The sequence below is a fragment of the Mesorhizobium sp. M0909 genome (genome assembly GCF_040319515.1).
Classification (GTDB): Bacteria; Pseudomonadota; Alphaproteobacteria; order Rhizobiales; family Rhizobiaceae; genus Mesorhizobium.
Genome location: NZ_JAMYOA010000006.1, coordinates 113,622 through 226,411, shown reverse-complemented (window position 1 = coordinate 226,411; position 112,790 = coordinate 113,622). Strand labels below are relative to the sequence as shown.

General features: G+C 61.6%; 114 protein-coding genes and 1 pseudogene (2 of these 115 cut by a window edge). 69 read left to right on the top strand and 46 right to left on the bottom strand.

Annotation, left to right across the window (positions count from 1 at the left end; translation table 11 throughout):
• The 6 genes in view from NKH83_RS11865 to NKH83_RS11840 are tightly spaced (at most 22 nt apart) and all read left to right on the top strand, a layout consistent with a single transcriptional unit that may run on beyond the window.
• Positions 1-702: the 3' portion of a TIGR04295 family B12-binding domain-containing radical SAM protein gene (locus tag NKH83_RS11865; protein ID WP_352804431.1), read on the top strand. The gene continues 591 nt to the left of window position 1, outside the view; only the last 702 of its 1,293 coding nucleotides appear in the window; the start codon falls outside the window, past its left edge; it ends in the stop codon at positions 700-702.
• On the top strand, positions 687-1,787 hold the full coding sequence (locus NKH83_RS11860) for a glycosyltransferase family 4 protein (RefSeq protein ID WP_352804428.1): 1,101 nt from the start codon (positions 687-689) through the stop codon (positions 1,785-1,787). Before NKH83_RS11865 ends, NKH83_RS11860 begins: the two co-directional genes overlap by 16 nt.
• A 2-nt stretch (positions 1,788-1,789) precedes the next feature.
• Entirely contained in the window at positions 1,790-2,920 is a 1,131-nt protein-coding gene (locus NKH83_RS11855; RefSeq protein ID WP_352804425.1) for a CgeB family protein, read from the top strand.
• Positions 2,917-4,011 carry a CgeB family protein gene (locus tag NKH83_RS11850; RefSeq protein ID WP_352804422.1) on the top strand — a complete coding sequence of 365 codons (1,095 nt, stop codon included), beginning with the start codon at positions 2,917-2,919 and terminating at the stop codon, positions 4,009-4,011. Before NKH83_RS11855 ends, NKH83_RS11850 begins: the two co-directional genes overlap by 4 nt.
• Entirely contained in the window at positions 4,008-5,117 is a 1,110-nt protein-coding gene (locus NKH83_RS11845; RefSeq protein ID WP_352804419.1) for a CgeB family protein, read from the top strand. Before NKH83_RS11850 ends, NKH83_RS11845 begins: the two co-directional genes overlap by 4 nt.
• A 22-nt stretch (positions 5,118-5,139) precedes the next feature.
• Positions 5,140-6,186, top strand: coding sequence for a UDP-glucuronic acid decarboxylase family protein (locus tag NKH83_RS11840; RefSeq protein ID WP_352804416.1), 1,047 nt, complete (start codon positions 5,140-5,142; stop codon positions 6,184-6,186).
• 243 nt (positions 6,187-6,429) lie between these two features.
• Here the strand turns inward: NKH83_RS11840 and NKH83_RS11835 are convergent, their stop codons facing one another.
• Positions 6,430-8,262, bottom strand: a complete 1,833-nt coding sequence (locus NKH83_RS11835; protein WP_352804413.1) for a hypothetical protein — start codon at positions 8,260-8,262, stop codon at positions 6,430-6,432.
• 159 nt (positions 8,263-8,421) lie between these two features.
• On the opposite strand from NKH83_RS11835, the gene NKH83_RS11830 reads away from it, so the two are divergent.
• The 11 genes and pseudogenes from NKH83_RS11830 to NKH83_RS11780 all read left to right on the top strand — a co-directional run bounded on the left by NKH83_RS11830 (position 8,422) and on the right by NKH83_RS11780 (position 17,369).
• The gene (locus tag NKH83_RS11830; protein ID WP_352804409.1) at positions 8,422-9,525 is read left to right on the top strand and encodes an inositol-3-phosphate synthase; all 1,104 of its coding nucleotides are present in this window, start codon (positions 8,422-8,424) and stop codon (positions 9,523-9,525) included.
• The gene (locus NKH83_RS11825) at positions 9,522-10,118 is read left to right on the top strand and encodes a histidine phosphatase family protein (RefSeq protein WP_352737246.1); all 597 of its coding nucleotides are present in this window, start codon (positions 9,522-9,524) and stop codon (positions 10,116-10,118) included. The genes NKH83_RS11830 and NKH83_RS11825 overlap by 4 nt, the downstream gene beginning before the upstream one ends.
• Positions 10,119-10,133: 15 nt before the next feature.
• Positions 10,134-11,237 (top strand): CgeB family protein, encoded by a 1,104-nt coding sequence (locus tag NKH83_RS11820; protein ID WP_352804406.1) that lies wholly within the window; start codon positions 10,134-10,136, stop codon positions 11,235-11,237.
• Positions 11,237-12,037 carry a nucleotidyltransferase family protein gene (locus NKH83_RS11815; protein ID WP_352804403.1) on the top strand — a complete coding sequence of 267 codons (801 nt, stop codon included), beginning with the start codon at positions 11,237-11,239 and terminating at the stop codon, positions 12,035-12,037. Before NKH83_RS11820 ends, NKH83_RS11815 begins: the two co-directional genes overlap by 1 nt.
• A 2-nt stretch (positions 12,038-12,039) precedes the next feature.
• Positions 12,040-12,801 (top strand): TIGR04290 family methyltransferase, encoded by a 762-nt coding sequence (locus NKH83_RS11810; RefSeq protein WP_352804400.1) that lies wholly within the window; start codon positions 12,040-12,042, stop codon positions 12,799-12,801.
• Positions 12,794-13,726 (top strand): glycoside hydrolase 5 family protein, encoded by a 933-nt coding sequence (locus NKH83_RS11805; protein WP_352804397.1) that lies wholly within the window; start codon positions 12,794-12,796, stop codon positions 13,724-13,726. Before NKH83_RS11810 ends, NKH83_RS11805 begins: the two co-directional genes overlap by 8 nt.
• Before the next feature lie 20 nt (positions 13,727-13,746).
• Complete coding sequence (locus NKH83_RS11800) at positions 13,747-14,811, top strand: glycosyltransferase family 4 protein (RefSeq protein ID WP_352804394.1); 1,065 nt, start codon at positions 13,747-13,749, stop codon at positions 14,809-14,811.
• A 7-nt stretch (positions 14,812-14,818) separates the two neighbouring features.
• A complete protein-coding gene (locus NKH83_RS11795) occupies positions 14,819-15,808 on the top strand; it encodes a GNAT family N-acetyltransferase (protein ID WP_352804391.1) in 990 nt (329 codons plus the stop codon).
• Positions 15,805-16,602 (top strand): annotated as a pseudogene (locus NKH83_RS11790) (class I SAM-dependent methyltransferase); the annotation flags it as partial. The gene NKH83_RS11795 and the pseudogene NKH83_RS11790, both read left to right, overlap by 4 nt.
• A 192-nt stretch (positions 16,603-16,794) precedes the next feature.
• Positions 16,795-17,013 carry a hypothetical protein gene (locus NKH83_RS11785; protein WP_023676213.1) on the top strand — a complete coding sequence of 73 codons (219 nt, stop codon included), beginning with the start codon at positions 16,795-16,797 and terminating at the stop codon, positions 17,011-17,013.
• Positions 17,014-17,192: 179 nt separating this feature from the next.
• Positions 17,193-17,369: a hypothetical protein gene (locus NKH83_RS11780; RefSeq protein ID WP_254818813.1), complete on the top strand. Its 177-nt coding sequence runs from the start codon at positions 17,193-17,195 to the stop codon at positions 17,367-17,369.
• Between the two features lie 11 nt (positions 17,370-17,380).
• Here the strand turns inward: NKH83_RS11780 and NKH83_RS11775 are convergent, their stop codons facing one another.
• Positions 17,381-17,965 (bottom strand): sigma-70 family RNA polymerase sigma factor, encoded by a 585-nt coding sequence (locus tag NKH83_RS11775; RefSeq protein WP_254818908.1) that lies wholly within the window; start codon positions 17,963-17,965, stop codon positions 17,381-17,383.
• 296 nt (positions 17,966-18,261) lie between these two features.
• On the opposite strand from NKH83_RS11775, the gene NKH83_RS11770 reads away from it, so the two are divergent.
• The 3 genes from NKH83_RS11770 to NKH83_RS11760 all read left to right on the top strand — a co-directional run bounded on the left by NKH83_RS11770 (position 18,262) and on the right by NKH83_RS11760 (position 19,263).
• Entirely contained in the window at positions 18,262-18,465 is a 204-nt protein-coding gene (locus tag NKH83_RS11770) for a hypothetical protein (RefSeq protein ID WP_352804388.1), read from the top strand.
• Positions 18,466-18,583: 118 nt separating this feature from the next.
• Positions 18,584-18,931, top strand: coding sequence for a DUF982 domain-containing protein (locus NKH83_RS11765; RefSeq protein WP_254818815.1), 348 nt, complete (start codon positions 18,584-18,586; stop codon positions 18,929-18,931).
• Positions 18,932-18,963: 32 nt separating this feature from the next.
• Positions 18,964-19,263 (top strand): DUF982 domain-containing protein, encoded by a 300-nt coding sequence (locus NKH83_RS11760; protein WP_352476454.1) that lies wholly within the window; start codon positions 18,964-18,966, stop codon positions 19,261-19,263.
• A gap of 41 nt (positions 19,264-19,304) precedes the next feature.
• Here NKH83_RS11760 and NKH83_RS11755 read toward each other — a convergent pair whose 3' ends face one another.
• The 4 genes from NKH83_RS11755 to NKH83_RS11740 form a co-directional block, all read right to left on the bottom strand.
• Positions 19,305-19,802 carry a hypothetical protein gene (locus tag NKH83_RS11755; protein ID WP_352804385.1) on the bottom strand — a complete coding sequence of 166 codons (498 nt, stop codon included), beginning with the start codon at positions 19,800-19,802 and terminating at the stop codon, positions 19,305-19,307.
• Positions 19,803-19,884: 82 nt separating this feature from the next.
• Positions 19,885-20,475, bottom strand: a complete 591-nt coding sequence (locus NKH83_RS11750) for a LysE family translocator (protein ID WP_352804382.1) — start codon at positions 20,473-20,475, stop codon at positions 19,885-19,887.
• Between the two features lie 49 nt (positions 20,476-20,524).
• Positions 20,525-20,683, bottom strand: a complete 159-nt coding sequence (locus tag NKH83_RS11745; RefSeq protein WP_352645213.1) for a hypothetical protein — start codon at positions 20,681-20,683, stop codon at positions 20,525-20,527.
• A 118-nt stretch (positions 20,684-20,801) separates the two neighbouring features.
• Positions 20,802-21,632 (bottom strand): SIR2 family NAD-dependent protein deacylase, encoded by an 831-nt coding sequence (locus NKH83_RS11740; RefSeq protein WP_502895564.1) that lies wholly within the window; start codon positions 21,630-21,632, stop codon positions 20,802-20,804.
• A gap of 214 nt (positions 21,633-21,846) precedes the next feature.
• On the opposite strand from NKH83_RS11740, the gene NKH83_RS11735 reads away from it, so the two are divergent.
• The 10 genes from NKH83_RS11735 to NKH83_RS11690 all read left to right on the top strand — a co-directional run bounded on the left by NKH83_RS11735 (position 21,847) and on the right by NKH83_RS11690 (position 31,230).
• Positions 21,847-22,626 (top strand): heme-binding protein, encoded by a 780-nt coding sequence (locus tag NKH83_RS11735; RefSeq protein WP_352804376.1) that lies wholly within the window; start codon positions 21,847-21,849, stop codon positions 22,624-22,626.
• A gap of 104 nt (positions 22,627-22,730) precedes the next feature.
• Positions 22,731-24,488: a methanol/ethanol family PQQ-dependent dehydrogenase gene (locus NKH83_RS11730; RefSeq protein WP_352804744.1), complete on the top strand. Its 1,758-nt coding sequence runs from the start codon at positions 22,731-22,733 to the stop codon at positions 24,486-24,488.
• Between the two features lie 16 nt (positions 24,489-24,504).
• Positions 24,505-25,338 (top strand): substrate-binding domain-containing protein, encoded by an 834-nt coding sequence (locus NKH83_RS11725; RefSeq protein WP_352804373.1) that lies wholly within the window; start codon positions 24,505-24,507, stop codon positions 25,336-25,338.
• Positions 25,335-25,868 (top strand): c-type cytochrome, encoded by a 534-nt coding sequence (locus NKH83_RS11720; RefSeq protein ID WP_254818823.1) that lies wholly within the window; start codon positions 25,335-25,337, stop codon positions 25,866-25,868. Before NKH83_RS11725 ends, NKH83_RS11720 begins: the two co-directional genes overlap by 4 nt.
• Positions 25,869-25,906: 38 nt before the next feature.
• Positions 25,907-26,881, top strand: coding sequence for a cytochrome c oxidase subunit II (gene coxB / locus NKH83_RS11715; protein ID WP_352801244.1), 975 nt, complete (start codon positions 25,907-25,909; stop codon positions 26,879-26,881).
• Positions 26,878-28,854: a cytochrome c oxidase subunit I gene (gene ctaD, locus NKH83_RS11710; RefSeq protein WP_352804369.1), complete on the top strand. Its 1,977-nt coding sequence runs from the start codon at positions 26,878-26,880 to the stop codon at positions 28,852-28,854. Before coxB ends, ctaD begins: the two co-directional genes overlap by 4 nt.
• A complete protein-coding gene (locus tag NKH83_RS11705) occupies positions 28,851-29,456 on the top strand; it encodes a cytochrome c oxidase subunit 3 (RefSeq protein ID WP_254818826.1) in 606 nt (201 codons plus the stop codon). The genes ctaD and NKH83_RS11705 overlap by 4 nt, the downstream gene beginning before the upstream one ends.
• A gap of 1 nt (position 29,457) precedes the next feature.
• A complete protein-coding gene (locus NKH83_RS11700) occupies positions 29,458-29,799 on the top strand; it encodes a hypothetical protein (protein WP_352612694.1) in 342 nt (113 codons plus the stop codon).
• On the top strand, positions 29,796-30,680 hold the full coding sequence (locus NKH83_RS11695; protein WP_352804366.1) for a cytochrome c oxidase assembly protein: 885 nt from the start codon (positions 29,796-29,798) through the stop codon (positions 30,678-30,680). The genes NKH83_RS11700 and NKH83_RS11695 overlap by 4 nt, the downstream gene beginning before the upstream one ends.
• A complete protein-coding gene (locus tag NKH83_RS11690) occupies positions 30,661-31,230 on the top strand; it encodes a c-type cytochrome (RefSeq protein ID WP_352804364.1) in 570 nt (189 codons plus the stop codon). Before NKH83_RS11695 ends, NKH83_RS11690 begins: the two co-directional genes overlap by 20 nt.
• Before the next feature lie 538 nt (positions 31,231-31,768).
• Here NKH83_RS11690 and NKH83_RS11685 read toward each other — a convergent pair.
• The 9 genes from NKH83_RS11685 to NKH83_RS11645 all read right to left on the bottom strand — a co-directional run bounded on the left by NKH83_RS11685 (position 31,769) and on the right by NKH83_RS11645 (position 38,192).
• Complete coding sequence (locus NKH83_RS11685) at positions 31,769-32,698, bottom strand: hypothetical protein (RefSeq protein ID WP_352804361.1); 930 nt, start codon at positions 32,696-32,698, stop codon at positions 31,769-31,771.
• Positions 32,695-33,090, bottom strand: a complete 396-nt coding sequence (locus NKH83_RS11680) for a phage holin family protein (protein ID WP_254818831.1) — start codon at positions 33,088-33,090, stop codon at positions 32,695-32,697. The genes NKH83_RS11685 and NKH83_RS11680 overlap by 4 nt, the downstream gene beginning before the upstream one ends.
• On the bottom strand, positions 33,087-33,815 hold the full coding sequence (locus tag NKH83_RS11675) for a WXG100 family type VII secretion target (protein ID WP_352804357.1): 729 nt from the start codon (positions 33,813-33,815) through the stop codon (positions 33,087-33,089). Before NKH83_RS11675 ends, NKH83_RS11680 begins: the two co-directional genes overlap by 4 nt.
• A 270-nt stretch (positions 33,816-34,085) precedes the next feature.
• Positions 34,086-34,559: a DUF2269 family protein gene (locus NKH83_RS11670; protein WP_352612080.1), complete on the bottom strand. Its 474-nt coding sequence runs from the start codon at positions 34,557-34,559 to the stop codon at positions 34,086-34,088.
• Positions 34,559-35,845 carry an SDR family oxidoreductase gene (locus NKH83_RS11665; protein ID WP_352804353.1) on the bottom strand — a complete coding sequence of 429 codons (1,287 nt, stop codon included), beginning with the start codon at positions 35,843-35,845 and terminating at the stop codon, positions 34,559-34,561. The genes NKH83_RS11670 and NKH83_RS11665 overlap by 1 nt, the downstream gene beginning before the upstream one ends.
• Before the next feature lie 34 nt (positions 35,846-35,879).
• Positions 35,880-36,218 carry a hypothetical protein gene (locus NKH83_RS11660; RefSeq protein ID WP_352804351.1) on the bottom strand — a complete coding sequence of 113 codons (339 nt, stop codon included), beginning with the start codon at positions 36,216-36,218 and terminating at the stop codon, positions 35,880-35,882.
• Entirely contained in the window at positions 36,218-36,580 is a 363-nt protein-coding gene (locus tag NKH83_RS11655; protein WP_352475750.1) for a hypothetical protein, read from the bottom strand. The genes NKH83_RS11660 and NKH83_RS11655 overlap by 1 nt, the downstream gene beginning before the upstream one ends.
• Entirely contained in the window at positions 36,580-37,800 is a 1,221-nt protein-coding gene (locus NKH83_RS11650; RefSeq protein ID WP_352804347.1) for an NRAMP family divalent metal transporter, read from the bottom strand. The genes NKH83_RS11655 and NKH83_RS11650 overlap by 1 nt, the downstream gene beginning before the upstream one ends.
• The gene (locus NKH83_RS11645) at positions 37,797-38,192 is read right to left on the bottom strand and encodes a hypothetical protein (protein WP_352804344.1); all 396 of its coding nucleotides are present in this window, start codon (positions 38,190-38,192) and stop codon (positions 37,797-37,799) included. The genes NKH83_RS11650 and NKH83_RS11645 overlap by 4 nt, the downstream gene beginning before the upstream one ends.
• A gap of 223 nt (positions 38,193-38,415) precedes the next feature.
• Here NKH83_RS11645 and NKH83_RS11640 point away from each other — a divergent pair, with 223 nt between their 5' ends.
• Both NKH83_RS11640 and NKH83_RS11635 read left to right on the top strand, forming a co-directional pair.
• Positions 38,416-38,628: a DUF2934 domain-containing protein gene (locus NKH83_RS11640; RefSeq protein ID WP_254818839.1), complete on the top strand. Its 213-nt coding sequence runs from the start codon at positions 38,416-38,418 to the stop codon at positions 38,626-38,628.
• A gap of 149 nt (positions 38,629-38,777) precedes the next feature.
• The gene (locus NKH83_RS11635) at positions 38,778-38,966 is read left to right on the top strand and encodes a hypothetical protein (RefSeq protein WP_352645186.1); all 189 of its coding nucleotides are present in this window, start codon (positions 38,778-38,780) and stop codon (positions 38,964-38,966) included.
• Positions 38,967-39,025: 59 nt separating this feature from the next.
• Here NKH83_RS11635 and NKH83_RS11630 read toward each other — a convergent pair whose 3' ends face one another.
• From NKH83_RS11630 to NKH83_RS11605, 6 genes are all read right to left on the bottom strand, one after another.
• Positions 39,026-39,796, bottom strand: coding sequence for a GntR family transcriptional regulator (locus NKH83_RS11630; protein ID WP_352804340.1), 771 nt, complete (start codon positions 39,794-39,796; stop codon positions 39,026-39,028).
• A 71-nt stretch (positions 39,797-39,867) separates the two neighbouring features.
• Complete coding sequence (locus NKH83_RS11625) at positions 39,868-40,650, bottom strand: SDR family NAD(P)-dependent oxidoreductase (protein ID WP_352804337.1); 783 nt, start codon at positions 40,648-40,650, stop codon at positions 39,868-39,870.
• 96 nt (positions 40,651-40,746) lie between these two features.
• The gene (locus NKH83_RS11620; protein WP_352804334.1) at positions 40,747-41,661 is read right to left on the bottom strand and encodes a PfkB family carbohydrate kinase; all 915 of its coding nucleotides are present in this window, start codon (positions 41,659-41,661) and stop codon (positions 40,747-40,749) included.
• On the bottom strand, positions 41,658-42,854 hold the full coding sequence (uxuA, locus tag NKH83_RS11615) for a mannonate dehydratase (protein WP_352804331.1): 1,197 nt from the start codon (positions 42,852-42,854) through the stop codon (positions 41,658-41,660). Before uxuA ends, NKH83_RS11620 begins: the two co-directional genes overlap by 4 nt.
• A gap of 150 nt (positions 42,855-43,004) precedes the next feature.
• Positions 43,005-43,664 (bottom strand): ThuA domain-containing protein, encoded by a 660-nt coding sequence (locus NKH83_RS11610; RefSeq protein WP_352475758.1) that lies wholly within the window; start codon positions 43,662-43,664, stop codon positions 43,005-43,007.
• An 11-nt stretch (positions 43,665-43,675) separates the two neighbouring features.
• Positions 43,676-44,773, bottom strand: a complete 1,098-nt coding sequence (locus NKH83_RS11605; RefSeq protein WP_352804328.1) for a Gfo/Idh/MocA family protein — start codon at positions 44,771-44,773, stop codon at positions 43,676-43,678.
• A 264-nt stretch (positions 44,774-45,037) separates the two neighbouring features.
• On the opposite strand from NKH83_RS11605, the gene NKH83_RS11600 reads away from it, so the two are divergent.
• Positions 45,038-45,946, top strand: a complete 909-nt coding sequence (locus tag NKH83_RS11600) for a dihydrodipicolinate synthase family protein (protein ID WP_352804325.1) — start codon at positions 45,038-45,040, stop codon at positions 45,944-45,946.
• Here NKH83_RS11600 and NKH83_RS11595 read toward each other — a convergent pair whose 3' ends face one another.
• The 6 genes from NKH83_RS11595 to NKH83_RS11570 all read right to left on the bottom strand — a co-directional run bounded on the left by NKH83_RS11595 (position 45,947) and on the right by NKH83_RS11570 (position 48,425).
• Positions 45,947-46,345, bottom strand: a complete 399-nt coding sequence (locus NKH83_RS11595) for a DUF1801 domain-containing protein (RefSeq protein WP_352804740.1) — start codon at positions 46,343-46,345, stop codon at positions 45,947-45,949.
• 90 nt (positions 46,346-46,435) lie between these two features.
• Entirely contained in the window at positions 46,436-46,906 is a 471-nt protein-coding gene (locus NKH83_RS11590; protein ID WP_352804322.1) for a DUF1801 domain-containing protein, read from the bottom strand.
• Between the two features lie 4 nt (positions 46,907-46,910).
• Positions 46,911-47,141 (bottom strand): hypothetical protein, encoded by a 231-nt coding sequence (locus NKH83_RS11585; protein WP_352804319.1) that lies wholly within the window; start codon positions 47,139-47,141, stop codon positions 46,911-46,913.
• Between the two features lie 86 nt (positions 47,142-47,227).
• Entirely contained in the window at positions 47,228-47,620 is a 393-nt protein-coding gene (locus tag NKH83_RS11580; RefSeq protein ID WP_352804317.1) for a VOC family protein, read from the bottom strand.
• A gap of 74 nt (positions 47,621-47,694) precedes the next feature.
• Positions 47,695-48,105, bottom strand: coding sequence for an SRPBCC family protein (locus tag NKH83_RS11575; protein ID WP_352506828.1), 411 nt, complete (start codon positions 48,103-48,105; stop codon positions 47,695-47,697).
• Entirely contained in the window at positions 48,102-48,425 is a 324-nt protein-coding gene (locus tag NKH83_RS11570) for an ArsR/SmtB family transcription factor (protein WP_352804315.1), read from the bottom strand. The genes NKH83_RS11575 and NKH83_RS11570 overlap by 4 nt, the downstream gene beginning before the upstream one ends.
• A 193-nt stretch (positions 48,426-48,618) precedes the next feature.
• Between NKH83_RS11570 and NKH83_RS11565 the strand changes: the two genes are divergently transcribed.
• Together NKH83_RS11565 and NKH83_RS11560 are read left to right on the top strand one after the other, a co-directional pair.
• Positions 48,619-48,861, top strand: coding sequence for a type II toxin-antitoxin system Phd/YefM family antitoxin (locus tag NKH83_RS11565; RefSeq protein WP_352645164.1), 243 nt, complete (start codon positions 48,619-48,621; stop codon positions 48,859-48,861).
• Positions 48,861-49,286, top strand: coding sequence for a type II toxin-antitoxin system VapC family toxin (locus NKH83_RS11560; RefSeq protein ID WP_352804311.1), 426 nt, complete (start codon positions 48,861-48,863; stop codon positions 49,284-49,286). The genes NKH83_RS11565 and NKH83_RS11560 overlap by 1 nt, the downstream gene beginning before the upstream one ends.
• Before the next feature lie 138 nt (positions 49,287-49,424).
• On the opposite strand, the gene NKH83_RS11555 is transcribed toward NKH83_RS11560, so the two are convergent.
• The 9 genes from NKH83_RS11555 to NKH83_RS11515 form a co-directional block, all read right to left on the bottom strand.
• Positions 49,425-50,681, bottom strand: a complete 1,257-nt coding sequence (locus tag NKH83_RS11555; protein ID WP_352804308.1) for an RNA polymerase sigma factor — start codon at positions 50,679-50,681, stop codon at positions 49,425-49,427.
• An 85-nt stretch (positions 50,682-50,766) separates the two neighbouring features.
• A complete protein-coding gene (locus NKH83_RS11550; protein ID WP_352475767.1) occupies positions 50,767-51,168 on the bottom strand; it encodes a YciI family protein in 402 nt (133 codons plus the stop codon).
• Positions 51,169-51,433: 265 nt separating this feature from the next.
• Positions 51,434-52,216, bottom strand: coding sequence for an ABC transporter ATP-binding protein (locus tag NKH83_RS11545; RefSeq protein WP_352804303.1), 783 nt, complete (start codon positions 52,214-52,216; stop codon positions 51,434-51,436).
• A gap of 10 nt (positions 52,217-52,226) precedes the next feature.
• Complete coding sequence (locus NKH83_RS11540) at positions 52,227-53,024, bottom strand: ABC transporter permease (protein WP_352804737.1); 798 nt, start codon at positions 53,022-53,024, stop codon at positions 52,227-52,229.
• A 97-nt stretch (positions 53,025-53,121) separates the two neighbouring features.
• Positions 53,122-54,123, bottom strand: coding sequence for an ABC transporter substrate-binding protein (locus tag NKH83_RS11535; RefSeq protein WP_502895563.1), 1,002 nt, complete (start codon positions 54,121-54,123; stop codon positions 53,122-53,124).
• A gap of 224 nt (positions 54,124-54,347) precedes the next feature.
• A complete protein-coding gene (gene hutC, locus NKH83_RS11530; RefSeq protein WP_352804299.1) occupies positions 54,348-55,079 on the bottom strand; it encodes a histidine utilization transcriptional repressor HutC in 732 nt (243 codons plus the stop codon).
• Positions 55,080-55,109: 30 nt separating this feature from the next.
• Positions 55,110-56,132, bottom strand: a complete 1,023-nt coding sequence (locus tag NKH83_RS11525) for a zinc-dependent alcohol dehydrogenase (protein WP_352804298.1) — start codon at positions 56,130-56,132, stop codon at positions 55,110-55,112.
• A 15-nt stretch (positions 56,133-56,147) separates the two neighbouring features.
• Complete coding sequence (gene hisD, locus NKH83_RS11520) at positions 56,148-57,470, bottom strand: histidinol dehydrogenase (protein ID WP_352804296.1); 1,323 nt, start codon at positions 57,468-57,470, stop codon at positions 56,148-56,150.
• Positions 57,471-57,550: 80 nt separating this feature from the next.
• Entirely contained in the window at positions 57,551-58,324 is a 774-nt protein-coding gene (locus tag NKH83_RS11515) for an SDR family NAD(P)-dependent oxidoreductase (RefSeq protein ID WP_352804293.1), read from the bottom strand.
• A gap of 197 nt (positions 58,325-58,521) precedes the next feature.
• Between NKH83_RS11515 and NKH83_RS11510 the strand changes: the two genes are divergently transcribed.
• From NKH83_RS11510 to NKH83_RS11485, 6 genes are all read left to right on the top strand, one after another.
• On the top strand, positions 58,522-60,105 hold the full coding sequence (locus NKH83_RS11510; RefSeq protein ID WP_352804290.1) for a N,N-dimethylformamidase beta subunit family domain-containing protein: 1,584 nt from the start codon (positions 58,522-58,524) through the stop codon (positions 60,103-60,105).
• Positions 60,106-60,125: 20 nt separating this feature from the next.
• Complete coding sequence (locus NKH83_RS11505) at positions 60,126-60,581, top strand: N,N-dimethylformamidase beta subunit family domain-containing protein (RefSeq protein ID WP_352804288.1); 456 nt, start codon at positions 60,126-60,128, stop codon at positions 60,579-60,581.
• 128 nt (positions 60,582-60,709) lie between these two features.
• Complete coding sequence (locus NKH83_RS11500) at positions 60,710-60,943, top strand: hypothetical protein (RefSeq protein ID WP_352801468.1); 234 nt, start codon at positions 60,710-60,712, stop codon at positions 60,941-60,943.
• A 776-nt stretch (positions 60,944-61,719) separates the two neighbouring features.
• Positions 61,720-62,934, top strand: coding sequence for a glycosyltransferase family protein (locus NKH83_RS11495; protein ID WP_352475773.1), 1,215 nt, complete (start codon positions 61,720-61,722; stop codon positions 62,932-62,934).
• Position 62,935: 1 nt separating this feature from the next.
• Positions 62,936-64,180 (top strand): glycosyltransferase, encoded by a 1,245-nt coding sequence (locus NKH83_RS11490; RefSeq protein WP_352801179.1) that lies wholly within the window; start codon positions 62,936-62,938, stop codon positions 64,178-64,180.
• Positions 64,177-65,343: a glycosyltransferase family protein gene (locus NKH83_RS11485; protein WP_352801177.1), complete on the top strand. Its 1,167-nt coding sequence runs from the start codon at positions 64,177-64,179 to the stop codon at positions 65,341-65,343. Before NKH83_RS11490 ends, NKH83_RS11485 begins: the two co-directional genes overlap by 4 nt.
• A gap of 120 nt (positions 65,344-65,463) precedes the next feature.
• Here the strand turns inward: NKH83_RS11485 and NKH83_RS11480 are convergent, their stop codons facing one another.
• Positions 65,464-66,132, bottom strand: a complete 669-nt coding sequence (locus NKH83_RS11480; RefSeq protein ID WP_352476068.1) for a class I SAM-dependent methyltransferase — start codon at positions 66,130-66,132, stop codon at positions 65,464-65,466.
• Between the two features lie 336 nt (positions 66,133-66,468).
• Between NKH83_RS11480 and NKH83_RS11475 the strand changes: the two genes are divergently transcribed.
• From NKH83_RS11475 to NKH83_RS11465, 3 genes are all read left to right on the top strand, one after another.
• Positions 66,469-69,183 carry an ABC transporter transmembrane domain-containing protein gene (locus NKH83_RS11475; RefSeq protein WP_352475776.1) on the top strand — a complete coding sequence of 905 codons (2,715 nt, stop codon included), beginning with the start codon at positions 66,469-66,471 and terminating at the stop codon, positions 69,181-69,183.
• A gap of 157 nt (positions 69,184-69,340) precedes the next feature.
• On the top strand, positions 69,341-69,790 hold the full coding sequence (locus tag NKH83_RS11470) for a cyclic nucleotide-binding domain-containing protein (RefSeq protein ID WP_023675957.1): 450 nt from the start codon (positions 69,341-69,343) through the stop codon (positions 69,788-69,790).
• 122 nt (positions 69,791-69,912) lie between these two features.
• Positions 69,913-70,767, top strand: a complete 855-nt coding sequence (locus NKH83_RS11465) for an MBL fold metallo-hydrolase (protein WP_352804284.1) — start codon at positions 69,913-69,915, stop codon at positions 70,765-70,767.
• A 52-nt stretch (positions 70,768-70,819) separates the two neighbouring features.
• Here NKH83_RS11465 and NKH83_RS11460 read toward each other — a convergent pair whose 3' ends face one another.
• Positions 70,820-71,596 (bottom strand): polysaccharide deacetylase family protein, encoded by a 777-nt coding sequence (locus NKH83_RS11460; protein ID WP_352804281.1) that lies wholly within the window; start codon positions 71,594-71,596, stop codon positions 70,820-70,822.
• On the bottom strand, positions 71,593-72,681 hold the full coding sequence (locus NKH83_RS11455; protein WP_352804278.1) for a glycosyltransferase family 4 protein: 1,089 nt from the start codon (positions 72,679-72,681) through the stop codon (positions 71,593-71,595). Before NKH83_RS11455 ends, NKH83_RS11460 begins: the two co-directional genes overlap by 4 nt.
• Positions 72,682-72,755: 74 nt before the next feature.
• Between NKH83_RS11455 and NKH83_RS11450 the strand changes: the two genes are divergently transcribed.
• The 8 genes from NKH83_RS11450 (at position 72,756) to NKH83_RS11415 (ending at position 83,582) form a co-directional block, all read left to right on the top strand.
• On the top strand, positions 72,756-73,934 hold the full coding sequence (locus tag NKH83_RS11450) for a DUF3095 domain-containing protein (protein ID WP_352804276.1): 1,179 nt from the start codon (positions 72,756-72,758) through the stop codon (positions 73,932-73,934).
• 105 nt (positions 73,935-74,039) lie between these two features.
• The gene (locus NKH83_RS11445; RefSeq protein WP_352804274.1) at positions 74,040-75,383 is read left to right on the top strand and encodes a nucleotide sugar dehydrogenase; all 1,344 of its coding nucleotides are present in this window, start codon (positions 74,040-74,042) and stop codon (positions 75,381-75,383) included.
• Positions 75,384-75,434: 51 nt separating this feature from the next.
• Complete coding sequence (locus NKH83_RS11440) at positions 75,435-76,775, top strand: adenylate/guanylate cyclase domain-containing protein (RefSeq protein ID WP_352804271.1); 1,341 nt, start codon at positions 75,435-75,437, stop codon at positions 76,773-76,775.
• A 149-nt stretch (positions 76,776-76,924) separates the two neighbouring features.
• Positions 76,925-78,820, top strand: coding sequence for an ABC transporter ATP-binding protein (locus NKH83_RS11435; RefSeq protein ID WP_352804268.1), 1,896 nt, complete (start codon positions 76,925-76,927; stop codon positions 78,818-78,820).
• The gene (locus NKH83_RS11430) at positions 78,817-80,715 is read left to right on the top strand and encodes an ABC transporter substrate-binding protein (protein ID WP_352804265.1); all 1,899 of its coding nucleotides are present in this window, start codon (positions 78,817-78,819) and stop codon (positions 80,713-80,715) included. The genes NKH83_RS11435 and NKH83_RS11430 overlap by 4 nt, the downstream gene beginning before the upstream one ends.
• A gap of 2 nt (positions 80,716-80,717) precedes the next feature.
• Entirely contained in the window at positions 80,718-81,716 is a 999-nt protein-coding gene (locus NKH83_RS11425; protein WP_254818875.1) for an ABC transporter permease, read from the top strand.
• Complete coding sequence (locus tag NKH83_RS11420; protein WP_254818876.1) at positions 81,713-82,894, top strand: ABC transporter permease; 1,182 nt, start codon at positions 81,713-81,715, stop codon at positions 82,892-82,894. Before NKH83_RS11425 ends, NKH83_RS11420 begins: the two co-directional genes overlap by 4 nt.
• 208 nt (positions 82,895-83,102) lie before the next feature.
• Positions 83,103-83,582, top strand: coding sequence for a class I SAM-dependent methyltransferase (locus NKH83_RS11415; RefSeq protein WP_352801162.1), 480 nt, complete (start codon positions 83,103-83,105; stop codon positions 83,580-83,582).
• 51 nt (positions 83,583-83,633) lie between these two features.
• On the opposite strand, the gene NKH83_RS11410 is transcribed toward NKH83_RS11415, so the two are convergent.
• Entirely contained in the window at positions 83,634-85,049 is a 1,416-nt protein-coding gene (locus NKH83_RS11410; RefSeq protein WP_352804261.1) for an adenylate/guanylate cyclase domain-containing protein, read from the bottom strand.
• A 198-nt stretch (positions 85,050-85,247) separates the two neighbouring features.
• Between NKH83_RS11410 and NKH83_RS11405 the strand changes: the two genes are divergently transcribed.
• From NKH83_RS11405 to NKH83_RS11385, 5 genes are all read left to right on the top strand, one after another.
• Positions 85,248-86,072, top strand: a complete 825-nt coding sequence (locus tag NKH83_RS11405) for a hypothetical protein (RefSeq protein WP_352804259.1) — start codon at positions 85,248-85,250, stop codon at positions 86,070-86,072.
• A gap of 73 nt (positions 86,073-86,145) precedes the next feature.
• Positions 86,146-86,670, top strand: coding sequence for a GNAT family N-acetyltransferase (locus NKH83_RS11400; RefSeq protein WP_352804256.1), 525 nt, complete (start codon positions 86,146-86,148; stop codon positions 86,668-86,670).
• Positions 86,671-86,793: 123 nt separating this feature from the next.
• Complete coding sequence (locus NKH83_RS11395; RefSeq protein ID WP_352804253.1) at positions 86,794-88,179, top strand: hypothetical protein; 1,386 nt, start codon at positions 86,794-86,796, stop codon at positions 88,177-88,179.
• A 210-nt stretch (positions 88,180-88,389) separates the two neighbouring features.
• Positions 88,390-91,689: an ATP-binding protein gene (locus NKH83_RS11390; protein ID WP_352804250.1), complete on the top strand. Its 3,300-nt coding sequence runs from the start codon at positions 88,390-88,392 to the stop codon at positions 91,687-91,689.
• 19 nt (positions 91,690-91,708) lie between these two features.
• Positions 91,709-92,389 (top strand): redoxin domain-containing protein, encoded by a 681-nt coding sequence (locus NKH83_RS11385; protein WP_254818884.1) that lies wholly within the window; start codon positions 91,709-91,711, stop codon positions 92,387-92,389.
• A gap of 86 nt (positions 92,390-92,475) precedes the next feature.
• On the opposite strand, the gene NKH83_RS11380 is transcribed toward NKH83_RS11385, so the two are convergent.
• Entirely contained in the window at positions 92,476-95,331 is a 2,856-nt protein-coding gene (locus tag NKH83_RS11380; RefSeq protein ID WP_352804247.1) for a trifunctional glycosyltransferase/class I SAM-dependent methyltransferase/polysaccharide deacetylase, read from the bottom strand.
• 279 nt (positions 95,332-95,610) lie between these two features.
• Here NKH83_RS11380 and NKH83_RS11375 point away from each other — a divergent pair, with 279 nt between their 5' ends.
• The 6 genes from NKH83_RS11375 (at position 95,611) to NKH83_RS11350 (ending at position 103,436) form a co-directional block, all read left to right on the top strand.
• Positions 95,611-95,829: a hypothetical protein gene (locus NKH83_RS11375; RefSeq protein ID WP_352804244.1), complete on the top strand. Its 219-nt coding sequence runs from the start codon at positions 95,611-95,613 to the stop codon at positions 95,827-95,829.
• Positions 95,830-95,866: 37 nt separating this feature from the next.
• Positions 95,867-96,532: a DUF3450 domain-containing protein gene (locus tag NKH83_RS11370; protein ID WP_352506856.1), complete on the top strand. Its 666-nt coding sequence runs from the start codon at positions 95,867-95,869 to the stop codon at positions 96,530-96,532.
• Positions 96,533-96,539: 7 nt separating this feature from the next.
• Positions 96,540-99,197 (top strand): OmpA family protein, encoded by a 2,658-nt coding sequence (locus tag NKH83_RS11365; protein WP_352804241.1) that lies wholly within the window; start codon positions 96,540-96,542, stop codon positions 99,195-99,197.
• A gap of 16 nt (positions 99,198-99,213) precedes the next feature.
• Positions 99,214-99,705 carry a Rab family GTPase gene (locus NKH83_RS11360; protein ID WP_352804238.1) on the top strand — a complete coding sequence of 164 codons (492 nt, stop codon included), beginning with the start codon at positions 99,214-99,216 and terminating at the stop codon, positions 99,703-99,705.
• Positions 99,706-99,708: 3 nt separating this feature from the next.
• A complete protein-coding gene (locus NKH83_RS11355; RefSeq protein ID WP_352804235.1) occupies positions 99,709-100,779 on the top strand; it encodes an adenylate/guanylate cyclase domain-containing protein in 1,071 nt (356 codons plus the stop codon).
• A 362-nt stretch (positions 100,780-101,141) separates the two neighbouring features.
• Positions 101,142-103,436: a mechanosensitive ion channel family protein gene (locus NKH83_RS11350; protein WP_352804232.1), complete on the top strand. Its 2,295-nt coding sequence runs from the start codon at positions 101,142-101,144 to the stop codon at positions 103,434-103,436.
• Positions 103,437-103,701: 265 nt separating this feature from the next.
• Here the strand turns inward: NKH83_RS11350 and NKH83_RS11345 are convergent, their stop codons facing one another.
• Positions 103,702-104,598 (bottom strand): LysR family transcriptional regulator, encoded by an 897-nt coding sequence (locus tag NKH83_RS11345; protein ID WP_352801144.1) that lies wholly within the window; start codon positions 104,596-104,598, stop codon positions 103,702-103,704.
• Positions 104,599-104,868: 270 nt separating this feature from the next.
• Here NKH83_RS11345 and NKH83_RS11340 point away from each other — a divergent pair, with 270 nt between their 5' ends.
• Together NKH83_RS11340 and NKH83_RS11335 are read left to right on the top strand one after the other, a co-directional pair.
• Positions 104,869-105,603 carry an SDR family NAD(P)-dependent oxidoreductase gene (locus NKH83_RS11340; protein WP_352473458.1) on the top strand — a complete coding sequence of 245 codons (735 nt, stop codon included), beginning with the start codon at positions 104,869-104,871 and terminating at the stop codon, positions 105,601-105,603.
• Positions 105,604-105,664: 61 nt separating this feature from the next.
• Positions 105,665-106,261, top strand: a complete 597-nt coding sequence (locus NKH83_RS11335; RefSeq protein ID WP_352804228.1) for an NADPH-dependent F420 reductase — start codon at positions 105,665-105,667, stop codon at positions 106,259-106,261.
• A gap of 196 nt (positions 106,262-106,457) precedes the next feature.
• On the opposite strand, the gene NKH83_RS11330 is transcribed toward NKH83_RS11335, so the two are convergent.
• The gene (locus NKH83_RS11330; protein ID WP_352804225.1) at positions 106,458-107,669 is read right to left on the bottom strand and encodes a carboxymuconolactone decarboxylase family protein; all 1,212 of its coding nucleotides are present in this window, start codon (positions 107,667-107,669) and stop codon (positions 106,458-106,460) included.
• Between the two features lie 532 nt (positions 107,670-108,201).
• Between NKH83_RS11330 and NKH83_RS11325 the strand changes: the two genes are divergently transcribed.
• Entirely contained in the window at positions 108,202-108,561 is a 360-nt protein-coding gene (locus NKH83_RS11325; protein WP_352804222.1) for an ArsR/SmtB family transcription factor, read from the top strand.
• 16 nt (positions 108,562-108,577) lie between these two features.
• Positions 108,578-109,057 carry an SRPBCC domain-containing protein gene (locus NKH83_RS11320; protein ID WP_352804219.1) on the top strand — a complete coding sequence of 160 codons (480 nt, stop codon included), beginning with the start codon at positions 108,578-108,580 and terminating at the stop codon, positions 109,055-109,057.
• 37 nt (positions 109,058-109,094) lie between these two features.
• Here the strand turns inward: NKH83_RS11320 and NKH83_RS11315 are convergent, their stop codons facing one another.
• Both NKH83_RS11315 and NKH83_RS11310 read right to left on the bottom strand, forming a co-directional pair.
• Positions 109,095-109,733, bottom strand: a complete 639-nt coding sequence (locus NKH83_RS11315; RefSeq protein WP_352804216.1) for a DUF8737 domain-containing protein — start codon at positions 109,731-109,733, stop codon at positions 109,095-109,097.
• A gap of 334 nt (positions 109,734-110,067) precedes the next feature.
• A complete protein-coding gene (locus NKH83_RS11310) occupies positions 110,068-110,961 on the bottom strand; it encodes an NAD(P)/FAD-dependent oxidoreductase (protein ID WP_352804212.1) in 894 nt (297 codons plus the stop codon).
• Here NKH83_RS11310 and NKH83_RS11305 point away from each other — a divergent pair.
• On the top strand, positions 110,960-111,148 hold the full coding sequence (locus NKH83_RS11305; RefSeq protein WP_352645079.1) for a hypothetical protein: 189 nt from the start codon (positions 110,960-110,962) through the stop codon (positions 111,146-111,148). The genes NKH83_RS11310 and NKH83_RS11305 overlap by 2 nt on opposite strands.
• A 101-nt stretch (positions 111,149-111,249) precedes the next feature.
• Entirely contained in the window at positions 111,250-111,897 is a 648-nt protein-coding gene (locus tag NKH83_RS11300; RefSeq protein ID WP_352804207.1) for a TetR/AcrR family transcriptional regulator, read from the top strand.
• Positions 111,898-112,155: 258 nt separating this feature from the next.
• Here NKH83_RS11300 and NKH83_RS11295 read toward each other — a convergent pair whose 3' ends face one another.
• Positions 112,156-112,790 carry the 3' portion of an SGNH/GDSL hydrolase family protein gene (locus tag NKH83_RS11295; RefSeq protein WP_352804204.1) on the bottom strand. Its footprint extends 103 nt past the window's final position, so only the last 635 of its 738 coding nucleotides appear in the window; its start codon lies off the right edge, out of view; the stop codon is at positions 112,156-112,158.

Genomic DNA, 112,790 nt, shown 5'->3' with positions numbered 1-112,790 from the left:
CAGGTCGGCTTTGGCGCCGAGGTCGAGGCTTCGCGCGGCTGCCCGTATAATTGCAGCTTCTGCGCCAAGATCGATTTCCGCGACGCCTATCGCCGCCGGAACCACGAAGCGGTGATCGCCGAGATCGACCGGCTGATCGCACAGGGCGTCGGCTACATCTACTTCATCGACGAGATATTCCTGCCGCAAAAGGCATTGCTGGAAGCGCTGGTCGATCGCGATGTGAAGTTCGGCGTGCAGACGCGCATCGACCTCTGGAAACCGGAACTGCTGAAACTGCTCGGCGCAGCCGGCTGCGTCTCGATCGAGGCGGGGCTCGAAAGCCTGACGGTGGAAGGCCGCGCCATGCTGGCAAAACGCTGCCGGCTGGGAACCGAGGAACTGGCTGCGTTGCTGGTCGACGCAAGGCGCCATGTGCCGTTCGTTCAGGCCAATCTCATCGGCGTGGTCGAAGACGATCCCGCGCTGGTCGACTATTGGCGAAAGCACCTGATCGACAACGGCGTTTGGGCCAACGAACCGGTGCCGCTTTATCCCTATCCGAGTTCGCCCAGCTACCGCGAACTTTGGGGCGAGCCGGACGATCTCGCCTGGGAGCGCGCGCATGAACATTACCTCGCATCCTTCCGGACGTTCAGCGACATCCAGGAGAAGCGTCCGCGTCCGCTGGCTGAATTGGAGGCCACATGTTGCGGACACTGAGCCCGCCGCGTCGCATCCTGATGACTGTCGATGCCGTCGGCGGCGTCTGGCGCTATGCGCTCGATCTGGCCAGGCAACTGGTCGCCGGCGGCGACAGCGTCGTGCTTGCCGGGGTTGGTCCGGAACCGTCCAGGCAGCAGGCCGAGGAGGCCCAGTCATTCGCGGCGCTGACCTGGCTCGACACGCCGCCCGACTGGATGACCCGCGACGAGCACGACCTCGACACATTGCAGCAGGAGCTGCTCCCGCTCATCCGTGACTACGCCATCGAAATCGTCCATCTCAACGCGCCGACGCAGGCTGCGGGGCTCGACGTGCCCTGCCCGGTCGTGGCGGTGTCGCATTCCTGCGTGGTGACATGGTTCCACGCCGTCAAAGGACAGGCGGCGGACGGCGATTGGGCCTGGCAGAAGGACCGCAACCGGCGCGGTCTCGACAACGCAGGCATGGTCGTTGCACCCAGCCGCAGCCATGCCGACATGCTGGAAACCTGCTACGGGCCGATCGCCCGCCTGAGCGTCGTCGGCAACGGTGCACGGCCCGGGCCGAAGAGCGAAAGGCGGGAATCGGTCGTTTTCGCCGCTGCGCGCTGGTGGGACGAAGGAAAGAATGCGGCGGTGCTGGACCGGGCCGCCTCCCTGACGCAATGGCCGGTCTTCGTCGCCGGCTCGCTGCAAGGGCCGGACGGCCAGCATGTTGGCTTCAGCCACGCCGTTCCTGTCGGGCCGGTACCGCATGAGGAAGTGCGCCTGCTGATGGCGCGGGCCGGCATTTTTGTATCGCCGTCGCTCTACGAACCGTTCGGTCTGGCCACGCTGGAAGCCGCGATGTCGAAGACGCCTTTGGTGCTCGCCGATATTTCGACCTATCGCGAACTGTGGGACGGCGCGGCCATGTTCTACGACGCGCGCGATCCGGGCGATCTCGCCAGATGCATCAGCAGCCTTTGCAGCGACGCGCAGCGCCGGCGAGAACTCGGTGAGGCGGCGGCCCGCCGAAGCCGCAGATTTTCATTGGCAAGACAGGCGACCGCCATGCGCGGCGTCTACGACAAGGCGGCCCTGGCCACCATGGCGGATAGTTGATTATGCGGTTTTTGTTCTACACCCATTCGATCGTTTCCGACTGGAACCACGGCAACGCACATTTCCTGCGCGGCATCATGCGTGAGCTGGTCGCGCGCGGGCACCAGGCTATCGCGCTGGAGCCTGCCGACGGCTGGAGCCGGTCGAACCTGCTGGCCGAGAAAGGATCCTTCGCGATCGAACGATTCCGGAAGGACTTTCCCGAGTTGATGCCCGTCACCTATGACGCCGCCTTCGACCACGAAGCCTGGATCTCCGATGCCGATGTGGTGATCGTGCATGAGTGGACCGAGCCGGGTCTTGTCGCGCGGCTGGGCAGGGCGAAAGCGAATGGCGGGCGTTTCACGCTGCTGTTCCACGACACGCACCATCGCGCCATATCGGCCACGCAAGCGATCTCCTCCTTGCGGCTTGAACATTATGACGGCGTGCTCGCCTTCGGCGAGGCGCTGCGGGAAAGCTATCTCCGCGCCGGATGGGGCAAGCGGGTCTTCACCTGGCACGAGGCTGCCGATGACCACCTGTTCCAGCCGCATCCTGAAATCGAGCGTAGTTCCGACCTTATCTGGATCGGCAATTGGGGCGACGACGAGCGCAGCGCCGAAATCAGGGAGTTCCTGGTCGGCCCGGTGCGTGAGCTCGGCCTGAGCGGAACCGTCCACGGCGTTCGCTATCCGCGGGAGGCGCTCGCCGACCTTGCGGCCGCCGGCCTGCGCTACGAAGGCTGGATCGCCAATGCCGACGTTCCGAAGGCATTCGCGGCGAACCGCATCACGGTTCACATCCCGCGGCGTCCATACCGCGAAAGCCTGCCCGGCATCCCGACCATCCGCATGTTCGAGGCGCTCGCCTGCGGCATTCCGCTCGTTTCGGCGCCTTGGTCCGATGTCGAACGCTTGTTCAGGCCCGGCACCGATTTCCTGTTTGCAAATGATGGCTTCGAGATGCGGCGTCATCTTCGCGCCGTGCTGCACGATGCGGATCTCGCCGCTTCTCTGGCGACGTCGGGCCTCGAGACCATCCGCCTGCGGCACACATGCCGGCACCGGGCGGATGAATTGTTCGGCGTGCTCGCCGAATGCGGGCACCGCCAAGCCGCCGACACGATCCTTGCAAAGGAGGCCGCCGAATGAAGATCGCATTCTACGGATCGAGCCTGCTGTCGTCCTATTGGAACGGCGCGGCAACCTATTACCGCGGATTGCTCAAGGCCCTGGCAAGGCTCGGCTATGACATCACCTTCTACGAGCCGGACGTCTACGATCGCCAGAAAAACCGCGACATCGAGGCGCCGGACTGGTGTGCCGTGGTCGTCTACGAGGCCACCCCGCATGCCATGATGCAGGTGGCCGCGCGGGCGGCGGAGGCGGACATCGTCGTCAAGGCGAGTGGCGTCGGTTTCGCCGACGACGCGCTGTTGCGGGCGGTGCTCGATCACGCCCGTGCCGATGCGCTGACCGTATTCTGGGATGTCGATGCGCCGGCGACGCTCGGCCAGTTGCGCGATGAACCCGACCATCCGCTGCATCGCGCGCTGCAGGAAATTGACCTCGTGCTGACCTATGGCGGCGGCGACCCGGTGGTCTGGGCCTATCGGGCCATGGGAGCGGCCGAATGCGTGCCGATCTACAATGCGCTCGATCCGGAAACGCATCATCCGGTCGGCAAGGATATGCGTTTTGCCTGCGATCTCGCCTTCCTCGGCAACCGGCTGCCGGACCGCGAGGCGCGCGTCGAGGCCTTCTTCCTCAACCCGGCCGGCCGCTCGGCCGATCAGCGCTTCCTGCTCGGCGGATCTGGGTGGGGCGACAAGCAGATGCCCGCCAATGTCCGATGGCTCGGCCATGTCGGCACGCGTGACCACAATGCACTGAACGTCACGGCCAAGGCGGTGCTCAACATCAGCCGCGACAGCATGGCAGCCAATGGCTTCTCACCGGCGACGCGCGTGTTCGAGGCAGCCGGCGCCGGCGCGTGCCTCATCACCGACGCCTGGCTCGGTGTGGACCTGTTCCTGAAACCCGGCGAGGAAATCCTGGTCGCGCGCGATGGCGAGGATGTCGCCGAGATCATGCAAAGCCTTAGCGCCGAACAGGCGAAGGCGATCGGGGCATCGGCGCTTCGGCGGGTACTTGGCGAACATACCTATACGACACGGGCCGTTTTGGCCGACGCCATTTTCAGGCGCCATTTCGAGCGTCCGACCGTGGAGGCGGCCGAATGACGAAGCCGCTCGACATCGTCTTTCTTGGCCTGTCGCTCTCCTCGTCCTGGGGAAACGGCCACGCCACCACCTTTCGGGGGCTGCTTAAAGGTCTCCACGAACTCGGCCACCGCGTCACCTTTCTCGAACGAGACGTGCCGTGGTACGCAAGTCACCGGGATCTGCGCGATCCCGATTTCTGCGCGTTGCGCTACTATGAAACGACCGATGATCTTCGCCGCAATTTTGCGCGCTGCCTGCGCGATGCCGATATCGTGGTCGTCGGCTCCTTCGTTCCGCAAGGCCCTGAAATCATCGACATCGTGGCATCGCTGTGCACGGGTCAGTTCTGCTTCTATGACATCGACACGCCGGTCACGCTGGCAAGGCTTTCAACCGATGATTGCGAGTATATTGCCAGGCGGCAGGTCCCGTATTTCGATGTCTACTTCTCCTTCACCGGCGGGCCGACGCTTGCCCGTCTGACGGCGGAATTCGGCGCGAGGCGGGCCGAGCCGCTCTACTGCTCCGTCGACCCGGAACGGCATCACGGAACCGGTGACCCAATCCGCTGGGATCTCGGCTATCTCGGCACGTACAGCCCCGACCGCCAGGCGACGCTGGAGGCCCTGCTGTTCGAACCGGCGCGTCGCATGCCGCAGCGTCGCTTCGTCGTTGCCGGCTCGCAATATCCGCGCGAAATCGCCTGGCCGGCCAATGTCGATCGCATCGAACACCTGCCGCCGGCAGACCATGCCGCCTTTTACAGCCGCCAACGCTACACGTTGAACGTCACGCGCAGTTCCATGATCGCGGCCGGATGGTCGCCCAGCGTGCGACTCTTCGAGGCAGCCGCCTGCGGCACGGCGATCATCAGCGATTGCTGGGCCGGACTGGACAGCCTGTTTCCAGGGCGGACGATCCACACGGCGCGCAGGACCGAGGACGTAATCGGTATCCTGTCTGGAGAATCCGACGGCGCCCGGCTTGCCATGGCCACGCAGGCGCGCGTGCTCATCCTGGCAGCTCACACAAGCACCGCAAGAGCCCGCGACTTCGTTGCGCTGCTGGCGCAGGCCAAATCGCCACGTTCTGTTCTCGATCTGAACGTCGAGAGCGCAGCATGACCCGCAGACGGAGAAGATAGAGATGCAGCTATCAAGAAAGGCGCAACGGACCAAGACCGTGCTTGTCGCCGGCGGCGCCGGCTTCCTCGGTTCGCATCTTTGCGAGACAATGCTCCAGGCCGGCTGGCGCGTGATCTGCGTCGACAATTTCCTTACCGGCCGCATGGAGAACATAGCATCGATCGCCGATCGTCCGGATTTTCGGCTGATCAAGCAAGACATTTGCCGGCCGTTGGAGCTTGGCGAACCGGTGGATCGCATCTTCAACATGGCATGCGCAGCCTCGCCGCCGCGTTACCAGGCCGACCCGGTCCACACGACGCGGACTTGTGTCATCGGGACGCTCAATCTGCTGGAGCTTGCCGCCCGTAATGGCGCCCGCTTCCTGCAGGCGTCCACCAGCGAAATTTATGGCGATCCCGAACAGCATCCGCAGAAGGAAGACTATGTCGGCCACGTGAACTGCATCGGCCCCCGCGCCTGCTATGATGAAGGCAAGCGCACCGCCGAAACCTTATGCTTCGATTATTTGAGAATGGGAAAAGCCGATATCCGTGTCGCGCGCATCTTCAACACCTATGGCCCCAGGATGGACCCTGCGGACGGGCGGATCGTTTCCAATCTGATCATGCAGGCACTCGAGAGACGGCCGCTGACGATATTCGGCGACGGGCTGCAGACGAGGTCGTTCTGCTACGTTTCCGATCTGGTCGACGGCTTGATCCGGCTGATGGACGTCGATCCCAATCCACGCCAGCCGGTCAATCTGGGCAATCCGGGGGAGTTCACCATCCTGCAACTGGCGAGCCTTGTGAGAGGCATGACCGCAACCAAATCGGGCCTGAAATTCCTGCCGCTGCCGCAAGACGATCCTCGTCGTCGGCAACCCGACATATCCCGCGCAAAGAAGCTTCTCGGCTGGTCGCCAAAAGTGCCGCTCAGGCAAGGTCTGATGCGCACGATCGGCTATTTTGCTGAGCTTGAGACGGCGCAGATGATCGACAGAAGACGTCAAATTGCCGCCACCGTGCGTTCTGCCTCAGGCCGGCTGCAAAACCTGCCGGCCTGAGGCGGAGAGCGTCTGGCCGCTGCATGATCGCGCGGTCGTTTCGGATTTGGTCACTTTTTCTCGTCGCGGGAACAACCCGTCCAGCTTCTGGTTCTGCCAAGGTACCGGCATGGAGACGACTGTGCATCCGAAGCGATCCGCCAAAGACATCGAGCAAATGGCCGCAAAGGAGACGGCTGCCTTCCTGCGGCGCGCCTCCATCACCTATCTGGAATGCTGCGTGAGCCTGATGATGACGCATCTTCAGCGCGAGGAGGTAGTCGCCATCCTCGAAAAGGAAGCGGATATGCTTCGCCGGCTGGACTGATCCTGGTCGAAGGGCCGCAGTTCCCCTTGGTTCTCCAGGAAACGAAGCAACATCGAGGTATAACGTCTTGCCGCGGCCGCCAGCCGCATCTGTTCCCGATCATCGCCAGATCGTGCAGCCATGCTCCACAAGCCAAGCTGGAACGCAAGATAGCAGGGCTCATAGTAGTGGACCAGATTGGCATCGACGGGACCGGAGGCTCTCGCTTCCACGGCCTTGCAAAGCGCCCCAGTCGCCGAATTGGAGAGGCTGTACTCGACACGGGCGCCGGCAATGTCCCAGGCGATGTCCTGGCAGCCGATCAGATCGTGCGATCGGCAATGATCGAGGGCGTCCGTCTTGACCAGCGTTCCACTGCGCGAAAGGATGAACTCCCACGGATGAAGCCGCCCGTCGATCTCGACCCGCTGCATGGTCTTGGGTGGAGCCTGTTTCGAGAACCAGGTCTGCAGCTCCGCCGCGCGGCGTTCGCCCAGCGCCTCACTTGTATTCCGCACGGCCATGTCGGCAAGCGCCTCCAGCGAGGCACCTGGCTCCGAGGCAGGCAGATTGGCTGCGCGCCAGGCGAAATAGCGCGCCAGGTGAGCGACCAATTTTTCTTTCGAAAGCGTTGCCCGGTCCAGCGTTGTGCCGTCGATCCAGCATTCGACCAGAAAGCCATGGCAAAGCCCGGCGACTTCCGGGCCAAAGCCTGCGTCGTGCAGCCTCCTGGCGGTCTCGGTCTTGTGCATTCCGATTTCACCGAGGCCGACGAATTTGACCGACCATTTTTCCCGGCCCGCGGAAGCGAGGAACTTCCGCCGCTCGAAGCCGCGATGAACGGGCGGCCACTGATCCTGCGAGCCATAATGCAAGCGGCGCCACTCTCCGGCGGATATTTCCATCAGGCTGACCCCTGTGCGGCCGATCATTCTAGCCACCCAATCCCGCAGCGCCGGCAGAGCGGATCCAGCGGGGAAAGTCCGTTCGAAATCCGCGGTGTGTTTTTGGCACACCGTCCATGCCTCACGGATGTCCGCCGATGTCTCGGGGCCCGGGCCACCCAAATGACTTGGGAACAGATGGATGCGCCTGGCATCGATGCCCAGCGCTTGTAGCCATGCGACGACGGCATGGAACGAGCTGCCGGACAGACCCGGGCCCTCATCGACGATGGCAAAGCGGGCCGACGGCTTCGTCATCCAGCCGCCGATCAGCTCCGGATCGGCGGCAAGCCGCCTGCGAAACGGGTGGCCGGTCGGACGGACGCTGACGGGTGCTGGCGCGCCGATGGCTGCAGCCACCATCGCTGCAAGCCCCAGGCCGATGCTGCGGATGCCGATTACGCATGTGTTCGCATCGAGACCCGACTGCTGCGCGGCGACGAAATAGCTCTCCGGATAAAGCCCATAATGAGCGTAGCCCTCAGCCGCGCCGGTCAGAATGTCGCCATCGCATCCGAGTTCGGCCAACATTCGCGGCACTTCGGCATCGACCGGGCCGTCGACGGCGAATCCGGCCCTCCACGATCTGCCCACGTCCCGGGCCAAGCCGACCAGGAGATTTGCGCCCGCGATCCGTTGTGGGGAATTCCTGTCCGTGCCCTTGGCCTCGAATTCCGCGTCGGCAAGGCCCTGGACCAATTCCGAGACCTTGATGAACAGGCCGACCAGGGCTGCGTGCCGTCCGATCCCGCTTGGCATGTCCGCGATGTGCCCGGCCGCGTCGCAAGCCGAGGCGCGAACGTATCGCGCGCTCTCAGTTTGCTTGTGGTCGCCATAGACGATCATTGTCTCGTCCCGGTTGGCCTCACCCCCGGCTGCACAACTCGGCGGGCGCTACTTTGATCCACCGTCGGTTGCACGATTTTTACAGCCGGCAAGGAACAATCCGGGAGGAAGGCGGTTTGGCACGAAGAACTTACCTTCAACAGCATAGGCAGCGGTTTCGTGGGATCGAAGAAAGTTCGGATCGGAATAGTCGGCGTCGGCAACTGCGCCTCCTCCCTTGTTCAGGGCATCACCTATTACCGCGACGCAAGGAGCAATGAGCCCATACCCGGGCTGATGCATGCCGATCTTGGCGGCTACCATGTCAAGGACATCGAGGTGGTCTGCGCTTTCGACGTCGCCAAGGGCAAGGTCGGACGTGATGTGGCAGACGCGATCTACAGCGCGCCCAACAATACTTTCCGCTTTGCCAATGTTGCGCCTACCGGCGTTCGCGTCGAACGCGGACCGACGCTGGACGGCATCGGCAAATATCTGCGCGACGAGATCGAGGAGGCCGACGAGCCGGTCGCCAACGTCGGCAAGATCCTCGCCGAAAGCGGCACCGAGATCCTGGTGTCCTATCTGCCTGTCGGTTCGGAGGAGGCAACACGCTTTTACGCCGAGTGCGCGCTCGAGGCGGGCTGCGCCTTCGTCAACTGCATACCAGTCTTCATCGCCTCGCGGCCGGAGTGGCGCCGGCGCTTCGAGCAGCACGGGCTGCCGCTGATCGGCGACGACATCAAGAGCCAGGTCGGCGCGACGATCGTCCACCGGCTGCTCGCCAACCTGTTCCGTGAGCGCGGCGTGCGCATCGATCGCACCTACCAGCTCAATTTCGGCGGCAACACCGACTTCCTCAACATGCTGGAACGCGAGCGGCTGGAATCAAAGAAGATCTCAAAGACGCAATCCGTCACCAGCCAGATCGACGTTCCCCTGGAGCCCGGCAACATTCACGTCGGGCCGAGCGACCATGTCCCGTGGCTGACCGACCGCAAGTGGGCCTATATCCGGGTCGAAGGTACGACCTTCGGCGGCGTGCCGCTGAATGCCGAGCTCAAGCTGGAAGTGTGGGATTCGCCCAATTCGGCCGGCGTCGTCATCGATGCGGTGCGTTGCGCCAAGCTGGCGCTCGACCGCGGCATCGCGGGCGCTCTGACCGGCCCCTGCAGCTATTTCATGAAATCGCCGCCCGAGCAGTTCACCGACGCGGAAGCCCGCCAGCGCACGCTCTCTTTCATCGCCGGCAAGGACGAGCCGATGCTCGATGCGGCGGAATGACGACGACGTTTTTTCTGGTGCGCCACGCCGCGCATGACAATGTCGGCTGTTATCTTGCCGGGCGGATGGCCGGCGTTTGCCTCGGCGAAGCCGGCAGGGCACAGGCCTCGCATCTGGCTGACCGTATGGCACGCGAGCCGGTAGCGGCAATCTTCTGCAGCCCGCGCGAACGCACGCAGGAGACTGCCAATCCGATGGCGCTTGCCTGCAATGCCGGTGAAATCGTGATCCGCGAGGAACTCGATGAGATCGACTTCGGCACCTGGTCGGGAAAGACCTTCGAGGAGCTGAACAAGGATGCCGACTGGCGAGCGTGGAATGACCAGCGTCAGCAGGCGAGAACGCCGAGCGGCGAGACCATGCTGGACGTGCAGCAACGCGTCGTCTTGCTGATCGAACAGGTCCGCGGCACCTACCAGAACCAGTCCGTTGCACTGGTCAGCCATGCCGACGTCATCAAGGCCGCGGTGTGCAAAGTGCTCGGCCTGTCGCTGGGGAACTGCTTTCGCTTCGATATCGACCCAGCGTCGATCACCACAGTTGTTTGGGGGGACTGGGGGTCGAAGCTGATCAGACTCAACGAAGCTGCCTGACGAGGAATTTGCCGGATGCGCATGGTCATTTTCGGTCTTACCGTGACATCGTCGTGGGGCAACGGCCACGCCACGCTGTGGCGCGGATTGATCCGGGCGATGGCCGGGCTGGGCTGGTCCATCACCTTCTTCGAACGCAACACTCCCTATTATGCCGGTACACGCGATCTCGACCAGTTGGATGGCGGCAACCTTGTCCTTTACCCGGATTGGGAGGACATCCAGCGCGTTGCCGAGCAGGCGATGAAAGAGGCCGATGTCGTCATCGTCACCTCCTATTGCCCCGATGCCGTGAGCGCGTCGCGCCTTGCTCACCAGGCCTGTCGCGGGCTGAAGGTCTTCTACGATCTGGACACGCCGGTGACGCTGGCGCGGATCGAACAAGGCGAGCCTCCGGCCTATTTCGGGCCGGAAGGGCTTCGCGATTTCGATCTCGTGCTGAGCTACACGGGAGGAACCGCGATCGACGCATTGAGGTCGACGCTGGGTGCACGCCGCGTCATGCCGCTCTACGGCCATGTCGATCCAGAGCGACACCGGCCCGCCCCGCCCAGGCCGGAGTTTGCCGGCGACCTGTCCTATCTTGGAACCTATGCGGCAGACCGCCAGGCCGGGGTCGAGAGGTTGCTGGTCAGCCCGGCTGCGCGCCTGCCGGATCGCCGTTTCATTATTGGCGGCGCACAATATCCGCAGGAATTCCCGTGGAGCGACAATATCTTCTTCGTCCGGCATCTGCCGCCGGCCGACCACCCCGCCTTCTTTTCATCATCACGACTGACCCTGAACGTGACCCGCGAGGCGATGGCCGAACGGGGCTGGTGTCCTTCCGGCCGGCTGTTCGAAGCCGCCGCTTGCGGGGCTGCGATGGTGAGCGACACATGGCCCGGACTGGAGGCCTTTTTCCGGCCCGGCGAAGAGATCGTCGTGGCGAACAGCACCGACGACGTGATCGGCGCGCTCGACCTATCCGACGCCGAGCTTGACGCGATCCGGCACCGTGCGCGCGAGCGGGTGCTGGACGAACACACCTCGGCGCGGCGCGCGAAGGAATTCGACCGCATCCTGTCCGATGCACTGCACGGCTCCACGCATGGCGAGCCGTTGAAGGAGGCAGTTTGATGTTGGGCATCGTGCCCGCAGCCGGACGGGGAAGCCGCATCCAGCCGCTCGGCTTTTCGAAGGAGCTTCTGCCGGTCGGCAGCCGCATCGACGGCAACACCGAGCGGCCTTGCGCGGTCAGTGAATACCTGGTGCGTCGCATGGTGCGCGCTGGCGCCGACAAGATCTGCTTCGTCATCGGCTCGGGTAAGTCGGATATCCTGGAATATTATTCTGCCGGCTATGCCGACGCGGCCGCTCTGTTTGTGGTGCAGCCCTCTCCGGTCGGCCTTTGCGACGCCATCTTCCGCGCCGCACCGCTCGTCGCGGCCGACGAGACCGTTCTGGTCGGGTTGCCCGACACGATCTGGTTTCCCGAAGACGGCTTCCAGGCCCTCCCGGACGACGGCCTGTCCTTTCTGCTGTTTCCGGTGGACCAGCCGGAGTTCTTCGATGCCGTCGTTGTCGACCCGGACGGCCGGGTGAGGCAAATCCAGGTCAAGCAACAGAATGCCGCGTCAAACTGGATCTGGGGTGCGTTCAAGATGCCCGGCCGCACCCTTCATCAGCTCGCCGCGCTGTGGCGGAAACGGGACCGGTGCGACGAATATATCGGCACACTGGTCAACGCCTATCTCGCCGCCGGGGGCGAGGCCTATGGCATCAAGGCTGGCATCGCCTATGTCGATGTCGGCACCTTCAACGGCTACCGCACCGCATTGCGGCTGCTTGAAAGCGCCGCCGGTACCAAGGACGACCAAGCCGCCATTACGCTGCCCGGCCACCAGCACGTCCCTATCCTCGCAGGCGAAGGAGGCTAGCCATGCTGCATTCCGATGCCGAGATCCGCCGCCGTATCGATGCGCTCGGCCCATGGTTCCACAATATGGAACTGGCCGGCATCGAAACCGCTCCCGACCATTTCCTTGGCAATTATCCGCTGATCAAATGGCGCAAATTCGCCGACGCGATTCCCGCCGATCTTTCCGGTAAGGCGGTGCTCGACATAGGCTGCAATGCGGGTTTCTACTCCATCGAGATGAAACGTCGCGGCGCCGGCCGCGTGCTAGGCATCGACTTCGATGAAGCTTACCTGGCGCAGGCGCGCTTTGCCGCCGAGGTCGCAGACTGCGACATCGAATTCCGGCAGCTCTCGGTCTACGACGTTGGCGCGCTGCATGAGCGGTTCGACATCGTGCTGTTCATGGGCGTGCTCTACCATTTGCGCCATCCTCTGCTCGCACTCGATCTGATCCGGGAGCACGTCGCCGACGATCTGATGATCTTCCAGTCGATGCAACGCGGCAGCACCAACGTGCTGGCGCTCGAGCAGAACTATCATTTCTGGACCCACGACCTTTTCGACCGGCCGGAATTCCCAAAGCTGCATTTCATCGAGCATCGTTACGCCGACGACCCGACCAACTGGTGGATTCCCAATCGCGCCTGCACCGAAGCCATGCTTCGCAGCGCCGGCTTCAAGATCGTGGTGCAACCGGAACAGGAGGTCTATTTCTGCCGCACCGCCGACGTGCCGGCCGGCGGCGGCGCCGTGTACCCGTCGAAAGGACAGATAAATGATTGAAGCCGCGATGATCTGGAACGAGCCCAACAACAAATCCCACTGGGATCCCAAGCTCGACCCCGACTGGAGCCGCTTCGCCGCTACGGCAATCCTGGCCGCCGACGCAATCGCGGCGGAGAATCCCGCCTTGACCAAGGTGCTGGGCGGCATCTCGCCGATCGATGCCGGCTTCATGACACGGATGAAGGAATTCGGCGTGCTCGATCATGTCGACGCGGTCGCCGTGCACGGCTTTCCGCTCGACTGGAATCTCTGGCAGATCCACGAATGGCCGCAGAAGGTCGGCGAGATCTCGGCTGTCACCAATCTTCCGGTATGGGTCAGCGAGGTCGGCGTGTCGACCTTCGGCGCCGAGGAGGTACAGGTCTGGGGCCTGCGCCGGACCGCGGAATTGCTGATCGGCAACGCACCGCGCATCCAATGGTACAGCCTCTACGACCTGCCGCGCGAGTGGGAAGCGACGACGCGCCATCGCGAGGCGGAAGGCTCGTCTTACTATCGCCATTTCTACATGGGCCTGCTTCGCCAGGACGGCACGCCAAAGCCCGCGCTCGAGGAGTTCCTGCACCACACGCCGGCACTAGGACTGGTGCAGTGGTTCCATTTCGAAGATCACCGGCTTGATGACGCCGTTGCCTGGATGAAACGCCTCGGCGTCACCAATCTGCGTACCGGGCTTTCCTGGGCCGACAGCTTCAGGCCGAACGCGCTTGACTGGTTCGACCGGCAGATGGAGGCATTGGCCGACTTCGACGTGACCGTTACTTTCTGCTTCACGCCGGAGCATCGCGGAATGATGCCGCACCACAGCAGTCCGCCGCTGGTGCCGGAGGAATTCGCCGAGTTCTGCGCGGCAATGACGCGCCGCTATGCCGGCAGCATCGCTGCCCCCTCCGTCGGCGGGCTACGCGCCTCCGCGGCGTGAGGAGCTTCGGCTCTCCCGCCATGACGCTCACCGTCCTCAACGTCGCCTATCCCCTCGCCCCGGTCGGGCCGGATGCGGTCGGTGGTGCCGAGCAGGTGCTGTCGATGCTCGACCAGGCGCTCGTACAGGCCGGACACCGCTCGATCGTGATCGGTTGCCAGGGCTCGAGCGCTGCGGGCACTCTCATCGAGACGCCGGCCGAACCGGGCGTGCTCGATGAAGCGGCGAAGCGCCGGGCGCAGCGTGCTCATCGCGCTGCAATCGCTACCGCACGCGCTCGCTGGCCAATCGACGTGGTTCATTTGCATGGCATCGATTTCGACGCTTATCTGCCGGGCGACGGGCCGACATTGGTGACCCTGCATTTGCCGCTCGACTGGTATCCGGCCGACGCTCTCAATCCGACAAGGGAGGATCTGTGGCTGCATGCGGTATCAGCGGCTCAGCAAAGAACCGCGCCGCCGGGAGCCAGGCTCATCGAACCGATCCCGAACGGAGTGGACATTGACGCGCTCAGCGAGCGGCAGGCCAAGCGCGACTTTGCCCTCGTGCTCAGCCGCGTCTGCCCGGAAAAGGGCATCCATCTGGCGCTGGACGCAGCCAAGAAGGCCGGTGTGCCGTTGGTCATCGGCGGCAAAGTCTACCCTTACGAAACCCACACCGCGTATTTTCGCGACGACGTCGGACCTCGGCTGGACGACCGGCGCCGCTTCCTTGGTCCGGTCGGCTTTGTCGCCAAGCGGCGCCTGCTGAACACAGCCCGCTGCCTGGTCATCCCGAGCCTTGCCGCGGAAACCAGTTCGCTCGTCGCCATGGAGGCGCTCGCCTGCGGCACCCCGGTGGTGGCCTTCCCGAATGGCGCACTGCCGGATGTGGTCGAGCACGGCAAAACCGGGTATCTGGTCGGGGATGTCGACGAGATGGCGCAAGCCATCGTTGCCGCACGCGACTTGGACCCCGAGACCTGCCGAGCCGAGGCGCGGCGGCGCTTTTCACTCGACCGCATGGTTTCCTCCTACATGGACGCCTATCGGGCGCTGGCACGGCTCGGCACAGACAGCGGGCAGCTCGCGACGGCGAAGTGAGCGGGACATGCTCCGCGGTGACATCATCGACGATCCGGCCGGCCTCGAAGCCCTTGAGCCGCACTGGTGGGAACTCTGGTCGCGCAGTCCCTCGGCGACGCCGTTCCAGTCTCCCGCATGGTTGCTGCCATGGTGGCGGACATTCGCTCCCGGCGAGCTAGCGACGGTCGCCGTCTGGAGTGGCGACGATCTGGTCGGCCTGGCGCCACTTTATCTGGAATGCCAGGACGCTGGCGCGCGGCTGCTTCCGCTCGGCATTTCGTTGAGCGACTATCTGGATGTTCTTTGTATTCCCGAAACCGCCGAACCGGTCGCCATCGCCATCGCCGACACGGTTCTTTCCCTCGGCTGGTCACAGTGGATCTTGCAGGACCTGCCTCCCGGCGGCGCCGGCCTTGCCATCAGGCATGCCGCGCTCGAATCGTGCCAAGCCGTCAGTCATGCCGCTTGCCCAGTGCTCGCTCTCGCCGGCGACCAGACGCTTCAAGGCTGTGTTCCGGCGCGGCGGAGGCGCCAATTGCGCCGCGCCCACAGGGCCGCGTCGAGACGCGGCAGGGTCTCCATCGAACCCGCTTTGTCCGATCCGCAGACATTCCTCGATCACCTGATCCGCCTTCACCGCGCACGCTGGGTCGGACACGGCGACGGCGTTCTGTCCGATTCCCGCGTGGAAGCATTCCACCGTCAGGCGCTGCCGCAGCTGGTCGTACAAGTGCTTGCCCGATGCTGGCTCATCACCATCGGTGACGTGATCGTGGGCGCCTATTACGGGTTCCATGATCGGGGCCGCGCTTACGCTTATCTCGGTGGCTTCGATCCGGCCTATGCCGATGAAAGTCCTGGCGCGCTGCTCATCGGCCAGGCGATAAGGCAGGCGATCTGCGAAGGCGCGGAAGAGTTCGATTTTCTGCGCGGACAAGAGGCCTACAAATACAGCTGGGGCGCCGTCGACCGGTGGACGATGCGCAAGATCTGGACGCGGAGCAAAGGTCAATGAGCGCGACCCAGCCAGGACCTCGGCGGTCGACATCAGCAAGGCGGGTGCTGGAGGACTGCATGGCAGACGGTGCCAGCGTCGAAGCCGTCATCGCCAGGCTGGCTCTCCGTTTCGAGACAGGAATCGAAGCCGCAGAACTGGCGAAGATTGCACAAAACACGCATTCGGCCGATCCGCGAAAGACGGCAAAATTACAACGGATCGCGGACCTGCTTCAGCGCAGGCCCGAGATCTTCGCCACGCTGCGCAAAATTGGTGCTGCCGTTCGGCACGAGCGTGGCGGTGGCGAGACCGACGATGCGGTCGTCAAGCGGCTGGCGGCCGGGTTTGACGCAGCGGCGGCGATCTCCCCGGCGGCGAGCGTCCAGCTGTCGTCGCTGGGCAATGAGGGAAAGCTCGCGGCCGCTACGGCTGAGATCGTTACATGGCTGGAGAGGCGAGGCTTTACCGGTACCGACCGTGACATACTGGATATCGGCTGTGGCATCGGTCGGTTCGAACAGGCGCTCTCTGCTCTGTCGCACCGGATCGTCGGCAGCGATATATCCCCGGCGATGATCTCGATCGCCCGCCGGCGATGCGCCGGGCTCGGCAATGTAGAATTCCGCCCTACCCGCGGTTTCGATCTTGCCGATTTTCGCGATGCCAGCTTCGACCGCGTGCTGGCCGTCGACAGCTTTCCCTATCTGGTGCTGGCCGGCCTCGCGGAACGACATTTTGTGGAAATCGCACGCGTGCTGAAGAGACCAGGCATGGCCGTGCTTTTGAACTATTCATATCGCGGATCGCCGGCGCTGGATCGCGCCGATGTCCATAAGTTCGCCAACGCAAATGGCATGCAGGTTGTCGTCGACGGCGAAAAGCCGTTCCGGCACTGGGATGGCGATGCCTTCCTGCTTACGATTTCCGGCGGAACATTGCGGCCCAACGCAGGTTCGGATGCCGAACGGGAAAAGCCGCTATTCGACAGCAGGAAGGAGGACGAGATGGCGTCCGGCAGCAAGAAGCACATCGGTCGCGGCAGTCACGGCAAAGGCGCCGGCGCTGGCGCGATGACCGATCTTCCCAAGGACAAGATCGGAGAGAACGCCGTTCTGTCCAACAGAGACAAGAAGCAGCACACCAAGGAGCGTGGGCTCGACGGCAATCGGGTCAAATCCGAGCAGTACCAGGATCATTCAGCGGATCGGCGGCCTGAAGACTGATCGTTGCGGCAGCATATGGCTTGCAGCCGGTGAGCAATTGAAACGCAGCGAGAGCCCAACCGCTGACGAAGCTGTGCAAGGACCGAAGCCGGTCGCATGGATGGCCTGCAAATTCTTGCAAACTCGCACTGTTGCCACCAGAGTGAGATGAAGGGACCAACATTTGCCAAGAGAACGCGATGTCTCGCGCAAGGGAAGATTCCGTCGGCACGCGCGCCGACCTGACGATAGACCGGGAAATCGCTTCCTTGCTTGCGGCAATCGAGCAGGAAAGGGTTCCTGACCGGCTGACCAAACTTGCGATCGAATTGCAGCATGCGCTTGTCGAAAGACGCTTGCGCGGAACCAGTAACTAACGTGACATATATTAGCGGCGCCTCTCGGCTTCGAAGTCCAGTTGTCCTTCGGACAGATAGCTGCGCCTTTCCATCAGGGTTTGCGAGGAACTTTCGCCTAGGTATTCAAGCACGCCGGCGCGGGCCCTGTTGAGCCGGCTCTTCACGGTTCCCACCGCGCAACCGCATATTTCGGCGGTTTCCTCATAGCTGACGCCCAGCACGCCTATCAGCATCAGAACCTCGCGCTGATGCTCAGGAAGGCTCTGGATGGCCTGGTGGACTTCCTTGCCCTGTACGGACCATTCCTGCGTCGCTTCCGAGATCGGCCGCAGCGAAGCACAGTCGAGCAGGCCAGGCGCTTCCCTCACGGCGGCCCTGACACGCGTGTAGTAGGTGTTGCGCATGATCGTGAAGAGCCATGACTTCATACGCGTTCCAGCTTCGAACTTGTCAATGTTGGCCAGGCCCTTGGTCAGCGTCTCCTGGACCAGGTCGTCGGCATCATCGGGAGTGCGGCAGAAGGTGCGGGCGAAAGCCCTCAAAGCGGGTATGAGGTCGACGATGGAAACGTCTTCGGTTTCGCGGGTCGCTAAGGCGTAGGCTGTGGGTGGCAATGGTCCAGCTCCCGTCCAGAATGAGTTCGCGAGCGCAGACCAGTTAAATGCATTGGGCGAAAGATCGTTCCGGTTGGCGAAAATCACCCGACTCCAGAAAACCGGAGAGGGCTTGGCTGAGCAATCCCGGCCGACGGCGATATTTTTGACGGAACAACCATCGGGATCGCGGAGTTCAAAATCAAGGTCGTCCGACAATTCGGGCGCCGCCATTTGGCGCGTCGAAATGCGATTCGCAGCGAGCCTTGGCCGCGACCTCAAGGGCGGCCTGCCACCTCAAGAAACAGGAGGAGTCCATGACACGAAACAAGCACGCCAAAGGCAAAACGCCGGCCGATAGCGATCTTGCCAACGATCCCGGCATCGGCAGTTCCAGGGGCACGATCAAGGAGGGCGACCGGCTCGATCAGGGCACCAATACGTTCGAAGGCGATGTCGAAAACGACACCACGCCGCAAGGCGGTATCAATCCTCGGCAAAAAATGCGGACCAACAAGTGACCGGCCGCGCACGATCGAACAAACCTGCTGCAACCCGTGCAGCAATCCCGCGTTAAAGAGCATGAGCCTCGGGTCCGCCCCGGGCGTTGATGCGACAGGCTCTTTCGCGGAGACACAGATGACAAAAAAACTGTTTGGCCGCCCCGTTCCAATTCTCGTCGGCCTTGGTTTCCCTCGCTATGTCGAAAATATCTGGCAGGCCTATGACGTCTTAAATGAATGGCCGAGCCGCGGTCCGGCGCACAAGGCGGCGTTCGACGCCTGTCGCGCCGGGCTGGCTGACGAGGTCGACGTCGAGACGGTGCGCGCGGCGTTCGATAAATTCGCCCGCAAGGCGGGCATTCTGGCCTACGATATCGCAGCCGAAACACCAGCACGCGCCAAAACAGCTGCGAAGGCCTACGACGTTTGGCTGAAACGCCCATCGGACAGTCGTGTAGACCCTGAAGACACGCAGCTTGCTTGAAGCGACACCTTGCTTGAACCGGGAGGAATACGGTGCAGAGAATAGAGTTCGATACACCTGTTTGCATCTATTTCGGCAAGCCTGGGCGATCGCGATTGGTCAGTTCCGTTTTCGAAGCAGTGCATTGCCTGAAAAGCGAGAAATGGCCGGCGCGCAATGCCCCACTGGCGCTGGCGGCCGCTGATGTATTGAATCGCGCCCGAACCGGTGAAATTACGGCCGGCAAAGCGCGGCAAGCGTTTGTCGACGCCGCGTGGGAGGCAAACATTCTCGTCGAAGGCGAGCCGCATGACGGGCATGCCACGACAGCCTTCATATCGGACTGCGGGTGAAGCGGCAGGCTGCCTCCCTGCAGTTCCGCCCAAAGCTTGGTTTATCGCGAATGATTGGCGTTCTCGGCCTTTTTCTCGCGCTGCTGCCTGAGGACCTCGTCGGTTCCGACCAGCTTCTTCGATCCGCCGGGAATCGCGGTGGACACAACAGCTGGTGGGTCGCTTGCCGGGAAGGAATCTTCCAGGCCTGCTTGCAACTGGTCTTCCAGCGTTTGCGGCTCTTCAGAGCGGCCGGGGGTCCTTCGGGTATCTACGCTCTCCAGCGGCTGTGTCATGTCCGGTGAAGACCTGACTTCTCGAATCCAGCCATAGAGCTGTTCGATGGCAAATTCCTTCATCGTGTCGAAATCGGCGTTTTCGTCACGCAATGCCTCGATTTGGTCGACCATGGTCTTCTCGAAACGTTCGAGGCTATCGCTTCCGCAAGCCCGGCAGAGACGCACCAGCGCCTGGCGCAGTATGAGTGGCGCAAAGTGCGCCGTTGCCTCAAGCCTGAGCTGCTGCAAACGCTCCGGGGTAGCGGCTTGGAACTTCGACATGCTCGACCTCTTCGCCTTGTGGAGCATGTCAACGAAAATTGTCGGCGGATGTTCCATCGGCGGCCGCTGCATCGCTCGATCCTCAGCGGTGCGCGCCACCACCGACTGCCATGCGGATACCGAGACCGACGACGACGCAGCCTGCCACCCGCTGCTGCCAGAGCCTTACCTTCGGTCGTTTCATAATCCAGGCCCCGAGCGTGCCGGATGCGAGTGCATATGTGCCCAGCACCAGCACACCGGTCATTTTCTGGGTGCCACCGAGCAGCAGCAATTGCAGCGTGACCGATCCGCGAGCAGGATCGACGAACTGCGGAAGGAATGCCACCATAAAGGTTATCGGCCAAGGATTTATCAGATTGGCGATCATTCCTTCGCGTGCGGCCACAAGCGGTCCGACATTGCGCGCCTCCTCGACGGCGACGCTGGCTGACGGTAACAGTACCAGACGCGATCCAAGCCAAACGAGATAAGCTGCACCCGCCCAGCGAAGCATGGCAAAGGCAAGCGGCGATGCCTGGAGCAGCGACGATATGCCGAGGGCAAGGAGCGGCAGCTGGACCATACCGGCGCCGAGGGTCATTCCGAGGACGGTGAACAGGGCAATATCACGGCCCTGCCCGATGCCGCGCGCAATCACCAGCAGACTGTCGGGCCCCGGCGGCATCTGCATTAGGATGACCGTTCCGACAAAAGCCGTCCACGAAGCGGGATCCACGCCGCTACTTCGCCCCGGTTTCGTAAGATGCCTTCGCGCTGTCCTTCAACCGGCCGGCATCTCGCATCGTCTTGAGTGCTTCGTCCCTCGTCAGGCCGCACCTGCGGGCAAAAAAATCGATCTCATAGGCCAACTCGGCCGACAGGTCGTGTTTGGTATGCATTCTTCGCTTGTGTTTGCGTGCGCCCATTCAGGCTCGGTCCCGGATACGTTAGTCCTCCCGAACTCACATCGGATCAGTCGGTTCCACTGCCGGACCAATCCGCTTTCCGCAGGTTTTCTCACGCGCTGTCTGGCCGGCCCACCTTATCCTTGAGTTCGTTCAGGAACGCGAGCAGCGCGTCCTCAGGATCGTCGGCCTCTTCGGTCAGCATATCGATGCCCCAGTGGCCGAGAACAGCCTCCTGGACGATGCTCGGCTGCGACATGAAGATGAAGGATTTCGGGCGGCTCTTCTCGTAGCCAGACCGTCGCCAGGTCTGCCAAAGCCTGTGCAACAGAAGACGGATGTTCATATCAGACATGCTGTAGCCGATGAACAGGATGGTGCGCCCCAGTGCGTCGGCGCGAAACTTCACGTCGAGCGGCGAATCGAACGAAAGCCGGTCGAAATAGTCGGTCTCCGCCAGGACCAGCGATTTGTCGTCGTCGAAATCGCCGTGGAATTTGATGATCTGCGTCACCTCGCCGGTCGTCTTGGGCAAGTCCTTTGCGTTGGCCACCTTCACAAAGGGCCGGCCATGAATCTCGAAGGCAACCTCGAGGTTGCGATCATAATTGGTGGTGTAGATGATCGGAAAATCGAGCGATACGATGAGCTTGTGGATTGCCGACCGCCGTACTTCTTCCCGCGAGACGCTCCATTCACGATCCATCCAACTGCGCAAAGGGCCGAGGCTCCCCTGCTTCAGCCGGTAATATTCGGCAAGCGCCTGATAGCTGGCCTCCGGTGCGCCGATCATGTCCTCGTCAAGGCCGAGCTCGTTTTGCATGTGTTCGATGAGCTTTTGCCAAGACGGCAAGCCGACGCTCATCGACACCCCGGCTCCAACGAACAAAATAGCTCGTCGCTCTTTCACCGATTGAGCCAGTTGCTCGACTGCGGACAGCATTCGACACAACTGCCAGAAGTGCTGCTCTGTTCCGACGGCGCCTGGACCATCGCAAGAATAACTCCGATTTCCGGTTGAGTGCCAACACCCAGATCGGCTGTCCCGAGTTCCGGTCCCCGAGTTTGTCCGACCGAATCCGATATTTATTTCGTTCCCTTTGGCACTTCTGCGCCTCCTACGCGTTGGAGAGTGTTCAACAAAGACGGCGCAGCTAATGGATCGCCATCGGATTGTCTCGGTAGCATTATGTCTGTTCCTGCTTACGATCGGCGCCGTCCAGCAAAAGGCTTGGGCTCAAGCACCTTGCCCGGCCGACCATGACAAGTTGCTGGCCGCCCTCAAGGCCAACGTCAAATCCAGCGGCGGTCCCGGCAATGGCGGCTTCGACACTAATGAATGGGCGGCAGTCGTGGCTCGCGACGGAACTGTCTGCGCCGTCGCCTTCAGTGGGCCTACCGCCGACGCCCAGTGGCCTGGCAGCCGGCTGATCGCCGCCGAAAAAGCCAATACCGCCAACGGGCTCAGCCTCGCCCACATGGCGTTGTCCACCGCGAACCTCTATGCGCCGGCGCAGCCCGGCGGTCCTCTATTCGGCCTGCAGGCCACCAATCCGGTCAATCCAGCGGTGGCCTATGCCGGCGATCCTTCGACGTTTGGAAGCTCCAGCGATCCATTGCTGGGAAAGCCTATCGGCGGTGTCGTCGTGTTTGGCGGCGGCCTGGCTCTCTACGACGGCAAGGGGATCGTCGGGGCCCTGGGGATAAGCGGCGATTCCTCCTGTGCCGACCACAACGTCGCCTGGCGTGTGCGCGCCGCGCTCGGGCTGGACAAGGTATCGGCAGGCGTCAACCCAAACCGCAAGGACGCTATCATTTACGACCTCGATCCCGGCGGCAAGAGCGCCTCCGGCTGGGGCCATCCATTGTGTGCCGGAAGCGAGGCGGACGTGGCGGCGGAGCTTGGCGCCGGGGTCGGCGGCTCGATGCGCAAATGAGGAAAGGGCGACAGGTGGCGGCGAAAACTCGTGTGTCAGCCAGAGGGGGAAACAGGCCAATGGCTGCGAGGTTGGGATGGACGCTGCTGGCGGGGTTTGCACTGATGACGGCGGCGGTCGCTCAGTCTTTATCAGGCCCTGCGATAAATCCGCCGGCCGCAGCTGCTCCGCCCGACGACGGCCAGTGGGCGATGCCGGCAAAGAACTACGCCTCGACCCGCTACAGCGAACTTGCGGAGATCACCGAAGACACCGTCAAAAACCTGCAGGTGGCCTTCACCTTCTCGACCGGCGTCAACAAGGGTCAGGAGGCTGCGCCCCTGGTCGTCGGCAACGCGATGTACATCGTGACGCCGTTTCCCAACATCCTCTATGCGCTTGACCTTACCAAGCCCGGCGCGCCGATGAAGTGGAAATTCGAGCCCAATCCCGAGCCCGCCGCGCAGGGCGTTGCCTGTTGCGACGTGGTCAACCGCGGTGCGGCCTTCTTCGACGGGCGCATCTATTTCAATACGCTCGACGGCCATACCATCGCCGTCGACGCGGCCACCGGCAAACCGGTCTGGAACACCCATATCGGCAACATCAATATCGGCGAGACCATCACCATGGCGCCGCTGGTGGTGAAGGGGAAGGTACTGGTCGGCAATTCCGGCGGCGAAATGGGCGTACGCGGCTGGATCAAGGCGCTCGACGCCGGCGACGGGCACGTCGTCTGGACGGCCTACAATACCGGCCCGGACGCCGAGGTGCTGATCGGCCCCGATTTCAAGCCGCATTACGACATGGACAAGGGCAAGGATCTCGGGGTGACATCGTGGCCGCCCGACGCCTGGAAGATCGGCGGCGGCAATGTGTGGGGCTGGATCTCCTATGACCCGGACCTCAACCTGATCTTCCACGGCACCGGAAATCCCGGTCCGTGGAATCCGGATCTGCGGCCCGGCGACAACAAATGGACCGCCGGCATCTTTGCCCGCGATCCCGACACCGGCGCAGCAAAATGGTTTTATCAATGGACCCCGCACGATTTGCACGACTACGACGGCATCAACGAACAGGTGCTGCTCGACATGACCTGGCAGGGCAAGCCCCGCAAGGTGCTGGTGCGGCCGGAACGCAACGGCTACGTCTATCTGTTGGACCGCACTACGGGCGAAGTACTGTCGGCAGTGCCGTTCGGGCCTGTCAATTCCAGCAAGGGCGTCGACCTGAAGACCGGCCGGCTGATTGTAAATCCGGACAAGAAGACCGGCACCGGCAAGGTCGTCCGCGACATCTGTCCCACCGCATCGGGCCTCAAGGACTGGCAACCTTCGGCGTTCTCGCCCAAGACCGGCCTGCTCTACATCCCGCATAATAACATGTGCATGGACGAAGAAGGCGTCGAGGTGAATTACATCGCCGGCACGCCCTATGTCGGCATGAACGTGCGCATGATTCCCGGGCCGGGCGGCAATCGCGGTGCATTTACTGCCTGGGATGTCGCCGCCGCCAAGCCGGCGTGGAGCCTGAAGGAGAACTTTCCGGTGTGGAGCGGCGCCGTCGCCACCGCCGGCAACGTCGTGTTCTATGGCACGATGGAAGGCTGGTTCAAGGCGGTCAGCGCCAGGACCGGCGAACTGCTTTGGCAGTTCAAGACGTCGTCCGGCATCATCGGCCAGCCTATCACCTATCGCGGCCCGGACGGGCACCAATATGTTGCGGTTCTTTCGGGCGTCGGCGGCTGGGCCGGTGCGATCGTATCCGGCGATCTCGACCCGCGCGACGCCACCGCTGCGCTCGGCTTCGTCAACGTCATGAAGGATCTGAAGGATGTAACCACGCCGGGAGGTACGCTGTATGTGTTCCGGCTGCGTTGAGACGATCGGCCGCGTTATGTGCTCACGGAAAACGCGTTCGCGGCGGCTTGCCGCCGCGGTTGGCGCACTGGCGCTCTCGCTTGTCGCCGCCGTTGCCGATGCGCGCGAGTTGAGGATCTGCGCAGATCCCAACAACATGCCGTTCTCCAATGCCGCCCGGGAAGGCTTTGAAAACAAGATTGCCGAACTCGTCGGCCGGGAGCTGGGTGCGACTGTTTCCTACACGTGGTGGGCACAGCGGCGCGGCTTCGTCCGCAACACGCTGAAAGCCGGCCTGTGCGATCTGGTGCCCGGCACGCCCGCCAATCTCGAGATGCTGCGCACCACGGCGCCCTACTACCGGTCTTCCTACGTCTTCGTGACACGCAGGGATGCGCCGGAAATCGCGTCCTTCAACGATCCTCGCCTGCGCGATCTGCACATCGGCGTCCAGCTGATCGGCGACGACGGCGCCAACTCGCCACCCGTCCAGGCGCTCGGCAGTCGCGGCATCGTCGGTCATCTCGTCGGTTTCCCCGTCTATGGCGACTATTCGGCGCCGAACCCGCCAGCGCGCATCATTGAGGCGGTCGCGAATGGCGACATCGACATGGCCGTCGTCTGGGGACCGTTGGCCGGCTACTTCGGTGCCAGGCAAAAAGTACCGCTGCGGATTACGCCGGTTGCACCGCGCATCGACGGTCCGCTGCTGCCGATGATCTACGACATCTCGATGGGCGTGCGCCACGACGACGATGCGCTGCGCAGCGAGGTAGACGCAGCGCTCGCCAAACACCGCGCCGAGATCGATGCAATCCTGGCGGCATATGACGTGCCTCGCCTCGACGTCGCCGGGGCGGCAGCGCGATGAACCGCGGCCTTCCATGCGTGCTGTCGGCGATGCTCGTTCTTGCCGCTTGCCAGCGTGAGGAACGCGACACGCGTCCACAGTCGGCGCTCGGCTCGGGCGACCAACCGGCAGCCGTCACAGCCCTCGAGCCGGGCGGCCAGCGGCCAGCCTCGTCCAACAACAAGGCCGGAGTGTTCGAGGCCAACGCCTTCCACCTCAGCGAGGGCAAGCGTCTGTTCAACTGGTTCAACTGTTCCGGCTGCCATGCCAATGGCGGTGGCGGCATGGGCCCGGCGCTCATGGACCAGAAGTGGCTCTATGGCAGCTCGATCGAAAGCATCCACGCCACGATCAGGGACGGTCGGCCAAACGGCATGCCGAGCTTCCGTGACAAGATCCCGGACGACCAGATCTGGGAGCTTGCCGCCTTCGTCCGCGCGTTGAGCGGCAACGCGCCAAAATCGGCTGCGCCGAGCCGCGACGACGACATGATGCCCCATCCGTCCGAAAATCGCCTGCCGGATGCCGCGACTCTGGGGAAGTCGCCGTGAACCGCCTTTTTTGCAGCGTGTGCTGCGGCGCAGCCTGCATGCTGCTCCTTGCAGGATGCAGCGGCTGGCAATCCGCGCTTGACCCAAAAGGCCCGGCCGCGGGCGAGCTTGCATGGCTGATCTGGTTCTTCACAGCATTGTGCACGGTGGTCTGGCTTTTGGTGATGGCGGTGCTGATCCTGCCATTGGCCCGACGCCCCGCGCCGGTCGGCGATCCGCTTGTCCTCGACGCTGCCGCCGAGCGCGGCAAGATGCGAATTGTCGTCGCCGCACTCGCCGCTACCGCCCTGATCCTGGTCGGCCTGACGCTGCTGAGCTACTTCGCTAACCGGACGCTTGCCGCCATCGGCTCGGATGCGGCGCTGACGATCCGGGTGACCGGGCATCAATGGTGGTGGGAGGTGCGCTACGAAAACGATCAGCCGAACCGCATCCTGACGACTGCCAATGAAATCCACATCCCGGCGGGCGAGCCGGTGCGGCTTGTAGTAACCTCGACCGACGTCATCCATTCATTCTGGGTGCCGAACCTCTCGGGCAAGCTGGACCTCATTCCAGGCCACGAGAACGTTCTCGATCTGAAGGCTGACAAGCCCGGCGTCTATCGCGGCCAGTGCGCCGAGTTCTGCGGCGCGCAGCATGCCAATATGAGCACCTTCATCATCGCCGAACCTCGGCCCGTCTTCGACGCGTGGCTGAACGATCAGCTGCGGCCGGCAGCTGCTCCCGTGTCGACCGAGGCCAAAACCGGCCACGACCTGTTCCTCAAACGACCATGCGTGATGTGCCACAAGATCGGCGGCACCATCGCCGGCGGTACGGTCGCTCCCGACCTTACACATATCGCAAGCCGGCGGACGCTCGCTGCCGGAACGCTGGCGATGAGCCGCGGCAATCTCGCAGCCTGGATAGCCGATCCGCAAGGGATCAAGCCAGGTGCCCACATGCCCGTGGTGGGACTGAACGGGGACGAGCTGAATGCGATAGTAGCCTATCTCGAGGGCTTGAAATGAGCAGCGCCGACCTAGCCCATGGGCGAGACCTCGCCCAGCAACGCGCCGCAGCACAAAAGGGTGACCTGGCTCCCGAGCGCGACGGCCCTCGCGATACCGGCCTCGACGACGCCAGCCTTGAGCGCTGGCTGGCGCGGACATGGCAGACCGTGCCGGGCATCATCGGTGCGCTCTCGAGCGTCGACCACAAAATTGTCGCGCGGCGGTACCTGATCACCGCTTTTGTCTTCCTGTGCCTCGGTGGCCTCAGCGCCGTTGCCATGCGCATCCAACTGTCGGGGCCGGAGCGCGGGCTGATCGGGCCGGACCGCTACAACCAGCTGTTCACCATGCACGGCGTGACCATGATGTTCCTGTTTGCAGTGCCAATCGTTCAGGCGACCGGCATCTATCTCGTGCCGCTGATGGTCGGCACCCGCAACATCGCCTTTCCGCGCCTCAATGCATTCAGCTTCTGGATTTATCTCTCCGGTGGCCTCTTCGCCTGGGTGTCGTTTGCACTCGACATGGCGCCCGACGTCGGCTGGTTTTCCTACGTGCCGCTATCCGGTCCTGAATTCGGGCCAGGCAAACGTTCCGACGTGTGGGCGCAGATGATCACCTATACCGAAGTGTCGTCGTTGGCGGTTGCGGTTGCCACCATCGTCACCGTGCTGAAGCAACGCGCGCCGGGCATGTCGCTGGACAAGATTCCGCTCTATGTCTGGGCGATGCTGGTCACCTCTTTCGTCATCGTGTTCGCCATGCCGGCGGTCATGATCACGTCGACCTTCCTGATCCTCGACCGTCTGGTCGGCACCCATATCTTCAATCCCGCCGAGGGTGGCGACGTACTGCTGTTCCAGCACCTGTTCTGGTTCTTCGGCCACCCCGAAGTCTACATCATTTTCCTGCCGGCCACCGGCATGGTGTCCTCGATCATCGCCGCTTTCGCCCGGCGTCCGGTATTCGGCTATCTGGGCATGGTTCTGTCGCTGATTTCGGTCGGCTTCCTGTCGTTCGGCCTGTGGGTTCACCACATGTTCGCAACCGGCCTGCCCAAGCTCGGCGCGAGCTTCTTCACCGCCTCGAGCATGCTGATCGCCATCCCGAACGGGCTGCAGATCTTCTGCTGGCTGGCGACATTGTGGGACGGACGCCCGATAATCAGGACGCCGCTGCTGTTCGTGTTCGGCTTTTTCTTCACGTTTGTCGCGGGCGGCCTGACCGGCGTGATGCTGGCGTCGGTGCCATTGGACCTGCAAGTACACGACACCTATTTCGTTACCGCGCATTTCCACTACGTGCTGATCGGCGGGTCGGTGTTCCCGCTGCTCGGCGCGACCTATTTCTGGTTCCCCAAGATCACCGGCCGGATGATGAGCGAGCGTCTTGGACGCTGGCACTTCTGGCTTGCCTTCATAGGCTTCAATGCGGCGTTCTTTCCGATGCACATTGTCGGCCTGTGGGGCATGCCGCGCCGGGTCTACACCTATCCGGTGGAGGTCGGCTGGGGCAACATCAACCTGTTCATCACAGCCGGCGCGGTCGTCCTGTTCCTAAGCTTCGTTCTGTTCACCATAAACCTGGTGTACAGCGCCTCGAGGGGCGCCCCGGCCGGGGACAATCCCTGGAATGCGGGCACGCTTGAATGGGCGACAAGCTCTCCGCCGCCGAGCTATAATTTCGCTCGGATTCCGGTGGTTACCCACTCCGAGCCGCTCTGGGCCGAACGTGACACGCTGCCTGTCGCGACCGGGCTTCGCGTCGACGCGCGCGAACTTATCATTTCGACTGTGGCAGAAGCGCATCCCGATGTGCGCGAGAAGTCGGCGACGCCGTCGATCTGGCCATTGTTTGCCGCGCTCGCCGTCGGCGCCACCTTTCTTTATTCGATCTTCAGCCCGTGGGCGGTGGTCTGGGGAGCCGGGCCAATCGCCATCACTTTGATCGGTTGGTTCTGGCCGAAAGGCGATCCGGAGGATGAGGAATGAAACAGCGTCCTGCCGCCGATCTTTCCAAACTCCCGACCTTCGGGATCGGACCGCGCAGCCCGACCTGGTGGGGCACTCTCGCCTTCATGGCGCTGGAGGGCACCGGCTTCGCGCTCGCCGCAGGCGCCTATCTTTACCTCGCCTATCTGTCGCCCGAATGGCCATTGGGCGTCCCGCCGCCCAACCATTGGCCGGGCACCATCGTCACGCTGTTGCTGCTCGCCAGCGTGGTGCCCAACCACATACTGAACCGCTACGCCGAAGCCTGTGCCATGGTGCCCGTGCGCATCGGCCTGATCGTCATGACGCTGCTCGGTATCGCACCGCTTGTCGTGCGGTGGTTCGAATTTCCGGCCCTCAACATCTATTGGGATACCAATGCGTACGGCTCAATGCTGTGGGTCCTGCTCGGCCTCCACACCACACACCTGATCACCGACGTCGGCGACACGCTGGTGCTGACGGTCCTGATGTTCACGCGACATGGCTATAGCGGGCGGCGTTTCGGGGATGTTGGCGACAACGTCTTCTACTGGGATTTCGTGGTCGCGACCTGGATCCCGATCTATCTGTTGATCTATTGGATGCCGAGGCTTGACTGAGATGCGTGCGCTTCGCTTGGGCACATCATGGGGCGGGCTGTTGTCCGGGCCTTTGGCCTGGGCGGTGTCGACGCAGCTGAATTACGCGGTCGTGGAGTGGCAGTGCGCCCACGGCATTCCTGTCATACCGGTCGTTGCGCTGATGCTGACAGTGCTGGCCTTGCTCGGCGGGGCGCTGTCGTGGCGGGCGCGACAGCAAGGTGGCGCCGCCTTTAAACCGGACCGTGCGCGCGGCACTGAAGATTTCGTCGCCAATATCGGCATTCTCAGCGCGTTGCTGTTTGCGCTGGTAATCGTCATGCAAGGCGCCGCCTCGCTCATTCTCGACGGCTGTCTGCGATGAACTTCGACGCGCTCTTCTCGACCTCGATCTGCTACGGTGCCGGTGCCCCGCAGGCCGGCTGGACGCTGGCGTTGCCGATCACGCTGCCGCTAACCATGGTCGCACTGCTTTACGCAGCAGGCGCCTTTCGGCTGTGGCGGCGGAGCGCCCGCAGCCGCCCGTTGCGGATGCGGCAAGCCCTGCTGTTTGCGACCGGCTGGGCCATTTTGGCAGCAGCACTGGTCAGTCCGCTCCACGCATTGGGCGAGCGCGTTTTCACCGCCCACATGATCGAGCACGAGCTGTTGATGGCGGTGGCGGCACCCCTGCTGGTCGCCTCCCGCCCGGCGGCGGCGATGATGTGGGCATTGCCGATCAAGCTGCGGCTGGCATTTGGCGCAGCCGGGCAGGCGAAGGTGCTTCGAACCGTTTGGGCCGCCATCAGCCGCCCCGTTGCCGCAACCTTCCTGCACGGCGTCGCGATATGGGCGTGGCACGTTCCGGCGCTGTTCGAGGCGGCGCTTGCACGGGGTGTCCTGCATTATGCGCAACATGCCTGCTTCTTCGGCACAGGGCTGCTGTTCTGGTGGGTGCTGCTGCCGCGTTCAGGCCGCGAACAAGCCTATGGCAGCGCAGTCATGCACCTCTTCTTCACCTCGCTGCATACCGGCCTGCTCGGGGTGCTGCTGCTGGTCTCGCCAAGGCTGTGGTATCCGGTAAACGCAGCCGGTGCGAAATTGTGGAACCTTAGTCCGCTCGAGGACCAGCAGCTCGCCGGGCTGGTGATGTGGGTTCCGGCCGGCCTGATCTATGGCGGCGCGGCTTTGCTGCTGGCCGGGCTGTGGATCCGCTCAAGTGGACAGAGAAGATGGGAGACGTCGCATGCGCTCCAAGCTGTCTAAGCTGGTCATTGGTGCCGGGACGGCAATTGCCGTGCTGGCCGCAGCTTGGGCCGCGCTGACGTTGTGGCCGGAGCGCCTCGTCAGGGTCGCGCATAAGACGGACAATCCCCCCAGCAGCATCGGCGTGCGCGCCACATCGCGCTTCACGCCGTCCGGACCCATCCTCGGCGCCGCGGCAATTGTCGTGCTCGTTGCAGCCCTGGCCGGGATCGGGTTGTACTTCGAGCAAAGCCGTCGAGTGGAGCAGAAGGCCGACAATGCGACCGGCGGTGTTGGCGCCCGCGCCATACCCATCATGATGGCCAATGGCTGTGCTGGATGCCACACGATCACCGGCGTTCCCAGCGCGCAAGGGTTGGTCGGTCCACGCCTCGACGCCAGCTTGGCCACCCGGGTCTATATCGGCGGCGTATTGTCCAACAACCCGCGAAACATGGTCCGTTGGATACGGGCCGCAAGGGAGATCAATCCGCACACGGCAATGCCTTCGACCAGAATTTCCGAGCAGGAGGCACGGGATATCGCCGCCTATCTCTATTCGATGAAATGACATCGTTGCTCGCCTAGTAGAGATCAAACCCTCCCGGCGGTCTACCGATGCCGGTTTGCCGGGACCGGCAATCGTCACCGCCTTCGGCTCGATGCCTTAGTTGCCGACGAACCTTTCGGAACCGGCCCGCATCGGCGAGGCTGCCCGCGATCAGTCGGACATCGCCGAGCGCCGCTATGCCCGGTAATCTGCTGTGCGGATTGTTTCGCGGGCATCTCGGATATGAGCTTCTTTGGCGAGTGGGCCGAGTGCAATCTCGACGTCGTCGTCCCAGTCGAATTGACGGGGTGGTTGTTTTTTTCAGAATTGGACAGTGCTGCTGAGAATTGCGTGCCACGCCGTGGGCAGACACGCCTCATGGAGCCGAAGAACCGAACGGATTTAGAGCGAAGAATCGGAACGGACCGGAGCGCCTCGGCTAATGACTTGAGCGCCGCAATCACATTTGTCAGCGGAAGGTTGCGGGCTCCTAGCCGACTTCGATGTTCCAACCGCGAGGCGACCGCGGTCGGAGTCGCCACGAACGACCGTAGCGCAATCACGTCGTTTCGGGAGACTCGTTCGATTTGGGAGCCTCGTCGGTCTCCGGCAAACGATCGCGAATGGCTTCCTCGGTTTTGCTTGCCGTCTTTTTCACGACTTTCTCGACGCGGTCGACCAACGTCTCGGCGTCGCCGCTGGAACCCTGTCGGTCAGCCTCTTCCTTTACAGTCTCATATGCTTCGGCGGCGACCTGCTTGGCTTGCTCCACGCCTTCTTCAAAGACTTCCTCGGCACTGTCACGAAGCTTGTCGCGGTAGGGGCCGAGTTGCGCGTCCTCGGCGGCGGTGTGAGGCAGCATCACGCCAATGGCGGTGCCCACGGCAAGGCCTACCGCGGCCATTGCCAGAGGTTCGCGCTGGAACAGGTCCTGAGCCGACTGCCGCACCCGCCCCGTCCTATCGGTGGCGGCCGAGCCGACCTGCCCGGCTGTGCTTCTCAATCTTTCTTTGGCGCCGCTCGCAACGTCTGCCACAGCCTCAGCCGCACCGCCTGCCACGGACGCAACCGAGCGGGCGGTATCGGAGAGCATGGAGCCGGCGGAACCTTCGCCCTCGGCACCGTACTCATCGCCGCGTGAGTCCTGCCAGGCCCCGCCCAAGCCCCTCTGGTCAGAGAAGTTTCGGGTGCCGTCAGGTTCCCTGCCGGTCGAATAGCCACCAAGTGCTGAACTGTCTACCGACGTGCCCTTGCCTAGCATCAGCCAGGCCAGGCCCGCGCCGACCAATGTAAGCGGCAACGGATTGTCCCTGACCTGAGTCTTAAGATTGCTGAGCATGGCGGATCCCTCGCCGCTGAACATCCCGGTGAATTCGTCGATCAGCTGACCTGGTGTCATCTTGCTCCGGATCGAGTCTGCCGTGTCCGTTATCTTGGCACGGGCAATGTCGGCATCGCGTTCGAGTTCGGCTGCGGATTTGTCGGTCATCTTATCTGGTCCTTGATCACGCGTGCGTCGCGTTTAAGTTGGTCTTGTGTCCGGTCGGGGGTCAACTCTGAGGGAGCCATGCTTGCCTTGCCGGAGCGCAGGAGTATGACGCCCAGTACTGCCACCACGACGCCGACGAGCAGCGAGGACCATCCGGCTCCCAGGCCGGCGCTCGCCAAGGCAATCACCAGCGCCTGCAAAAGCACCATCAGGGCGGCAAGCAGGCAAATGACGCCTCCCATTACCTCCACGGCGCCGGCGCCGGCCTTGCTTAACTTTTCTGACATTTCAGCCCGCAACAGCCTGCTTTCGGTTTGAAGCAGTGTTGTGACCTGCTGTGCCAGATCGCTGACAAGGGTTGTCAGGCTGCGAGTGTCCTGGTTGTCAGTCATGGGTTTCGCTCCAGGCTTGCATTGGCCCAGTCATCGCCGGACTGATCGGATCCTAACGGGGCTGGTTCAACTGGCTCTGCCGGTCGCCATCCCGACTCACTCGAGCTAGGACCCGTCTCGGGCGCCCGGCCTTTTCCCGACTGGCCCGGTGCTCCGGTTTGGGCAGAGGGTGGCGAGCTCTTGATGAACCGCCCCAAAGCCAGGCCTGCCAATACTGAGCCGGCGATCAGCGCCCCCGAGTTTTCGCGGCCGAACGACTGAATTTCGCCAAGCACCTCGTCGAAGGGTTTATCCTTCAGGGACGAGGAAAGCCGCTCGAGCCCGCCTGCGGCGTCAAGGGCGAATTTCGAAGCGGTCCGTTGATCATTGTTGGCAAGATGCTCGCTTGCCGCGCGCAATGCGCCGCTGAAGGCCTTGAGACTGGCGCTCATGTCGCGCTGCGTTCCCTCCGCCTTGTTGAACAATGCTTGCTTTGCTTCCGATGCGTAATCTCCGGCTTTCCTAGTGATCTCGTCACGCGCATCGTGGAGCGCTTCCGTCGCGGTCTGCTTTTCCCGTTGTAGTCTTTCCGAAAGCTCGCTTCTGGCTGTCTCGAAATCGGCCGTCTGACGGCCTTGATCGTCTTTGTCCTGCATGGTGTCTCCTAGTGGAATCCGAGGAAGGAGAGGATCGCAAGCACGACGACGACAAGGCCGATGAGATAAATAACACTGTTCATGGCGCAATCTCCTCCACTGCGCACCGAACTTGCCTGTGCTTCCCGTGTTCCCCCGGACGTCATCTTTTTTGGTAAGCGAAGCCTAACCAGCCTCAAGACGAGCTCTTGTCCTGTGCCGACGGGGGTGAGCGCGCGGTTGGAAATGATACGAGACCGGACTCCGGTGCGACTTACCGGTCGAGACGCACGTCCGCTCCGGCAGATATTCGCGGTGCAGGGGCCGGAATTTTCCGCAGTGCTTTGACAGGGCATTATCGCAGTGGGACCTGCCTGCGACCTACCACTCGATTGCTGGCCGAGCGACCATCAGCCAGAAAATCCCGAGCACGGCAGCGAAGGCGGGGAAGCCGAAGGCGAACCACAACCAGAAGAGCCGATGGTAGCGCGGCGGCAACGGCGCGCCTGCAGCGGCGGCTTGCGATGCCAGCTTGCGCATCTCCATTTGCATCCAGACGACCGGGAGCCAGAACATTCCGGTGAAGATATAGAGCGCGATCGAAAGTACGATCCAGCCCTCCGACAGCGAGTAGCCTGCCTGCCAGGCGAGCGCGGCTCCGGTCAAAGGTTGCGCGACCACGGCCGTCGCTGTGAAAAGGAAGTCGGCGACGACAACGATACGCGCCACCGCCGCAACCGTCGCGGCATTGCCGGTCCTGTGCGCGAACAGCATGAAGAAAGCGATGCCGGCGCCGGTGCCGAGCAGCACAGATGCGCCGATGACATGCAGAAATTTCAGCAGGAAATAGAGCATCAACGCTCCTCCAGCACTGCCAAGGCCACAAAGTGCAGCACCAGGATCGGCAGCACTTTGAGGAACGGCCCAAGCGGGTCGTTCCACAGATCGGGGCTCAGGAAGCTTCCGACGACCAGATAGAAGAGCGAGAGCGCGATGCCGCCATAGAGGCCTTTTCGCGCCGCCGGCCGCCAGGCTATGAGCACGCCGATGGCGATGTCGGCAAGAGCGCCGGCGATCACGATCGGTGCCGATAAGATGCCGGCCCCCGTGCCTTGCATCAGATCGACGCCGCTGCCGTAGCCGGTTGTCAGCGACACGATTCCCGTCATGATCCAGAAGACGGGCAGGACGACGAAGATCGCCGGCTTGATGAAATACAGCCGGGCAAACCATTTCTCCTGCACCGTTGCCGGATTGAGCGCGAGGAAGCCCGCCAGGGTTTGCGGGCGTATGCCGGTCGCGGCGGTCCAGTCCGAGGGATCTCCAACCGCTCCTCGGGCGATCTCCCTGGCCGCGTTGGTGCGCATCGGTGGACGCCAGCCGAACATCGCGGCAAGGTCGCCTAGGCCGTAGAGAAGCCTTGCAACAGCCGCCGGCAAGACAAACCTGGCTGCCGGAGCCCAACCGAGCCATCGGCGATAACTGCCGACGACCTCGTCCATGCTCAGTTGTTCGGGACCGACAAGTTCCAGCACGACGCGAGACGGACTGGCGGGATCGAGAAGGAAAACGACCGTTGAGACCACATCGTCGAGTAGTACCACCTGGAGCCGGCCGGTGCCGGGCATGGACGGCAGCACTGGCAGCGAAGCGAGACCCCGAAACAATGCGCTGGCCCCAAACACCGGCCGGCCGAGCACCACGGACGGGCGCAGGACCACCCAATCCAGATCAAGCGCCATAAGCGCCTGGTCCCCGGCCAGTTTCGTCGCCGAGAACGCCGAAGGCTGCGCCCGATCGACGCCTATCGCCGAGAAGTGGATCACCCGGGCAACCTCTGCCCGCACACAGGCGAGAAAGAGTGCGACCGCCGCATCGCGATGGACTTCGCGCGTCTTTTCACGGGGGCTGTCCTGCAGAACGCCGGCACAATTCACGACGGCGTCGACACCCCTGAGATGCGGTAGCCAGTCTTCGGGCTGCAGCGCCACCGCCATGTCCAGCACCAGCAATTGGTAATTGCCGGCCCGGTTTGCACCGGGGCTGCGGACCAATCCGATTACCTCATGCCCGTCGGAAAGAAGGCGTGCCACGACGGAGGCACCGATCAGGCCGGCGGCGCCGGTAACCAGGACTTTCACTGAACCCCATTCTCCGACGGCGGGAAAGTGTCGTTCATTCCGGTTTATCGCCCTCGATATTGCCCTTCATAGCGGAAAGTTCTTCCATCGTGCACAACAGTCGCGGCCGCGTCGGGTCGGAGATGTCGAGCTTGTCCCAGGGAATGCGGTACATGCTGTCGCGACTGCGCAGTCGAAAGACTTCGAGGACCGCCGTGCCGATGGCCGAAGCGGAAAGACGCTCGAACGCCGCGTAGATGCCGACATGGTACTCGGTAACCACGAGGTCGTCGCCATCCGGTTCGGCGCGTATCTCCTCGATATGGCCGATGCTTTTGCCGCGCTGCGAAAGCACATTTCTGCCTGCCAATTGCTCAAGGTTGACGGTGGCCATCATCCGGCTCCCGGGATACGCCTTATGACATGGTCGCGCAGCCAATCCTGCCAGTCGAAAATCGCCGTTTCGCGCACGTCGATGTCGAATTCGATGTCGACGCCAATGTCGCGCACCTTGTTCCAGGCGATGCGGTGCGGTTCGGCATGGCGCTTGCCGCCGAGCCTTGCCGCAAGACGCGCCATCCAGCGCCCGGATCGCTCGCCAAGCCGACGCGCCAGCGTGATCGAGCCGAGCTCAACCGCCACGATTTTGGGTGGCTTGCCCGGCCTGACCTCGGCTACCAGCCCGTCCACCTTGCCGATCTTGACCTGCTCACGGTCAACCACTTGCTTGTCCAGGATGTCGCGCAGCAAATCCATCACGTGCCTCCGAATATCTGCAAAGGAATGGTCACGATCGCGAGCACGAAACCGAGCGCAATGATGAAGATGACCGCGGCATTCGCGATCATGCCATTGCGGTGCTCGCCGACATAACGCTCGTCATTCAGCAGGAAAAGGAACGGCACCACGGTCAGCGGCAGGCTGGCGGCCGTCAGCGCCATGGAAAAGATGGTTAGCTTCAGCGGATCGAGACCCAGGGCGATCGGAATGGCGGCGAGAAACAGCGAGACCGTGTAGACGGTGCTGAAGCCGGGATCGTCGCGCGGTTTCAGGTCCTCGCCCCAGGTCCAGCCGAAACCCTGCGCCACTAAGTACGCTTGCTGCAGCCCGATTTCGAGCGCAGCGCCGAAGCAGGCTATGCCTAGTGAAGCAACGAACAGGACGAACCCCCAGAAACCGAAGATCTGGATCAGCATCAGCGGCAATTGATGGTAGTCGTCGACCTGCTCTATGCCGTGCGCCGCCAGCACGAGCGCCGCCACGATCAGCACGCCGATCGAGATTGTGCCGCCAAAACTCATTCCCAATCCGGCAATGGCCCGATTGGTCCCGAGATAGCTCTTGTCCCACTGGTCCTCGATGGCTCCCGACGAATAGAACATGAACAGGTAGGGCGAGACCGACGCACCAAGAATACTGACCGCCATGAACCAGTAATTGGCCGCGTCGTGCTCGGGCAGACTGGGCACGGCACCGGCCGCGACCTGCCCCCAATCGGGCTTCAGCATGACGGCGCCAACCACGAAGCACAACGTGACCAGGCCGAGGATCGAGACGCCCTTTTCAATGAAGCCGAACGTGCCTTTCCAGAGGAACAGCCATGCCAGAAAAGCGACCGGCAGGGCCCACCACTGAAAGCCGATGCCGGTGGCGAGTTCGAGCGCAATGGCGACACCGCCGATCTCAGCTGCCATGACCATGAAGTTGACCAGCAAAGTCGCAAGCAACGGCCACAGAAAGGCGGTGAAGCCAAACCGTTCCCGGATCCCGTCGGCGATGGTGTGATGGCTGACGGCGGCGAAGCGGCCGGCCATCTCGACCAGGAAGATGATGCATATCGTGCCCAGGAGGACGGCCCAGATCAGCTGGAACCTGAACGCTGCACCCGCCTGTGCGGCGGTTGCCATCGATCCGACCTCGAGAAAGCCACCAACGCTGGTGACGATGCCCAGCGATATTTCGAGCAGCTTCTTCATGGTTTCGGCGCGAAATGTTTGGCGTAGGATGCATTCAGGGCGGCGGTGGCAGCCCGGAGATCCTGCTGCGCCTGTTCCGCCTCCGATCGGTTGCCGTCCTGCACCGCCGTCGCGGCGCGTGTCACCGCCGCCGACAGCTGTCCGATTACCGCCGTCAGACCGGCTTGCTCGCTGGGCTCAGGCGACTTGGCGGACTGGATTTGCGCACTGGCATCGACGAGCGCCTTGCCGACCGATTGCAACATGCGCGACGTATATGTCGAAGGGGCTGCCCCGGCGGCCCAGGCACCCAGGACCAGCGATGCGGTCTGTGCGGCCGAAGCCGCGGTTTTCGACTGCTGCTCGATCTGGTCGGAAGGCGAGCATGCCGTCAGCACAAACGTTGTCAGCAACAGGCACAGCCGGTCCGGTCGAAGACCAATAGCTGCAATGGCATCTACAATACGTGCTTGTAGCGTTGCTGCCACACGATTGTTCTCCCCGGCACCAGGCGACCTCGGCGTACAATTTCATCTAGGGCGCCCGGTGGTCACGTCAACTGAACCGTCGGGAACTGCCTGGCAACGCGGAACAAACCTTCGATCGCCGGATTAGGGATATCAGGAGGCAAAGGTCATGGACAAGGAAGAGCGTATCAGGCAGCGGGCCCATGAGATATGGGAGCGCGAAGGCCGTCCGCAAGGACGCGAGCGCGAGCATTGGGACCAGGCCGTGCAGGAGATCGAAGCTGAGGGCTCCGAAGCCGAACGCGGTCCGGTCGTGCCCGATCCAACGGTTGAGACCGGCTCCGATCCCGAGGTGCGCGGCAGCAAGCGGCGGGGGAAGTGAGCCCCAATGCCTCGTCTCGTCGCCTGGATCGTGGTCGTACTGGTCGTGCTCTTCGCCGCATGGCTGATGCTTGGGCGCGACAGGACCAGCACTGGTGGCGAAACTCAGCCCTCGCCACATGCAATAGACCAGAATGGATAGGAGCTGACATGACGGCTAGGGAAAGCCATCCCGAACAGGACCCTGCGGAAGGATCGCGATCGACGATAGAAAAGCAGCTCCGCAAGGAGCAAGGCGGCGAGGCGCAAAATCGTGAAGCCAAGCCAACTTCCGACAAATCCGGCAGCAAGGCCAAGTTGCCTCCGGAAGCGCCGAAGAAAGGCTCAGGCCTGGCCTGAGCGGCTGGTTTCACGTATCCACGTCGTCATTCCTCCTCGCTCCGTCGCGCGAGTGGTTGTCATTCGGGCAGATCGCCGGCAGCCGCTTCTGTCCTCTTTCCAGTCGAGCCCGGTGCCTTGAAATAATGGGGATAGCGTTCCCGGACGATTGCGAGCACCTCGAAGATGCGGCGAAGATGCGTTCGCATCGCCTCTTCCGCCGCAAATGCGTCGGCCTGCTCGAGCGCATCGACGATCCGCCGATGTTGGCCGAGAACCACCGACATGCTGTCGAGGCGCGGGAAAGACAAGAAGCGGAAGCGGTCCATGTGCAGCTTCGCCGCGCTGATGTCGGCCCAGATTCCGGGGAAGCCGGCATGGCTGGCGATGTGCTGGTGGAACAGCTCGTCCGACTTGAAGAAGCGCCTGTCGTCCGAAATGGAGGCGAACGTCTCCTGGACCGCCAGTTCGCCTTTGAGCATGGCGAGCAGTTCGGCGCGGCGCGGGCTCTCGACCGCACGTTTGACCAGGCCGACTTCGAGCGCTTCGCGCAGGAACTGCGATTTCTCGAGATCGGCGATCCGCAGCGGCGCCACCATGCTGCCGCGCTGCGGATAGATGTCGATCAGGCCAAGTCCGGCCAGCCGGGCGAGCGCCTCCCTGACCGGCGTGCGGCTCACGCCGAGGGCTTCCGACATCGCCTTTTCGGAAATCAGCTCGTGCGGCTTCAGGCGGAAGGTCAGGATCTGGTCGAGCAGGACCTCGAACGTCCTCGCCGCGACTGAAGCGCCGGGGCCGGTTTCGCCAAGCCGCCCCTCGGTGATGGTCCGCATTCCCAAAAGCCCTGCCATCGGCAATTCCCTTAAAGGCTCGGCAGCTTCAAGCCATTCATGAAATGGCTGCGCAAGCAGCAGCGCCGACGTTATTCCTTGCGCGGAGAACCGCCGATGCGCGCCAGCAGGCCGCCATCGACGCGCACGACTTCGCCGGTGATGAAGGAGGCATCGTCGGACAGCAGGAAGGCAACGACGGCCGCAATCTCTTGCGGCTGGGCGGTGCGGCCGAGCGGATGCATGTTGTCAAGGATGCGCAGGATCTCGTCGGGCTTATCGTTGAGCTTGACCGCATCCCGCAGCATCGGCGTGTCGACCGCGCCCGGAGCCACGGCATTGACGCGCACACCGAGCGGCGCATAGTCGACGGCCATGGATTTGACCAGCCCGATCAAGCCGTGCTTGGCCGTGCTGTAGGCCAGAACCCCTTCCTGGCTGGCCAGGCCTTGCACCGAGCTCATATGGACGATGGCGCCGCGGCTTTGCCGCAGCAGCGGCATCGCCGCGCGGGAGAGCAGATAGGCAGCCTTAAGGTTGACGTTCATCACCTCGTCCCAAAGCGCCTCGTCCGTGGTCTCCACCGTTCCGTAACGCTGGATGCCGGCATTGTGGGAAAGCATGTCGAGCCCGCCGAACGCGGACCGGGCAAGCTCGACGGCGCGGCAGCAGGCTTCAGTGTCGGCGGTCGAGCCGAGCACGGTGTGCACGGTCACGCCGCGCGCCGCAAGCTGCGCCGCGACCTCGTCCAGCTGATCGCCCACACGGTCGAAGAGGATCAGGTCGACACCTTGCTCGGCCAGCCTTTCGGCGACAGCACGGCCGATGCCCATGGCCGCCCCGGTGACCAGTGCGCGTTTTTTTAACTCAGCCATTTCTCCTCCCACGAACAGTTGCAGGGGCTGCCATGGTAGTCGGTCAGCGACGCATGGCGTACCCTTTTCGCCGAGCCGGCCCGAGCGTATTCGGCGTCATGTCGATCCTTGCATGAAGGCCAGTGTTTCCGCGCGCGTCGGCGCGCCGAGCCGTCCGCCAAAACGCAGGCACTTCAGCGCGGCGGCAGCACTTGCCACTGCTATGGCCTGCTCTTCGTCCCAACCTTCGGCCAGGCCGAGAGCGAAGGTGCCGTGAAACACGTCGCCCGCCGCCAGCGTGTCGACGGCTTCGACTCGCGGCGACGGCAGATGACGGACATCATTGCTGCTCGGGTGCTGGAACGCGGTGCCGTTCGCCCCATCGGTGATCGCGACGAAGGCGCCGGTCCGTTCGCCCAGAATAGCGACGGCGGAACCGGCGGAAACCTCTGGACCGCAAAGGATACGCGCCGCGGGCAGCGAAGCAACGACATGCGAGGCGAGCGGCAGCAGTCGGTCGAGCACCGGTCGCGACGCAATATCGGCGTCGAGGATCGCCGGAATGCCGCATTCGCGGGCCTTCGCCAGCGCCATCGCGGCGGCTCCGGGCCAACGAACGTCGACCAGGACGGCGTCGAAGCGGGAAAAATCCACGGGCGGAAGACGGTCCGGATCGGCTTGCGTGACGGCATCGTAGAAGGGCACGATCATGCGCTCGCCGGCGGCATCGACCAGGATCGTGGCAATGGCCGAGCGGCCACCTTCAACCCTGCGCACCAACGAACAGTCGACCCGCTCCGCCTCCATCTGGGCGATGACATCGCGGCCGACGGCATCGTTGCCGACGCTTGCCCATAGCCAGACCTGCCCGCCCTGGCGGCTTGCCGACGCGGCGGCACTTGCCGCCATGCCGGCCGCGATCTGCACGGCCTCGCTCGGCAGGAACTTGCCGGCGCCGGACGGCAGGACATCGAGGCGCAAGATCGTGTCGTAGGTGAGCGCGCCGACGCAGAGCAGGCGGGGCGCCCTCATTGCAGCCTGTAGCCGCGCTGATGGGCAATCGCCGTCATTACGCCTCTCAGTTCGGCAAGGCCGCGAAGACGGCCTATCACGGGGTAGCCGGGATGGGTGTGCCGCGTGGCGTCATCGATCAGCTCGTGGCCGTGATCCGGGCGAAACGGCAGCAGCGCCGGTTGCCCGGCGTCGCGGCGGCGTTGCTGCTCGTCGAGCAAGATCGAGACCACCGAAACCATGTCTACATCCCCGTTCAGATGCTCGGACTCCATGAATGACCCGTCCGGATCCTTGCTGACGTTGCGCAGGTGCACGAAGTTGATCTTATGCGCAAAGCGCCTGGCGATGGCGGGCACGTCATTGGCCGGATTGGCGCCCAGCGACCCCGTGCACAAGGTAAGGCCGCTATGGGCCGATGGCACCGCGTCCAGGATAAACGCGATGTCGTCGGCGTTCTTGACGATCCGGCACAGGCCGACGAGATCGCGCGGCGGATCGTCCGGGTGGATCGCCAACGTGACGCCCGCCTCTTCGGCCGCCGGCAGCACGTGTTCAAGAAAACGGACGAGATTCTCGCGCAGCCGGTCGTGCGACAGGCTCGACTGCTCGGCCACCACTTCGCGCAATTCCGCTATGTCATAGCGCTTGAAGGCGCCCGGCAGGCCGGCCATGATGTTGGCAAGCAGACGCTCTTTTGACGCATCCGGCGTCGCCTCAAACCATTCGCTCGCCCGCTGGAGAACATCGGACGCATAGTCGCGCTCAGATCCCTTGCGCTGCAGCATGTAACAATCGAACGCGGCAAGCTCGTGCATGTTCATGCGGAGCGCCCGTCCGCCGCCCGGCAGCGGCGCAGCCAGGTCGGTCCGGGTCCAGTCGAGGATCAGCATGAAGTTGTAGCAGACCGTGCGCACACCGCAGGCGCCGAGATTGCGTAAGGTCTGCCTGAAATTCTCGTAGAGCCGGTCGAGATCGCCGCGGCCGAGCTTGATGTCCTCGTGCACGGGCACGCTCTCGACGACGCTCCATTTGAGGCCCATCGCCTGATCCGCCTCGATGAGCGCCTGGCGCTGCCTGATGGCGTGGATCGGCCAGACTTCGCCGTAAGGAATGTCGTGCAATGCCGTCACGATGCCGGTCGCGCCGGCCTGCCTGGCATGGGCAAGCGTTGCCGCGTCGCTCGGGCCAAACCATCGCCACGTCTGCTCCATTCGACCTCCAGCTACGGAATTCCCCGACGAGACTGCTGTCTATTGGATGCTACCATGGCAGTCAATTGCTTGCCGCAGCCCAGTGCTGTGTCCGCGTTCGGGCGGCCGCCCTTAGAGATTACAACGATACGTGGCGTTCAGATTGAACGGCTACGCAAGATCCGGGTTTCGGCTGGCCCAAAGCATGCCGCGCTCGAACATCGTACGCATTTGCGGCACTGCGAACTCGTCGGCGGTGTGGCCGAGTGCGCTGTAGAAGACGCGGCCCTTGCCGTAGCGGCGCTTCCAGACAACCGGCATGACGACGCCGGCGATGAAATCGAGATGCTCGCCGGTGAAAGTAGTCGTCGCCAGCACCTCGTTGGTCGGATCGACATGCATGTAATACTGCTCTGAACGGTACGCGAAGCCGTCGATGCCCTGCATGACCGGATCGTCTGGCATGGTGATATCGACGTGATAGTCGATGATGTTGCCTGGATGGGCGACCCACTGGCCGCCGGTCATGAACTGGTATTCCGGCTCGTTGCGGAAGCTGTCGCACATCGTGCCGTGAAAGCCCGCAAGGCCGGTGCCGGCCCCGACGGCGTTGGTCAGGTTTTGCAGTTCCGGCTTTTCGATCGTCGACATGGTGATCACCGGGACAATGAGATCGAGCTTGCCCAGTTGCGGATCGGCAAGCGCCGAAGTCCCCTGCTCCAGCTGCACGTCGAAGCCGTTGCCGGCCAGCATCTCCTTGACGATGTGGGCGCTACGGGCCGGCGTGTGGCCTTCCCAGCCGCCCCAGAAAATCAGTGCCGTCTTGCTCATCGTGTCATCCCCTATTCCAGAATTCCGAAAGGTAGATCGGCGTGCATTGGCGCCGGCCGCGCGCAGCCATATCTCAGGTCGATACGCCGCCCTGTCTCTGCTGAAGAGATGATCGATTCCATGATTTCCAGGACATGGAGGGAAAGATCGAGGCTGGCGCGGTGTTGCCTGCCCGAGACGATCGCCTGCGCCATGTCGGCGAGGCCGAGGCCCCGGTAATTGCCGTCGCCATAGGAATGGATCTGATCGGCCACCGTCCAGTCGCCCTTGCGCTGGCTGGTCCTGATGTCGCCCTGGAACTGATTGGGATCGGAGACGATCATCGAGCCGGTGGTCCCGTAAAGTTCGATGTGATTGTGTTCATGCTTCCAGACGTCGAAGCTGGTGGTGATCGAAACCGCCGCGCCGTTCTCGAATGTGAGCAGGCCGGAAATATGGGTCGGCACCTCGACCTGTATCGTTTCGCCCTGGCGCGGTCCGGAACCGATGGTGCGGGTGGCATAGGATGCCTTTGCCTGCCCCATCACGGATTTTGCCGGACCCAGGAGATTGAACAGGCAGGTCAGATAGTACGGTCCCATGTCGAGCATTGGCCCACCGCCGGGCTGATAGTAGAAATCCGGATTGGGATGCCAGAGCTCGTGGCCGGGCACCTGCATGAAGGCAGAGCCGGCGACAATAGTCCCAACCGCATCCTCATCGACCAGGCGCCGCGCCGTCTGGTGGGAGCCGCCAAGAAAAGTGTCGGGTGCGCAGCCGACGCGCACGCCCTGTTCGCGCGCGGCCGCGACCAGCCGCTCGGCGTCGCTGAGCGTCGTTGCCAGCGGCTTCTCGGAATAGACGTTCTTGCCTTGCCCGACAGCCTGCAGGCCGACCGGCACATGATGCTGCGGCGTCGTCAGATTGAGCACGATCTCAACGCGCGGATCGGCCAACAGCGCGTCGACCGGCATGGCAGCCAGGCCGTAGGCAGCTGCCTTGGCCTCGGCTGCCGTCCGGTTGATGTCGGCGACGCCGACAATGTCGAGCACCGGGAATTGTGGCGATGCCTTCAGATAGGCATCCGAAATGTTGCCGCAGCCGATAATGCCGACACCGATCCTCCGCATGGGCTTCTCCTCAAAAGGCGGCATTGATGAAACAGCAGAACTCGTTTGTCACCCCCCTTTCGGCCGGACGCGGTTGTCCCGTGACAAGTGCTTACCTCGAGAGCCTCAGAACCGCCGCCCGATCACAATCGCGCGCTTATGCGCGAGCCGCTTGCTTTCGAGGTCGAACGGCCGGTACTCAGCAACACTGCTTCCTGTAGCTTGCTCGACATTTTGATGCCGGCTTTGAGCACAGCACAGATTTTCACCCGTAGAAGGACGCACATGATCCGCCCACAAGGAACCATCGCACCGATCCTGACGCCGTTCGAAAACGACGGCTGCATTGCCCGCGACCTCTGGATATCACACGCCAAGTGGGTGCTGGATCAGGGAGCGCATTTCCTGTCGCCGTTCGGCACCACGGGCGAGGCGTTGTCCGTCTCGTTGCGCGAGCGCATGCAGGCGCTGGAGTGGCTGGTCGAGGCCGGCGTTTCGCCAAGCCGTCTTATGCCCGGCACCGGTGTCACAGCACTTGCCGAGACTGTCGAGCTGACCGCGCATGCCGTCGGGCTCGGCTGTGCCGGGGTGATGGTGCTGCCGTCGTTCTTCTATACGGCCGCCGGCGACAACGGTCAGGCCCGTTATTATGGCGAGCTGATCGATCGGGTGGCGAACCCGGCGATGAGGATGATCCTCTACCACATCCCGCAAAATTCCGGCGTAGCGGTGAGCCCGGCGCTGACCGCCCGCTTGAGCGAAGCGTTTCCCGATGTCGTGGTGGCTTACAAGGACAGCGCCGGCGACTGGAACAACACCGCGGCGGTCATTGCGGCAGCCCCAAGGGTCGCGGTGTTCCCGAGTTCGGAAGCACAGCTGACGAAAGGCCTCGCCAACGGTGCTGCCGGCTGCATCTCGGCGACAGTCAATCTGAATGCCGCAGCGATCCGGGCCCTCTACGACGCAGTGCTGGCGGGAGAGGACACTACCGACGCGGATGCCGCCATCAGGGCGTTCCGCAAAATCATCCAGGACGCTGGCCTCATCACTGCGATGAAGGCAGTGCTGGCGGTACGGTCCGGCGACAGACGCTGGCTGAATCTGCGCGCGCCGCATGAGAACGCGACGCAAGCCACCGGCGAAGCCGTGCTCGCCGCTCTCGGCCCGCTAGCCGACCATATCGGCCGGAGCTGACTATCGGGCCGTGTTCAGGGCGGCAGCAGCGCGTATCAGCGCCTTGAACGCATTCTCATCTATGTCTTCGCCCTCACGGATATCGATGGCGCGCCTGGTGTTGCCTTCGAGGCTGGAGTTGAACAGGCCGGAAGGGTCCTGCAGCGAGGCGCCCTTTGCGAAGGTCACTTTCACGACGTTCTTGTAGGTCTCGCCAGTGCAGATTATTCCGGCGTGCGACCACACCGGAACGCCTCGCCACTTCCACTCCTCGACCACTTCCGGGTCGGCCTGCTTGATGAGGGCGCGGACATGGAAAAGCGTCTTGCCTCGCCAATCGCCCAGTTCGCTGATCCTCGCATCGATCAGCTGAGAGGGAGAGTTGCCTGCATTTCCTTCCATCGAGTCACTCTTCATCATCATTGTCGCTTTCCCTTGGTTGTTGCCGCTCGCCCGTCACATGAATACCGCTAGTCGGCACCGGATTTGCCGAGATGACTGGCATTCCACTCACATTCGCTCGCCAGGCAACTGGCTGGCTTGCTTTATCCAGTCGGCGAGTTGAGCTTCGTCGAGCAGGTCGTCCTCGTAGATATCGAGGTAGCGCACGTCCTTGTGCTTGGACTCACCGGGTGGGACGGGACGCAACGACGCGCCGCGGAAGAAAGCCAGCTTGATGTACTTTGTGAAGCAATGGAAGTTGAGGAACCAGCCTTGGCCTTCGACGCCATAGAAGGGCGAGTTCCATTTGACGGCCTTGCGCACGTCAGGGACGTTGCGCACGATGAGCGCGTCGAGGCGACGCCCGACGTCGCGTTTCCAGCCCAGCATGGCCGCGATGTAGGCCTGCACAGGAGCGTCACCATCACCCTTCGGGATCTGCGGGTTGCCGCCTGCGAGGAGGACCGGCTTGGCGGCTGCAGGCTTGGCGGCGGACTTCTTCGCGACCGCCGATGACTTGATGGACGTCTTGTTGGCCATTCGTTCACTCCAATGCGCCGGTGCCCCCCGCGCTGCGCCGCTTGGGCGCGTAAGGCAGCACGAACATGTACAGTCCGGTAAGCAGGAGCAAGCCGAGTGGAAACAGCGGCAAGAGGTATACCCAGTAGAAGGGTTCCTTGCCTACTCCCAGGCTGAGGAAGATGGCGGCGACGACCGCCGCAAAGATGATCGACAGCCAGCGGTGGATCTGCCGAACCCATTTGTTCCAATCCATTGGGATCTCCTCTGAAGACGAACCGAGCGGATCGGGCGGCCCGTTTGGCGGCTCCCGCCGGGCAGCCACGCCACTGAATGCGTGCCTTACCAGCGCCACAGCTGTGTGATTTGAACGAGATTGCCGCAGTTGTCGTTCAGCTGGGCTATGATCGAGCCGGTTACTTCGGTCGGCGGCATGGTGAACTTGGCGCCGCGCGCTTTGATGCGCTCGTAGTCCCCCTTGACGTTATCGGTGAAGAACATGACCGCGGGCTGGCCCTGCTGGAAAATAGCTTGCTGGTAGGTCTTTGCAGCGGGGTTGTCATTGAGCGCGAGTTGCAGCTCGGCACCGTCCGGCTCGTCGGGTGATGCGACGGTCAGCCAGCGAAACGGCCCATTGCTGAAATCGGCCTTCTTGGTAAAGCCGAGCGTTTCGGTGTAGAAACCCAGAGCCTTTTCCTGGTCATCCACGTATACTTTGGTCAACTTGATCTTCATTGGCTTGCCTCCATTATCGCTCCGCCATCTGCCGCCCTGTAACAGAGCCCTTGCTTGAATAGCGCAGGCGGATCTCAGTCCGTTCGCGCAAGAACCTGCTCCAGATCGTCAAAGAACCTCGGCCAGCCGACTTTGGCACCCCGGAAGTAAGGCTGCTGATCCGGCCGGAAGCCCGACTGTTCCATACGCAAGCGGGCGCCGATGCTCGTGGGGGTGATCGTCCAGGAGACGACACTCTTGAGATCCTTGGTATCCCACGTGTAAGTCAGCGTTCTGTTAGGCTCGACCGTCTGGACCTGACATTCGACAGAGCCCCAGGCCGCGTGAAGGTTGAAACGGTGGTCCGCGACAGGTTTGAAGTCGTTTTTCATGAGCCACTCCTCGATCAAGTGTGGTTGCGTGAGCGCGCGCCAGATCTTCTCGGGCGGATAAGCGATTTCCCGTTCGACAATGACGGAGAGCGTTTCGGTCGCTATTTCGTTCACTGGTCCATCCTTTTGAGCAGGTCCTCGAGGTCGTCGAACCGGCTCTGCCAGAACCCGGTCATCTGGCTTGTCCAGTCGATCAGGGGGGCAAGCGCAGCGATCTGCGCGCTATAATGGGTCTGCCGTCCCGCATGGCGGTCGCGCACCAGCCCCGCCTGACGCAAAACCCCGAGATGTTTCGACACGGCCGGTTGCGAGATCCCGGCCTGAGCCGTCAGAGCGCCGACTGTCTGCTCTCCCTCGCGACACAGTCGCTCAAAAATAGCGCGCCGAGTCGGATCGGCAAGTGTTCTGAAGAGCACATCGTGAGCGTTTGGCATTGGGATAGATAACCCTTCGGCTATTGATCGATGCATAACCACCGGGATATGTGTGAGTCAAGCGGGAAGCGGCATAATTCTCGTTGCAGGAGCGGTCACCTGCTTCGCTCACGCAGCCACTTGCTTATTCGCCGTGCACTGGAATTGTCACACGTGATGCGCTATATGACCATCTACATGGTCAGGAGCTGACATGGACGCGGTCAATCTGGCGGACGCCAAGGCACATCTGAGTGAGCTCATCGACCGGGTCGAGGCTGGAGACTCGATCGACATAACCCGGCGTGGCAAGCCGGTCGCCAGGCTCACGGCCGTGGCCCGCCCTCGCAAACGGATCGACGCCGTCCTGCTCCAATCCCTGACCGCGACCATGCCTCTGCAGGCTCAGGCTGCCGCCGATCTGGTGCGATCGATGCGAGATGGCGATCGCTATTGATGTCCTATCCCGATACTTCGCTGATCGTCGCGGCGCTATCCAACGAAGCCATTACCGCGCGCGTTCAGGGCTGGCTGGCGGAGCAGGACCCAGCGCAACTTGTGATCAGCGACTGGACCATCACCGAGATGTCCTCCGCCATGGCGATCAAGCTTCGGACAGGACAGATCGACTTGGAGCAGCGCGCGGCTGCGCTCGCGATGTTCAATAAGCTGGTCGCTGAGAGCTTCACCGTGCTGCAGGTGACGGGCGGGCATTTTCAGGTCGCCGCGAAATTCGCCGATCAGCATATGCTCGGGCTTCGTGCTGGCGACGCCCTGCACCTCGCGACGGCATCGGAGCATGGCGCCACAGTGTGGACCCTCGACCAGCGGCTCGCCGAGGCAGGACCGATTCTCGGCGTACCGACGCAGTTGCTGGCATGATCAAGGCCTCTCCTCCAAAATGAATATACCCAAGCTGCGTTGCGAGTTGATCACGCTCATTGAAGGGAGCTGGCCGGGAGCGAACTGACGGCTTTCGATGTTGCCCTAGCGGCGCGTCGGGCACGCAGAGCGATGCTGTCAACCACAAGCGTCTGCACGGGCGAGGAGAAAGGCCGCTTCGCGCGCGTTGCGGGTGAGCTTGGCCGCAGCCTCGAATTCGGCGCGGGCCTCGGCCAGCCGGCCGGCCCGAAACAGAAAATCGCCCCTCGCCGCTGGCAATGGCGCATAATTGCGCAAGGCGGCGGCGTCGGCAATCTCGTCCACCAGCCGCAGGCCCGCTTCAGGCCCGAAGGCCATGCTGTGGGCGACCGCTCGATTGAGATCGACCACCGGCGAGGGCATCACTGCTCGCAGCCGGTCGTAGAGCGCGGCGATGCGGGGCCAGTCGGTATCGGCCGCACTGCGCGCCCGCGCGTGACAGGCTGCAAGCGCGGCCTGCAACACATAGGGGCCATCGCCCCCGAGAGCTTCGGCACGGGCCAGCGCGTCAAGTCCCCGGCGGATCAGCAGTTGGTCCCAGCGTGCGCGGTTTTGCTCGGTCAGGGTCAAGAGGGCGCCGTCCGGCCCGATGCGTGCGGGCAGGCGCGATGCCTGGATTTCCATCAGAGCCAGCAGACCGAACACCTCGGCATCCTCGGCCATCAGACCCGCCAGCATACGGCCCAGCCGTTGTGCCTCCAGGCACAGGCCCGGCCGGACAAGGTCGTCGCCGGCCGTGGCAGCATAGCCTTCATTGAAGATGAGGTAGATGACCTCCAGCACCGAGGAAAGACGCACTGCACGCTCGGCACCGCGCGGCACCTCGAAGCTAAGCCCGGCCTTTCCGATCGTCCTCTTCGCGCGGACGATGCGCTGGGCGATCGTCACCTCGCTCGACAGGAAAGCACGGGCGATCTCGTCCGTCGTCAGGCCGCCGATGACACGCAGCGTGAGCGCTGCGCGAGCGTCGGCCGAAAGTATCGGGTGGCAGGCTGTGAAGATGAGGCCCAGCAGCTCGTCGCCAAGATCGTCGTTCATGGCCATTTCGTTTCCCTCGGCCGTACGGTCGCACTCGCCGTCCAGCTCCCGCGCGATCTCCTCATGCTTGCGCTCGCGCATCTTGTCGCGACGGATCGCGTCGATGGCGCGGCGTTTGGCGACCGTCATCAGCCAAGCGCCGGGATTGGCCGGAACGCCGGTCCTGGACCATTCGGAGAGGGCTATGACCAGGGCGTCCTGCACCAGTTCCTCTGCAAGGTCGACATTGCGCACGAGGCGGGCCAGACCCGCAATGAGCCGGGCCCGTTCAATGCGAAAAATCGCCTCGATCGCCTGGTGCGTCTCGCCTGCGGTCATGCTGCCTTGTCGGCCAAAGCCACAATGGAGGCAAGCAGGTTGCGGCCGACAGGTTCAGTTGCCGCTGCGCTTCTCGCGCGTCCGGTCACGGATTTCCGTGACCTCCGGCGTCAGATTCCCATTGCCAATCAGCCATCTCGTACAGCGGCCGGATTTCGATCTCGCTCGGTCCTGGCATGGGATTGGGGCAGCGCTTCACCCAGGCGACCGCCTCGTCCATGTCCTTGACTTCCCAGAGCCAAAAACCGGCGACCAGTTCGCGGGTCTCGGCGAAAGGCCCGTCGATGACCGTCCGGCGGGGACCATCGAACGCAACGCGCTTGCCCTGCGAGGAGGGCTTGAGGCCGTCGGCGTCGAGCAAGATGCCGGCATTGCGCAGCTCGTCGTTAAATCTGCCCATCGCCTCCATCGCCTCTTTCGCCTCGGGCGTCGGGAGAAAGCCCTTTTCGCTGTCCTCGGTAGCCTTCACGAGCACCATCACACGCATCGTCTGTCTCCTTGTTTGAGCCGGCCTCACCGACCGGCAGCGAAACGACGAACGGAGTTTAGGAAATCGACATTGTCCTGCAGATTTTTTTTCGAGCTTGAAGAGAAAGATGCCGATGGCTGCTCCCCTGGTCAGGGGTCGCGATGGCGCGATATCGAGATTGGGCGCTACGCTGGTCGCGGATTGTAAGTAATTCTACGCTAAAGTCCTCCGCGTCCAGCCGCGTTGGTTCCGCTCTTGGACCCGACACGCATGAGTGGCCTGCCTAAAGCATTTCGGGACGTTTAGAAGCCTCGCGGATCGCCTTGTGCACGCGGCGCTGCAAATCCATGAAGGCCGGAGTTTCCATGACCTCTTCCCGGCGCGGGCGCTCGATATCGACATTGAAGGTCTGCATGATGCGTCCCGGCCCGATCCCCATTACGACGATGCGGTCCGACAGGTAGACAGCTTCTTCCACATCATGGGTGACGAAGAGCACGGTGAGCCTGTGCTCCTCCCAGATCTGCGTCAGGAGTTCCTGCATCTGATGCCTGGTCAAGGCATCGAGCGCGCCAAAGGGCTCGTCCATCAGAAGCATTTTGGGTCGATAGGAAAGGGCACGCGCTATGGCCACGCGTTGCTTCATGCCGCCCGAAAGCTCAGACGGATAGCGATTGGCGCTATGAGGGAGCTTGACCAGATCGAGATGCTCGCGCGCTATCCTGCGGCAGGTCGCGCGGTCATGACCCGCGGCCTTGAGCGCGAACTCGATGTTCTGCTGCGCCGTCAGCCAGGGAAGCAGGGTGTAGGACTGAAAGACGACGCCGCGGTCGAGGCCCGGCCGCAGGATCGGCGCACCATCGATAGCAAGATCTCCCGCGTCGAAATCCTGCAGTCCGGCAACGATCGACAGCAGCGTGCTCTTGCCGCAACCCGACGTGCCCACCAGCGAGACGAACTCGTTGTCGGCAAGATCGAGATTGATATCGCGCAGCACTTCCGTGCGCCGTGCGCCCGTGCCGAAGCTTTTGTGGAGGCCTTCGATCCGCAGTTTGGGCAAACTCATCGGCCCGGCCTCATTGCACGTGGCCCTCCTGCCGGAACAGCACTTTTCCCAGTGCCTTCATGACCTGGTCGGTAATGAGGCCAAGCACGCCCAGCAGCAGGATGTAGCCGATGATGGTGTTTGTCTGGAAATAGCGCTGGGACACGGTGATGCGGTAGCCGAGGCCTGATGTCGCCGCGACAAGTTCCGCCAACACCAGCCAGGTCCATGCCCAGCCGAGACTTATGCGCAACGTATCCCAGATGCCTGGCAAGGCGCTGGGAACGACGATGCGCGTCAGGATCTTGCGATCCGGCAGGCCGAGCGTCCTGCCAAGGCCGATGAAATCAGCGGGAACCCGCTTCACATTGTCCATGATCATCAGCACCTGCTGGAAGAAGGTGCCTATGAAGATGATCAGGAATTTCTGGGCATCGCCCGTCCCCGACCACAGGATGGAGAGAGGCACGAAAGCGACCACCGGCATGTAGCGGATGAAATCCACAAGTGGCTCGATCGCCGCTTCCCAGGTTCTGAAGCTGCCGATCAGCACGCCGATCGGAATCGCCAATGCGGAGGCGATGAGAAAGCCAACAGAAATACGGTATATCGAGGTCCTGAGATCCAGCCATAGCGTGCCGTCACCCGAGAGCTTGCCGAGCTGGGTCACCACGCTTCCCGGCGACGGCAGGAAAATTGGCTTTACCAGTCCCAGCCCCGTTGCCGCCCACCAGGCGAGGCCGAGGCCGGCAAAGACGGCCACTGCTATCATCAGGAAGCGCGAGCGTGCGATGGGCGCGCCGACCCCGGCGGAGGGGCGACGGCGCATCGGCTGTTTGATCGCCGGCCCCGGCGCTGCGTGAGACGGGCTTGGCTCGGTCGCACGCTGCTCGGACATTTGCGTCACCACCGCGAGCCGGCCCTCGTCATTTCGCGGCCTTGACGAATGACGGGTCGATCATCTGTTCGGGCGTCACGTCCGCCTGCAGCAGCCCGGCGTTCTTGGCGGCCGCCTCTACATCCGCAAATGTCTTGGTGGAGAACTCCCCGGTCAGCGCATCCTTGTTTTCGGCGAGAGTATAGTAACGCACGCCATCAAAGGCGGTGTTGAGGTCTTCGACGCTCGACCCGACCGCCTTGGAGATGATCGCCCGGCCGTCGGGCGTGTCGGCGTTGTAGGCCTTCAGGGCCGCATCCCAGGTCTTGATCATGGCAAGCACCTGGCCGGGACGCGACTTGATCACCTCGTCGCGCACCACGAATACGTCACTGATCAGGCCGGGATCTTCGCCCGCGGTGAAGAGCAGCTTGAGGTCTTTGTTCTGCGCTCTTGCCGCGGTCAGATAAGGCTCATAGGTGACTGCGACTGGAACCTGGCCGGCGATCAAGGCGCTGCCGGCATCCGCCGCCGGCATTGGAACCGGCTGGACATCGGCGATCGACATGCCGTTCTTGGCGAGCGCGTATTTGAGCAGGATGTCGCTCGTCGTGCCTTCCTCAAAAGCAACCTGTTTGCCCTTGAGGTCGGCGACGGTGGCGATGTCCTTGCCGGCGATCATGGCGTCTGCCGTCATGCTGACGTCGAGCAGAAGCACGATCTTCACCGGCAGGCCGGCCGCAACCATTCCCATAGCCGTGTGCGTCGCGATGTTGGCGGCATCGAGCTGGCCGCTCGCCAGGGCGGCGTTGATATCCTTGTCCTCCGCGAAGTTCACGATCTGCACGTCGGACAGCCCGCTTGCCTTGAACAGGCCCTTGGCCTCGGCGACGTGCCACTGGCCGTAGCCCAGCCATGGCTCGATGCCGATCTTGAACGTTCCTGCCTCAGGCGTCGCCGGAATTGTCGTGTCGGCCGCGTAGGCCGCCGGGGCAAACCCGACAGCAGCAGCCATAACGAGCGCCCGAAATTGTCCTGCTAGATTACGCATCATCTTGTTCCCCTTGATGATCACGCCGCTTTTTTGAACCAAACTCCGGCCTGGTGAGAATGCCGGCGTCAGCTCTTGCGGCACCGTGTCTCGGCATCTTAGCTGCCCGTACAACGAAAGTGCGACCACACTTCAACGTTAGCAACAGTGGATGTCAAGGCTAAATACATACATGCATATACAAGTTAGACCCCTCCCTCCGACTCTGATTCGCTTCACTGTGATCAAGTTTTTTTGGACGGAGAATACCGGCTGCCAAGCGAGTAGCGGCTGCCAACGTAAGTCAGCTTGCTGATCGTGGCAACGATGGCGCCCGTCCATGTCCGGCGATGCAGAAACAGGCAGCAGCTGCCGACATCGATGCCCAGATACCGCGCCGTCTCCGCATCGGCAGGGGTCGCCGAGATGATGTGCTCGACCTCCGTCACCGGGGTTTTCTGCATGAGGTAGTCGTAGGTTGCTGTCTTGGAAAAGTCCTGCTTGTCGTAGTCGGGTATCAGGCCCGGGTTCACGAAGCGCTCTTCCAGTTGCACAGGCAGGTCGTTCTCGAAGTTGACGACGATGGAATGATAGACCGGCGCGCGTTTTGCGAACTCGAAGGAAAGCGCGAGCTCCTTTGTCGGCGTGATCTTTTCGAGCACGATAACCTCGGAGCGATGCCTGTTTCCCCGCGCGACAATTTCCGCCGCGATGTTGTTGATCTCGATCAGTGCTGATTGCGGTCGAGGTGGCGCGATGAATGTGCCGACGCCCTGGAGCCGGATCAGAAAACCCGCAGAGGTCAACTCCCGCAAGGCACGATGGACCGTCATCCGAGACACGCCGAGTGTCGCCACGAATTCATTTTCGGACGGCAGCTTCCGGTCCTTGCTCCATCGGCCCGTCCCGATGTTCGTCAGGATGTAGTCCTTGACCTTCTCGTAAAGAGGGCTGGCGGTGTCGGGCAAAGTGATCATTTCAAAATCCTTTCCGGCAACGTTCGGAAATCACACGCGCCCGGAAGACCGCATCCGGATGATTGTTTTCAAACCATCGCCCTGCCCCGCCAACAGCCGCTCATAGGCTGCGGGAACGTCATCCAGGCCGATCTCGCGGTCGATCAGTTCGACCATGGGCTCGGTCAATTCGCCGAGCATCCGAATGGCGTCGGGAAGCTCATCGGCAAAGGCGTGGCATCCCAGCAATGCGATTTCGCGTTCAACCAGGATGTTGGGATCGATGTCGAGGCGCCCATGGAATATGCCGACCATCGCAACGGTGCCACCGGCATCGAGAACGCCGAGCAACTGGCTGAGTGCTGCGATGCTGCCGGTCGCTTCGACGGCAGCAAGCAGGGGGGCACCCGCGGTGGCGGCGGCAATGGCGTCCCGGTTCAAGTCGACGATGCTGGCGCCGGTCACCCGCGCCACCCGGGCGCATCGGCCAGGGTTGCGATCGGCGACGAGCACGGTACCTGCGAATGTCCGGGAAAGCAGCAGTGCGGCAAGCCCGCCAATAGTCCCGCAGCCGACCACAAGAACGGAGCCGGCCGTTTTCGGCAGACGCCGCACTGCGTGCAACGCTACAGCCAGCGGCTCGGCCATCGCAGCGACCCGTTCGTCAAGCGCGGCATCGACGACGTGCAGCAGGCGTGCAGGCAGGACCGCCTGTTCGGCAAATCCGCCGTCGCATATCTCGCCGACAAAGCCCAGCGACGTGCAAAGATGCCGCCTGCCTGCATGGCATTGCGCGCATTCTCCACACCAGAAACGGGAATCGGCGACCACGCGGTCGCCAACAGCAACGATGTCCACGCCCTCGCCGATGGCGATCACCGTGCCTGTCAGCTCATGGCCAGCCGTCGAGGGCGCCCGGCTTATCCATTGGCCCGTGCGAAAGTTGTGAAGATCGGAACCGCAAATGCCTGCGGCATCGACCCTCAGCTTCACCCAGCCTGGCTCGGGAGCGCCTGGCGCGGCGATATCCTCGACGCGCAGGTCGCCGGGTCCATGGAGTCGCGCCGCCCTCATCGTCATCGTTTCCGCTCAGCCGGCGAGATAGCGATCGCGGATCTCCGAAACCGCGTTCTCATGCGAGCTGAACCCTTCGTAGCGGGCGAGCCTGCGGGCATGCAACGCGAGTTCCGGATAGGCCGCAGAGGTCACATAGCCGACCGACGATCTCTTGACGAAATCCGTCACGGAAAGCGGTCCAAAGGTTCGCGCCCACCGGCTGGTCGGCAGCACCGCATTGGGTCCCAGGACGAAGTTAGCGAGGGTCACCGGCGTGTGCGGTCCCATGAGAATCTCGGCGGCTTCTGTGATACGTCCAAGATGCGCAAATGGCTCCGTTGACAGAATCTCGAGGTGCTCCGGGGCATAATCGTTGATGAAACGGTAGCTGTCCTCCAGCGACTCGGTCAGCACGATGCCGCCGCGCTTTCCAGTCAGCACCGCGCGCGAGAACTCCACACGCTGTTCGCTCATTCGGGACCAGTGTTCCGGTATGGCAATCAACGCGGCTTCGGCGACCTTGCGGCTATGCGTCACCAGATAGGCCGACGAATCCGGGCCGTGCTCGGCCTCTATCAACAGGTCAAGAGCGGCCAGGCCGCCGTCGACGCTGTCATCGGCAAAGATGATCGCTTCGGACGGACCGGCAGGCAGGCCTGTGTTGATGATCGGGGACAACACGCTCTTTGCCGCCACCACCCACGGGCTCCCCGGCCCGACGATCTTGACGGCAGGCTTCACGGTCTCGGTTCCATAGGCGACGGCGGCGACCGCATGGGCGCCGCCGCACTTGTACACGGTCTCCACGCCGGCAATGCGGGCAGCAACCAGCGTCGCGGCGTCGACGGAACCATCCGAAGTCGCGGGCGTCACGATCGCGATCTGGGGAACCCCGGCAATCACCGCCGGAACCGAGGTCATCATCGTCACCGAGGGGAAGGCGCCTTTGCCGCGCGGAACATAAAGCGCAACCGAAGCAATCGGTGTGTATCGGTCACCCGCATAGGCGCCCGGCCGAACTTCCTTGAGCCACATCGTTTCCGGGCGCTGCTCCTCGTGGAAATGCCTTATGTTCTCAATGCCGAACCGGATACTCTCCACGACATCCTTGTCGACCTTGTCGAATGCCGCGTCGAACTCCGCTTCCGAAACTTTCAGCCCACCGTCGGCAACATCGGCTTTGTCGAGTTCGCGCGCAAACCGGAGCAAGGCCGCGTCACCTTCATCCTTGACGGCCTGGATGATTGGACGGACCTTTTCGATGAAGGAAGACAGATCTCCTTCTGCGCGTTTCAGTAAACTGGACCGCTGATCGACACTGAGGGATGACAGGCGGTGGAAGCTGACGTCAGACATGGCGGCTCCTTTTCTTAGGACGCAATTACGGTTAGCGCTTGTCGATCACTTCTGGGACACATCTCCAGCCCCTGAAGCCTTCAAATCGATGCGAGAAAGCCTCCATCCACGGGAATGGACTGGCCGGTTATGTAGGCTGCCGCATCCGAAGCGAGGAACACCGCAATTCCGTGCAGGTCCGAGAGATCACCAAAACGGCGCTGCGGAATCTTGGCGAGCATCGATTGCTGCCATGCCTGGTTGCTGTAGAACACGTCTGTCATCGCTGTCCTGAAATAGCCAGGCGCAATGGCGTTGACCCGGATCCCAAGATCGGCCCACTCCGCCGCAAGCGCCCGCGTCATGCCGAGGAGGCCTGATTTCGACGAGCCGTACGGCACCGCCGTGGGAACCCCAACCTCGGAGGTTAACGAACAGAGATTGATAATGACGCCGGGCCGTCCGGCGTCTCTCATCCGCCGCGCAGCGGCCTGGGCGCAGAAGAAGGCGCCTTTGAGATTCGTATCGACAATCCTGTCCCACAAGGCCTCGTCGACATCGAGTGAAGGCCGGACCTCTTCCGTACCTGCATTGTTGACGAGAATATCGAGACCTCCGAGCAGGCTGCCGGCCTCGGCTGTCGCCGCCCGGCACCGGTCGACGTCAGTGACGTCCAGGGCGACGGCGTGCGCGACCCCGCCGGCGGTGCGGATGGCGGCCATCGTCTTCTCGAGCGAGGCCACACTGCGCGCCGTGACCGCGACGTCGGCGCCGGCCGCGCTGAGCGCCTCGGCGATGCTGCGCCCGATGCCACGGCTTGCGCCGGTTACAAGCGCCTTCCTGCCTGACAGATCGAAGAGAGATGCGTTGCGCATGTCATCCTCCTTGGTAATGTCGCGCTTGGACCGATCGCGTCGAGACTATCCGAATGCAGCTTATCTATACAAGCATGTACATTATGGCTGTAGTGCGCCATGCGAAACTTTGCTTGTCAGAGCGGCAGCGCATCGGCCGCCATCGGACCGGTCTACGCGGTTCGCCCCAGCCCATCTGGAGTCATAGGGAGGGATAGATGAAGCGCGCAGTAGACCACGACGCGATGAGCGTGGTTGGCTATACCACCCCCTGGAGTGCCAAAGCAGGCCAGCGGATCAAGCTCAGCCTGTCATGCGATCGGCCGATAAAGGCCACACGAATTTGCCGGCTCGACAAGCCGGCTCCGGAATTTCTCACCTGGCCCATCGAAACGGTAGGTGAAGCACGGCATCGGCATTTCGACCAGGGGTCGTTCCTGTTCGTGCGACCCGGCGAACTGGCCAAAGTACAAGCCCTCCACGGCATACGTTTTGAGCTGTTCCTCACGCGCAACGAAGGCGCGCGCACGATCCTGGAGGCAGGCGCCGTCGGGCTGCGCCTCCGCGACGGCGCATTTGTCGTGGAAATCGGCGGCGAAACTCTTGTCGAGAAGAAGGCGCCAACCGGTGTGTGGCTTACTGTCGAGTTGGATCTGCGGCAGGAACAATCGCGTCTGCGCATCAAATCCCATAATCTTCTCGCGCCTTACGAACTCCGTGAAGGTTTTGGCAGCCCGGCGCGGAACCTTCAAGGTCACGGCATCCATTTCGGCGCAAGTGCCACCAACCACGAACCTACCCTCAACGCGAAATTTGCTGCGATCCGGATCGACACCCCACAGGGGACTGTTGCCTGGGATTTCCCGACGCTGTTACCAACGCAATCGATCCTGTCGTCTGGCGGAGCAGATCCGCTGCTCCTAGATGTGATCAATCAGCCAGCCTTCTGCGTGACTTCGGCACGCTGGGACGGATCGAGCTTCGAGCCTCGCTTGGTGCCGTCGCACTACGACGCTATCCATTGCCACGACGACGACATCGGCCCGCTTGAGTGGCCGGCATCGCACCGCGTGACGATCCCGGAAAACGCACACCCAGGCGTCTACGCGTTCCAGGTCGAATGGGAGGGTGGCTACGAACGCGTGGTGTTCTTCGTCACCTCGTCACAGGTCTCGTCGCCGCTGTTGTATCTCGTGCCGACGGCCACCTATCTCGCTTATGCCGACGAATATCTCCCGGATCATCTTTATGAATGGAAAGGCGACGACCGGGGACATCGCTTCGCGATCGCCAACAATCTGAAATCTCTTTACGACTACCATTCCGACCTTAGCGGTGTTTCCATCTGTTCCTACAAAAAGCCGAAAGTGACGCTCAGGGACGATTACGATTATCCGCTCTGCGGCTGCCCACACAATTTGCCGGTCGATCTGCACTTCCTCCGATTCTGCCACGGAAATGGAATCATGTTTGACGTCCTGACCGATCACGACTTGCACGAATGCGGCATAGACGGTCTGCGTCGACATCAAGCCGTCGTCACCGGCAGTCACCCTGAATATATGTCGATCGAGATGGAGCAGGCGCTGCGGGAGTTTGTGGCCGAAGGCGGCAGCATCGCCTATCTCGGCGGAAACGGCTTCGCTGCTACTGTGGCTTTCAAGGACGACCTGATGGAGCTGCGGCGCTCGCCGCTGGAGGCAGGCCGCACCTGGGATGGCCCGGTCGCCGAACAGGCGCTGTCGATCACCAACGAACCAGGCGCTATCTCCGCTCGCGCGGCCGAGGCGAATTCTCGCTGATCGGCGGCGCGATCTCACTGATGGGATTCGAAGGCGCGCGCCCCTTCACGCGCACTGAGGAAAGCCGTGAAGCAGGATGCGCATGGCTGTTCGAAGGCGTTGAAAATGCGACCTTCGGCACGGACGGCATCGTGCTGGGCGGTGCCGCGGGCTACGAAGTGGATGCGACAGATCCAGCCCTCGGCACTTCCGCTGACACCGTCGTGATCGCGCGGGCGACGGGATTTCCCGACAGCTTCTTCCAGGATCCGACGCGCTGGTATGAGGGCGGCGATACGCAACGCATCGCCCGCCGCTGCGCCGAAATGACCCTGCGAAAGCTCGCAGCAGGCGGCTTGATCTTTTCGGCAAGCTCGGTTGCCTGGTGCGGCGCGCTGCCAGCCGCAGGCGCCATGAACGATGTCGGCAGGATCACGCTCAATCTGCTTAACCGCCTCGGCACCACGAAAGAAGAACCCGGCCGAGAAAATCAATAACCTTCGGCGAAGGTACTGACCAGCGGACTGCGGGACCTTGAGGAGCGCGGCGTCCCCGATAGCGGGCGGGCATTTAGAGAGTGGTACTGCGCAGTGACTTGGGCCCTCCAAGAGTCTAAGCAGCCAGCATGCTTCTGACAGCACGAAGGAAAAACCGCTGCATACCCCGCTTTCTTGCCGTCTACACCATGAAGCCCGAAGACCTCGCTCGCTTTGGCAGCCTGCCTAAGCCCGAGCAGGATGCGATTGATGCCGTCGGCTTGCAGCAATGGGCGGACTGGGGGAGAGAAATGCCGCGTTTTTCCCCGATCGCGGCGACTTCAACGCCGTCAAAAAATTATGCTATTGGCTTTAAATGCTAAAATCGCCGCAAAAAATTTTGAGGTTTCGCCTACTGTCGGGACCAATCGAGCGGTTTTTGCACCTCGCGACGTTTCGATGGCCCGCTGAGGTCGTCTCAAAAAGTACCGCCACCGTCCCCGCTAAGGCATTAGCCAGAGGCCATAGCGATCGACAAGCAACCGGTGTTGCACATACCCCGCTGCGGGCGGTGTGTTGTGAGCGCTGGCATCCACTCGATTCCTGGCGAAATTCAGGCTAGCTTGGGCGATAGATGGCTCAGTTCTGGTCGGTGAATCATAATCAGACCGCCCGTCAAGAGATTGATGGGCAGCACCTTTGGTCTCCCAAGACCGAGAGCGATGGCGCGCGAAACGAGTTCTGCAACAACATGTGCCGTGCGACGCCCGGCGACCCTGTCCTTTCGTATACCGATCAAGCAATTGACTATATGGGCAGGATCGCGGAATCGCTTTCACCGCTCCGAAACCATCGAGTTCGGAGAGACCGGAGCTTATTGGAATCAAGAGGGATGACTTCTGCCGATCCTTTGGACACCGCTTTCCCCTTCGATTCATCCCAAAACAACAACGGGGAGTCTCGGCCCGCCCCCGCCGAGGCGATATTCGCCACTCCATCTAGTTTCGGACTCAGGCAATCAGAAAGCCCTATCTGACAGGCATTCCACAGAAGTAATGCAAATTCAAAATCGCGGCCTCATGTTTCAAAACCAGGATGGTTTCGAAGCCGGCGGGTCGCTCACGGTCCTCAAAGCGAGAATTCTAAGAGACGTTCAACAATGACCCAGCACGCAGAAAACGCTCGAATTCTCATGTACAGTCACGACACGTTCGGGCTGGGCCACTTGCAGCGCTGCCGAACTATCGCGCATTCGCTGGTCGAGGATTTCCGCGGACTTCAGGTGCTTATCATTTCGGGTGCGACTATCGCTGGCGCCTTCGACTACCGTGCCCGTGTCGACTTCGTGAAGATCCCCAGCGTCATCAAGCTGCGCAACGGCGAATACACCTCGCTGGAAAAGGACATCGATCTGCATGAGACGCTAAGGATGCGCCAGTCGATCATCCGCCACACGGCCGAGACCTTCCGGCCGGATATCTTCATCGTCGACAAGGAACCGCTCGGCCTGCGCGGTGAGATTGAGGACACGCTGTCCTACCTCAAGACGCGGGGCACCACGCTGGTGCTTGGCCTGCGCGAGGTGATGGATGCGCCGCATCTGCTCGAAGCAGAGTGGGCACGCCGGGACGTGATGCGCAAGATAGGCCTGTTCTACGACAAGGTCTGGGCCTATGGCCCGCCGGATTTCTACGATCCGTTGACCGGCTTGGATGTGCCGCCGGCTGTCAGGGCAAAGATGAGGTTCGTCGGTTTCCTGCAACGGAGCCTGCAGCGGAACGAGTTGCCCGGCCATCGGCCCGAGGGCGACTATATCCTCGTTACCACCGGTGGCGGCGGTGACGGCGCCGATCTGATTCACGACGTCATCGATGCCTATCAGCAGGATCCGCAATTGCAGCATAGGGCCCTGATCGTGCTTGGGCCTTACATGCCGGCGCGCAAGCGCAACAAGCTGCTCAAGAAGGGGTCCAAGATCCCCTATATCAGGATCATCGAGTTCGACAACCGCATGGAAGACCTGATTGCCGGCGCCAAGGCGGTAGTGGCGATGGGCGGCTACAACACCTATTGCGAGATACTGTCTTTCGACAAGCCGGCGCTGATCGTGCCGCGCGTCGAGCCCCGCAAGGAACAACTGATCCGCGCACGGCGCGCGGCCGAACTCGGCCTCATCGAGATGTTTTTGCCGGAAGAAGCCGAGGATTCCCGGCGGTTTGCCGATGCACTGAAGGTGCTGCCGGACCGGCCCCGCCCATCGCAGAGCAATCCGCATCTGACGCTGGAAGGGCTGCCTCATATTTCCGAAATCGTCGCCGAACTGCTCGACCGGCGGGCCGGCCATCACCTTTCGGTCATTGAAGGAATGACGTGAGTTGCAACATCGCAAGATCGTCGTGGTTCTGAAGGGTTATCCGCGGCTGTCCGAAACCTTCATCGCGCAGGAACTGCTCGGTCTTGAGCGTGCGGGGTTCGACCTGATACTTGTCGCGCTCAGGCGGCCGACCGACGAAAAACGCCACCCCGTGCATGACGAGATCAAAGCGCCCGTCCATTATCTGCCGGAATATCTGCATGAAGAGCCGCTGCGCGTGTTTCGCTCGCTGTTTGCCTATCTGCTGCGTCCGGGCTTCTGGCGCGCGCTCGGATCGCTGGCTGCCGATATGCCCCGCGACTTTACGCGCAATCGCGCGCGCCGCTTCGGGCAAGCGCTCGTGCTGGCGGCCGAATGGCCGGAAAACGCGGGCTGGCTGCATGCTCATTTCGCGCACACGCCTGCATCGGTGACGCGCTATGCCAGCCAGCTTCGTGGCCTGCCCTGGACCTGCTCGGCCCATGCCAAGGACATCTGGACTTCGGCGGACTGGGATCTGGCCGGCAAGCTTTCCTCGGCGCGCTGGACGGTCACTTGCACGAAAACCGGCTTCGACCGTCTGAAAAAACTCGCTAACGGCAACTCGTCTGTGCATCTGAGCTATCATGGGCTCGACCTTGATCGCTTTGGCAGTTTCGATGAGGCGCGAAAGCAGCATGACGGCTCGGCTCCGGACGAACCGGTTGTCGTTCTGAGTGTCGGGCGCGCCGTTGAAAAGAAAGGTTACGACACGTTGCTGGAGGCCCTTGCCCTGTTGCCCGGCGATTTGGCGTGGCGTTTCGAGCATATCGGCGGCGGCGAAGAACTGGAACGGTTCAAGGCGCTGGCGCAAAAGCTCGGCCTGGATGGTCGCGTCTCTTGGAAAGGCGCGCTTGCGCAGGAGGAGGTGCTTGAGCACTACCGCCGCGCCGACATCTTCGCCCTGGCCTGCAGGATCACCGCAAATGGCGACCGGGACGGTCTGCCGAATGTTCTGGTGGAGGCGGCTAGCCAGCGGCTTGCCTGCGTGTCGACCGATATTTCCGGCGTGCCAGAGCTTTTATCGCCGGATGAAACCGGCTTGCTGGTTCCGACGGAAAACCCGATTGCCCTGGCACAGGCGCTGGAGCGCCTGATCCGTGATCCCGGGCTCCGCGGCCGTCTCGGCGACGCCGCAGAGCGGCGCGTGCGCGGCAATTTCGATCATATGGCAAGCATTGGACAGCTCAAGGAACTGTTCGAGCGGGAGTGGCGGGCCGCCGAATGAAGCGGCTGCGCGCTTTCTTCTATGTCCAGCACCTGCTCGGCATCGGCCATCTCGCGCGCGCCAGCCGCATTGCGGCGGCTCTGGTCGATGACGGGTTTGACGTAACCGTCGTGACCGGTGGAGCGCCGATCGCCGGGTTTCCGGGACCGGGGGTAAAATCTGTAACCCTGCCACCTGTCACCTCCGGTGATGAAGGATTTTCGGGACTTGTCGACCTGCAAGGCAACCCGATCGACGATGATTTCAAGAAATGGCGTTCAGAGATGCTGCTGCAGGCATTCCGGGATTGCAGGCCTGATATCGTCATTGTCGAAGCGTTTCCATTTGGACGCCGGCAGATGCGTTTCGAACTCTTGCCGCTGATCGAGGCCATCGACGCGACGTCGCCCAGACCGCTGCTGGTGACGTCCGTCCGCGATATCCTCCAGGAGCGCGTCAAGCCGGGCCGAAACGAGGAAACGGTCGATCTCATCAACAGGCATTTCGACCTTGTTATGGTCCACGGCGATCCGGCTTTCGCAACCATCGACAAGACATTTCCATTGGCTGGGGCGATCAGGGCCGAGGTCACCTACACAGGGCTCGTTGCCGCGCCGCCATCGCCCGCGGCCTCCGAGCGCTTCGACGTTCTGGTGTCGGTTGGCGGCGGGGCTGCCGGAAGGAGCCTTGTCAGCTCCACCATCGCAGCGGCGCGGAATGCCAACAACGCTTGGAAATGGTGTTTGATCACCGGCCCGAACCTGCCGAAAGACGAGTTTGACGCGATCGCACGCGATGCCACGCCGGGCCTGTCCATCTTCCGGTTCCGCGAGGATTTCGCCAGCCTGCTGACCGGCGCCCGCCTGTCAGTCTCGCAGGCGGGTTACAACACGGTCTGCGATGTACTGCGCGCGGGTTGTCGCTCCCTGCTCGTTCCATTTGCAGCCGGCGGGGAAACCGAACAGACGGTTCGCGCCCTGATGCTCGAAGAACTCGGTCTTGCAACGGTGCTGACGGAAAAGGACCTGACGCCTGAAGGTTTGGCGCAAGCTATCGAACAGGCGCTTGTGGGACGGACGCCATCCGCGCATCGTCTCGATCTGGAAGGCGGGCGTCGCTCGGCGCAAATCCTGCGCGAGCGGTATCGAACATGGTCCCGGGCCCGGTTTCGGAGAAGTTCATGATCAAACAGACGATAGATCCTAACGCGCGTAGCGTCTGTGAGGTTCGTGCGACGCGCTTCAAGTCCTGTTTTTATGCGTGTCGTTGTCCCAAAACCGCTACGCACTTTTGGGCGAAATGCATTAAACAGTTCCAATCAGCATGAAGCGCGTATAATTTTTTGTCGGCAGTTCGCCGGAGAACCGCACCTCCCGTAGCGCCGCCATTGCCTCGAAGGCTGCAAGCGAAGCCACGCAGTTGATGTGCGTCGGCTCGCTGAAATAATCGTTCGATTGCAGCAGTACATTCGTGCCCGGCGGAAGCAGAGCAAGCCAGGCGCGCAGATCGGCTATGTGTTCGCAGCTCGTATTGACCATCAGGTCGGGCCGCCCGGCCGCATAGTCGAGTGCGTACATATCTGCCGTCAGCGCCCGGAACCGGTCGCCGGCTTCCCGGTTGAGGGTCCGGGCGACCGGCGCGACTTCAGGATCGATGTCTATGCTATCGATCGCCGCGATGTCGAAGCGGGCATCGTTGAAAAGCATTGCCGGCAATACGCCGTACCATCCACCCAGAACCCATATGCGCCCGAAGCGGCCGCCGCCGCTTTCGAACAGCCTGTCGAGCGCCCACATCTTGCAGGCGACCTGCTTGTGGTTGAAGGCGTTGGCAATATCGGCCTTCGGATGCTTGGCGACGACGCGCGCCAGCCCTGCCACGAGAGGGCAGTTGACATAAGCAGCAATTCCCCGTGTGAGGTCCAAGGCTTGCTCATGCCAGTCCATGGCATTGCGTGGTTGCGTGACATCCATCATAATTCGTCTTGTATGTTGGGATTCTGGGCGACACAACGCAATCTTGCCTCCCGCAAGACTGTTTGATTCCGCGGACGTGATCATGCTGCAAGCCGCTTGGCTATTGCCCGGTGCCGGAGAGAGCCTATTGCATCTGTCCGGATCATCGGCGTCCATCCGCCAGCACCAGCCGCGCAGCTGCGGCCTCGTGCTGCTCAGCTGTTCGCCAAAGCCCTGCGAAAGCCGCGGACCGTTTGGCCAGCTCGTTGGCGATGAAGAAATTGCCGATACGCCATTCGCCAGCAGGTGCTTTTACATCCTGCACGCTTCCAACTGAAGGGTCCACAGTCGCATATGGAAGCCAGCCTAGCCCGCTATATCTGGACGCACACCAAGAAGCAGCAGCTCTGGATATTGATGATCGTCGTGCTTTCGATGATCCCATATTTCATGTCTTTCGACCTGCCGAAGCTGATCGTCAACGGACCGATCCAAGGTCGCGGCTTCGAGCAACCGGGCGCGACCCAGCCATTCATGAGGCTACACTATAACCTGCCGTTCATTGGAGAGGTCCAGTTCTTCTCCGGTTTTCAGCTCGACCGCGAGGAGACCCTGTTTGCCCTGAGCCTTGTGTTCCTCTTGCTAGTCGTCATCAACGGCCTGTTCAAATTCTACATCAACACCTACAAGGGCCGCCTCGGCGAACGCATGCTGCGGCGTATCCGCTTCGATCTGGTCGACCGTGTGCTGCGGTTTCCGCCGGTTTACTTCAAGCGGGTGAAATCCGCCGAAGTGGCGACCATGGTGAAGGACGAGGTGGAGCCGCTGGGCGGCTTCATCGGCGACGCCTTCCTGCAGCCGGTACTGCTCGGCGGCCAAGCGCTGACGGCCATGCTGTTCATCATGATCCAGAACGTCTGGCTAGGAATGATAGCGGTCGTGATCGTGGCGATCCAGATCGTGCTCATCCCGCGAATGCGGCGGCGGCTGATCGTGCTCGGGCGCCAACGGCAGTTGACGGCGCGCGCGCTTTCGGGCCGGGTTGGCGAAATCGTCGACGGCATCGGCACGGTTCACGTCCACGATACATCAAACTACGAGCGCGCCGACATAGCTGCCCGGCTCGGGCTCATCTTCAAGATCCGCTTCGATCTTTACCAATGGAAATTCATGGTGAAGTTCCTCAACAATTTTCTCGCGCAGCTCACGCCCTTTCTGTTCTACATGATCGGCGGGTATCTGGTCCTCCAGGGACGGCTGGACGTCGGCCAGCTCGTGGCCGTGATCGGCGCCTACAAGGACCTGCCCGGACCGATGAAGGAACTGATCGACTGGGATCAGGATCGGCAGGATGTCCAGGTCAAATATCAACAGGTCGTTGAACAGTTCACCGTCGAAGGTCTCATCGCGCCGAGTATCATGGCATTGACGATGGACGATCCCGATCCGATGACCAAGCCGCTGTCAGCGATCAATCTGTCCATAGCAGACGATGGCGGTGCGATGCTCCTCAACCGTATCTCCCTCCAGGTCAAGCCGGGTGAGACGGTGGCACTGGTCAGTACCGCAACAGGTGGAGCGGAGGCGCTTGCAGAAGCCTTCGCGCGGCTGATCTGGCCGGACAGCGGAAAGGTCGCTTCGGGCACCGACGACCTGCTTGAACTCCCGGAAGCAGTAACCGGCCGGCGCATATCGTACGCCTCGTCGGATGTTTTCCTGTTCCAGGCAAGCCTCCGCGACAACCTGCTCTACGGGTTGAAGCATGCGCCGCTGACATCGGTGCCTTATGACGGTGCTGCGGCAGATCAGCACCGCTGGAACATTCACGAGGCGCGCCGGTCGGGCAATCCGGATCTTGATATCCACGGCGACTGGATCAACTATGCTTCCGCTGGCGCTACCGGCCCGCACGACCTCTTTGAAGCAGTGCGCCGGGTGCTCGACGCGGTTGTTCTGTCGCGTGACATTCTGGATCTCGGATTGCGCTCTTCAGCTGACCTCACCCGTCACACGGAGCTTGCCAGGCGGATCGTCGAACTGCGTGCGGCGCTGCGGGCCCGGCTGGAACAAGAGGGGCTGAGCGGACTGGTGGTTCCTTTCGAACCGGGCGCCTACAACAAGGAAGCAACGATCGGCCAAAACCTGCTCTTCGGCGCTGCCGCCGGCCCCGAACTGGCCGACAGGGCGCTGGCGGCCAATCCCTATTTTGCTTCCGTGCTGAGGCAAGCCGGCCTCGACCGCACGCTCTACGAAATGGGCTTGGAGATCGCCAAACAGGCGATCGAGTTGTTTGCCGACCTGCCGCCCGATCACCAGTTCTTCCAGCAGCTCGCCTTCATGAGCGCGGAGGAGATACCCGCCTACGAAACCTTGCTGCAACGGCTCAAGAACCGTCCCTACGAGGCGGTTTCGGAGAACGATCGCGCCATGATCGTCACCTTGAGCTTTGCCTACATCGAGCCCCGGCACCGCTTCGGCCTGCTGAGCGACGAGCTGATGAGCAAGATCGTCGCTGCACGCAACCGGTTCTATGAAGACCTGCCGCCCGAGTTGCACAATGCGATCGAACGGTATGATCCTGCCAAATACATTGCCGCGGCCACCGTCATGGATAATGTCCTGTTCGGGCGTGTGGGCAACAATCATCCCGACGCGCCCGACCGCATACGCTCCATCGTCTATGACATTCTTGACGAACTCGGGCTTTATGGCGAACTTCTGGATGTCGGCCTGGACTTCAACGTCGGCTCCGGCGGGAGGCGGCTGACCGGTGGACAGCGACAGAAGCTCGATGTTGCCCGGGCCTTGCTCAAGCGTCCCGATTTTCTCATTCTCAACCGGCCGCTGTCGGCGCTCGACCAGCGCATGCAGGATAAAGTGCTGCGAAATGTGCTCGAGGAAGCCAGGCGCGACGGCCATTCGCCGGCAATTGTGTGGGTCGTGACGAATCCGGCAATGGCGATGATGTTCGATCGCGTTGTCGTCTTCGACTCGGGTCAGTTGGCGGAAGACGGAACACACGAGACACTTTTGGCGGGGAACGGTATCTTCAAGGAACTGTTGTCATAGAGCAACGGACATTCAGATGGATCATTCTGGGGGGTGCACGACATCGGGCTCGCCACCTTTCGCGTGGTTTGTCTCGCCATGCCGGAAAGAGAATTAATTCCATGTGGGCGTCCTTTGCTCTAGTCTGGCAAACGCGAATTTTGGAAGGTTTGCGACAATGCTGCTCAAGGATGAAGTTGGAATGCTGCAACGCGTTCCCTTGTTCTCTGCCATCGAGCCGACAAAGCTCAAGCTGCTTGCGTTCACATCCGATCGTGTGAGCTACAGCGCCGGCCAGATCCTTTTCAGGCAGGGCGACGAGGGAGACGCCGCCTATGTCATCCTTTCAGGCAGAGCGGATATTCTTGTCGATTCCGATAGCGGACCGATAAAAGTTGCCGAACTGGAGCCAAATTCGATCGTTGGCGAGATCGCCATATTGTGCAACAGCTCCCGCACTGCCACCGTCAGAGCGGCAAGTCCGCTGGAAGCCTTGAGAATCCGCAAGGATCATTTCCTGAGGCTTATGAGGGAGTTCCCGGAAATGACCATCGAGATATTGCGGGTTCTTGCCGATCGCCTAAGCCATACGACCGCGGATCTGATCGACGCACGAAGCGCCAAATAACGAAGGACGTGCGCCCGATCCTCGCCGTCGTGACGGCACTGTCCTCTCGCTGAGAAGATCACCCGGAGAAAGCCTGTCTCGCCTAGCAGCAGTTGTTTGGATATGATGGGCGAAGGGGTAGCATGGACGACAACGTTTTCCTGGTCAGGTTTTGGGGTGTCCGCGGCAGCATTTCGGTATCAGGGCCAGAATTCTCTCGCTATGGCGGCAACTCAATCTGCGTCGAAATGCGATGCGGTAAGCATACGCTTCTGTTCGACGCAGGCTCTGGCCTACGGCCTGCCGGCGCGGCACTTCAGGCGTTGGGCGTAACCGATTTCGACCTGCTTTTCACCCATTGCCATTACGATCACATCATCGGGTTGCCGTCTTTTGCGCCGATCTATGATCGGGGCGCCAAGGTTACGCTTTGGTCCGGGCATCTTGCAGGACACATGACGACCCGGCAGATGGTCGATGAGCTCATGCAGCCGCCGTGGTTTCCGGTGAAACTGGAAGCCTGCAAGGCAAGCCTCGACTATCGCGATTTCGTATCCGGAGACGTGCTTCGCCCGCGCGAAGGGGTGGTGGTCCGAACCGGCAGTCTTATCCATCCGGGCGGCTGCATAGGTTACCGGGTCGAATGGGGCGGCCGCGTCGTGGCGATGATCACAGACACTGAGCACGAGCCGGACAAACTCGATCAGGCGGTGCTCGGGCTGATCGAAGATGCAGACCTCGTCATTTACGATTGCACCTACACCGAGGAGGAAATGGAACGCCGCCGCGGTTACGGGCACTCGACATGGCAACAGGGTGTCAAGCTCTGTGAGGCGGCCGGTGCGCGGAGGCTTGCGCTGTTTCACCACGATCCGACACGGACCGACGAGGAACTGGACGAGATCGAGAAACTGGCCAAAGACAGGTTTACCGGCGCTTTTGCCGCGCGGGATGGCCAGACGCTCAAATTTCCAGTCTCATTGCGCAAAAAGCGCTGAGCTGTTTTGCTCTATCTCTTTGTTTTGACGCAATTCCGGACGGAAAACCCGTTCACACCTTTCCTGGAATTGCTCTACCGGCGCTGCGCCCGATCAATGTCCTGACCGGAAGCCATACGCAGGCTTCAGTCTGTGCGGTGACTGTGAACAGCCGTTCGAGGAAGAGCCAGGCCGATTCATCATGCACGAAATGGTGGGTGAGCAGGCCGACCGGTTCGCCTCCATCGAATGCATGCTGCAACTGCGCGATGATGGCCCGAACCAATAGGCCATGATCGCGGCAGCCGCGCGTGCCATGCCAATCCATGATGTCGACATTGCTGTTGATGACCGCAAGTGAAGCCGGTCTTGGCGGCCCATAGACCGACAATGCCGAAAATCCTATCGATCCAAGGTCGGATACCAAGCCGGCGTCGATCCTGTTCCAGGGTGGCACCAGCATCGGAACGGCACGTGCGCCGTGCAGGCCGGTTATGTGCGACAGCCCGCGAGCCAGATCATCGAGCACCGCCTCGCGTGGCCGATGCGCGCCGAGCTCCTGCTTCTTCTGGCCCTCCGGAGCATGATTTCGGTGCGCCCAGCCGTGGATGGCGACCGTGGCATGCGGCGCCTCGTCAAGCCGAACGACAAGCTTCTCGTCAGTCAGGGCGGGAATGACGGCCAGAGTCACCGGAACCGCGAATTCACCGGTGAGGTCGAGCAACCGATCAAGCGCAGGCGTCGGATCCACGGCGTCATCGTCGCGCAGCCAGAACTCCGCCTTACGGTCCGCCCGTTGCCGGCTCGCCAGTTCCTCCATCAAGGGTTGCCAGATTTGATCGGATGTCATGAGACCGGGATCTTCGCAAGAAGTTCGGCCAGACGCGCCGCCGCAGCACCGAGAGAACGTTCTTCGAGGATGAAACGTCTGGCTTCTGCGGCCATGATAGATCTTTCGTCGTTACGGGTCAGAAGCCTTTCAATGGCAGAAGCGAACGCCGCCACATCGTCCGGCGGGGTGAGAAACCCGGCCTGGCCATCCCGCACGACCTCCGGCACGCCGGCGACGTCCTGAGCCACAACCGGAAGGCCGGCGGCCTGTGCTTCAAGATAGGCAACGCCATAGGCCTCGCCGAAACCCGGCCAGACGTAAATTCCCCCACTGTAGAGGACATCCGGCACTGCGGCTGGCTCAAGCGCGCCAAGCCATTCGATACGCTCGGCGGGCAAGCCGGCGAACTGCGCTTTGATCTCCTCGCGGGCAGGTCCGTCCCCGACGACCGATATGGTCCAGGGCAGATGACCGATCGAACCGAGCGCCTGCGCCAGCATGCGATAGCTTTCGACTTTGTCGCCCGGGCGCATCATGGCGACGGTAACGAGGCGCGTCGGACAACCCCCTGCCGGTGTTTCCCGGAATAGCGATGTGTCGATGAAAGGCGAAAGCATGCCGAAAGCGGCTTCGGGTATCGCATCTGCCAGTCCCTGACGATCCCTTTGCGTGAAGCAGATGTTCAGTGCCGCCTGTTCGACGGCTCGCGCCACCAACGCTTGCGTATCGGCCCACAAACCGGTGTTGCGCCGCCTCGAATAGGAGGCTTCCGCTGTCACATAGGGAACGCCAAAGGCCAACGCCAGTTCGGGCCCGATCAGGTCGGGCGCCTTGTAATAGGGATGATAGGTGAACCACAGATCGGGCTTGCCGTCACGATCCCAAAGCCCTGCCAGCCGCGCGGCTTCCTCCCGGGCCTCGATGTTGAGCGCATCGAAACTTTTCGAATCCGGTTCGCGTAGATAGAAGCGCAATTCGGATGCCAGTTCGACGCTGTGCCCTCCATGCTCCAGCGCCTTGACCAGCATCCGTGCCATCTGACGGTCGCCGGAGGCAACGGGGTGATTGGGCGACTTCAGCGGCGCGTAGAAGGCAATTCGCATCGCCGGACCCTATCATCGGAAAGCCTGCGCAAGTCAATTTCGAAGCATGATCGACTTCACCCTCAAGCACTGGAATGTGCTATCTGATGCTCATGGAAACAGCTGCCGCGTCCGACCCGTTTGTCGCTTCCCTACCGGTCTTCGCCAGGTTCGAAAGCGTTGCCGATCTCGATAACTATCGGCCTCTCCCCGATGGCTGGGCGCTGGCCACCGCAGATATCGTCGGCTCGACCAAGGCGATCGAAGCGGGGCGCTACAAAACCGTCAATATGGCCGGTGCCAGCGTCATTTCGGCGCTGCTCAATGCGCTGGGTAGGCAAGATCTTCCCTTTGTCTTCGGCGGCGACGGCGCGCTCGTGGCGTTTCCCGGCTCGGCGCTGGAGATCACCCGCAACGCGCTGGCGGCTGTCCAGAGATGGGTGGCGGACGAACTGGATCTGACCTTGCGTGCCGCAATCGTGCCGATAAAGGATATAAGAGCGCAAGGCCTCGACGTTCGCGTGGCGAGGTTCCAGGCCTCCGATGCAGTCTTCTATGCCATGTTCGCCGGAGGTGGCGGCAGTTGGGCGGAAGCCGAGATGAAAGCGGGGCGCTACCGCATCGATCCTGCGCCGGCCGGCGCGCGGCCGGATCTGACCGGCCTTTCCTGCCGCTGGAACCCAATCGAAGCCCGGCATGGCGAAATTGTCTCGATCATCGCCATACCGGGGGCGTCGCGCGACTTGCGCGGTTTTCAGTTTCTGGTTTCCGACATCATCGCCCTTGCCGGCAGGCAGGAACGCGATGGCCACCCGGTGCCAGTGAACGGGCCGGACTACAGTTTGCTGCCCGCCGGCCTCGATATCGAGGCGCGGGCCATGGCACCGGCAGGACGGCGGTGGCTGTCGAAGCTGTGGATAGTGTTCCTGATGACGCTTACGGCTGTTACGGATAGATATGGCTGGACGATCGGCAGATTCGATCCGAAGATCTACAAACGCGAAGTGGCCAGCAATTCGGATTTCCGGAAGTTTGACGATGGCTTGAAGATGACCATCGACGTTGACGCGGATGTGTTGCAACGGATCGAGAACCGGCTGAAACAGGCGGAAGAGGCGGGCATCTGCAACTATGGCCTGCACCGCCAGAAATCGGCCTTGATGACATGCCTCGTCGCATCGCCGCTGCAGCGCGATCACGTTCATTTCATCGATGGCGCCGCCGGCGGCTATGCGATGGCTGCCGCAAGCCTTAAGGCGAAGGTGCCGGTCTGACGGCTTGCGGACATCGATTTTCCGCAATATGCCTCGGGGCTCTTGTGAGCGGTGAGCCTCACCATGGAAGCGGACGGCCTGTCCGAATTGACGGGAAGCACATTTTTGGACGCCTCACGATCGACATATGACCGTCTTCTGACCCGGATTTCGACGCGTTCCGCGCAAGTCGGCGTGATCGGACTGGGCTATGTCGGGTTGCCGCTGGCGGTTGCGATCGCACGCGCCGGCTTCCCGGTTTCCGGCTTCGACATCGAAGCCCAAAAGGTCGAGAGCCTGAACAACGGCCAATCCTACATCGAGGCGGTGACGTCGACAGCCCTTGCCGGCCAGGTGGCGAGCGGACGGTTCCGCGCCACTGCGGATTTTGCCGAACTGGCCGTTTGCGATGTCATCATCATCTGCGTTCCGACACCACTGACGAAACACCGCGAGCCGGATCTCTCCTTTGTCAGGAACACGGCAGGTACCATCGCGAAGCATCTGCGTCTCGGCCAGCTGATCGTGCTGGAATCGACCACCTATCCCGGCACCACCGACGACGTGATCAAGCCCATCCTGGAAAAAACCGGCTTGCAGTCGAGGAGAGATTTCTTCCTCGGCTTCTCGCCCGAACGCGAGGATCCCGGCAACCGCAGCTTTGAAGTCGCGACGATCCCCAAGGTCGTGGCAGGTGACGGCACTGAAGCGGCGATGCTCGTGCAGGCTTTCTACCATGGCGTGGTCAAGACCGTCGTTCCGGTTTCCACCACGGCGACCGCCGAGGCGGTCAAGCTGACGGAAAACATCTTCCGCTCGGTCAACATAGCCCTCGTCAACGAGTTGAAGGTCGTGCTCGGTGCGATGGGAATCGACATCTGGGAGGTGATCGAGGCGGCAAAGACCAAGCCGTTCGGCTACATGCCTTTCTATCCTGGCCCTGGACTTGGCGGGCACTGCGTTCCGATCGATCCTTTCTACCTGACGTGGAAGGCGCGCGAATACGAACTGCCGACCCGCTTCATCGAGCTGGCGGCAGAGATCAACACGGCCATGCCGCGTCATGTGGTCGATGAACTGGCGAAGGCGCTGGATCGGCGCTGCGGCAAGGCGCTCAGCCGCTCGCGCATTCTCATCATCGGGCTCGCCTATAAGAAGAATGTGCCCGACATCCGCGAAAGCCCCTCATTGCGGCTCATTGAACTCATCGAGGAATGGGGCGGCAAGGCGGAATTCCACGATCCGCATGTTACCGAAATCCCGACCACACGGGAGCATATGGCGATCAAGGGGCGTCGCTCGGTCGAATTGACCGAGGTGGCCCTGAAGGATTTCGACGCTGTCGTCGTTGCAACCGACCACGACGCGATCGACTATCAGGCGATCGCGGATCACGCTCTACTGATCGTCGACACACGCAATATTTTTGGCCGCCTCGGGCTAGCCCGCGAGACGGTGGTGAAGGCCTGACGGCGTCCGAGCCGGCGAATTTGTGGCGGATCAAGGAGATTTCGAGATAGCATGAGCACAGCACAAGCAGAAATTTCTGCCATTCTCATGGATAAGGTTGCCGATTGGCTGACGCAATCGGCGTTGGCGGGCGACGACCTGGAAACATTGGTAAGGGGCTTTTGTGAACGGCTGGCTGCTGCCGGCCTGCCGTTGAAGCGGGTGCATTTGAGCTTTTCGATGCTTCATCCGCTTTATGACGCGCTCGGCTTCACTTGGCTCCGCGGCCAGGGCCTGGAAGTGGAAGGCTTCCGCAAGGAGAACGGCGTTCATTCCGACAGATTCCTGACCAGCCCATACTACCATCTGCTCAGCCACAAGCTCGACCATCTGCGGCGCCGGCTCGACCCGTCGGTGCCGTCGGAATTTCCTGTTTTCGATGACCTCAAGCTGATGGGCGTCACCGATTACATGGCTTTCGTCCATCCCTTCAGCGGCAACACCAGTCAGGGCATGATCGGGTCTTGGTCCACCGACAGTGCCGCAGGCTTCAGCGACAGCATGATTGCGGCGCTGCTGCGCATCCAGAACCATCTCGCAATCGCAACCAAGATGGCGGTACTCACCAAGCTTGCCGACAACATGATGACCACTTATCTCGGCGGCGACGCCGGCAGGCGCGTGCTCGACGGCCAGATCAAGCGCGGCGAGGGTGATACAATCCGGGCGGCACTGGTCATGGGCGACATGCGCGGGTCGTCAAGACTTGCCGAAACCTCCGGCCGCGAAGTCTATATCGATACGCTGAACCAGTTTTTCGACGCCGCTGCTGCACCTTTCAATCGCAAGGGCGGGCAGATCATGAGTTTCATAGGGGATGGCTTCATTGCCGTTTACCCTTGCGCAAGGCACCGTTCACAGTCCGAGATCGCCTGCCAGGCCGCTCTTGCAGCAGCGCACAAGGCCACCGCGCGCATGATGGATCTCAATCTGCGCAGAAAGCAGCAGGGATTGAGCGACATAAACTATGGTATCGGCCTGCATGTCGGCAATGTGATGTTCGGAAATGTCGGGCTTACCGACCGGCTCACATTCTCCGTCTTCGGCTCGGCTGTAAACGAGGTCCAGCGCCTCCAGACCCTGACCAAGAAATATCCGCACTGCGTTCTCGCCAGCAAAGACTTCGCCAGCTATTGCGGCGCCAACAACTGGCTGGCGCTCGGCATGGAGGAACTGGCGGGCATCAGGCAGAAGCTAACGGTGCTTTCACCCGATTTGTCGGGTGCTCTCTCGCTCGACGAAGACGGTGCGCTGGAGCCGATTTACGACCGAATATCGGACGCCGAGCAGGTCATGCTGCTTCATCGCAATGCCGCGCGGCCGTCCGCGGGCGACCCGAGGAAGCTCCAGTAAACCGCCACGATCTGATCCGAACGCGTTTGGTATGCAGTCCGATCGCCGGTTCCGCCAGGGAACTGGCGACTGTTCGAATCCAAGTTGCTCTAGGCTGGCAATGCGCTAGTCTCGCCTTCTGAGCGGCCAGAGTGGGGGCTGGTGTGAGAATGAATTTGGGCGTTGATCTACTGCGGATCGAGGATGTTGGCATCTCTTTTGCCATTATAGGGGGACCGTTGCATGCCGTCAGGCGTGCGAATCTTCGCGTCTTGCCCGGCAAGGTTACCGCGCTTGTGGGCGAGTCCGGTTCCGGAAAATCGGTTCTCAGCCAAGCTGTGATGGGCATTTTGCCGAACACAGCCCATGTTCGCGGCCGTATCCTGTTTTCCGATCCTGAAAAGCCCGGCACGACGCAGGATATCCTGCAGATGCCGCGTGACGGACCCGAAATCCGGGCGTTGAGAGGCAGCCGCATCGGCAAAATATTTCAAGAGCCGATGACATCACTGTCGCCGCTGCATACGATCGGCAATCAGGTCAGCGAATCCCTGCAGATTCATACACCCACGGCTCGGGTGGAGCGCAAGGCGCGGACCGAGGAAATGCTCGGACTTGTCGGCTTTCCCAACCCCAAGCGCGCCTATGACATGTATCCCTTTGAACTTTCGGGAGGATTGCGTCAACGCGCCATGATCGCCATGGCGCTTATCTGCCGGCCCGCCCTGTTGATCGCCGACGAGCCGACAACGGCGTTGGACGTCACCATCCAGGCGCAAATCCTGCAATTGCTGCGCGAGCTTCAGACGAAGCTGAACATGGCGATGCTGCTGATCACGCACGACCTTGGCGTAGTCGCCAATGTCGCCGACGAGGTGGTGGTCATGTACCATGGCGAGATCATGGAAGCGGGGCCTGTGGAGGCGATATTCCGCCGGCCGGGCCACCCTTACCTGAAGGGCCTGATGGCCGCCGTTCCGCATTTCGACCTGAAGCCCGGCGAAAGGCTAAAGGCGCTCCGCGAGGTGCCGGTGAATGTCGGGAACCTGCTCGGCAAGCAGACGGCGCCGGCATCGAAGGGGCCGGACGACCTCCTGCTGTCGGTCAGGGATATGACAAAGACCTTCACGATCCGCAAGTCCGGATGGTTCGGCGGAGGTCATCAAACCTCTGTTCGCGCCGTGGACGGCGTGAGCTTTGATATCAGGCGGGGCGAGTGCCTGGGTCTTGTCGGCGAAAGCGGCTCCGGCAAAACCACCGTCAGCAAGGTCCTCATGCGGGCTGTCACCCCTAGCGGCGGCTCTGTGATCTTCAACGGCCGCGATGGTCCGATCGACGTCTTGAAAGCCGAGGGAGACGCTCTGCGCATGCTGCGCGCGAAAATCCAGATGGTCTTCCAGGATCCGGTTTCGTCGCTTTCGCCTCGCATGACGGTGGAGAACATTTTGAGCGAGCCGCTGGAAATCCATCAACGTGGCAATGCCGCGTCCCGACTCGCCACGGTCAAGAACTTGATGCAGGCAATCGGACTCGACCCGCGCTTCATAAAGCGTTATCCGCACAGTTTCTCCGGCGGACAGCGTCAGCGTATCGGCATCGCGCGCGCGTTGGCACTGGGGCCTGAACTCCTGATCTGCGACGAGCCAGTTTCGGCACTCGATGTCTCTGTCCAGGCGCAGATCCTGAATCTTCTGAAGGACCTGCAGAAGGAACTGGGCCTGACCTACCTGTTCATATCCCACAACCTGGCGGTGGTGGACTACATGGCAGACCGCATCGCGGTGATGTGCGGCGGGCGTATCGTCGAGCTAGCGCCGCGCGAAATTCTGCTTAGGAAACCGGTCCACCCCTACACGCGCTCACTGGTCGCCGCAGTCCCTTTCCCCGATCTCGACAGGCCGATGGATTTCAAGACTCTGAAGCTCAGCGGCGCTTCCGACACCAGCGCATGGGGACCGCAATTCCGCGAGCAGGGCGACGAGGACATGCTGTCGCCGCTCGATCTTGGCGGCGGCCACCTCGTGCTGGCCCGACGTTCGGCCGATGTCAGCGAGCTACGCCATTGATCAGCCGGCGCACCGTCCTTGGACTCATGGCTTCGGCATTTCTGCCGGGCACGTTGCGCGCCGGCGATCTGGAGCCGGAATTTCTTGAGCCGCAGCTGAAGGCCAGGGCGCTGCCGGCACTCGCCGAACGCCTGCCCAAGCGCCCGCGCGCGTTGAATCTCGCTGCGATGGGCCGGCAGCCCGGCCAATATGGCGGCACGCTGCGCACGATCATTGGCAGCCAGAAAGATATCCGGATGATGACGATCTACGGGTACGCTCGCCTGGTCGGCTATGACGAAAAGCTTAATCTGCAAGCCGACATTCTCGAAAGTTTCGATGTAGCGGATGATCGTGTCTTCACTTTCAAGATACGAGAAGGACATAAATGGTCTGACGGTAGCCTGCTGACGTCGGAGGATTTTCGCTATTGCTGGGAAGATGTCTGGCTGAACGATGAGCTTTCGCAAGGCGGGCTCGCCCCGGCCCTGCTGGCGGACGGCAAGCCGCCACGCTTCGAGATCGTCGATCCGTTGACGGTCCGCTACAGTTGGGATGCGCCCAATCCCGACTTCCTGCCCAAGCTCGCCGCTGCTTCGCCCCTATCGCTTGTTCTGCCGGCCGCCTATCTCAAGCAGTTCCACAAGAAATACCAGGATCCATTCCGGCTCGCCGGCCTAATGAAGGAGAACCGGGCCAAGAAATGGACGCTCTTGCATATCCGCATGTCGCGGCAATATCGCCCGGAGAACCCGGAACTGCCGACGCTCGATCCCTGGCAGAACCGGACCAAGCCGCCGGCTGAGCAGTTCGTCTTCGAGCGGAACCCGTTCTTTCATCGAATAGACGAGAATGGCCGGCAACTGCCCTATGTCGACCGGATAGTCATGAACGTCAGCTCGTCGGCGATCATTTCCGCTAAGACCGGTGCGGGCGAGAGCGACCTGCAAGGCATGGGAATTGACTTCACCGATTACGCCTTCCTGAAGGATGCGGAGAAGCGCTACCCGGTGAAGATGCATCTCTGGAAACGCACACAAGGTTCGCGGCTGGCGCTGCTGCCCAATCTGAATTGTGCCGACCAGGTGTGGCGCGGCCTTTTTCGTGACGTGCGCGTGCGCCGCGCACTTTCGCTCGCTGTGGACAGGCGCGAGATCAATTTGGCCGTGTTCTACGGGTTGGCGCAGGAAAGTGCCGATACGGTCCTGCCGGAGAGCCCGCTCTACCGGCCGGAATTCGCGAAAGCCTGGGTCGCCCATGATCCCGACCAGGCCAATGCCCTGCTCGACGAGGTCGGGCTTCAGGCGCGTGACGATGACGGCCTGCGGATACTTCCCGACGGACGCTCGGCGCAGCTCGTAGTGGAAACGGCCGGCGAAAGCACGCTGGAAACCGACGCGCTCGAGCTCATCACCGATCACTGGCGCAAGATCGGCATCGCTCTGTTCATCCGGACTTCGCAGCGCGACATCTTCCGCAGCCGCGCGCTTGGTGGCCAGATCATGATGTCGATGTGGTCGGGCATCGACAATGGCGTGCCGACCGCCGACATGAACCCCTACCAACTGGCCCCCACCGTCGACGACCAGCTGCAATGGCCGCTCTGGGGTGCTCACTACTTGTCCCGTGGCAAGGTCGGCGAAGCGCCCGATCTTCCGCCCGTGGTCGAGTTGATGGATTTACTCAAGCGCTGGAACGCATCGACCGAAGCCACGGAGCGCGCCGAGATCTGGAATTCAATGCTGTCGATCTATACCGATCAGGTGTTTTCGATCGGCACGGTGAACGGAACGCATCAGCCGGTTCTGGCATCCTCGCGGCTGCGCAATCTGCCCGACAAGGCGCTTTACGGCTACGACCCGACCGCCTATTTCGGTGTCTATATGCCGGATACATTCTGGCTTGGAGAGTCCTGAGCGTGCTTCGATATTTGGTCTGGCGCATCGCCGTGATGGTTCCAACGCTGCTGGTCATATCGGCACTGGTGTTCACGATCATCGAACTTCCCCCAGGCGACTATTTCGACAGCTATGTTGCCGAGCTTCGGGCTCAGGGCGAAGCGGTGGATTCCGATCGCATCGAGATGATGCGCAAGGAATATGGTTTCGATAAGCCACCGGTCATTCGCTACTTCTACTGGGTCGGCGGGATGCTGCACGGCGATTTCGGCTATTCCTTCGAATATGAGCTGCCGGTTCGCGACGTCGTGGGGGACCGAATGTGGCTGACGGTGCTGGTTTCCTTCGTCACGATCATCTTCACCTGGCTCATCGCCTTTCCGATCGGCATGTACTCCGCCACACATCAATACAGCTGGGGCGACTACGGCCTGACTTTCTTCGGCCTTCTCGGCCTTGCGATTCCGAACTTCATGCTGGCGCTGATCCTGATGTATTTCGCCAACATCTGGTTCGGCACGTCCATCGGCCACCTCATGGACCAGCAATATCTCGGCGAGCCGATGAGCTGGGCCAAGGCGAAGTCGATCCTCGCCCATCTCTGGATTCCGGTCTTGATCATCGGCACCGGGGGCACGGCAAGCATGATCCGGCGGCTGCGAGCCAATCTGCTCGATGAGCTACATAAGCAATATGTCGTGACCGCGCGCGCCAAAGGCCTTCATCCCTTCAGGGCGCTGGTCAAATATCCGCTGCGCATGGCGCTCAATTTCTTCATTTCGGATATCGGCTCTATCCTGCCGGCCATCATCTCCGGTGCCGAAATCACGGCGATCGTGCTGTCTTTGGAAACGACCGGGCCGATGCTGATCAAGGCGCTGCAAAGCCAGGACATGTATCTCGCAGGGTCGTTCCTGATGTTCCTCGCCTTCCTGACGGTCATCGGCGTCCTGATTTCCGACCTGGCGCTGGCGCTACTTGATCCGCGAATTCGTTTGCAAGGCGGCAGCACCAAATGAACACGCAATCGCCGCTGCCCGCTCCGGGTGCCCCACTGCAACACTACGTTTCCATCGAGCCCTTTGACCTGCAGTCGGTCGAGGCGATGACGCCGGAGCAGGAGAAGGTCTTTCAGGCGTCGCAGCTGCGGCTGATGTGGTGGAAATTCCGCCGGCACCGGCTTGCCCTTGTATCCGGCATATTCCTGGCAACGCTTTATTTCGGGATACTGATCTGCGAGTTCCTGGCGCCCTACGATCTGCACACGCGCAACATGGACTACATCTATTCGCCGCCGCAACGGGTGCACCTGTTCCACAACGGCCAGTTCGTCGGGCCGTTCGTCTATGGCCGCCAGATGACGCTGGATATGGACACGCTCAAGCGGAACTACATCGAGCAACAGGATGATGTTCAGCGGATCCGTTTCTTCTGCAAGGGCGACAAGTACCGGTTCTGGGGCCTGATCGAAGGTGACAGGCATTTTGTCTGCCCCGCCGAAAACGGCCAGCTCTTTCTGGCCGGCACTGACAGGCTGGGGCGCGATGTGCTCTCGCGCATCATCTATGGCGCACGCATTTCACTGACAATAGGCCTCGTCGGCATCAGTTTCAGTTTCCTGCTCGGCATTGTCATCGGCGGACTGGCCGGCTATCACGGCGGTATCTTCGATCTGATCGTTCAACGGATAATCGAAGTTCTGCAATCGATCCCCAGCATTCCGCTATGGCTGGCTCTGGCGGCGATCATGCCGATAACCTGGAGTCCGATCCTGATCTATTTCGGCATTACCGTCATCCTCGGGCTGCTCGACTGGACCGGACTGGCGCGGGCCGTGCGTTCGAAGCTTCTAGCCTTGCGCGAGGAGGATTACGTTCTGGCTGCGCAATTGATGGGTGCCAGAAGCAGCCGCATTATACGGCGGCATCTCATCCCCGGCTTCATGTCGCATCTGATCGCGACGGCAACGATCTCCATACCCGGCATGATCCTGGGCGAGACAGCGCTGAGCTTCCTCGGGCTCGGCCTGAGGGCGCCGATAACCAGCTGGGGCATCCTGCTCACCGAGGCGCGCAGCGTCAGCGTGATCGCGTTCTATCCATGGCTGCTTTTGCCGATGCTCCCCGTCGTTCTCGTCATCTTGGCGTTCAACTTCCTCGGCGATGGGTTGCGGGACGCCGCGGACCCCTACAAGTGACATCACCATACCGCCGCGCGCCGCGCCGCCGACTCCACCCGGTATGATCCTTGTCGGCAGCCTGTTCCCTTGTTGCAGTGTTCATCGTTCGCCTCTACACGCGGCAAGACTCGATCGGGGTTTAACACGTCGCCTCTGGTTTCAGCCGCGAAACGCTCTGGTCGGGGGCAGTTGATTTCGTGGACTTGTTCAGGAGATACAATCGCGCATGAGTCGCCTCGACAGTTTCATCCGGAGGATGACCGCACAGCGCGACATACTCGATCATGTCTGCGCCGAGGTGGCGAAGATAGAGGGCCCCGTGCTCGAGCTCGGCCTCGGTAATGGCCGGACGTTCCACCATCTGCGCGAGCGCCTGCCCGGACGCCGGATCATAGCGTTCGACCGTGCACTTGCCGCACACGCCAGCTCAATTCCCGAAGCTGAAAACCTCGTGCTCGGCGAAATACGCGAGACGGCGAGCAGGTTCATTGGCATCGACGCCGCCCTTGTTCATGCCGACATCGGCACCGGCTATGAAGATCGCGATGCAGTGATCTCTACCTGGCTTCCCGATCTGACCGCGCGCCTACTTCGCGTCGGCGGCATCGCGGTCAGCGGCACGCCGCTCGATCACCCGCAGTTGCAACGCCTCCCGCCGCCACCTTCGGTTCCCGCCGATCGTTATTTTATCTATAGGCGTGTGTGAGGGGCCGGGACGAGCCAAATCTTCAGGGCCAAGCCTTCAGGGGCCGAACCTTCAGGGGATCGTGTATACTGCTATCTCCCGGTCAATGCCGCGCAGCGAGACCTCGTGGGGCACGGGCGTCAGCGCATTCCTGTGCAAGAGATCAGCGGTGAGATTGTCGTCGACCACCGCTCGAGTGGCGAAGATCGCCTGTGCGTTGGCAAGGTTCTGGACCCGCGAAGCAATGTTGACCGTCTGGCCGAAATAGTCCTGTCGCTCATTCATAGACACGGCGATGCAGGGGCCGGCATGGACTCCGATCTTGAGCAGCAGATCCTCGCGCCCGCTCTTGTCGTTGAGCGTACGCATGGCATCGCGCATCCTGAGGGCTGCAGCGATCGCACGATCGGGCGTCGCGAAGGTCGCCATCACCGCATCACCGATCGTCTTCACCACCGCGCCTGCCTCCGCCGTGACGATCTCGTGCAGAACCTGGAAATGCTCGCGTACGAGATCGAAGGCTGAAAGGTCGCCCACCCGCTCGTAAAGCTCGGTCGATCCGCGCAGGTCGGTGAACAGGAACGTCAGGCTGGTGATCTTCAGGCGCTGGTTGATGTCGAGTGTATCCGTGCGATAGAGATCGCGGAACGTCTGGTTGGTGAGCAGGCGCTTGGCGGTCAGGAAGGGCCGGCGTTTTCCCAGGAAATCATGCAATGCCTGGCTGGCGATGAAGACCGTCGGCAGCACGCGGGTGTCGGTCCGGTTTTCCAGCGAAATGCCCAACGGGCCGGGTTGCATCTCCAGCGTCTGGTTCTGGACATGGTCGCGGTCGAAAACCAAAGAGAGGCTCCGGCGCTCCTTTGTTGGTTCGCCCTTCCCGTCGATGAACTGCGCCGAGTGGGTGACCGGCTCGAAGACGATGATGAATTCGGACGGAAGCTGTATGGGCAGAACCGCCTTTTCACCGGGCGCAAGCTCGATATCCTCCAGCGAGAACGTTTCCATCTTTTCCGCGAAATGCTCTTCCGGCAGATCGACGCCGGACGCCCAGTAGATCTGGCGGAAATATTCCGCCACCGGCAGTTCGTGTGGATTGTGGGCGGCAATCCTGCGCACGCGGGGACTGACGGTGAATGTCACCTCGACCATCTCGTCGAGGGTCGGTGAATAGCCCTCGGAGCATAGCGCGCAGGTGTATTCGTCCTTTTGCAGGGTTTTCAGCGTGGCGTTGGTGTCGAGCACGCCGCCACAGCCGGGGCACAGAACATTCCAGGAAATGTCGAAGATGCCCACCCGCGCGGCATGGAGAAAGGCGCCTATTGCGCGCTCCTCGTCGAGGCCATGCTTGCTGGCGAAGGCTGGCGCATTGATGCGGCAAAGTTCGCGGTCCTCGCCCTCCGCGATGGTTCGCTTGATCGCGTCGATCGCCTGTGGATCGACATCGGCCGATTGTCGCAGAAGTGAGAACAGATCCTGAGCTTCGTTCATCGTGCAGGCTCCGGAAAATGCACCCCGTGGCGTTTTGACCGGACCGGTCTTTGGTCCGAATGCTCCATCTTACTTCGAAACGAACCGTGCGGCCATTCGAATGGATAAGCCTGGTGACCGTTCACTTAGGCCGATTTTAACCGGCCGCAAGCAGCATTATGATGGTCCATGGAGCCTTCATCTTTGGGATTTTCTCCCATGCTGACATCCGACAATCCGCCATTTCCCGCGACCCTGCGCCTTTTCTCTGCGGTCGTCATCATCGTCCTGATCGTAGGCGCCGGCCTGTTTTTCGTGCCTGTTCTGGTCAAACCGGGCTGGCCTTGGGCCGTCACGCCGTTCAATGCGCGCTTTCTCGGCGGCTTCTACACCGCCGAAATGGTCGTGATGGCGGCGCTGCTGGTCTGGAATCGCTGGTCGCCCGGCAGGCTCGTGCTCGTCATGGCCTTCATCTTCACCGTCATCGTGTCGGTGGCTTCGTTCATCAATCTCGGCTATTTCAACTTCGAGCGCAAAGCGCCCTGGCTGTGGTTTTTGGTCTATCTTGCTTCGGTCGCGGTATCCGGGCTGTTCCTGTGGCGGGCCAGAGCCCGTCCTTCTGCGAAAGGCGTGACCTTAAATCCCGCATGGCGCGGCTACATGCCGGTGGAATCCGCGATCCTTGGGCTCTATGGCGTCGGCCTGTTGCTGTTTCCCCTGACATTCAGTGGCATCTGGCCATGGCCGATCGATGCCTTCCACGCTCAGGTCTACAGCGCAATCTTCCTCGCCGGTGCGGGCGGTATATATCTCGTCTGGAGAAGCGCGCCGCGCGAGGAACTGCTGGTGCTCGGGTTGGCACAGTTTCTGGTTGGCCTGCTTGCCATCCTCGGCGTCGTCATCACCGACGCTGCGGTGCACCGGATCGACTGGACGGCGATCGGGACATTGTGCTGGCTCACGCTTTTCGGCTGGATCGGCATCAGCGGCGTCTTCAAACTCTACGCCGCCTCCCGGTATTTCAGCTCGCAATCGGCATCATAGGTTGAGAGACGGCTGGATTTTCAGGTGGCGTCCGGTGCATCGTACCGGGCCGATTGCCTTCGCCGGGAACGCCATGACCAGCACGACGTCGCCACCCTCCGAGAAAAGCCAGCCGCTGCTCCGGTCCGTCCGGCCAAGCGATGCAGAGGCGCTTTGCGCTATTTTCAACATGCCGGGCTTCCGCCGGGGCACGCTCAGGATGCCTTTCGAGATGGTGGAGCAGGTGGCGCGGCGCATCGCCAAGTCCGGCCCGGAAACCACCTGGATCGTTGCCGAGCTGGACGGCAAGGTCGTCGGCCACGGCAGCCTGGTCGTGCAGGGTTCACCCCGCCGTTCGCACATCGGCGAGATCAATATCGGCCTTGACGATGCCTTTGTCGGCAAAGGTATCGGCTCTGCCGTACTTGGCGCGCTGCTTGACGTGGCCGACAACTGGCGCGCCCTGAAGCGAGTCGAATTGACCGTCTATGCCGACAACGAACCGGCCCTCCGTCTCTACAAGAGCCACGGCTTTGAGATCGAAGGCCGGCATGTGAAGGCCGGCTTTACCGACGGGCAGTACCACGATCTCCTGAGCATGGCCCGGCTGCGGTTCTAAGATCCGCCGTTTGCCTTAGCTGTTTAGCCAATCTGACAATTCGTGCCGAGTCAGCGAACAGGGCTGCATCCACCAAGTCTGCTCTCGCTTGGCGTTTACACCGCAAGCGGCTAGACGGGACCAATGACCGCCGTCTTTGATCCAACCCCTACCCCTCCGCCGGAAATTCTGGCTGTGCTGTCGCTGCTCTGCCCGGAGGTCGTGCGCGACATCGAGCAGAACTGGAATGCACCGGTTTCCGATTACGCCCGCCATCTGTGGCGGCCGGTGGCAAGGCCTGCATCGGGCCCGGCGATCGCTGCCCGCTCGATCCTGCGCGAAGTCCTGCATCAGCGACTCGATAGGATCATGCGGCCTGAGGAGATCGGCAAAGCCCTCGACGAGTTCGAGCACAGACCGGTGATTCAGTCCGGCCTGCACTGCCTGCTTCTGATGGACCGGATCACCTTCGATGCCCTCCTGCTTGCCTGGCTCGGCGCGGTCGAAAACGGGCTGTCGGCCTTCGTCGGCTTCATGGGAGCGACGATGACCATGGAGACAGTTGGCCGGGAGGGGCCGGGATGGCTCGATGTCGGCGACGACAAGGTCAACCTGTTCGGCATGGGGCGCCACAAACTGTGCCGCAAAAGCGCCTGCGTGGCCGGTCCCGTCTCCCTCAACAAGCGCGCGCTCGAAACGGTGGGCGATGAAACGGATGCCAGCCGCTGGCTGGGCACACTGCTTGCCAGCCAGGACAAGGTGTTTGAAACCGCCGCCGATGCGCTGACTGCCCTGAACCAGGATCTGGTCGCCAATTGGGATCGTGCCGGCATGGCCCTGCCGGTTTTCATCGATGATCGAGCCGCCGCGGCTGCCATGGCGCGGCATCTGGAATATGACGGCAGCCTTCTTTCCAGACTGCTCATTGAACCCGCAAGACGCCAGCGTCTCGAACGTGCCTGGCAAGAGGCCGCATCGAGCCCATTTGGCAGATTCCTGCCCAATGCCACGGACTATTTCTGGGGCATCCGCGAGGAGCGCGTGCGCAAACTCGTTCTCGAGAACGGGCACCTGATCGAGCCCGACAGGCCGCAAGGTCTTTCCATCCCGTTCGAGCGGCCGTATCTCAGGCAGGCGCTGCTGGACGGCGTGCTGCTGCCGAACTTGTTCCTGACGTTCCTCGTCCTTGCCATATTGCCGCGCGCGCGGGTCGTGGGGGGCCTAAGACAGATTGGCTATGTAGCGCTTTTCCACTCGATCCTTCTGGCCGCGCTAGACGAAAACGCGCCGGAAGAGCGCGATCTGGCTGCGGAGCTGCAGGTTCGGGAAAATGCCTGGGGCATGCGGGTCATCGATGAAAAGATCTCAGTCCGCGAGCAGCTTGCCGGCCTGCCGGAAGGAGCGCTCTTCCCGGACCTGCTCCGGCAATACCGATTGCGGACATTTGCCGAGACGACCGACGACCTGAAACTGGTTCGCGAAAACGCCAGATGGCGCAAGATCGGCCAGGCAGAGATCAAGCCGACCTGAGCCTAATTCGCAACCGCAAGCTGACAGCGAGCCAGCCGTTGCATCAAGAGGTCATGCGTAGCGCTCTGCCACCGGACCCACACGGATGGCTCGATGCCCATTTGCGCTGCCGCTTGCTCGTCGACGGCTATCGGTGCATCCTTGTGATTAGCCTGGCCGTGCAGTGCGGGCGAGATCACGCCGTCACGGCCACTAGTGAGGTCTTGTTCGATGGACTGCTCGGGCTGCGGTTTCGAGATTGAGGGCGGTTACGCCTTCTGTCCGAGGTGTGGCAGGCGCCAGCCCGTGGCATGCGCCAGTTGCGGCTACACCTGCGCACCTGATTTCGAGTTCTGTCCGAAATGTGGGGCAAGCGTCGGTGCGCCCGCAAAAGCCGTCGAACGGCCTGCTCCGGCACCAAGCCGGACCATTGTGCCGCCTTCTCGAACTCCGTCGCTGCTTCCGAACATCGAAAGCGAAGAAGGGCTGCATCCCGTCTCCGACGCCGATCGCCGGACCGTAACGGTCCTGTTCGCCGACCTTTGCGGCTTCACGACACTCAGCGAGCAGCTCGACCCCGAGGTCATGCAAGCGCTGCAGAATAAACTGTTCAAGGAATTGACGGCGGCCGTGCGAAACTTTGGTGGTTTCGTCGACAAATTCATCGGCGATGCACTGCTCGCTTTGTTCGGTGCGCCGGTCGCGCATGAGGACGATCCGGAACGTGCGCTTCGCGCCGCTCTCGACATGATCGCCCGGACGGCGCGGCTCGGCGAAAGCACCCCCCACTCCGGCTCGCCTCTGTTACTCCACATCGGCATAAACACTGGTCCGGTCGTTACTGGCGGATTGGGCATCGGCACCGCCAGATCCTATTCGGTGACCGGCGACACAGTGAATACGGCGCAACGCCTGCAATCGCTGGCCGCACCGGGTGAGGTACTGGTAGGCGAGCTCACTCACAGGCTGACCCGGCATGCGTTCTCTTACGAGTCGCTCGGTGATGTCGTGTTTCGCGGCAAGGCTGGCAGCGTGCTCGTCCATCGACTGGACGCACCGCTAGCGGTGCCGCGTGCAGCGCGCGGGCTAGAGGCGCTCGGCCTCAGTGCGCCACTAATAGGTCGTGGTGCGGAGCTCAACAGAATGATGGCGAGCCTTGACCAGGCGTGCGGCGGCTCGGCCCAACTTGTCCGCCTCGTCGGAGAAGCCGGCATCGGGAAATCGCGGCTGGTGAAGGAGTTCGTCGCCCGCGTCGGCGACGAGGAGCGTTTTCGCAACGTCGTCGTGCGGCAGGCCACGTGCTCACCGCTGGGCGAACAATCTTTTGGCGCCTTGGGCGCCGTGGTGCGCAGCGCTGCCGGGATGATGCAAAACGACAATGGGGACGAAATGCGGGGGAAGCTCGCAGGCTTGCTTGCCGATCTCGGCCTGCAGGGCGAGGAGGCGAAGCGGCTGATGCCTTTGCTCTATCATGTGCTCGGCCTTGGCGACCCCGATGCCACCTTGCAGCATGTCGAGCCTGAGCAGTTGCGGCGGCAAATTCTCTACGCAGTCCGCACAATCATCGAACGGCGGCTTGCGTTGTCGCCGCTGTTGATTGTCGTCGAAGACCTGCACTGGGCCGACGCCGTGTCGCTAGAGGCACTACGTTTCGTAATGGACAGGTTAGAACGCACGCGGTTGATGTTGCTGGTCACGCATCGTCCGGCGCCGGACAACGACCAGCTCGACTCAAGTCGGGTCAGTCACACAGCGCTCAGGCTTCCGCCGCTCAATAGTGATGACGGACGCAGGCTGCTCGCGGCGCTTTTCGGCGAGAGCTGGGTAAACTCCGCAGGAGGGCTTCTCGATCAGATCCTCGAGCGCGCGGGCGGCAACCCCCTTTTTGTAGAGGAGATCGTTCGCGGCCTTATCGATCGCGGTGTACTGATGCGAGAGGGCCAGCGATGGCGGACTGTGGCCGGCGAAGTCGCAACCGGCATCCCCGCCACTATCCAGGCGATGTTGCTTGCCCGCGTCGACCGGCTGCCCCCAGAGGTGCGCCGGTTGGCCCAGGAGGCCGCGGTAATCGGCCCGCGCTTCGACGCCACACTTCTGAAATCCGTGACAGCCGACCCCGGCCGGCTTGAAGCCGGCTGCGAACTGCTTTGCGATGCGGAAATCATCGAGGAAGTTGCCGGATCAGGCTCGGTCTCGTCGCAAAGCTACCGCTTTACGCAAACATTGCTGCAGGACGTGATCTACCAGAATCTGCTCCTGCAACGCCGGACCGACATCCACGGGCGGGTCGGTGCTGCCTTGGAGCAACTGTGCGGCGACAAGCCGGAACGGCTCGAGGATTTGACCGTGCTCGGTCATCATTTCGCACAGAGCGCCGAGCGGGAGAAGGGCGCGCATTACCTGCAGGCGGCAGGCGATCGCGCTCGCATGATATACGCCAACGACGACGCCCTTCGTTTCTACGAGCGAGCACTGGCAGCATTGGACGCGATCGGGCAAACACCGCTCAAACTGGCAATTGCAGAGCGCATTGCCGATTTGAGCGGCCCGGCAGGCCGCCGCGAGGTCGCGCACCACCACTACGAGACGGTGTTGCAGGCATACCGCGAATCGGCCAATCGCGTCGCCTCGGCGCGAGTTTTGCGTAAGATCGGTCGGCTGCTCTGGGACGTCGGCAAGCGGGACAAGGCAGAACCCTGCTATGCTGAGGCGGCAGCGCTCCTCGATGGGGCGGATGCCCCGATCGAGCAGGCGCATCTGTGGCAAGAACGTGGCCGACAGGCGTTCCGTAGCGGAGATCACGCTCTCGCGGCAAAATGGGCAGACGCGGCGCTGGATTGCGTACGCAATCTGACAACGGAGCATGTCTCCGAGGTCGGGTGTGATGCCACTCTTGTGACCGCCGAGGCACTCAATACCAAGGCTGTCGCGCTGGCTCGCCTCGGGCGAAACCGTGAGGCCGTGCGTCAGGTTGAGCGTAGCATTGAATTGGCCGAAGCCGCCGGTCTGCTGGGCGCGGCCTGCCGCGGCTACACCAATCTCGGCGTGCTATACACGACCATCGATCCGGCACAGGCGATGGAGGTCTGTCGGCGCGGTCTTGAAGTGGCGCGCCGTATTGGTGATTTGGGTTTCCAGGCGCGCCTCCTCGCCAATCTGGCGGTCGCTTGTTGTACTTTCACGGATCGCTGTCCAACGGAGGGCATACCTGCTGCCGAGAAGGCCATCGAGATCGACCGGGCGCTCGACCAGCGCGAGCACCTGCCGGTGCCGTTGATCGTGCTTGGGCAGATCCACCAGTGCAACGGCCGTCCGGACCTGGCCGTTGGTTTGTTCCACGAAGCACTGGACGTAGCCCGCGAAACGGGCGAACCCCAACTGCTGTTTCCGTGCTATGATGGTCTTGCAACGCTTAATCTCGACCTCGACAATCTGGCCGAGGCCGAACGCTACTTTTCCCTGGCGCAGGGTATTTGCGCCCAGCACGGGCTCGACCCGGAAGCGCTCGTGGTGCTGCCTTTTCTCGACTAGCCGGGGTTGGAGGTTGGAAATGTCCGCGCGTAGTGACTTGGTGCCGCTTCAACCGGGCGACCGTGCGCCGAACGTGGTACTCGACGCCATTACCCAGGAAGGCAAGATCGCGCTTGACGACTTTCGCGGCCAAAAACCGGTGCTGGTCGGCCTGTTTCGAGGTCTGCATTGTGCGTTTTGCCGGCGCCATATCGCCGCCCAGGCGCGGCTTGATCCGGAGCTGCGCGAAAAGGGCGTGGAGAGCCTGACGGTGGTCAACACGCCGATCGAACGGGCGCGTCTCTATTTCCGCTACCATCCGATGCCGAATCTGCTTGCGGCCTCCGACCCTGAACGCGCCTCACATCGTGCTTTTGGACTGCCCAATCTCGAATTCACCCAAAACGAGACGAACTGGCCGTACAAGGTCTCGATGGCAGCGGCAAAGGATATGCGGGTCGACATACCAGGCGAGTTGCCCGGTCCTATGGATCCTCTTGAGGCCAGCGAAATCCTCAACAAAAAGGACCATTACGAACTGACCGAAGCCGACGAGCAGATGATAGCAACGGGACACGGACAATTGATCGGTCAGTTCCTGCTGGACCGGCAAGGGATCGTCCGCTGGAGCTTCACGGAGGTTCCAGAGGGCGGGCGATACATGTTTGGGGCGCCAAGCCCGCAGGAGCTGATGTCAGCCGTGTCCCAAGTCGCCCAATAGACTTGCGAACGAGGTAAGCGGAACGGGACGCTGAACAAAACGCGGAACCAACTTGTTACAAATCTAGACACTGACAAGTTCACGGTTCATGCGAGCACGGCCTCGACAACCGCAACAAAGTCATCGAGCGAACGATCCCCACGAATCTCGATGCGCGGAAGGTCGATGGGATCGCAATCGAGGTCCGCCGGCCCGTGTCTGCCGCCGAAGCCGATTCGATAGCCGCACTCCTTGGCCAGCCTGCCAAGCCGTCGGTCGGTGACTGAGAAGGGTGCCGCGAACGCCGCGGTTGGCCGACCGGTCCACCGTTCGATGAACATACGAGAGCGCAGAAGCTCGGCGGCCAAGTCAGAGCTCGACAGACCATCGATCGCGCGATGCGTCGCCAGATGGCTTCCGAAGAAGGCGCCTTCGCCGGCGAGGCGTCGCACCGTCCCGGCGTCCATAAGCGGCGTCGGCGGGCCGCTGTAGGCGTCCCACTGTGCACTTTCACCCACCAAGTCCGTCACCAGGAACACTTCCGCGGTCAGGTCGTTCGCGCGCAGGATCGGCCAGGCATGGTCGGCAAAGTTCTGGAAGCCGTCATCGAAGGTGATGAGCACTGGGCGGCCAACGAAAGGCTGACGGTTGGCGATGAACCATTCCAGCTGCTCGGAGCTAATCGCGTGAAAGCCATTGGCGCGCAGCCATGTCATTTGGCTGGCGAATGCGGCGGGCGTGAGCCGAAAACGGGCGAGCGCGGCCGGACCTTCATCGGAGACGCTGTGATACATGAGAACAGGGATACGCTGCCGCCGCTCGCTACGTGCGACGTCGCGGCGCAAGGCCCGCGCCCCGCCCCAGACGATTTTTCGCGCGACCCCCATATCGATGCGCGCGCGGATTGGCACATGATCAATGACTGGTTCCGTCGCCACGTCACCTGGTGACAGGCGGCGGAAGCGGTCTATGCGATAGAGCTCGGTCTGGATCGATTGCTCGAGGACAAGACCTGCGGTCCCGGCCAGCGTCTCCGAGATCGCTTGTGCACCGAATGTGTTCCAGTCGAAGCCCGTCCTCTCAGGATTGTCACGTAGCACGAATGCGTGTGCGCTGATGAAGCTGCCGCCAGGCGCCAATGCCTCAACGACTTTCTTGGCGAAGCGTTGCAACTCGGCGAGATCATCCAGGTAGTAGAGCACTTCCGAACAGAAGATCAGATCCATCTCGCCCGGCAGCGTATCGGCCATGAAATCCAGTACGCCGAACTCAACATTCGGCTGATCGCCGCATCGCGCGCGCGCCCGGTCGATGGCTATGGCGGAGATGTCAGTTGCGGTCAAATGGCTCACGCGCGGCGCCAGTTGCCGCGTGAAGTGGCCTTCCGCACAGGCCAGCTCAAGCGCCCGTCCAATGGGACCGGCAGGCAGAATTTCGAGCTGCCGCTCATATTTCTCCTGCTCATAGGACGAACCGTAGTTCCAGGGATCCTCGGTCGCGAAATAGCCATTCCAGAACGACGTGCGATCCTTGTCGTGCCTGGCCCGTGCGCGGCGCAGCGCCGGGGGAGGCTCCGCAGGTTCGGCGCTCGACCGAACCAGCTCCCGCGCTTCCTCGGCCAGTTGGGCGAGTTTGCCGAAGTGACCGTCCGGATCGGACCGGCCTTCAAGCCGCTCGGGAGACACGACATTCAGGATCAATTCGATCCAATAATCCCTTGTCACTGTCCCAAGTACGCCGAATTGCACGACAGCCTCGATCTGGCCATCCATCATCAGATAGGCATAGATTTGATCGATTCCTTGCGGAAGTTCGACCGTGGTCGGATTTCGCGCGTCGACACGAATTCCAAGTGTCCGCGCCAGCCTGCGCGGCGCGGCGAGATCGTCGACGTCGAGCAGCATTTGCTCAAGATGATACTGGACGCGGCGAGCCGCGTCGGGATTGTTCCAGACCTTGCCGAGTTCGATGATCAACTCGGTGAGGGAGCCGCCGAACCTGTCCCACCTGGCAGCCAATTGCGCTGGCACCGACAGGCTTCCGACCGCTAGGCCATCGAAGATCACCTTGGCGATCTCTCGCGCCCATTTGCGTCCTGGCGGCAGCGGGCGCAGAGACTGCGGGTTGATCGAGCGCGAGCCGCTGCCGCAATCCGACGCGGCGTTCCACAACGCGAACCACGCGAGTGCCTCGGAGGCGGTGCCGCCGTTCGCCTCGATCGCTCCATTGGCGTGAGCCGACGCCGGGTGTTTGACCCTGGGATCGGCGGAAAAGCCGTGGGCGATCACGATTTCAGCATCTGCCAGCATCTGCGTCGAATTGCGGCTGAGCGCGTTGGGGCTGATCCGATAGAAAGCGAGCGGCTCATCGACCATCACCCAATTTATGCCCAGACGTGCGAGGCGCTGCCACAGGTCCCAGTCCTCGCAGGTGCGCAGCGACACATCGAAACCGCCCAACTCGACAATTGTCTCCCGGTCGACCAGCAGCGCGTGAACGGCGATGGCACACCTGCGGGCGAATGTCTCGAAGGGCTGGATCGCAACCTCCGTTGCGATGCACGACGCGGTGAGTTCGCCATCGGGCATCACGCGCCGGGAACCGCAATAGGCGGCCACTGCATCGGGAACGGATTTCAGTGCGGCCAGCATTTTGGCGAGGAAGCTGGCATCCACCCAACCGTCGGCATCCAGAAACATGAGCCAGCGGCCGCGCGCTGTCGAAATCCCGCTATTGCGCGCGCCGGCGGCGCTATAGGCGGAAGACCTCAACGTCCGAAATCGGGCATCGTGCTCTACATAGCCGGCGATGATCGCGGGGGTGCGGTCCATGGAGGCGTCGTCGACGATGATCGCCTCCCAATCCACTATTTCCTGATCGAGAAGGCAATCGAGTGCGCGCGCCAGCGTTACCTCCGCGTTGTGCGCAGCAACCACGATTGAAACCAAGGGATCATGCGCCACGCCGTCTTACCCGCGCCCGGTTCGAAGGCAGAACAAGATGCGTTGATCTTTCTTGGCGTGCCGGCAAGCGTTGCGCCGACGGTTTGCTCGGCATTGAAAATCGGTACCATACCGCCTTGCGGTAGCATTGTCCTGGATCATCGAGCTTTCGTTTTCTTCGGCAAGAGTCGGCGAATGTCAAAACCGGATGACGGCATCGGATGGCAGCACTGCCCTGTCAAGATCGGGGCGATTAGAGACAGGCAAAAGACTTGAAGACAGGCTGAATAGCAAGCGTGCATGCCCGACGGCTTGGAGCTGAGGTCGATGCGCCGGGGCATTTCCTTTCGCGCATTTCGTCTGCAAAAAGATGATCGCGGGCGAAGACACGAGCGCAAGCTGATCCGGATCGAGCCGCATGTCGAAATCTATCCGAATGGGGACGCACGAACCGACTTGAGCCGAGAAAATTCCGGCTTGCGGGTCGGCTATTTTGCTGACATGTTTATCAGTTTCTAAATTAGCGCTGTGGCAATGTCAAAAGAAGGGGCATGGGATGGCCAAGGAATCTTCGAGTACCGCTTCTTCGGCAAATAAAGCGGACGCAAATCTGACAAGTAATGCAGACGGAAGCGGGCTGAACTTCATGGCGGGCCAGGCTCGCGAGAGCGGGCCTCCCGGCGACGCCGTAGGTGTCGACAAGATACGTGATCTGCTGTTCGGCAACCAGATGCAGGACTATGACCGCCGCTTCTCCAAGCTTGAAGAACGGGTCTTGCAGCGCTTCAAGGATGTCGAATCCGAGGCCAAGCGCAATCTTGAAATGTACGAGTCAAATGCAAAGAAGCAGGTCGACTCGCTTGCGGCGCAATTGCGGAACGAAAAAGACGCGCGAGCCGACGCCGATAAGGAGATTGATCGGAATCTTCGCGAGCAAAATCAGGCGCTCGAAAAGCAGGTGCGCGCGTTGTCGGATCAGTTGAGCGAGCTTGAGCGGGAAGTTGCGGACCGGATAAATCGAAACGATCATTTGCTGCGTGAGGAAATCAAGCAAAAGAATGAAAGCATTCAGATGCTGATGGAGAAAATGTTTTCCGATCTCGGCAATGTCAAGACCGACCGAAATCTTTTGGCTGGCCTGTTTGTCGAGGTTGCAAAATGTCTAAATCAGGATCCGGTCGGCAGCAAGAACAACTCGGAGCGTACCTGGAAAGTGAGTTGATGGGAACTTGACGTCGACTGTCGACCCAATCAGCCTCCCTAAAAGAGCGGCTTCGAACGATACAGAGATTGATCGCGAGGCTCTGGCCCGCCTGTTGATCGAAATTGCCCGGAACGTTGATCCGGACTATCGTGCGCGTCTCGACGGAATCCCAACCGCCGATCCTCGCATGGAAACGCTTCGCCAGTTGCTGGTCGGCCGCGAAATTTCGGAGCTTTCACGAGTTACCCACCTGCTCGACGAACCTGAGCAGCTTGCGGCGGCAGTGGGGGGCGTCCTCCCCGGTGCAGCCGCACGGGCGTCTCATGCGCAACTCGGCGAGGCCCTTGCGCCAGTTGTCGAGAGGGCTGTGCAACGGTCCATCCAGAAAAGCCCGCGCACGCTGACGGATATATTATACCCGGTGTTTCTGCCGGCTATTCGCAAGTCGATCGGCGAAAAGATCGACCAAACCTTTCAGTCGCTGAATGAAACCTTAAGACATATATTTACTTGGCATGGGCTCAAGTGGAGATTTGAAGCTTGGAGAACGGGGGCAAGCTTCTCAGAAGTTGTTCTTAGGCATTCTCTTGTCTATCGTGTAGAACATGTCTTTCTCATTCACCGCAATTCCGGGCTTTTGATCAAGCATGTAACTGCCGAAAACGCAACCAGCGAAGATCCTCAACTGATTTCCTCGATGCTTAGTGCAATTCAGGATTTTGTAAAAGACTCATTTAACGAGAAAGAACAGAGTGGCCTGGACACTATCCGTTTCGGGGAGCTTCGTCTCTGGTCGGAAGTTGGGCCGTTTGCGACCTTGGTTGCGGTGATCCGGGGAAATCCGCCGGAGGAATTACATGAAATAATTCGCGATGTATTGCTTCGCATCCATGATGAATGCTCACAGGCCCTGGAGCAGTTTGACGGCGACAGTTCGCAGTTGGCCGGCGTCGAGACGCAATTGCAGACCTGCGTTGATCTGAAGCAGGAGGAATCAAACCAGGGATTTCCGTGGCTGGTCCTGGCTGCAGTCCTGCTGGTTTTGATTCCCGCAGGCGGTTGGTTCTTTCTTTCCTGGCAATCCGGGCAGCGCTGGCAGGCGTATGTGTCGCGACTGGGGATCCAGCCGGGCATCATCGTTGCCGACCAAAAGGTGCGCGATGGCCAATTCTATATTACCGGCCTGAGAGACCCTCTTGCCGCCGACCCGCAGTCGCTGTTGGCCGGAACGCAGGTCGATCCCGCCCGCGTTCATTCACACTGGCAATTATATCAGAGTCTTGAGCCGGAGTTCGTGTTGAAGCGGCTGACGGCGTCGCTGGTTCCGCCGGATTCAGTACGACTTTCGATCGTCAATGATCGCATCGTTGCCGAGGGGGAGGCTCCCGACACCTGGATAGATCGGGCGCGCGCAGCAGCCCAGCAACTTTCGGCAGGCGGACCGGAATTCGATATCTCCAGGGTTCGTGATGTGAGCCCCGAAGCACGCGCGGCGGAGCGCTGGCAGACTTATGTGTCGCGACTGGAGGCCCAGCCGGGTATTATCGTTGCCGAACAAAAGGTGCGCGATGGCCAATTCTATATTGCCGGCCTGAGAGACCCGCTTGCCGCCGACCCGCAGTCGCTGTTGGCCGGTACGCAGGTCGATCCCGCCCGCGTTCATTCGCAGTGGCAATTCTATCAGAGCCTTGAGCCGGAGTTCGTGCTGAAGCGGCTGACAGCGTCGCTCACCCCGCCGAAATCGGTTCGGCTTTCGATCGTCGAGGATCGCATCATTGCCGAGGGTGAGGCTCCCGACACCTGGATAGATCGGGCGCGCGCAGCGGCCCGACAGCTTTCGGCAGGCGGACCGAAATTCGACATCTCCAAGGTTCGTGATGTGAGCCCAGAAGCACGCGCGGCGGAGCACTGGCAGACTTATGTGTCACGACTGGAGGCCCAAGCGGGAATCATCGTCGCCCAGCAAACGGCGAGGGGCGGACATTTCTATATTTCCGGCCTGAGAGACCCGCAGGCCGCCGACCCGCAGGTTCTGCTGTCCGGAACAGGGGTCGATCCTGCCCGCGTTCATTCGCAGTGGCAATTCTATCAAAGCCTTCATCCGAAGTTCGTGGTGAAGCGGCTGATGGCGTCGCTGACTCCGCCGGATTCAGTACGGCTTTCGATCATCAAGGATCGCATCGTTGCCCAAGGTGAGGCTCCTGCCGCCTGGATAGATCGGGCGCGGGTCGCCGCCCAACAGCTGTCCGCGGACGGACTCTCTCTAGAACTCTCCGAGCTGCGTGAGTTGACCCCTCCGGAACTGACTCATTTGAGGGAGGCTATTCAAACGGTCAACATTTTCTTCGATTCTGGCAAGGCTGTACCGGGGCCAGAGCAACTGCCGGTTCTCGACAAATTGGCGAATCAATTGAAGGAATTGGCCACGGACGCCCGCAAGGCAGGGCTAACAGCACAGTTCATGTTGACCGGCCATTCGGACGAGACGGGCCGTGAAACGGCCAAGTTGTCGATCAGCGCGGCGCGCGCGGAAACAGTTCGTGCGCTTCTCAAGAAGCGCGGCGTCGATCCGGAATTGCTCTTGGTTCGCGGCGCGGGCACCTTTGAGCCAGCGGAGACTGAAAATAGCCGAACCGGGAGCTCCGCGAACCGCAGAGTTTCGGTTACGGTAAACTTCCACTAGGGCGGAGCCCAGGATATTGCAAAAGAAGATCTGCATGTTGGGCGGGTTCGCTGTCGGAAAGACGAGTCTGGTTCGCAGGTTTGTGCAAAGCATTTTTTCAGAAACCTACTTGACCACGGTGGGAGTGAAAATCGACAAGAAGAGTGTCGCATTCCCGGACAAAACCGTGGATCTGATTTTGTGGGATTTGGCCGGCGAAGACGATATCGGCTCATTCCGCGTCAGCTATGTGCGAGGTGCGAGCGGGCTCGTGCTTGTCGTCGATGGAACACGCGCTGCTACTCTTGCCGTGGCGCTCACGTTGCGCGAGCGGGCCGAGGCTGAATTCGGCGCTATGCCGTTTGTATTGCTGTTCAACAAATCCGATCTGGCCGACCGGTGGGAAATATCGGATAGTGAAATTAACGAACTGAGGCAACTTGGATGGCAAATCTATCTAACAAGCGCGCTTTCGGGTGAACATGTTGATGATGCATTTCGTCAACTTGCTTCGATGGTCAGCAAATAAACCATGCATGTCTTGCCAAGAGAAGTTAGAAGCTGGATTTACGATTTCTTCTACAACGAGCGCTCGGTCGCATATCTAAAAATCGACGCCCAGCATTGCGTAGCTGCGAAGGGCGGTAACGTTAAACATTACGGACTCTCGTCAGTTCGCATAGGTAAGCCTGTTGCCGAGCAGCTTGAATTCATGGAAGGTTTGTTGCCCTGCCCCGAGCTTCCATTTGATATGGCCATGGTCGAACTGCCCGGCGGGCGTGTCGCGGACCTCCATCTTTTTGCTGACAATGCCTGCGTGTGGCTGCTCTTTCTTGACGCCGCTGCCGAACGCGACAATAGGCAGCGGCTTCAACAGAAGGCTTATGAAATGACGCTTCTGCAAGAGAGGGAGCGTCAACTCAACGAGAAATTACAATCGATGAACGAGGCGTTGAGGGCCAGCCAAGAGGGATTGTCGCGTGAATACCAACGCGCCGAAGCCCTACTCCTCAACATTCTTCCGGCGTCGATCGCGGAGCGCTTAAAAGCGGACGAACAAATTGCAGACAACCATGCTGACGTGAGTGTGCTTTTTGCCGACATCGTCGGTTTTACGGAAAGAGCGCGGAGCGTCGGAGCCGTAACGACGCTCGCTATTTTAAATTACTTCTTCAAGGCGGCGGATCTGCTCTCGGAGCAATACGGCTGCGAAAAGATCAAGACAATCGGCGATTGTGTAATGGTGGTCGCTGGCCTGCCCGCCGCGCGATCCGATCATGCGGAAGCCCTTGCGCACTATGCACTTGAACTGCGCAACGAGGTCAAGCGCGAACGCTTCGCAGGAGAACCGATAAGACTCAGAATTGGAATTCACTCGGGACCAATCGTGGCGGGCGTCATAGGCAAAAGGCGGTTTGCCTATGACCTATGGGGCGACACCGTTAATCTCGCCGCACGTATCCAAACGTCCGCGGAGCCCGATGAAATCCGTATTTCGGATGCAACTCATCAACTGCTTGGACCAAATTTTGCTTGCGACCCACTCGAGGAAACGGAATTGCGTGGTACAGGTCGTGTGCGAATGTGGCGGCTCCCGGCCTGATTTGCCGCATGGCAGGGCCGACTCGGAAGCGCATTGCATCTCAAGCAACATCATGGTTTCCAATGTCCGCAGCGGTGCGCGAAGCAGTTGACCACCGAGCGACCGCCAAAGGTCTGTCCTGGTCAGCTCAGGAAATCAGTTCCTGAGGTTTAACGTCGATGCCCAGTTCATAGAACGGCCGGAGACCTGGGCCGAGGTCGGAATGCCCTGCCCCCGCGGCTAAATAAACACCGCCAAGTACCCGGCGCAAGGTCCGGCTCGGAACGATGACGTCTTGCACCGCAACATCGGTTTCTTCAAGGTAGGGCAACAACCGACATAGATGTCGTTGCTTGCCGATTTGACCGGAAGGTTACAGCACGATGCCACGCATCACTCGACGATTGGGGGCCAGGAATCTGGCGCGCCCGGCACGGCGTCTCGGAGACCTGACTGCGATGCTTGCCTTGATTGCCAGGCCGCTCGTCTTTGGGATCGCCCTTTTGTTGGCTGGTCAGGCGCAGGCGCCGGCGACGGTCCCGCCTGAAAGGGTCAAACAGCTGTTCGAGCTTCTCGACGATCCGTCAGTGAAGGCCTGGGTGGCCGAACAGCGAAATCAGGACGCCGGGTCAACGGGAGCGCCTGCCGAGCCAGGGGCTTCGCCGACCGACGCATCGTCCGGCGCCGTGGCCGCACCAGGCCCGATGAATACGATGGCATCCTCGACGCTCGATGGGATCAGGCATCATATCGAACGAATCGTGCGAACTTTGCCCTTGCTGCCAAGCCAGTTCGCGCGCGTTCGGGCAGAGACAATGGAGGATATGTCCAGCAAGGGGCCTGCCGGCGTATTTGTGCTGATTGCAATGTTCATCGCTGCCGGCCTGGCGCTCACTTGGGCAACGTACAAGCTCACCCGCCCATTTCGTCTCTGGATTATCGCGCAACCCAAGGATACGCCCGTTGGGCGAGCCAAGAAGATTGGTGGCCGCCTGCTTTATTCCAGCATGCTGATAGTCTCTTTCGCACTGGGCAGCGCCGGCGCATTCATGTTGTTCGACTGGCCGATGCTTATCCGCGAGATTGTACTGACATTTCTGATGGCGGCAGTCGTTACATGGGGTGTGCGCATGTACGTGATGGCCATGCTCGTCCCTTCCTTCATGAACGTCGAGAACGCCGTCGAGGTTCGTGCTTTGCCGATCACCAACGAAGCGGCTGACCATTGGTCCTTTTGGCTGCCCCGGATCGTCGGCGTCTTCGCCTTCTTCGGCGCCGCGTTTATCCTCTTGCCAGGTCTCGGCATCGATCAGGACGGAATGATGGTCCTGTCACTGGGCGCCGATTTCGTGCTGCTGTTGCTCCTGCTGCTTGCCATTTGGCGTCGGCCAAGAACGCAGCGAGACGGTGCGCGCCACATCGGTCACACGGAAGCGACATGGCTATTGACTGCTTATTTCGTCGTCCTGTTCCTGCAGCGTATCGCCGGCCTTTATACATACTTCTGGTTCACCTTCGCCGCGTTCTTCCTGCCTTTGGCAATCGTGGTGACGCAGCGCGGGGTTAATTTCGTTCTTCGGCCAGGTTCGGAAGATGTCGGCCGGCCCACGATCCCGGCGGTGACGATCGCTGTCATCGATCGCGGAATCCGAATGATTTTCATCCTGGCGGCGGCTTACCTTCTCGCACGTGTCTGGGGTCTGGACATGCAATCCATGCGGGACAGCGATACGACGACGACGTTCATATTGCGCGGCTTGATCAATGTCGTGGTGATTGCCCTCGCCGCCGACTTCGGCTGGTCGATCATCAAAGCTTTGATTGAACGAAAGCTGGGCATCGAAACACCGCACCCTGTGATCAGCGACGAGGACGTTCCGGTCCTCGATCCGCAACAGGCGCGGCTGCACACGCTCTTGCCGATCCTCCAGAACATTCTGCTCGCGTCGATCATCGTGATGGCGGTGCTTATGATGCTCGCCTCGCTGGGTATCCAGATCGGCCCATTGATCGCCGGCGCCGGCGTCGTCGGCGTCGCCGTGGGCTTTGGCGCACAAACCATCGTCAAGGACGTCATTTCAGGTGTGTTTTTTCTGCTCGATGATGCGTTTCGTGTTGGCGAATACATTTCATCGGGCAATTACAAGGGTACTGTGGAAAGCTTCTCGCTGCGCTCGGTGAAGCTGCGTCACCATCGTGGTCCGCTGTTCACGATACCTTTCGGTGAACTCGGGGCAGTCCAAAACCAGAGCCGTGACTGGGTTATCGACAAGTTCAACATCACCGTTGGTTATGACACCGATATCGACTTCGCTCGCAAGCTGATCAAGCGGATCGGCCTCGAACTTGCGGAAGATCCAGAGTTCAAACACTGGGTGCTCGACCCGATCAAGATGCAGGGCGTACAGGAGTTCGGCGAATACGGCATCATATTGAGGGTCAAGGCCACAACCAGACCGGGAGGCGCCTTCGGTATGAAACGCAAGTTCTATGTACGCCTCCGCCAGGTCTTCAAGGAGCAGGGCATCGAACTCCCATTTCCGACCGTCCAGGTCCAGGGGCTACAGAACCCACATGGGGCAGAGAATGCGCCGTTGGAGCTCACACCCGAGTTGAAAATGGCCGTCGCGCAGTCGCATACCAATCGGCGCAGAAAAAAAGCTAGCACAACGGAATAGGGAAGCTGTGACACCTGCCGGTCACAGCGCTGCTTTCACGACGAAGAACGTCTTGCCGATCCGTCAGAAATTTGCGCTCTTGATTTCAAACACCAATTTCGACGGTCCACGATTGCTCGGTTTCAGCGACTATCGGTATTAATCGGTCGATTTCTTTCTGACGGTCGCCGACCGAGCCGTACCGGCAGTTCCCAAAAAGACCGTCGCGAGATTTACATCGGGCTGCGGTACGCTCGAGACAGCGCCATCGGCTACCTGCCGCGCGTCAGTCACGCGATAAGGACCGTCCCGCGAGAAGCGGCGCGTACGCGGCGAGCGTGCGGGATACGAACTCGGTGAAGAGCCGCACTCGCTTCGTCTTGCGTGTCTCCCCCTGTGTGAGAAGCCAGAGCGTTCCGTACATGTGCAGGTCGGTGCCCGGCACCCTCACCAGTAGGGGGTCGGCATCTCCGACGAAGCACGGCAGTGTCGTCATCCCGAGCCCTTGCCGTACTGCAACGATCTGCGCCTCGCCGTCCGTGGTCCTGAACGGAACCCCCGTGGTACGAACCTCACCCTCGCTGGCCCAATCCGGGATGCCATGAATGCTTATGACGATCCACCGGATGGGATCAGGCGCGCCCGCACGCCACGCGGCTAGTCGATCGCGAGACATGTAGACGCCGCCGAACAGCTCCGGTCCCTTCAGGCCGTGAAGATTGAGCGGCAGGGTTTTGCGGTCGTAGACGACGCGGATCGCGACGTCGGCCTCCCGGTTGGTCAGATTTGCCAGCTCGCCGGACGACAAGATTTCCATCTCGATGTCCGGATGCAGACGCGCGAAATCGGCGAAATCCGGCATGAGCAGGTGTGTCGCGAGGGGCGGTGCCAGCGTCACCCGCAGAAGCCCGCGCACGCTCTGGTCGCGCCCGAAGACGCGCGTCTCCAGCTGGTGCGACGACGCTTCCATCTGGTTCGCGAGTTCGAGGACCTCCTCGCCCGCAGCCGTCAGGCGGTAGCCCGAAGGCAGCTTTTCGAACATGTGCGCCCCGAGGCGTTCCTCGAGCTGGGCGATGCGCCGCAGCACGGTCGAGTGATTCACCCCGACGCGCTCGGCGGCGGCCCGCACCGAGCCTCCGCGCGCGACGGCAAGAAAATAGCGAACGTCATCCCAGTCGATCATGGTGCAATCCGGCACCGCACGGTGCGCCTTCCAAAGCCCGTATCTAACACATCGAACAGCAGTACGGGCGGTCAATCATAGCTTATGTCGACGAGCGCGGCCCAATTCCGAACGGCGGACATCGATCGTCGCGGCTGGCGTCCCGCCGGATCGATTTTGCACCACCGATGTGCGCGCTTCCGCACTCAACACCTGATGCCGGCGGACCTATTTCGAGGTTCTCGGGGGTGTCCCCGCACAACCAAAGGCGAAGGCCTGGAAGGATAAGTCATGGGAAAGCTTGAAGGGAAGGTTGCAGTCATCACCGGCGGCGCTACCGGCATCGGCCGCGCCGCAGCAAAGCGCTTCATCGAGGAGGGCGCCTTCGTTTTCATCTTCGGCCGCCGGCAGGAAGCGCTCGACGCCGCTGTGGCCGACCTCGGGCCCAATGCCCGCGCGGTGAAGGGCTCGGTCTCCGATCTGACCGACCTCGACCGACTTTACGCTGCGGTGAAGGCCGAGCGTGGAACCCTCGACATCGTCTTTGCCAATGCCGGGGCGGGAAGCCAGCTTCGGCTCGGCGAGATCACCGCCGAGCACATTGACGAAACCTTCGACACCAATGTGAAGGGTACGATCTTCACGATCCAGAAGGCGCTGCCGCTGATGAGCGAGGGCGGTTCGATAATCCTGACCGGATCGAGCGCTGGCACCACTGGCGCCCCGGGGATGAGCGCCTACAGCGCGAGCAAGGCGGCAGTGCGCAACCTCGCGCGGACCTGGGCGGAGGACCTAAAGGGCACCGGCATCCGGGTAAACGTGCTGTCGCCCGGGGCCACTGCGACCGAGCTAGCGAAGGAAGCGCTGGGCGAGGAGGGCCAGAAGGTCTTCGCCTCGATGACTCCGCTCCAGCGCATGGCCGATCCGGCGGAGATCGGGGCGGCGGCGGCCTTTCTCGCGTCGTCGGACAGCAGCTTCATGACTGCCAGCGAGGTCGCCGTTGACGGCGGTCTTGCGCAACTCTGACGCGCTAACCCAGCGCCGTTGAAGGCCGGGGAATCAATACCAACACAAATCGGAGAAGATTATGAGCTACGCAATTGTAGGATTCGGTAAGATAGGCCAGGCCCTCGCCCACGCCTTTGCCCGTAAAAACATCGACGTGACCGTCGCGAGCCGCCGTCCGCCCGAGGCGTTGGCGCCGCAGGCTCGGGCGATTGGACCCACGATCGTCACCAAGTCGTTGCGGGATGCACTCGAGGCCGACACGATCATCCTGGCGGTCCCGTTCGGGGAGCACCGCGAGGTTGCGAAAGCCCTGCCGAGCTGGGAAGGCAAGACGGTCATCGACGCGATGAACCTCTTTCCGGTCCCTGAAGAGCTGGACGGTCTCCCGTCCTCCGCTTTCGTCGCGAAGGCGTTCACCGGCGCCAAGTTCGTGAAAGGGTTCAATCACCTGATTGCGGCCACCCTGGCTGCCGATCCGATCGTCGAGGGCGGCCACCGGGTCGTCTTTCTGTCGAGCGACGACGAGGACGCGATCGCTCCCGTGGCGGCCTTGGCCAAACAACTCGGGTTCGCACCCGTCAAGCTGGGAAAGCTCAACGAGGGTGGCGCGCTGGTGCACGCACGCGGCCGTACTTGGGGCCAGCTTATCTTCCAGGATTTGTTCAAGAAGGAGTGACTATCGACATCAATTGGTCGATTTTTCGCTTCGCAGGCACACGCACATTCGGCATAGCGCCTGATAAATGACCGTCAGCAGTAAAGCGCATGGGCGAGAGAGACCGTTTCGCGACGGCCTCTCCTACGTCCGCTCCGCCGTTATCGGCCGTCGTCAGCCGTTTTGAAAGCCCCTGAGGTGATCTGCCCTTTTGGGACTAACCGCGCTTAGAGAATTCCTCGGCTGCGATACGAACCGCCTGCTGTGTCGCGGGATAGCCGCTGTAAGGAGTGAGGTTTATGAGCGTTTCCAGGATTTCTTCCCGCGTCGCGCCAACGTTCAACGCGGCGTTGATGTGCACGCGAAGCGGAATCTCTGCCGTGGCAGACCCAACGGCTGCTAGAGCAGCGCAGGCGCTGAGTTCCCGAGACTTCATGTCGATTCCGCTCCGCGAGAACACCTCACCATAAGAATGCTCGACGATCATTCGACCGAGATCAGGTGCGACATCATCGAAACTGCGGACCACGGCATCGCCCGATGAACCGGACGTCTTTGCAAGCGTAGCACGCCCGCGTTCCAACCGGTCTGCGCGGCTCTCGACCACGGCGGGTGGGGGCACGTTTGCCGCAATCGTTGGCGACCCGGCAGCGAAGATATCCTTGGCGACGGCGAAAGCGTTGAGCGCTGCCGGAAAACCCCGATAGACGCTGAGCTGGATCAGCACCTCGATGATTTCCTCTCGCGTCACGCCATGGGCAAGCGCGCCGGCGAGATGAAGACGGAGCGCCGCCGCACGATTGCCGCTGGCAGCAAGCATCGAGATGATTGCTAACAGTTTGGCTTTTTGGTCGAGGCCGTCGCGCGCCAGCATTTCACCAAAGGCGAACTCGATGGAGAGTTGCGCGAGGTCAGGCGAACCGGCAGCAAAGCCATCGAAATATGCCTGCACATCGCCTCCAGAGAGCCGGTCGAGCGCCTCCAACCCGGCCTGTCGGCGTGTCGATCCATCGCCTGCGGAGGGCTCGATGGGTTCAAAAGCGAGCTTGCGCTCAGCGAACACCGCACGAATAAGGCCGATCGCATTTACCGTTGGCGGGAAGCCGAGGAGCGCTACAGATATAAACATGAGTTCGATGAGCGCCTTCGGCTCGCCGCCGGCGTTGAGGAAGCCCGCCATATGAAACTTCAACTGCGGCTGGGCGCTTCCGTCGGCAAGCAGCATTGAAATAGTGCACAGCTGACGCAATGGGAGGTCGAGACCTGGCCGCGATAGAACGTCTCCGTATGGGTATTCTACGGTGAAACGAGAAAGGTCGACGGATGTCTCGGCAAGACTATTAATCGGCGCGTCGAAATTCTCTCCGCCAATCTGCCGTAAGATTTCAAGACCGCGTGAATAACGACTAGCTTGAGATGTTGCTGTCATTGCATATGCCTTCTGATTGATCGTGGCGGGAGTCCCGCCCACGGCGACAAGGGCAGCTCCAAAAAACTCTGGCCGGAGGCGGGTGCGCTATGCTCGTCGGCGATCTCTCTCACGAAGCGTCCCGGACTTGGCCGTGAACCAAAGAAGGGAACTAGCCATAGTCGAAGGCGCTCGACAAGGAATGCTGGTCGCGACCGCCCCACACCAGGCACAGCCGGATTTGATACAAACCCTCGGAACGTGACCTCTGCAGTCGAGGGGTTGTATCATCGGAGCCGACGCTAATGCCGGCTCCCAGTCATCGCGAATTGAGAACTATCGGCTACTTTTGCTGTGCTGGTATCGCCTACAGCGCGATATCCTATCCTACTTTACTCCACAGCACGCCCCTCACTCCCACTCGATTGCTCTTGAGTATGGCAACGCACTGATCTAACGGCGCAATTTTTTCTACACTCAATGGAGCACCAACACAGCGCGCGCTCGGCCTCCCCTTGAATGCCGCTAATCCGTGTGTTACATACTGAACCACATGGTTCAGTATGCTCGGATCCGCTTCGATGCCTCGTTCGCCGCGCTCTCGGACGCCACCCGACGCGGCGTTCTGGAGCAGCTCGGACGTGCAGACGCTTCGATCACGGACCTTGCCGAGAAGTTCCACATGACCCTCACGGGCATGAAAAAGCATGTCGGCGTCTTGGAGCAGGCGGGGCTCGTCACCACGGAGAAGGTCGGACGCGTGCGGACCTGCAAGCTCGGCCTGCGCCGACTGGAGGAAGAGGCGGCATGGATCGAGAGGTACAACCAGCTCTGGGACGCACGCTTCGACGAGCTGGATAAGGTTATCGAGGAAATGAAACTGAAGGAGAAGGTCGATGGACGCAGGAAGTGAGAGTGAGCCTACCCCCATGAAGAACCGCACGACGGTGGAACGGAAGTCCGAGCGTGAGCTAGTCGTTACGCGAACCTTTGACGCCCCGGCGCGCATCGTGTTCGAGGCGTGGACCAAGCCGGAGCTGTTCAAGCAGTGGTGGGTGCCGAAGTCGATGGGCATGCTCCTGCGTTCCTGCGAAATGGATGTTCGTGTCGGGGGCAAGTACCGTCTCGAGTTCGAACCCGATGCGAGGGCGTTCTTCGGCACGTACCTCGAAGTGACCGCGCACTCGCGCCTCGTCTGGACCAATGAGGAAGATGGTGAGGGTGGGCCCATGACCACGGTGACCTTCGAGGAAAAAGGTGGCAAGACGCTGCTGGTCCTGCACGAGCTCTATCCCTCGAAGGAAGTTCTCGACGCTGCCGGCACCGGGGCGGCGGATGCAATGGTCGAGTCGTTCGAGCAACTGGACGAGCTTCTTATCACCCTGGGCGCGCGCGTGGGACGGCCATGAAGTCGTCGATCTCGCGGTCGGCCGCTTGGCCTCTTCACTACGCGGAAGAGAACCCCGACGAGGTCGTCGCCGCCCTCTGCGGACCTACGAGACCATCATCAACCTCATTGGCAACACGACCAACCGAGGTGGTCTCGTCGTGCGCGTCCGCCTCAACCACCTTTTTGCGCGCCATTCTACGCTGGAGCACTACCGCATTCGGGAACGCATTCTGAGGCCGACGTGCGCGGTGGGCCGCAATCAAATGTCCTCGTCGAGGATAGTTCGGCCGCTCAGTCGAAACGGTGGTAGCGCCAGAAGCCTGACCGCCATGCTGATTGCAAAGCTGGCATCGCTCAGGCGGCGAAAAATTCGATGCATTCGTCCCCTTCGTCAGACATTTTCGATCTTGAATATAAAGGGAAAATTCGCCAAGTCGAAACTTGCTCGGTTTCAGAGACTGCCGGCATCGATCGATCGAATTTCGATTTGCGCCTTGGCGAAGCATCGTCTGCTCAGCTGCCGGAATACCGTCAACAACGGCCGAATCGCTGCCGCGGGCCGGAGCCGGATTGGACTGCGGACGCACCAGCAGATAGAGCGCGGCGAAGTGCGTGATCATGAGCAAGGGCACATAGACAATCGGGATTACATAGGTGGCGGCCAACTGTCCCGACAGCGCGGCAAGATTGAACACGGACACTCCCGGCAGCATAAACTGGACACCTCAAGACCCACCCGCTCCGAGGGCGCGACAGCACGGTTCAAGGTGCAATGTCGCGCCCTCGCTTGCTGAACTTCTTCCCGGAGGGGGTCGGGGGAGGTTGAATAACCTGTGGAAAGCCTGTGGGTCTTTTGGGACCGTTTGCGGACCGGCCTGAGCCTAGGAATCGTTTTGCTCAACTGCCCCTTCGAGACGGCTGACCGGCCAAAGACGCCCCTCAGGGGAGAGGGGCCCCGCGTTTCCGTGGCACCGGCCCGCAACCTTCATAATATGATGGCCCGGCAACCGGAGAAGGGTATCTGTGCTCTCAAACCAGCATCGACTGCTGGGCGAAGATACCCGCCATCGCGCCGTGCGATAATGCCGTGGTGACCGAGGCCATGAGGGGGTTGGCGAGGTCGCCGGCGGCGTAGATGCCGGGCATGCTGGTTTCGCGGCGCTCGTCGACCTTGAGGGCGATGCCGAGGGGCGTATCCACCGTGGCGAGGCCCAGTGATTCATGCAGGCTTGCGGACGGCTTGTTGCGCGGATGGGCGAACAGGATGTCGACCGCGACATTGCGGCCGGTATCGAGATTGACGGTGGCGATATGGCCCCCGCGATGGGCGATCTCGGTGATCCGGCCATCGACGACAGGTATGTTGCGGCGCACCAGATCGGCCCGGATATCGGGTGGAATGTCGTGACCATCGGCGAAGAGCGTCAACTTGTCGGTCCAATCGTGGTACAGCCTGACATAATTGTGCGACTGCGGGCCGGACCAGACAAGGCCCCAATGCTGGCCGGCGACTTCAAAGCCGTCGCAATAGGGACAGGGCACGATGGACGTGCCCCAGCTTTCGGCAAAGCCCGGAACATCAGGCATCTGGTCGGCGACGCCATAGCTCAGGATCAGGCGGCGCGCCGCAAGGCTTTCGCCATCGCCAGTGAGGACGGAGAAATCGTCGATGGCGCCGGAGACGCTGTCGGCACGGGCACTGACCAGCCCGATCGTGGGATAACGCGCCAGCTGCTGCCGCGCCTCGGCCAGGATGTCCAGCGGTGGCTTGTGATCGTGACCGAGCAGGCCATGCGAGTGGCCGGCGAAGCGATTGCGCGGCAGGCCGGTATCGAGAACGGTGGCCTTGCGGCGGGCACGGCCGAGCTGCAGGGCGCCGGCGAGACCGGCAAAGCTGCCGCCGATGATGATGACGTCATCCATGGTGATAAACTCCGTGTTGTGGATGGAGGGGGTTGGGCTGGGCCTGGCGCAAAATATCGTCCAGCGATACGCGCTCGAGACGGGCAGCGAGCAGGGCTTCGGCATCGACGAGCAAGTCGCCCATCACTGTGTTGACCGGCCGGACAATGCCGCATTCGATATCGCCGGGCGGCCCGGGGAAACTTGATTTGGAGGACAGGTTGAAACCTACCCATTGGCTTGCACATTTCAGATACTACATGGTATCGTAATGCAAGAATTAGGATACTGTCAAGTACTGGAATTGTCGTGACCGAAAACAGCCAGGGCCGGCGCGGCCGGCCCGCCAACGAGGCGCTTGGCCAAACGATAGCCGACGCCGCGTGCGAACTCTTTGTGGAATTGGGTTTTCAAGCGACGACATTGGACAAGGTCGCCCAGCGGGCGAAGATATCCAAGCTAAGCATCTATCGGCACTTCGAGAACAAGGAGGCGCTGTTCAGCGCGGCCATCGCGGCCCGCTGCCATCAGTTTGCACCACAGGCCCTTTTTGAAGGCGTCGACGGTTCGGCCGAAGATCAGCTCATGGCGGTGGGATCATCCCTGCTTCGCACGCTGTTGAGCCCGGACGTCCGCAGTGTCGAAGCCATGATCATGGCCGACAAGACGAATCAAAAGTCGTTAAGCAAGCTCCATTACGAAGCCGGTCCCGCCCATGTCATCGCCCAAATCGAGGCCCTGTTGCGTCAGTTGCACGCGAAGGCGGTTCTGAACGTGCCCGATCCTCTCCGGTCCGCCCGCTTGTTTGCGGCGCTTTTCAAAGGATCCGATCTCCTGATTATCGCACGCTTCGATGAGGCGAGAGCAGAGGACGACAACGAAATCGAATCCTATTGCCGGTCGGCCGTCGCCATGTTCATCGCCGCGCACGGTGGCAACGACCACGCGGGCGGATAAGCATTTGATTGCTCCGGGCAGCTTGGCCGGGACCGTCGTCCAGGCGCTTCGTCATATTGGGCCGGCGCGCGCGGTCGAGCTTGCACAGATCGCGGCACCTCATCTTTCTCCCAACGATAAAAGACGCTCGCATTTGGCGTGAGCGAGAGAAGTACCGTCACTACGCGAGATCAGTTGGGCCGAATCTGAGAAAAATGCCGACAGCCTGCGCGATAAGACAATTCAGACAGCTGCACAATCGGACACGGCCGCACAGGTTCAGGCGTCAATGAACTTCTGCATGCGATCCGCCACGATCCGCCCTGCGCGGCTGTTCAAGTGCACGCCGTCGGTGTGAAACTGCCAGCCATTTCGGCGTGCGACATCGTCCGGGCTCTGCCGCAGCACCAGTACGCGAAAAGCATCGCGATAGAATGGAAGAAAGTTGAACGCCGTGTAGGCCCGGCCAGGCGAGGCGCGAACCGCCTCGGTGAGCGCCTCATGGAGGGGGACATAGCCGCAGCGTTCCTCGTGCGCGATGGCCGCCACGATCGCAGAATATTCCTTGATCCGCCGGTTGAGCTCGCTCTGGAACGGGTCGTCCGAATCCGGCGCTTCTCCTATCGGAGGGAGCGAGCAAAGGCCGATGTCCGCCGCCGTCTCGCGCTTCAGCCTGCGTGCTATCTCGGCCAGATTCTCGTGGAACCAATCGGGCGAAGGCGTGCGGGGCAGACGCTTCCAAAACGTAAAGAACCGCCGCACTTTGCGTGACACGAGCGTGAGAACATCATTCCCGCCGACCCAGACGATGACCTTGTCGAGACGACAGGCGAGCACATCCGGCAACCGCTGCAGCGCGTTGTAGGCCAAGTCGCCGCCGACGCCAAAATTCCGGAACTCAAATTGCCCGTTGC

Excerpts from the sequence above, each read along its gene's own strand:
- NKH83_RS11860 (WP_352804428.1), top strand. The coding sequence starts at position 687 with ATGTTGCGGACACTGAGCCCGCCGCGTCGCATCCTGATGACTGTCGAT.
- NKH83_RS11855 (WP_352804425.1), top strand. The coding sequence starts at position 1,790 with ATGCGGTTTTTGTTCTACACCCATTCGATCGTTTCCGACTGGAACCAC.
- NKH83_RS11850 (WP_352804422.1), top strand. The coding sequence starts at position 2,917 with ATGAAGATCGCATTCTACGGATCGAGCCTGCTGTCGTCCTATTGGAAC.
- NKH83_RS11845 (WP_352804419.1), top strand. The coding sequence starts at position 4,008 with ATGACGAAGCCGCTCGACATCGTCTTTCTTGGCCTGTCGCTCTCCTCG.
- NKH83_RS11840 (WP_352804416.1), top strand. The coding sequence starts at position 5,140 with ATGCAGCTATCAAGAAAGGCGCAACGGACCAAGACCGTGCTTGTCGCC.
- NKH83_RS11835 (WP_352804413.1), bottom strand. The coding sequence starts at position 8,262 with ATGATCGTCTATGGCGACCACAAGCAAACTGAGAGCGCGCGATACGTT.
- NKH83_RS11825 (WP_352737246.1), top strand. The coding sequence starts at position 9,522 with ATGACGACGACGTTTTTTCTGGTGCGCCACGCCGCGCATGACAATGTC.
- NKH83_RS11820 (WP_352804406.1), top strand. The coding sequence starts at position 10,134 with ATGCGCATGGTCATTTTCGGTCTTACCGTGACATCGTCGTGGGGCAAC.
- NKH83_RS11815 (WP_352804403.1), top strand. The coding sequence starts at position 11,237 with ATGTTGGGCATCGTGCCCGCAGCCGGACGGGGAAGCCGCATCCAGCCG.
- NKH83_RS11810 (WP_352804400.1), top strand. The coding sequence starts at position 12,040 with ATGCTGCATTCCGATGCCGAGATCCGCCGCCGTATCGATGCGCTCGGC.
- NKH83_RS11805 (WP_352804397.1), top strand. The coding sequence starts at position 12,794 with ATGATTGAAGCCGCGATGATCTGGAACGAGCCCAACAACAAATCCCAC.
- NKH83_RS11800 (WP_352804394.1), top strand. The coding sequence starts at position 13,747 with ATGACGCTCACCGTCCTCAACGTCGCCTATCCCCTCGCCCCGGTCGGG.
- NKH83_RS11795 (WP_352804391.1), top strand. The coding sequence starts at position 14,819 with ATGCTCCGCGGTGACATCATCGACGATCCGGCCGGCCTCGAAGCCCTT.
- NKH83_RS11785 (WP_023676213.1), top strand. The coding sequence starts at position 16,795 with ATGGCGTCCGGCAGCAAGAAGCACATCGGTCGCGGCAGTCACGGCAAA.
- NKH83_RS11780 (WP_254818813.1), top strand. The coding sequence starts at position 17,193 with ATGTCTCGCGCAAGGGAAGATTCCGTCGGCACGCGCGCCGACCTGACG.
- NKH83_RS11770 (WP_352804388.1), top strand. The coding sequence starts at position 18,262 with ATGACACGAAACAAGCACGCCAAAGGCAAAACGCCGGCCGATAGCGAT.
- NKH83_RS11765 (WP_254818815.1), top strand. The coding sequence starts at position 18,584 with ATGACAAAAAAACTGTTTGGCCGCCCCGTTCCAATTCTCGTCGGCCTT.
- NKH83_RS11755 (WP_352804385.1), bottom strand. The coding sequence starts at position 19,802 with ATGTCGAAGTTCCAAGCCGCTACCCCGGAGCGTTTGCAGCAGCTCAGG.
- NKH83_RS11750 (WP_352804382.1), bottom strand. The coding sequence starts at position 20,475 with ATGCAGATGCCGCCGGGGCCCGACAGTCTGCTGGTGATTGCGCGCGGC.
- NKH83_RS11745 (WP_352645213.1), bottom strand. The coding sequence starts at position 20,683 with ATGCATACCAAACACGACCTGTCGGCCGAGTTGGCCTATGAGATCGAT.
- NKH83_RS11740 (WP_502895564.1), bottom strand. The coding sequence starts at position 21,632 with ATGCTGTCCGCAGTCGAGCAACTGGCTCAATCGGTGAAAGAGCGACGA.
- NKH83_RS11735 (WP_352804376.1), top strand. The coding sequence starts at position 21,847 with ATGGATCGCCATCGGATTGTCTCGGTAGCATTATGTCTGTTCCTGCTT.
- NKH83_RS11730 (WP_352804744.1), top strand. The coding sequence starts at position 22,731 with ATGACGGCGGCGGTCGCTCAGTCTTTATCAGGCCCTGCGATAAATCCG.
- NKH83_RS11725 (WP_352804373.1), top strand. The coding sequence starts at position 24,505 with ATGTGCTCACGGAAAACGCGTTCGCGGCGGCTTGCCGCCGCGGTTGGC.
- NKH83_RS11720 (WP_254818823.1), top strand. The coding sequence starts at position 25,335 with ATGAACCGCGGCCTTCCATGCGTGCTGTCGGCGATGCTCGTTCTTGCC.
- coxB (WP_352801244.1), top strand. The coding sequence starts at position 25,907 with ATGCTGCTCCTTGCAGGATGCAGCGGCTGGCAATCCGCGCTTGACCCA.
- ctaD (WP_352804369.1), top strand. The coding sequence starts at position 26,878 with ATGAGCAGCGCCGACCTAGCCCATGGGCGAGACCTCGCCCAGCAACGC.
- NKH83_RS11705 (WP_254818826.1), top strand. The coding sequence starts at position 28,851 with ATGAAACAGCGTCCTGCCGCCGATCTTTCCAAACTCCCGACCTTCGGG.
- NKH83_RS11700 (WP_352612694.1), top strand. The coding sequence starts at position 29,458 with ATGCGTGCGCTTCGCTTGGGCACATCATGGGGCGGGCTGTTGTCCGGG.
- NKH83_RS11695 (WP_352804366.1), top strand. The coding sequence starts at position 29,796 with ATGAACTTCGACGCGCTCTTCTCGACCTCGATCTGCTACGGTGCCGGT.
- NKH83_RS11690 (WP_352804364.1), top strand. The coding sequence starts at position 30,661 with ATGCGCTCCAAGCTGTCTAAGCTGGTCATTGGTGCCGGGACGGCAATT.
- NKH83_RS11685 (WP_352804361.1), bottom strand. The coding sequence starts at position 32,698 with ATGACCGACAAATCCGCAGCCGAACTCGAACGCGATGCCGACATTGCC.
- NKH83_RS11680 (WP_254818831.1), bottom strand. The coding sequence starts at position 33,090 with ATGACTGACAACCAGGACACTCGCAGCCTGACAACCCTTGTCAGCGAT.
- NKH83_RS11670 (WP_352612080.1), bottom strand. The coding sequence starts at position 34,559 with ATGCTCTATTTCCTGCTGAAATTTCTGCATGTCATCGGCGCATCTGTG.
- NKH83_RS11660 (WP_352804351.1), bottom strand. The coding sequence starts at position 36,218 with ATGGCCACCGTCAACCTTGAGCAATTGGCAGGCAGAAATGTGCTTTCG.
- NKH83_RS11655 (WP_352475750.1), bottom strand. The coding sequence starts at position 36,580 with ATGGATTTGCTGCGCGACATCCTGGACAAGCAAGTGGTTGACCGTGAG.
- NKH83_RS11650 (WP_352804347.1), bottom strand. The coding sequence starts at position 37,800 with ATGAAGAAGCTGCTCGAAATATCGCTGGGCATCGTCACCAGCGTTGGT.
- NKH83_RS11640 (WP_254818839.1), top strand. The coding sequence starts at position 38,416 with ATGGACAAGGAAGAGCGTATCAGGCAGCGGGCCCATGAGATATGGGAG.
- NKH83_RS11635 (WP_352645186.1), top strand. The coding sequence starts at position 38,778 with ATGACGGCTAGGGAAAGCCATCCCGAACAGGACCCTGCGGAAGGATCG.
- NKH83_RS11630 (WP_352804340.1), bottom strand. The coding sequence starts at position 39,796 with ATGGCAGGGCTTTTGGGAATGCGGACCATCACCGAGGGGCGGCTTGGC.
- NKH83_RS11625 (WP_352804337.1), bottom strand. The coding sequence starts at position 40,650 with ATGGCTGAGTTAAAAAAACGCGCACTGGTCACCGGGGCGGCCATGGGC.
- NKH83_RS11620 (WP_352804334.1), bottom strand. The coding sequence starts at position 41,661 with ATGAGGGCGCCCCGCCTGCTCTGCGTCGGCGCGCTCACCTACGACACG.
- uxuA (WP_352804331.1), bottom strand. The coding sequence starts at position 42,854 with ATGGAGCAGACGTGGCGATGGTTTGGCCCGAGCGACGCGGCAACGCTT.
- NKH83_RS11610 (WP_352475758.1), bottom strand. The coding sequence starts at position 43,664 with ATGAGCAAGACGGCACTGATTTTCTGGGGCGGCTGGGAAGGCCACACG.
- NKH83_RS11605 (WP_352804328.1), bottom strand. The coding sequence starts at position 44,773 with ATGCGGAGGATCGGTGTCGGCATTATCGGCTGCGGCAACATTTCGGAT.
- NKH83_RS11600 (WP_352804325.1), top strand. The coding sequence starts at position 45,038 with ATGATCCGCCCACAAGGAACCATCGCACCGATCCTGACGCCGTTCGAA.
- NKH83_RS11595 (WP_352804740.1), bottom strand. The coding sequence starts at position 46,345 with ATGATGAAGAGTGACTCGATGGAAGGAAATGCAGGCAACTCTCCCTCT.
- NKH83_RS11590 (WP_352804322.1), bottom strand. The coding sequence starts at position 46,906 with ATGGCCAACAAGACGTCCATCAAGTCATCGGCGGTCGCGAAGAAGTCC.
- NKH83_RS11585 (WP_352804319.1), bottom strand. The coding sequence starts at position 47,141 with ATGGATTGGAACAAATGGGTTCGGCAGATCCACCGCTGGCTGTCGATC.
- NKH83_RS11580 (WP_352804317.1), bottom strand. The coding sequence starts at position 47,620 with ATGAAGATCAAGTTGACCAAAGTATACGTGGATGACCAGGAAAAGGCT.
- NKH83_RS11570 (WP_352804315.1), bottom strand. The coding sequence starts at position 48,425 with ATGCCAAACGCTCACGATGTGCTCTTCAGAACACTTGCCGATCCGACT.
- NKH83_RS11565 (WP_352645164.1), top strand. The coding sequence starts at position 48,619 with ATGGACGCGGTCAATCTGGCGGACGCCAAGGCACATCTGAGTGAGCTC.
- NKH83_RS11560 (WP_352804311.1), top strand. The coding sequence starts at position 48,861 with ATGTCCTATCCCGATACTTCGCTGATCGTCGCGGCGCTATCCAACGAA.
- NKH83_RS11555 (WP_352804308.1), bottom strand. The coding sequence starts at position 50,681 with ATGACCGCAGGCGAGACGCACCAGGCGATCGAGGCGATTTTTCGCATT.
- NKH83_RS11550 (WP_352475767.1), bottom strand. The coding sequence starts at position 51,168 with ATGCGTGTGATGGTGCTCGTGAAGGCTACCGAGGACAGCGAAAAGGGC.
- NKH83_RS11545 (WP_352804303.1), bottom strand. The coding sequence starts at position 52,216 with ATGAGTTTGCCCAAACTGCGGATCGAAGGCCTCCACAAAAGCTTCGGC.
- NKH83_RS11540 (WP_352804737.1), bottom strand. The coding sequence starts at position 53,024 with ATGCGCCGTCGCCCCTCCGCCGGGGTCGGCGCGCCCATCGCACGCTCG.
- NKH83_RS11535 (WP_502895563.1), bottom strand. The coding sequence starts at position 54,123 with ATGCGTAATCTAGCAGGACAATTTCGGGCGCTCGTTATGGCTGCTGCT.
- hutC (WP_352804299.1), bottom strand. The coding sequence starts at position 55,079 with ATGATCACTTTGCCCGACACCGCCAGCCCTCTTTACGAGAAGGTCAAG.
- NKH83_RS11525 (WP_352804298.1), bottom strand. The coding sequence starts at position 56,132 with ATGAGGGCGGCGCGACTCCATGGACCCGGCGACCTGCGCGTCGAGGAT.
- hisD (WP_352804296.1), bottom strand. The coding sequence starts at position 57,470 with ATGTCTGACGTCAGCTTCCACCGCCTGTCATCCCTCAGTGTCGATCAG.
- NKH83_RS11515 (WP_352804293.1), bottom strand. The coding sequence starts at position 58,324 with ATGCGCAACGCATCTCTCTTCGATCTGTCAGGCAGGAAGGCGCTTGTA.
- NKH83_RS11510 (WP_352804290.1), top strand. The coding sequence starts at position 58,522 with ATGAAGCGCGCAGTAGACCACGACGCGATGAGCGTGGTTGGCTATACC.
- NKH83_RS11505 (WP_352804288.1), top strand. The coding sequence starts at position 60,126 with ATGGGATTCGAAGGCGCGCGCCCCTTCACGCGCACTGAGGAAAGCCGT.
- NKH83_RS11500 (WP_352801468.1), top strand. The coding sequence starts at position 60,710 with ATGCTTCTGACAGCACGAAGGAAAAACCGCTGCATACCCCGCTTTCTT.
- NKH83_RS11495 (WP_352475773.1), top strand. The coding sequence starts at position 61,720 with ATGACCCAGCACGCAGAAAACGCTCGAATTCTCATGTACAGTCACGAC.
- NKH83_RS11485 (WP_352801177.1), top strand. The coding sequence starts at position 64,177 with ATGAAGCGGCTGCGCGCTTTCTTCTATGTCCAGCACCTGCTCGGCATC.
- NKH83_RS11480 (WP_352476068.1), bottom strand. The coding sequence starts at position 66,132 with ATGGATGTCACGCAACCACGCAATGCCATGGACTGGCATGAGCAAGCC.
- NKH83_RS11475 (WP_352475776.1), top strand. The coding sequence starts at position 66,469 with ATGGAAGCCAGCCTAGCCCGCTATATCTGGACGCACACCAAGAAGCAG.
- NKH83_RS11470 (WP_023675957.1), top strand. The coding sequence starts at position 69,341 with ATGCTGCTCAAGGATGAAGTTGGAATGCTGCAACGCGTTCCCTTGTTC.
- NKH83_RS11465 (WP_352804284.1), top strand. The coding sequence starts at position 69,913 with ATGGACGACAACGTTTTCCTGGTCAGGTTTTGGGGTGTCCGCGGCAGC.
- NKH83_RS11460 (WP_352804281.1), bottom strand. The coding sequence starts at position 71,596 with ATGACATCCGATCAAATCTGGCAACCCTTGATGGAGGAACTGGCGAGC.
- NKH83_RS11455 (WP_352804278.1), bottom strand. The coding sequence starts at position 72,681 with ATGCGAATTGCCTTCTACGCGCCGCTGAAGTCGCCCAATCACCCCGTT.
- NKH83_RS11450 (WP_352804276.1), top strand. The coding sequence starts at position 72,756 with ATGTGCTATCTGATGCTCATGGAAACAGCTGCCGCGTCCGACCCGTTT.
- NKH83_RS11440 (WP_352804271.1), top strand. The coding sequence starts at position 75,435 with ATGAGCACAGCACAAGCAGAAATTTCTGCCATTCTCATGGATAAGGTT.
- NKH83_RS11435 (WP_352804268.1), top strand. The coding sequence starts at position 76,925 with ATGAATTTGGGCGTTGATCTACTGCGGATCGAGGATGTTGGCATCTCT.
- NKH83_RS11420 (WP_254818876.1), top strand. The coding sequence starts at position 81,713 with ATGAACACGCAATCGCCGCTGCCCGCTCCGGGTGCCCCACTGCAACAC.
- NKH83_RS11415 (WP_352801162.1), top strand. The coding sequence starts at position 83,103 with ATGAGTCGCCTCGACAGTTTCATCCGGAGGATGACCGCACAGCGCGAC.
- NKH83_RS11410 (WP_352804261.1), bottom strand. The coding sequence starts at position 85,049 with ATGAACGAAGCTCAGGATCTGTTCTCACTTCTGCGACAATCGGCCGAT.
- NKH83_RS11405 (WP_352804259.1), top strand. The coding sequence starts at position 85,248 with ATGCTGACATCCGACAATCCGCCATTTCCCGCGACCCTGCGCCTTTTC.
- NKH83_RS11400 (WP_352804256.1), top strand. The coding sequence starts at position 86,146 with ATGACCAGCACGACGTCGCCACCCTCCGAGAAAAGCCAGCCGCTGCTC.
- NKH83_RS11395 (WP_352804253.1), top strand. The coding sequence starts at position 86,794 with ATGACCGCCGTCTTTGATCCAACCCCTACCCCTCCGCCGGAAATTCTG.
- NKH83_RS11390 (WP_352804250.1), top strand. The coding sequence starts at position 88,390 with ATGGACTGCTCGGGCTGCGGTTTCGAGATTGAGGGCGGTTACGCCTTC.
- NKH83_RS11385 (WP_254818884.1), top strand. The coding sequence starts at position 91,709 with ATGTCCGCGCGTAGTGACTTGGTGCCGCTTCAACCGGGCGACCGTGCG.
- NKH83_RS11375 (WP_352804244.1), top strand. The coding sequence starts at position 95,611 with ATGCCCGACGGCTTGGAGCTGAGGTCGATGCGCCGGGGCATTTCCTTT.
- NKH83_RS11370 (WP_352506856.1), top strand. The coding sequence starts at position 95,867 with ATGGCCAAGGAATCTTCGAGTACCGCTTCTTCGGCAAATAAAGCGGAC.
- NKH83_RS11355 (WP_352804235.1), top strand. The coding sequence starts at position 99,709 with ATGCATGTCTTGCCAAGAGAAGTTAGAAGCTGGATTTACGATTTCTTC.
- NKH83_RS11350 (WP_352804232.1), top strand. The coding sequence starts at position 101,142 with ATGCCACGCATCACTCGACGATTGGGGGCCAGGAATCTGGCGCGCCCG.
- NKH83_RS11345 (WP_352801144.1), bottom strand. The coding sequence starts at position 104,598 with ATGATCGACTGGGATGACGTTCGCTATTTTCTTGCCGTCGCGCGCGGA.
- NKH83_RS11340 (WP_352473458.1), top strand. The coding sequence starts at position 104,869 with ATGGGAAAGCTTGAAGGGAAGGTTGCAGTCATCACCGGCGGCGCTACC.
- NKH83_RS11335 (WP_352804228.1), top strand. The coding sequence starts at position 105,665 with ATGAGCTACGCAATTGTAGGATTCGGTAAGATAGGCCAGGCCCTCGCC.
- NKH83_RS11330 (WP_352804225.1), bottom strand. The coding sequence starts at position 107,669 with ATGACAGCAACATCTCAAGCTAGTCGTTATTCACGCGGTCTTGAAATC.
- NKH83_RS11325 (WP_352804222.1), top strand. The coding sequence starts at position 108,202 with ATGGTTCAGTATGCTCGGATCCGCTTCGATGCCTCGTTCGCCGCGCTC.
- NKH83_RS11320 (WP_352804219.1), top strand. The coding sequence starts at position 108,578 with ATGAAGAACCGCACGACGGTGGAACGGAAGTCCGAGCGTGAGCTAGTC.
- NKH83_RS11305 (WP_352645079.1), top strand. The coding sequence starts at position 110,960 with ATGGTGATAAACTCCGTGTTGTGGATGGAGGGGGTTGGGCTGGGCCTG.
- NKH83_RS11310 (WP_352804212.1), bottom strand. The coding sequence starts at position 110,961 with ATGGATGACGTCATCATCATCGGCGGCAGCTTTGCCGGTCTCGCCGGC.